This is a genomic window from Achromobacter pestifer (assembly GCF_902859625.1).
Taxonomy (GTDB): Bacteria; Pseudomonadota; Gammaproteobacteria; order Burkholderiales; family Burkholderiaceae_B; genus Achromobacter; species Achromobacter pestifer.
This window is the reverse complement of sequence record NZ_CADIJX010000012.1, coordinates 1-115,343: the sequence shown is the minus strand read 5'-3', so window position 1 is coordinate 115,343 and position 115,343 is coordinate 1. Positions and strand designations below refer to the sequence as shown.

Below are 115,343 nucleotides of genomic sequence, written 5' to 3'. Positions count from 1 at the left end.
CAGATGGGTTGCGCGCGATGGGCGTCGGTTCATTCATGAGCACCGTCTCGCGCTACACCCATCCTACGAATCCGTCGAATCCGTCGAGCCGGTTGAATTGGTCGAACCGGTTGAACCGGCCGAATCCGATCGAATCGGCCGAATCCGATCGAACCGGTCGAACCGGTCGAATCCGGTCGAATCCGATCGAACCGATCGAACGAATCAAACCAATCGAATCAATTGAACCAATCGAACCGATCGAATCCGGTCGAATCGGTCGAACCGGCCGAATCCGGTCGAATCCGATCGAACCGGCCGAACCCCCCGCCTGTAGGATGGGTGTAGCGCGAGACGGTGTTCGCTAAAACGCCGGCGACGAACGCGCGCAACCCATCACCGCGCATCCCGCAGCAAACGATTGATGGCTTCGAGGTCGGTCTCGGCCAGGATGCCGCTCACGGCTTTCAGGCGCAGGCCTGACAGCACCGTGCTGTAGCGCGCCAGGGCCAGGTCGCGCTGGGTGGCGTAAAGCTGTTGCTGGGCGTTCAGCACGTCTAGGTTGATGCGCACGCCCACTTCATAGCCGGTGCGGTTGGCTTCCACGGCGGCGCGGCTGGATTTCTCGCCGGCTTCCAGGGCCTGGATGCGGGCCAGACCGCTGGTGACGCCCGTGTAGTACTGGCGCGCGGCCTGGATGGCCTGGCGGCGCGTGGTTTCAAAGTCGTGCCGGGCCTTTTGTTCCAGCTGCACTTTCTCGGTGACTTGCGACGAAATGCCGCCGCCTGCGTACAGGGGGATGGACAGGACCACGCCGATCGTGTTGTCGATCGGCTTGCCGGGCGCCGCGTTGCGCATGATGGCGTCGCTGGCGCTGCCGCTGGTGGCGCGCAGGTTCAGAGTGGGGTAGTGGCCGCTCTTGGCGATCTGGATCTCGCGGCCGGCGATGCGGGTCAGGAGCTGCGCGCGCAGCACTTCCAGGCTGGACGCTTCGGCCTGGGTGCTCCAATCGTTCACGCGGGCAGGCTGCGGGGAAGGCAACTGTACGCCAGGGGGCAGCTCGGCCAAGGCGCCGGGCTGCGTGCCGATGATCTTGGCGAGTTCGTCGCGGCGCACGTCCAGGTCGTTCTGCAAGCGCAGTTCCTGGGCCACGACCAGGTCATAGCGCGCCTGTGCTTCGTAGGTGTCGGTGACGGTGGCGTTGCCCAATTCAAAGTTGCGCTTGGCGGACTCCAGTTGCCCGGCCACGGCGGCCTTTTCGGCCTCGGTGGCGGTCAGCGCGTCTTGGGCGTACAGGACATTGAAATAGGCGTCGGCCACGCGCAGCAGCAGATCTTGATAGGCCTGCTGCAACTGCACTTCGACATCGGCAACGATCAGCTTGGATTGTTCGTAGTTCTGCCAGCGGCCCCAATCGAACAGGGGCTGGGTCAGCGCCAGATCCCAGACACCGCGTCCGCCGCTATAGGAAACGCCCAGGCCACGAGTGCTGCGGGTTTCCTGGTAGGCGCCACCGGCTTCGGCGGAAATCAGCGGCAGCAACAGCGAACGGGCCTGAGGTTCTTTTTCCAGGCCGGCGCGGTAGTTGGCGCGTGCGGCGGCGTAGGCGGGATCATTGCCCAAGGCCGACTGCCAGACCTGGATCAGGTTCTGCGCAGCGGCGAGCGACGGCCCGACGCTTGCGGCGCAGGTAAAAACCAGTAAAGCCGTAAGCAATCGGACGCGCATGATTTTCAACGATACGCCGGGCCGCCCAGCGTGCGCGCGCCCCGGGTCGGGGTCAGGCGCGGGGCGGCAAGGTGGGGGTTAGAACTTGAACTGGGAGACGGTAGCGCCACGCAGCGGCTTGATGACGGTTTCAAACAGATTCACCGTCTCGAAGCTGGCCGCGGTGGTGCGGGTGATGCGACAGGCCGTCATGACGGGGGCCTGGCCCACGATCACGACCAGGCGGCCGCCCACGCGCAATTGGTACTTCAGCGCGTCCGGCACGACCGGCACGGAACCCGTCACCAGGATGGCGTCATATTCGGTGGAGCCCCAGCCATTGCGGGCATCGCCGGTTTCGACCTTGACGTTGGTGACGTTGTTCATTTGCAGGTTCTGCTGCGCGAAGGTCACCAGGCGGCTGTCGATTTCAACCGACGTGACTTGTTGGGCCAGATAGCCCAGCAGCGCGGCCTGATAGCCCGAGCCGGTGCCGATTTCCAGCACACAGTCGCCCTTGGTCAGCAGCAGTTCTTGCGCCAGACGGGCTTCGACCTTGGGGGCGAGCATGGTCTGACGGGTGTTCACCGCGTTGATTTCCAACGGCAGTTCCAGATCGGAAAACGCCAGGGCGCGCAGGGCCGGCGGAACAAATTGTTCGCGGCGCACATCGAACAGCGCTTGCAGCACGTTGGCGTTCAGGACGTCCCACGGGCGGATCTGCTGTTCCACCATATTGAAGCGGGCTTGTTCTACGTCGGGCAGGGTCGAAGCGTTCATGACGGTCAGGAAAAAACAGAGGAATCAGCCGACCATTGTACCGATTCGTAGCGTCCTGTGACGGCGTGCCCCCCGGGCAGATGTTTCAGCCGCCAAACCCGTCCCGCAAAATGCCAGCGGCGCTCCGGGGAGCGCCGCTGGGAATCACGCAAGGGCAAGCCCTATCCGACGATCACCACCAGGCGTGGAAGTGATGGACCGGGCCGTGGCCGGAGCCGACCGACAGGCGTTCGGCGTGGCGGATGGCTTCGGTCAGGTAGGCCTTGGCGCGGCGGGCCGCCTCGGGCACATCCCCGGTTTGCGGCAGCAGCGCCGCCAGCGCCGCGGACAAGGTGCAACCCGTGCCGTGGGTGTTGACGGTTTCGATGCGGTGGCCGGGCAGTTCGATCATCCGGTCGCCGTCGTGCAGCAAGTCGATGGTTTCGTTGCCGGGCAGATGGCCACCCTTGACCAGTACCCAGCGTTCGCCGGAATGCGCGAGCTTGTTGCGCAGGCGCTCGGCCACGCGGCGCATTTCCTTGACGGTCTCGACCGGCCGTTCTTCCAGCAGCACGCCGGCCTCGGGCAGATTGGGCGTCAGCAGGGTGGACTGGGGCAGCATGGCTTCGCGCATGGCGCCCACGGCATCCTTCTCAAGCAGCAGGTCGCCGCTTTTTGCCACCATGACCGGGTCCAGCACCACGTGGGCAGGCGCCCACTTGGCCAGCTTTTCGGCCACCACTTCAATCACGGGGCGCTGGCCCAGCATGCCGATCTTGACGGCGTCGATGCGCACGTCGGTGAACAGCGTGTCGATCTGCAAGCCCACGAAGGCGGGCGGCACGGGCGAAATGCCGGTGACGCCCTGGGTGTTCTGGGCGGTCAGGGCGGCGATGACGGCGCAGCCATAGGCGCCCAGCGCGCTCATGGCCTTGATGTCGGCCAGCGTGCCGGCGCCGCCTGACGGGTCGACGCCCGCGATGGTCAGCGCGTGGGGAATGGGGCGGCCGTTGTCGGCCTGCTGGCGGGAACTCATTTCGCCGAGCCCGGACCAGCGGTGATCAGCCCTTCGGTGGGGGAGCTGGGGGCGCCGCTGTACAGCTTCTTGGGCATGCGGCCGGCGAGGAAGGCCTCGCGGCCGGCTTCCACACCCTTCTTCATGGCGCTGGCCATCAGGATCGGGTCGCGCGCGGCGGCAATCGCGGTGTTCATCAGGACGGCGTCGCAGCCCAGTTCCATGGCGATGGCGGCGTCGGACGCGGTGCCCACGCCAGCGTCCACCACGACCGGCACGCGGGCCTGGTCGATGATCAAACGCAGGTTCCAGGGGTTCAGGATGCCCATGCCCGAGCCGATCAACGAGGCCAGCGGCATGACGGCGACGGCGCCCATGTCTTCCAGCATGCGGCACTGGATGGGATCGTCGGTGCAATAGACCATGACCTTGAAGCCGTCGTCGACCAGGGTCTTGGTGGCTTTCAGGGTTTCGGGCATGTTGGGGAACAGCGTGTGCGGGTCGCCCAGGACTTCCAGCTTGACCAGATCATGGCCGTCCAGCAGTTCGCGCGCCAAGCGCAAGGTGCGAACCGCGTCGTCGGCGCTGTAGCAGCCGGCGGTGTTGGGCAGCAGCGTGAACTTCGACGGCGGGACGTAGTCCAGCAGGTTCGGCTCGCCGGCGTTCTGGCCGATGTTGGTGCGGCGGATGGCAACCGTGACGATTTCGGTGCCGCTGGCGTCCAGCGCGGCGCGGGTCTCTTCAAAGTCTTTGTACTTGCCGGTGCCGACAAGCAGGCGCGACGAATAGGCGCGTCCGGCGATGGTGAGGGTGTCTTGTGTGGTCATGGCGGTGTTTCAAAGGGCGGGAGCGCGCAGCGGAGCCCGCGGAGGCTGACTGATTCTTGGTAAGCGAATGATAAAGCACCGCGCCGCGCGGCAGACCGCTTGTGTGAAATGCCGCGTTCCACTATTTGAAGAACTCGTCAGTCGCGCAGGCCAGTCAGCGCAGCCGATCCAGGTTGGCGCAGATGGCTTCTGCGGCATCGATCAGGCGTGGGCCGGGGCGGTACAGGGCGTCTGCGTCGATGCCGTAGACATGGCCGGCTTGCGCGGCGGGCAGCCCGAGTGCCTGCCAGGCAGCCAGATTCTTCTGGGTGTCCCCTGGCTGGTCGACACCCGCCAACACCGCTTCGGGTCGCGCCGCCAGCACGGTTTCAAGCGTCACCTGCGGGGCGACGACAGGCGCGTGGCCAAAGATATTGACGCCGCCACACAGGCGCAGCGCATCGCTGACGATGCTGCTGTCGTTCAGTGTGTAGATGGGGTCCAGGCCGGCCTGGACAAAGACACGCACCGGACGGCGGCCGCTGTAACGCGCCGCCAGGGCGGCCAGGCGGGCGCGCAGTTGCGCGGCGGCGGGTTGAGCCTGCGCCTGGGTGCCGAACAGCTCGCCCATGCGTTCCACGGCGTCGGGGATGGAGGCAAGCGTCAGCGGGTCGCTGTAGAAGACGGGCACGCCCAATTTGTCCATGACCCGGGTCAGCGGTTCGGCCGCGGCGGGCTGCCACGCGATCAGCAGGTCGGGACGGACGGCGGCCACGCGCTCGGCGTCGGGCTGCGTGCCGTCACCGATGACGGGCAACTGGCGGGCGGCGGGCGGATAGTCGCTGCCACGGATGGTGGCGATGAGATAGTCGCCCGCGCCAGCGGCGTAGACGAGTTCGGTGGCATGCGGCGCCAGGGTGACGGCGCGGCGCGCAGGCGCTGCCAGCACGATCGTGCGGCCTTTGTCGTCTTGAACCTGGATGGCGGTGCTGGCGGTGGCGGGTGCCACGGCCAGCACCGCGCCCAGGGCCAGAAACAGCCTTGGGGCGATGCGGGGGAGTGCGCGTGCGAAGGTCATGCAAGGGCCCGATATCGTCAGCGGGGAACGCTGACTATATCGGAATGCCGCGATCAGTAGCGCAGCGTGAGCGAAGCGTAGAAATTGCGGCCCGGCGCGGGGTACAGGTTGTAGTTCGCGACGGGGCCCAGCATTTCAAACGACGCATTGCCGCCACGGATGCCGTAGGTGGCGTACTGGCGGTCGAAGATGTTGTTCACGCCGATGGCGCCTTCGATGTTGCGCGTGAACTTGTAGGCCAGCTTCGTGTTGAACAGCACGTATGCATCCAGTTCCGTGTCGAACTGGTTGGCCTGGTCGTTGTCCATGCGGGACTTGCCCACGTACTGCGCCGACACGTTCCACAGGAAGGCGTCGGTGGGGCGCCAGGTCACGCCTGCGTTCGCCAGCCATTTCGGTGCCAGCGGCACGGTCTTGCCGGCCAGGTCCACGCCAGCGTAGGTGCCAGAGCGGAATTGCGCTTCCATCCAGGTCAGGTTCGCATCCAGCGTCACGCTGCTGGAAATGGCGGTGCGGCCTTCCAGTTCGATGCCTTGGCGGCGGGTCGGGTCCAGGTTGGTGTTGGCGCCGGTGCCCGGGCCCCACATGCCGTCGGCCAGCGGGTTGTACTGGATCTCGTTGGTCAGGTCATAGCGGAAGTACGACAGGCGGGCGCTGCTGGCGGCCGATTGCCACGTCACGCCGATTTCCTTGTCGGTGGACGTCTGCGGGGCCAGCGGATTCTGCACCGACAGCAGTTCGTCCGCGTTGGGCAGGCGGAAGCTGCGGCCGACCTTGCCGTACACGCCGAAGCCGGCCGGCAGGTCTTGACGCACGCCCAGTTGCCAGGCGGTCAGGTGGTTGCCGCGGTCGGACGCGGTGCCCGAACCCGTGATGACCTCCAGATCGTCGGAGGCATACTGGCGGCGCACGCCGGCCGTCACGTACGTGCTGTCCGTGGCGCGGATCTGGCCTTCGGCGAACAGGCCGTACTGATGCTGGCGCGACTGCCACTTGGACGGCTCGAAGTCGTAATAGGCGTTCTGGTTGGCGGTGGTCTTCGATTCCTGAGCGTCGGCGCCAAAGACGACGCTGTGGCCGCCATTGATCGGCAGGCGGTAGCGCACGCTGGCGATGTTCTCTTCCAGCTTCTGGTCGCGCAGGGTGTCGCCGAAGCCGTCGTAGGACAGGCCGTTCAGCTTCTTTTCGCGGGTCGACAGGTCGGCGTACAGCGTGCCGGTGCCGATCGCCTGTTCGACTTGCAGGCCGAAGGTCGTCGTCGTGGTCTTCACGTAGTCGACGTCATTCTTCGAGCCGCGCGGGTCGTTTTCAAACTGGTTTTCACCCGTCGTCGGGTTGATCAGGCGCGGGCCGGGCAGTTCCAGTTTCTGCGTGGTGGTGCGGCCGTACAGACGGATCGAACCATTGTCGTGGCGCAGCGTGATGCCGGCGCCGCCGCCTTCACGGCGTTCGCCGCTGTGGTCGCGGTAGCCGTCGGTGTGCAGCGACTGCATGTAGGCGTCGATGCCGACCTTCTCGTTGTTCATGGCGACTGCCGCGTCATACTGGCGCAGGCCGTAGCTGCCGAAGGTGGCGGTGGCGCGGGCGGTCACCGGTTCCTTCGAGAAATCCGATTTGGTGATGATGTTGATCACGCCGCCGGTCGTGCCGCCGCCGTATTGCACCGAGCCGCTGCCGCGCACGATTTCAACCCGTTCCACCTGATCCAGCGGCACCACGCCCAGGCCGGGGGCCGACAGGTCGTTGGTGTTCTGCTTCACGCCGTCGATCATGATCAACGTGTTGCTGGCGCCCGTGATGCCGAAACCGCGCAGGTCGACGATGGCGTTGTCGCTGGAGCTGCTGGTGTTGATCAGATGAATGCCCGCCTGGGTCGACAGCAGATCCTGCATGGTGCGGGCGCTGCTGGCGGCGATGTCTTTGGCGGTGATGACCGAAATGGACACCGGCAGCGTGCGGCCGTCTGTCGGCACGCGCTGGGCGGTGACAGTAACCGGATCGAATTCGGGAGTGGGGGAGGCGGCTTGCTGGGCGGCGGCGATGGCCGGGGCGGTGCAGAGCAGGGCGCCGGCGTAACGCCGGATGGAGCGGGTTTTCATCTACATAACCTCGATGCGACCCGCGACCCCGCAGGCCAATCACGATGGGGAGGACGCCCACGTCGCGGCGGGCCCGTTGGGGCCTGGCGGCGGAGCATGGACTTCCTGACGATCGAACTGGCCGGTATCGGGCTGGCATGCGCAGTGTGCGCATGGGGACCGTTGCGGGGGCAGCACAGGCGGGACGGCGGGGGCATTCCGGGCTGCCTTTTGGGCGGCGCGGCGGCCCTGCCGGGCGTCTTCCTGTTTCCCGTTTACCTTTCGCGCGCGGCTGGCAAGTGTTGCGTTCTTGCAAGCCTGGTGCGCCGAAAGCACCGGTTCGGGGCCGAAACTGTATCACCGGAGGGCGCAAGAGGGTCCGTTTTGTTACGATCAGGGCTTGTTTTTTCAGTGGTTTTTGCGTTTTTGCCACATCTGCGCCACTGAAGCCAACCCATTGCCGGACTTGCCCGTGTCGTATCCCCGCCTGCCTTACCCGCCCGAAGCCTATACCCAAGGTGGCGATTTCGCCCGCCTGCTGGGCAAGCGCATCCTGATCCTGGACGGCGCCATGGGCACCATGATCCAGCGCTACAAGCTGGGCGAGGCGGACTTCCGCGGCCAGCGTTTCGCCGATCACGGCAAGGACGTCAAGGGCAACAACGAGCTGCTGTCCCTGGTGCGGCCCGACGTGATCTCCGAGATCCACCGTCAGTACCTGGAAGCCGGCGCCGATGTGATCGAGACCAACACCTTCGGCGCGACGACCATCGCGCAGGGCGACTACGACCTGCCGGAATTGGCGTACGAGCTGAACCTGGTGTCGGCCCAGTTGGCGCGCGAAGCCTGTGATGCCTACAGCACGCCGGACAAGCCCCGCTTCGTGGCCGGCGCCCTGGGCCCGCAGCCCAAAACGGCGTCGATCTCGCCCGATGTGAACGACCCGGGCGCGCGCAACGTCACGTTCGATGAATTGCGCGTCGCCTATATAGAACAGCTCAATGGCCTGCTGGACGGCGGCATCGACATCGTGCTGATCGAAACCATCTTCGACACGCTGAATGCCAAGGCCGCGATCTTCGCGACCGAGGAAGTGTTCGAGGCGCGCGGCATCCGCCTGCCCGTGATGATCTCGGGCACCGTGACCGACGCTTCTGGCCGCATCCTGTCGGGCCAGACCGTGGAAGCCTTCTGGAACTCGGTGCGCCACGCGCGCCCGGTCACCATTGGCCTGAACTGCGCGCTGGGGGCGGCGTTGATGCGGCCTTATGTGGCCGAGCTGTCCAAGATCTGCGACACCTATGTCTGCGTGTACCCCAACGCCGGGCTGCCCAACCCGATGGCCGAGACGGGCTTTGACGAAACGCCGGCCGATACGTCGGCGCTGCTTGAGGAATTCGCCCGCGCCGGGCTGGTGAACATGTCGGGCGGCTGTTGCGGCACCACGCCGGACCACATCCGCGCGATCGCGGAAAAAGTCACCGCGCTGACGCCGCGCGTCGTGCCCGATATTCCCGTCAAGACCCGGTTGTCGGGCCTGGAAGCGCTGAACATCGACGAAGACACGCTGTACGTCAACGTGGGCGAACGCACCAACGTGACGGGCAGCAAGATGTTCGCCCGCCTGATCCGCGAGGAAAAATACGACGAAGCGCTGGCGGTTGCCCGCCAGCAGGTGGAGAACGGCGCGCAGATCATCGACATCAACATGGACGAGGCCATGCTGGATTCGGTGGCCTGCATGCACCGCTTCCTGAACCTGATCGCGTCTGAACCCGACATCGCCCGCGTGCCGGTGATGATCGACAGTTCAAAGTGGGAAGTCATCGAGACCGGCCTGAAGTGCGTGCAGGGCAAGCCGGTGGTGAACTCCATTTCAATGAAGGAAGGGCTGGAGCCGTTCCGCCATCACGCACGTTTGTGCCGCCGCTATGGCGCCGCCGTGGTCGTCATGGCTTTCGACGAATTGGGTCAGGCCGACACGCTGGAGCGCCGCAAGGAAATCTGCGGACGCGCCTACAAGATCCTGGTCGAGGAAGAAGGCTTCCCGCCGGAAGACATCATTTTCGATCCGAACGTCTTCGCGGTCGCCACCGGCATCGACGAGCACAATCACTACGCGGTGGACTTCATCGAAGGCACCCGCTGGATTCGCGAAAACCTGCCCCACGCCCGCATCTCGGGCGGCGTGTCCAACGTCAGCTTCTCGTTCCGCGGCAACGAGCCCATGCGTGAAGCCATCCACACCGTGTTCCTGTACTACGCGGTCAAGGAAGGCATGACGATGGGCATCGTCAACGCCGGCCAGCTGGGCGTGTACGCCGACCTGGACCCCAAGCTGCGCGATCTGGTCGAAGACGTGGTGCTGGACCGTCCGGTTCCGGTAGGCAAGACGGAAGCCGACGATGAGCGCACGCCGACCGAACGCCTGGTGCAGTTTGCCGACAGCGTGAAGGGATCGGGCGCCAAGCGCGAAGAAGACCTGACGTGGCGCAAGGCGGAAGTCGAACAGCGGCTGTCGCACGCGCTGGTTCACGGCATCACCAACTTCATCGTCGAGGACACCGAAGAGGTGCGCCAGAAGATCGAGGCGCGCGGCGGCCGGCCCATCGAAGTCATCGAAGGCCCGTTGATGGACGGCATGAACGTCGTCGGCGACCTGTTCGGCGAAGGCAAGATGTTCTTGCCGCAGGTGGTGAAGTCGGCCCGCGTCATGAAGCAGGCCGTGGCCCACTTGATTCCCTTCATCGAGGAAGAGAAGCGTCAGATCGCGGCCGCGGGCGGCGATGTGCGCGCCAAGGGCAAGATCGTCATCGCCACCGTCAAGGGCGACGTGCACGATATCGGCAAGAACATCGTGTCGGTGGTCTTGCAGTGCAATAACTTTGAAGTCGTGAACATGGGCGTGATGGTGCCCTGCGCGCAGATCCTGGAAAAGGCCAAGGAAGAGAACGCCGATATCGTCGGCCTGTCCGGCCTGATCACACCCAGCCTGGAAGAAATGGCGTATGTGGCCAGCGAAATGCAGCGCGACGACTACTTCCGCAGCCGCAAGCTGCCGTTGATGATTGGCGGCGCCACCACCAGCCGCGTCCACACGGCCGTGAAGATCGCGCCCAACTACGAAGGCCCGGTGATCTATGTGCCGGACGCCAGCCGCTCGGTGGGCGTCGCGACCCACTTGATGTCGGATCAGTCCGAAACGTATCTGGCCGAGCTGGCCCAGGAATACGAAGAAGTGCGCCGCCGTCACGCCAACCGCAAGGCCACGCCGATCCTGCCGCTGGCGGACGCGCGCGCCTCGCGCCCGGTCATCGACTGGGACAACTACACGCCGCCGCGCCCGAAGTTCATCGGCCGCCGCACGTTCAAGAGCTATGACCTGGCCGAGATCGTGAAGTATGTGGACTGGGGGCCGTTCTTCCAGACCTGGAGCCTGTTCGGCCCGTTCCCGGCCATCCTGGACGACAAGGTCGTGGGCGAGCAGGCGCGCAAGGTCTACGCCGATGGCCTGGCCATGATGAAGCGCATCGTCGAAGGCCGCTGGCTGACCGCCAACGGCGTGGTCGGCTTCTATCCGGCCAACAGCGTCAACGACGAAGACATCGAGATCTACAAGGACGAGACGCGCAGCGAAGTACTGTTCACGTATCGCAACCTGCGCCAGCAGGGCGCCAAGCGTGAAGGCGTCAGCAATAAGTGCTTGTCGGACTTCATTGCGCCCAAGTCCTCGGGCAAGCTGGACTACATCGGCATGTTCGCCGTCACGGCCGGCATTGGCATCGAGAAGAAGGAAGCCGAATTCGAGCGCGCGCTGGACGACTATTCCAGCATCATGCTCAAGTCCCTGGCCGACCGCCTGGCCGAAGGCTTCGCTGAATGCCTGCATGCGCGCGTGCGCCAGGACCTGTGGGGCTATGCCCCCAACGAGGCCCTGTCCAACGAGGACATGATCGCCGAGAAATACGTGGGCATCCGTCCCGCGCCCGGCTACCCGGCCTGCCCGGAACATGTGGTGAAGACCGACATGTTCCGCGTGCTGGATGGCAGCGATATCGGCATGCTGCTGACCGATAGCTACGCGATGTTCCCGGCCTCCAGCGTGTCGGGTTTCTACTTCAGCCACCCCGATTCGCAGTACTTCAATGTGGGCGTGATCGGCGAGGATCAAGTGGAGGACTACGCGAAGCGCAGCGGGCGGACCATCGAAGATCTGAAGCGGACGCTGGCGCCCAATCTGGGGTGAGGGGTTCCGTCTTCATGGCAGTAAAGAAAAACCGGCCGGGTGGCCGGTTTTTTCTTGCCCGCATCTGGGTAGAAGGACGGGCGCGAGGAGCGCCCTATCGCGCGGGCGCCGCGATGCGCCCCAGAATGCCTTCGATCATGACGCCGATCGCCAGTACCGTCCGGTCATCGTCCGGCAGTCCGTCGATCTCCAGCCCCACTGGCAAGCCTTCCTGCGATAGGCCCGCGGGGACGCTCAGCCCGGGCAGGCCGGCGTTGCTGCCGGGGTCGACGTTGCGGGCAAGACGGCTGAAGGCCTCGAAGCTGCTGGCCTCCGGCGTGGCGGCGGGCGCCAGGATCGGCACCGTGGGAAAGAGCAGGCCATCCAGTTCATGTTCCTGGAATGCGCGCCGGTAGACGGCGATGAGTTCGTCGCGTTGCTCGGCGATGACGCGCTCGTACAGGGGTTGCAGCGCCAGGACCTGGCCGTCGGGCGTGGGCAGGACGCCGGGCACGATCAGGCCGTCGAAGATGGCTTTGACGTCCGGACTGGAGATTTGCGCCGCCACCTCGTCGAAGCTCACGCCCGTGTCGTAGCGTTGCAGATAGTCGGTCAGATCGGGCTTTTGCTCGTACAGGCACAACGGCATGCCGACCACGGCGTTGGCGGCCGGTAGCTCGGGCATGTCGATCTCTATCAATTGCACGCCGGCCTCGCGAAGCTTGGCCAGCGCGGCGTCCATGACCTGACGCACGGATGGGTCCAGATCTGCCCAGAAGTAATGCGCCAGCCCCAGCCGCACGCGGGCAGGGGGAAGGGGCGCCAGCGGCTGCGCGTCGCCCGTCAGCACCGCGTCCAGCAACACGATGTCTTCCATGCTGTTGGCGATCGGGCCCGGCGTATCGCGGGTGTGCGAAATGGGGGTGATGCCCGCGCCGTCGTACCGGCCAACCGACGGCCGGAAGCCGGCGGCGCCGTTGAGCGAGGCGGGCAAGCGCACGGATGCGCCGGTATCGGTGCCCAAGGCGGCCGGCGTCAGGCGCGCGCCCACGGCCGCGCCGCTGCCCGAGGACGAGCCGCCCGCGATGCGGCCGGTGTCGTAGGCGTTGCGCGTGCCTTCGCCGTGCGCGCCGGGGAACGCCGTGTTGTAGCCCGATACGCCGAACGCCAGTTCGTGCATGTTGGTCTTGCCCACGATGATGGCGCCGGCTTCGCGCAGGCGCTGCACGATGGGGGCATCCTGGGCCGGGCGGAAATGCTTCAAGGCCGGCGTCCCTGCCGTGTTGGGCAGGCCCGCCACGTGGATGTTGTCCTTGATGGCGATGGGCACGCCGCCCAGCGGCGCGGGCGAGGGTCCTTGCGCGGCGTCATGGGCGCGGGCCTGCGCCAGCGCGCCCTCGCGATCGACGGTGATGAAGGCGTTGAGCACGTCATGGGCGTCGATGCGGTCCAGGCAGGCTTGGGTCAGCGCCACGCTGGTGATGGCGCCCTGACGGATCAGGGCGGCCGCCTGGGTGACGGTCAGGTCCGCCAGGGCGGCGCCGGTGGGCGTGCGCGTTGAGGGCTTGGCGGACAATGTCTGTTGGGACGTATCGGGCATGACGCTTCCTTACCTGTACGAATTTCAGTGGATCGCCATCTATACAGGGTTCCCGCAGGGGCTGTCGAGTGCAGCCGCCGCGGGCGCCCTCCCGCCCACCTTTGCCGCCCACCACCGCGCACCTATGGTTTACCACTTTGATAGTGGTAAACCATTATGGTGAAAATTGGTGAACCACTTATGATTTGGTCTAACCACTTTTACTCTCCATGACACTGCAACTGATCCCCAAACTTGATGAGCCGGCCAGCAAGCCGGTGGCCGACCGTGCCTATGTGCGGCTGGCCGCCCAGATCCAGGCCCTGGTGGCTCAAGGCGAATTCGCCGTCGGCAAGCGTTTGCCGGCCGAGCGCGCGCTGGCCGAACGCTTTGACGTCAGCCGTACGGCGCTGCGCGAAGCCATCATCGCGCTGGAGCTTCAGGGGGTGGTGGAAGTGCGAGGCGGGTCAGGCATCTACGTCTGTGAACCCAAGCCCGGCATCGCGCGCCTGCCGGCGGCTCAGGAAGCAGGGGCGGGGCCGTTCGAGCTGCTGCGGGCGCGTTGTCTGATCGAATCCGAGATCGCCGCATTGGCGGCCACGACCCGCAACGACGCAGACCTGGACCGCATCTTTGAAGCGCTGACGACGATGCGCGAACAGATGATGGACAAGGCGGCCAATGAAGAGGCCGACCGTCGCTTTCATCTGTATATCGCGCAGTCGACGGGCAATAGCGTGCTGTTGGCGACGGTGACGTCGATGTGGGATCAGGCCCAAGGGCCAATCTGGGAAAAGATCGAACAGCATTTCCATACGCAAGCGCTGCGCCAGGCATCGCAGGAAGACCATCAACGCATTTTCAGCGCGTTGGTGACGGGCGATGCGCAAGCGGCACGGCAGGCAATGCGTGCTCACCTTGAGCGCGTGATCGGCGAGTTTGCACAGGGGTGGCGTTGACCCAGCCCGTAGGACGGTAGCGCAGGCGGCCCCCGGACGAGCGTGGAAGATAACCGCGCCCCGGACCCGGGCTTTTCAAGTTCAGGAGACAAGGTATGCAGCAACAGGACAAGGGGCGCGGCGCGCTGGCCCGCTGGGCGGCGGCCGCGATGTTGGCGGTGTTGTCGATGCACGCAGCTGCGCAAAGCGGCGGCGCTGTGCCTGCTCCCGGGCAAAGCCCGCGCATCGACGCGATCCGCAAGGCTGGGGAACTGCGCGTGGGGGTATTGCAGAACGCGCCCTGGCTGATCCAGGACCTGTCTGGCAAAAGCGGCGAAGCCTGGAGCGGGCCCGCCTGGCTGCTGGCCAAGGAAACCGCGCGCCTGTTGGGGGTCAAGCTGACGGCGGTACCGGTGTCGCACGAGACCAAGGTGCCGGTGCTGGCGGCCAATCAGGTCGACATGACCATCAGCCCGCTGGCTGAGACCGCGGAACGCCTGAAAGTGGTGGACTTTGTGCTGTATTCCGCCACCAGCGTGTGCATGTTCGGCCGTGCCGGCAATGACCGCCTGGCCAAGATCGCGTCGGTCGACGATCTGAATCAGCCAGGCATCACCATTGCGTATTTCACGGGCGGGGCCGAAGAGGCCTGGGTGAAAGCGCGCTTCCCCAAGGCCCAGCTGCGTGCCGTGGCGAATTCCGGGGCCACCGCGCCCATCGAGGAAATCATGGCCAAGCGCGCCGACGCCGCACCGATCAACCGGGTGCCGTGGGTCGGACTGAACCACAAAGTACGTGGACTCGTGGTGTTTCCGGCCGAAGCCAATTGCCAGCAGAGCACCGAAAAGGCCTCGCCGGTGGGGCTGGCGATCGACAAGAACCAACCTGAATTCCTGGCCTGGCTGCGGCAGGTGGCAGTGGCGATGAAACCCACGCTGGACGCTGACGAAATGCGCATCATCGAACAGACCAAGTAGGCCGTCCGGCCGCTTTTCCAACCGATTGCTTTCAAGCACGCGCGTGGCGCGTGCGCATCTGGCGATACCGCTGGCGCTTGAACACGCCGGTACCGGGCACGCCGTCTGTGGGCGGACGACGGCCGGGATCACCTCTAGGAGACTTTGCATGCACCCCAGCTTTCCTTCGCGTCGTTACGCCGCCCGTCTCTTCCTGACCACCGCCTTGTTGGCGGTCGGGGCAGCCGCGCAGGCCCAGACGCCGCCGGCGCCGGGCGAAAGCCCCCGCATCGATGCCATCCGCAAGGCGGGCGTGCTGCGCGTGGGCGTGGTCAACAACCCCCCGTGGCTGGTGCAGAACACCAGCGGGTCTGGCGAACCGTGGATGGGGTCGTCATGGATTCTGGGCAAGGAATTCGCGAAGTTGCTGGACGTGAAGGTCGTGCCGGTGCAGGTCAGCCACGAGACCAAGGTGCCTGCGCTGATCGCCAACCAGATGGACATCATGATCGGGCCGCTGAACGAAAACGCCGAGCGCGCCAAGATCATCGACTTCGTCACGTTCTCCAGCACCAGCGTCTGCATGTTCGGGCTGGCGTCCAACCCCAAGTTCACCAACGTCACCAAGGTGGAGGACTTCAACAAGCCCGAGATCACCATGGCGTACTTCTCCGGCGCGGGCGAAGAGCCGCTGGTGCTGGAGCAGTTCTCGAAAGCCAAGCTGCGCGGCGTGACGAACTCGGGTTCGGTCGCACCCATTGAAGAAGTGCTGGCGGGCCGTTCCGACGTGGCGCCGCTGAACCGCATGCTGTGGCCCAACATCAGCAAGAAGGTGAAGGGACTGGCGGTGTTCCCGAAGGAAAACGACTGCCAGGACAGCAAGATCTTCGAGATCCAGGCGGGCATGGGAGTCGCGAAGAATCAGCAGGTGTACCTGGACTGGCTGCGCAAGGTCGAAGCGCGCCTGCACCCTGAACTGGCGGCGGAAGAGCGCCGCATGACGCAAACCTTGAAGTGAGCACGCAACCATGCTGAATTGCGCAATTCATGGCGCCCAGGACCTGCGCCTGGACGAACAGACGCCCGAGCCCTTGGGCCCAACCCAAGTGCGGGTGGGCGTCAAGGCCGTGGGCATCTGCGGGTCCGACCTGCACTACTACCGCCACGGCAAAGTGGGCGACTTCGTCATTCGTGAACCGCTGACGCCGGGCCACGAAGCCTCGGGTCAGGTGCTGGAAGTGGGGGCCGCCGTCACCGCCGTGAAGCCGGGCGACCGCGTCGCGCTGGATCCGGCACGTACCTGCGGCGTGTGCCGCTACTGCCGCCAGGGAGATTCCAACCATTGCGAGGCGGTGTTCTTCTTCGGCAGCGCCAGCCGCTATCCCCACATGCAGGGCGCGATGCGCGAGCAAGTGGTGGTGCAGGAAAAACAATGCCTGCCGGTGCCGGACAGCCTGTCGTTTGAACTGGCGGCCTTTGGCGAGCCGCTGGCGGTGGCGTTGCATGCCGTGCGCAGCACGGGGTCGTTGCTGGGCAAGAGCGTGATGGTGGTGGGCGCCGGGCCAATCGGCGCGCTGATCCTGATGGCTGCGCGGTTGGCGGGGGCCAGCCACGTGACCGTCGTGGACATTGTTGACGAAACCTTGGCCACCTGCGTCCGTGTCGGCGCCACCCGCACCATCAACGTCGCCCGGGATCCGGGTGCGATCGACGAGTTGGCGGCAGGCAAGGGCACGGTGGACGTGTGCTTCGAGGCGTCCGGCAATTACGCGGGGCTGGCCAATTGCATCCGCGTGACACGTCCGCGCGGCGTCATCGTCACGGTCGGCACCCTGAGTGGCAGCAGTGAGCAATGCCCCTTCAACCAGATCATGGTGAAGAGTCTGTCCGTCATCGGCAGCTTCCGCTTCGTCGACGAATACGCCTGGGCCGTGGACTACCTGAGCCGCGGATTGCTGGACGTGTCGCCGCTGCTGACGGCGGCGGTTCCGGTTGCCAAGGTGCACGACGCCTTCGCGCTGGCGGCGGATCGTCACCAGGCCATGAAAGTGATGGTGACGTTCTGACGCGCCCGCCGCCGTCCGCGACCTAGCTCCACGGAGACTGCATGGATTTCGATTTTTCCCCCATTGTCGAGAACTGGCGATTCTTTGCCGGCGGTCTTGGCATCACCGTGGCGCTTAGCGCCGTCACTGCGGTATCCAGCATTCTGCTGGGCCTGGTGATCGCGCTGCTGCGCTTGTATGGGCCGCGTTGGCTGCGCGCGGTGCTGGTGTTCTACATCGACAGCATGCGTGCGATTCCGGTGCTGGTGGTGCTGGTCTGGATCTACTTCGCCTTCCCGCTGCTGGCGGGCGTGACGTTCGCGCCTTTCTGGGCGGCGCTGGTGGCGCTGACCTTGCACATCGCGGCCTATTCGGCCGAGGTGATCCGCGCCGGCATCGAATCGGTGCGGCCGGGGCAGATGCGCGCGGGCCTGGCGCTGGGCATGTCGCGTGCCCAGGCGCTGCGCAAGATCGTCCTGCCGCAAGCCACCATCCGCATGTTGCCGGCCTTTGGTTCCGTGTTGACGGTGGCCATCAAGGACACCGCGATCGCCGCCGTGATCGCCGTGCCCGAATTGATGCACAAGGCCGAGACCATCGCGGGCCAGAGCTATCGGCCCATCGAGGTTTTCACCGCCGTGATCGTGGCGTACTTCGTGATTCTGTTCCCGGTCACGCGAGGCGTGGACCGGCTGTACCAACGCTACGCACATCTGGGGCGCTCATGAACTTGGACTGGGGAATCATCTGGGACTCGCGCAATGTGCTGCTTCAGGGCGCGGCAATGACCATCATGTTGACGGTGGTGACGATGGCGCTTGCCGTGCCTGGCGGCATGGTGCTGGCGCTGATGAGGCTGTCGTCGAACCGCCTGGCCAACGGCGTCGCGGTCGCCATCGTGGAGTTCTTTCGCAACCTGCCGCTGATCCTGGTGATCTATTGGGCGTTCTACGTGATGCCGATGGCGCTGGACGTGCAGTTCTCGGCGGTCACGACCGCGCTGGTGGCTTTGGTGTTGAACGTGTCGGCCTACAACTCCGAGACGTTCCGCGCCGGCATCAATTCGATCCGGAAGGGCCAGATGGAGGCCGCGCTGGCGATGGGCATGTCGCGCCGGCAGGCCATGTTCAAGGTGCTGATCCCGCAAGCCGCGCGCCGCATCCTGCCTGTGCTGGCCAGCACCTGGATCTCGCTGTTCAAGGATACGTCGCTGGTGTCGGTGATCGCGGTAAGCGAACTGGCCTACGCCTCGATGCAAGTGCGCGCGCAGACCTTCCGCGTGCTGGAAATGCTGACCGCGATGGCCGTGATCTATTGGCTGATGGGCTATCCCCAGGCCAAGCTGGTCGACTGGATCCATCGCAAATACGGAGTCAAGGAATGAACGACATGATCCTGGAGCAAGAGCCATCCACGGCGGGCTTGGCATCGGCCGCGCGCAAGGGCGCGGACCTGCCGCCCGTGCTGGTCTACGAACACGTGCGCAAGGTCTACGGTGACTTCGTGGCGCTTGCCGATGTGTCGCTGCAAGTGAACAAGGGCGAAGTGATGTGCCTGATCGGCCCGTCCGGGTCCGGCAAGTCCACGCTTTTGCGTTGCACCAACGCGCTGGAAAAGCTGGATGGCGGCCGCGTGTTGCTGGACGGCGTGGCGCTGCCAGAGGCGGAATCCGAGGTGCGCCGCGTGCGTCAGCGCATGGGCATGGTGTTTCAGAGCTTTGAACTGTTCCCGCACAAGTCCGCGTTGGACAACGTGGCGATGGGGCCGATCACGGTGCTGGGCATGGCCCCCGAGGCGGCCCGCGCCCGCGCGATGGCGTTGCTGGAAAAGGTGGGCCTGGCCGCGAAGGCAGGCAACTTCCCCGCCAACCTGTCCGGCGGCCAGCAGCAGCGCGTGGCGATTGCCCGCGCGTTGGCGATGGAGCCCGAAGTGATGCTGTTCGATGAACCCACGTCGGCGCTGGACCCGGAAACGGTGGGCGAAGTGCTGAATGTGATGAAGAAGCTGGCGCAGGAAGGCATGACGATGATCGTCGTGACCCACGAGATGAGCTTTGCGCGGCGGGTGGCCAATTGGGTGGTGGTGTTTGAGAACGGCGCCATCCTGGAGCAAGGCCCGCCCACGCAGATTTTCGACAACCCGCAAGTCGCCCGCACCCGCGACTTCCTCAGCCATCTGGGCTGGGAAGGCTAGGGGCCCTTTCCCGTCTCTACGGAAAACCATGATGAAAATTACGAACGCACGTGTGATTGTTTGTTCGCCGGGCCGCAACTTCGTGACCCTGAAAATCGAAACCGACCAGGGCCTGACCGGCATCGGCGACGCCACCCTGAACGGGCGCGAACTGGCCGTGTCGGCCTACCTGACCGAACACGTGATCCCCTGCCTGATCGGGCGCGACGCGCACCAGATCGAAGACATCTGGCAATACCTGTACAAAGGGGCGTACTGGCGCCGTGGCCCCGTCACCATGACGGCCATCGCTGCCGTCGACACCGCGCTATGGGACTTGAAGGCCAAGGCGGCCGGCTTGCCGCTGTATCAGTTGCTGGGCGGCAAGAGCCGCAGTGGCGTGATGGTCTACGGTCATGCCAATGGGTCGGACATCGAGCACACGGTGGACGAGGTGCTGCGCTACGCCGACATGGGCTACCGCGCCATCCGTGCGCAAAGCGGCGTGCCGGGCCTTGACAAGGTGTACGGCGTGGGGCGTGGCAACCTGTTCTATGAACCCGCCGACGCCGATCTGCCCAGCGAGCACGACTGGTCCACCGAGAAATACTTGCGCCACACGCCGCAGCTGTTTGAACGCATCCGCGAAAAGCTGGGCTTCGATCATCATCTGCTGCATGACGTGCACCACCGCCTGACGCCGATCGAGGCCGGCCGGCTGGGCAAGTCGCTGGAACCCTACAACCTGTTCTGGATGGAGGACGCGACGCCCGCCGAGAACCAGGATGCGTTCCGCCTGATCCGTCAGCACACGACCACGCCGCTTGCCGTGGGTGAGATCTTCAATTCCATCTGGGATTGCAAGGACCTGGTGCAGAACCAGTTGATCGACTACATCCGTACGACCGTGGTGCATGCAGGCGGCATCACGCATCTGCGCCGCATTGCGGACCTGGCCTCGCTGTATCAGGTGCGCACGGGCTGCCATGGCGCGACCGACCTGTCGCCCGTCTGCATGGGCGCCGCGTTGCACTTTGACCTGTGGGTGCCCAACTTCGGCATCCAGGAATACATGCGCCACACGGACGAGACAGACGCTGTTTTCCCGCACGCCTACACCTTTGACCAGGGCATGCTGTACCCCGGCGATGTACCCGGGCACGGCGTTGATATCGACGAGAAACTGGCCGCGAAGTATCCGTACAAGCGCGCCTATCTGCCGGTGAACCGCTTGCAGCAGGACGGGACGCTATGGAACTGGTAGCGGCAGGCCTGCCGCGCCTGGACCCGGCGCGGCTCGCATCGCTGCCGGCTGCGGTGGCACGCCCGGCCTATGACCGCGACGCGCTGCGCGCGGGCATCGTGCACCTGGGGCTGGGCGCGTTTGCGCGCGCGCACCTTGCTGCCGTCAACGAGGCCGCGCTGCATGCGGGTGCGGACCACGGATGGGGCATCTGCGGCGTGTCTCTGCGGCAAACCGACACGCGCGATGCGCTGCAACCCCAGGGCGGCCTGTATGCGCTGGCCCTGCGCAGTGCCGATGCGCAAGGTCAGCCGCGGCAGCAGACAGCGGTGATCGGCTGCCTGCTGCACACGCTGGTGGCGCCGGAAGATCCGCAGGCGGTGCTGGCCCGTATCGCGCACGCGGATACGCGCATCGTCAGCGTGACCGTGACGGAGAAGGGCTATTGCCATGATCCCGCCAGCGGCCAATTGAACCTGGATCATCCCGATATCGTGCATGACCTGGCGCAACCGCTTGCACCACGCAGCACCATCGGCTTTCTGGCCTGGGGATTGCAGCAGCGGCGGGCCGCAGGGCTGGGCCCCGTCACGCTGATGTCCTTGGACAATCTGCCCAGCAACGGTCACCTGCTGCGTGGCATGGTGCTGGCGTTCGCGGAGCAGGTCGATGCTGGGCTGGCAGCCTGGATTGCGTCGTCTTGCGCCTTTCCATGTTCGATGGTGGACCGCATCGTGCCCCGCACGACGGACGAAGACCGACACGGCGTGGCGCAGGCGCTGGGCGTGCATGATGCCTGGCCGGTGCTGGCCGAGCCCTATCTGGAATGGGTGGTGGAAGACCAGTTCGCCGCTGGCCGGCCGGACTGGACCGCCGGTGGCGCGCGGTTCGTGACGGATGCCGCGCCGTTTGAAACGCTGAAGCTGCGCACGGTCAACGGCGCCCATTCGGCGCTGGCCTATCTATCGGTGATGGCGGGCTGGACGACGGTGGATCAGGCGATGGCGCAGCCTGGGTTGCGCGCCTATCTGGCCACCTTGATGCGGGACGAGATCGTCCCGACGCTGCCGGCCTTGCCGGGGCTGGACCTGGCGCAATATCAGCAACGGCTTTTGCAGCGCTACGCCAATCCGGCGCTAAAACACCAAACGCGGCAGATCGCGATGGATGGATCGCAGAAGTTGCCGCAACGGCTGCTGGATACGGTGCGCGCGCGTTTGGCAGCGGATTTACCGATCCCTGGACTGGCATTGGCGGTGGCGGGGTGGCTGCACTTTCTGCGTGGCGCCGATCAGGCGGGGCGCCGCTACGACATTCAGGACCCGATGGCCAGCGCCCTGGCCAGCCAATACGTGTTGGCCGAGCAAGCGGCTGAGCAGGCCGGCAAGGGGCCGGCGGCCATGTTGGCCTGGACCGACACCTTGACCCGCCTGACACCGATCTTTGGTGATTTGGGGAAAGACCCGCGCTTCGTGCGCGCCGTGGCGCAGGCAGCGCAGTCATTGCGCAGCCTGGGCGTGGTGGGCGCGCTTGCGGCACGGGCCTCGCCGCAAGCGGGTTGAATCAGCCCGGCTTCTTCACCACGATCGTTGCCGTGTCGCTGGTGAAGGAGCTGTCTTCCTGCACGTCGAAGTGCGCACGCACGACGTCGGGCGCGATGCCAAACATATGGCGCAGCGCCGCCACCAGCGTGTCCGGCGTGCGCATGCGCGTGACCCAGGTCTGGAATTCCAGCGGCAGGCGGCGCGGCGACAAGCCTTGCAGCGTGAAGCCGGCTTCGGTCAGCATGCGGGTCCATTCAGCCACCGAATAGTCGCGCACGTGCGAGGTGTCGCGCAGCACTTCAATGGTTTGCAGCCAGGTGTCCAGCAGCGGTTCGCCCGGCGACACCACGTCGGCGAACACGGCGATGCCGCCGGGCTTCAGCACGCGAAAGGCTTCGCGCAGGCCGCGCCCGGCGTCTTGCCAGTGATGGGTGGAATAACGCGACATCACCAAGTCGAATTCGCCATCGCCAAAAGGCAGGTATTCGGCCTTGCCTTGACGGGTGGCCAGATTGCCCAGGCCACGCTTTTCGGCTTCGGCCGCGACCACGTCCAGCATCTGCTGCGACAGGTCATAGGCGGTGACGTGTTTGACTTCAGGGGCCACGTGAAAGCTCACGTGGCCTCCGCCACAGCCCAGGTCCAGCACGCGCGCGCCGGGATGCTGGCGCGCAATTTCGGCCATTTGCAGCAGGTCTTCGCCCTGGGCGTGGACGGCGCTGGTCAGGTAAGCCGTGGCGCGGGGGCTGAATTGGCGGTCGACGGCGGCGTCGTGGGTACTGGCGGTCATGGATATCCTTGGTGGGCTACGTGCGGAACAATGGGTGCAGGCGCTAAGATAGGCGGGCCCGTATACACGTACAAGCCCATTGCTTATCCTGGTATGACTACTTCCCCCCTTGGCGGTGCCGCCAATCAGGACGGTTCCCCCTTGCGCCGCCAGGCGCTGGGAGAATTTGTCCGCAGCGCCCGTTCCCGCATCACGCCCCAGATGGCCGGGCTGCCCGAAGGCATGCGCCGCCGCACGCCAGGATTGCGGCGCGAGGAAGTCGCCCAACTGTGCGGCATCAGCGTCACCTGGTACACCTGGATCGAACAGGGGCGGGAAGTCTCCGTATCGCCCTCGGTCTGGTCGCGCATCGCAGGGGTGTTGCAACTGGCGCGCGCCGAACGGGCCTACCTGTTTGATCTGGCCGACTGCGCCGACCCGCAGCATGCGCGCGACGATGCGGGCGCCGCGCCCGGCCCGTTGCAGGAATGCGTGAACGCGATCAATGCGCCGGCCTATGTGCTGGACCGCGCCTGGAACGTGCTGGCCTACAACGAACCGCTGCGCAACCTGTTCGACGATTGGCCCACGCGCGACCCGGAGCCCAATCTGCTGCGTTATATCTTCATGGACCCCGCCGCCCGCGAGCTGGTGGTGGATTGGGACCAGCGCGCGCGCCGCGTCGTCGCCGAATTCCGCGCGGATGCGGGGGCGCACCTGGACGAACCCGCCGTGCTGGGGTTGCTGGATACCTTAAGCCGTCAAAGCCCCGTGTTCGCCCATTGGTGGACGCGCCACGCAGTGGTGGAGCGCGAAGGCGGCTTGCGTGAATTTCAACATCCACGCGACGGCAAGCTGGCTTTTCAGCAGATCACATTCCGCCTGGCGACGCACCCGGACCTGAAGCTGGTGATGTTGTTGAGCGGGGCCGCGCAGGAAGACGCGGCCTGAGTGCCGGCTATTTCACCAGCCCGTTCTCGGTCAGGTAGCGAATCAGGAGTTCGCCGTGGCCCTCGATGTCGCGGCGGATCTCGCGCACTACCGCTTCGGTATCGCCCGCTTCAAGGCCCGCGATGATGCCTTCATGCGGATGCCCGTCAGGCAGGACGGGAAAGGGCGGGGCGTACAGGTAGGACAGGTACGAAGCCGTCTGCACCCACAGGTTTTCGATCATCGACAGCAGATGCGGCATCTGCGCGGCGGCGTACAGCGCGAAATGGAAGTCGAAGTTGCGCGCCAGCACCGGCGCCATCAGTTGCTGCTGTCGGCTTGCCATCAGGCGGGCATGGATGTCGCGCAGTTCGGCGATCAGCGCCGGCGTGGCATGGGGCACCGCGCGCCGCGCGGCAAAACACTCCAGCTCCAGGCGGATGCTGCGCAGTTCCTGCAATTGCGCGACGGTCAGCTCGGGCACCTTGACCGACTTGCCAGGGCTAAGCGCCAAAGCGCGTTCGGACACTAGCTGCAATAGCGCTTCGCGCACCGGCGTCTGGCTCACGCCCAGCGTGTCAGTGATCGAACGCAGCGTGATGGTGTCGCCCGGGCGCAGCTCGCCCATCATTATTTTCTGCTTGATTTCGCGATAGATGCGGGCGGTCATGTTTTCCCGCTGCATCGGCGCCAAATTGATGGTCATCCTGTGTTCCTGGTCAGCCGGGCCGCGTGATTCTCAGCGCGGGCGCGGCCCGCGTAGCGGGATTCTACCGGCTCCGCTTTCACGTTTTACATTTTATAAAAAATAAAATAATTGACCGGCGCTTTGGGCTCGATCTATATTTTATAAAATATAAACAGGAGACGAGATGTCCACGCTGCATCCCTTGAACGCACCCGGCCTGGCCAACCACGGCACGGTCGCCCACCTGATCGCCCGGGCCTTGATCCGTCATGGCGTGACCCATGTGTTTGGTCAAAGCTTGCCCAGCATGCTGCATCTGGCCTGCGAGGAACTGGGCTTGACCCAGGTGGCCTACCGCAGCGAGAACGCGGGCGGCTACATGGCCGACGGCTATGCCCGCATCACCGGCAGGCCCGCCATCGTGACGGCCCAGAACGGCCCGGCCGCCACGCTGCTGGTGCCGCCCCTGGCCGAAGCCTTGAAGGTCTCCATCCCTGTGATCGCGCTGGTGCAGGACGTCAACCGCGACCAGACCGACAAGAACGCCTTTCAAGAGTTCGACCATATCGGCCTGTTCTCCTCTTGCACCAAGTGGGTACGCCGGGTCACCGAAGCGTCCCGGGTGGAAGACTATGTGGATCAGGCGTTCGCCATTGCCTGCTCGGGCCGTCCCGGACCCGTCGCGCTGATGCTGCCGGCCGATCTGCTCACCGAGGCCGCCGCTGCGACCGAACGCCATGCTTGCCTGGGCCGCTTTCCGCTTGACCGCAGTGTGGCGGCCAGCGATGCGCTCAACGCCGCGGCGGACCTGCTGGCGTCGGCGCAGCGCCCGGTGGTGATCGCGGGCGGGGGCGTGCATGTCTCAGGCGCCAGCCAGGCTTTGGCCGAATTACAGGAAGCGGCCAGCCTGCCGGTGGGCACCACCGTGATGGGCAAGGGCAGCACCGACGAGCGGCATCCGTTGTCGCTGGGCGTGCTTGGATATTTCATGGGCCCCAACGGCGCCAGCCGCGATCTGCGCCCGCTGATCGCCGATGCCGACGTGGTGCTGCTGGTGGGCACCCGGACGAATCAGAACGCCACCGATTCCTGGAAGCTCTATCCCAAGAACGCCCGCTACATCCATATTGACGTTGATGGCGGCGAGATCGGCCGCAACTACGAAGCCTTGCGCCTGGCCGGCGACGCGCGCGAAACGCTGGTGGCCCTGACGCAAGCGTTGCAGAACCGCGATCTGAGCGCCGCCCGCGTGCGCCGCGCCGCGCTGGAGACCGCGATCCTGGCGGGCCGTGAATCCTCCTGGCAAGCATCGCACTCCGTGCGGACTTCCGATCAGCAGCCGATCCGTCCGGAACGCCTGCTTGAAGAAATCCGCCAGGACGTGGACGAGAACACCATCGTGGTGGCGGACGCCAGCTATTCGTCGATCTGGATCGCCAACTACCTGACGTCGCTTGCGCCGGGCATGCGATTCCTGACGCCGCGCGGCCTGGCCGGCCTGGGCTGGGGCTTTCCCATGGCCATGGGCGCCAAGGTGGCCCGCCCGGAGGCGCACGTCGTCTGCGTGGTGGGAGACGGCGGTTTCGGCCATGTGTGGTCTGAACTGGAAACCGCGCGGCGCATGGGGATCAAGGTCACGCTGGTGGTGATCAACAACGGCATCCTGGGCTTCCAGAAGCATGCGGAAAACGTGAAGTTCGGCGCGCACACGTCGGCCGTGCATTTCCATCCCGTGGATCACGCGGCGGTTGCGCGGGCGGCGGGCTGCCTGGGCGTGCGGGTCGAGGCGCCGTCCGACCTGGCGGGCGCGTTGCGGGATGCACGCGCCGCGGAATTGACCACGTTGATCGAAGTCATGTGCGACGAAAACGCATTTCCTCCCATCACCTTCTTTACGGCGAACCAGGTATGAAGAAAGATCCGAGCAAAGTGGCGCTGGTGACCGGCGCGGGACGCGGCATTGGCCTGGAGGTTGCGCGGCTGCTGCTGGCCAAGGGCTATCGCGTGTTGGCCGTCAGCCGGGAAGGCGTGGACGCGCAGCGTCTGGGCGGCCCGAATCCCGCATTGCGCACCGAACGCGCCGACGTCACCGACCATGCGGCCATGCAGTCGCTGGTGAACAGCGTGCGCGAACAGTGGGCGCCCGTGTCGGTGCTGATGAACAATGCCGGCATTTCGCCCAAGCAGGCGGACGGCAATTCCGCCGGCATCCTGGACATCACTCCGGAGGAATGGGCATCGGTTCTGGAGGTGAACCTGACGTCCATTCTGCGTTTGTGCCAAATGGTCTTGCCGGGAATGCGAGACCAAGGCTGGGGACGCATCGTCAATGTGTCATCCCTGGCGGGCCGCGCCAAATCGCTGGTCGCCGGGGGCAGCTACATGGCATCCAAGGCGGGTGTGCTGGGACTGACGCGCGCCATCGCCGCCGAAATGGGACCGCACGGCATCACGGCCAATGCCATCACCCCGGGCCGCATCTTGACCGACATGGCGCAACAGGCCGCGCCATCCGTCAACGAGAGCTACGCGGCGCAGATCCCCGCACGCCGCTTGGGCACGCCTGAAGAGGTGGCCGAGGCGATGGTGTTCCTGGCTGCGGAGGAGGCGGGCTTCATCAACGGCGCCATTCTCGATATCAACGGCGGCTTCTACATGCCCTGAACTGGCCACGCCCTATAAAAAAACACAAGGAGACAAACATGAAAGCAACATCGATCCTGGCTGCCATGACGGCCGCCGCTGCGCTGTGCGTGATGGCGGGTCCCGTCCAGGCATGGCCGGACAAGGAAGTGACACTGACGGTCAACTACGGCGCGGGCGGCAACACCGATGTCGCCAGCCGTGAACTGGCTCGCGCAATGGAGGCTGACTTGGGACGCGCCGTGGTGGTGTTCAACCGGCCAGGCGCGCTGGGGACGATCGGCCCCAGCTATGTGGTCAAGCAACCCGCCGACGGCTATAACGTGGGCGTGGTGACGCTGTCGTCCATTGCCATCATGCCGCACCTGATGACCATTCCCTATGCGGCGCGGGACTTCGATTTCGTGGCCGCCTATGGTCGCTACCGCTATGGCGTCGTCGTGCGCGCCGACTCGCCCTATCAGACCGTGGCCGATCTGGTCGCCGCCGGCAAGCAAGGGCCGGGCATTTTCTTCGGTGCGCCCTCCGCGCCCAACAATCTGGCCATGTTCGACCTGGGCAGGGTCACGGGGGCCAAGTTCGAGCAGGTCTCATACAAATCCGGCAGCGAAACCGTGTCCGCCTTGTTGAGCAAGCAGGTCGATGTCATCGTTCAGAATCCGTCCGATGTGACAAGCTACATCCAGGCGGGCCGCTTGCGCCTGCTGGCCTCCGCCAGCCCCGTCCGCTGGTCCGAGTTCCCGGACGTACCCACGCTGAAAGAGGCCGGTTACGACGTCGAGATCGACTCCTGGTTGGGCCTGGCCGTGCCCAAGGGGACGCCCGAGGCAGTGCGCGCGCGTCTGGAGCAGTCGGCCAAGACGGCCGTCGCCTCCGAGCGCTTGCAGCAGACCTACAAGCAGTTGGGAGTGGACCCGGTGTGGACGTCGGGGCAAGACTACGCCCGCATGGTTGATGCCACCTACGAACAGATGGGCCGCGCCATCAAGGCGGCCAATCTGCCACGCATGAGCAACTAAGCCGGGGTCCAGGCCCCAGCATTGGCCGCCGCGCTCACGCGCGGTGGCTAGCGCCCGCTGCCCAACGGCAGGCTGTCCTGCATTCCCGCCTCCACCAGTCCTTGCAGCAGCTTCTTGACCGGCGCGGGCAGCGCCATCGAGGCCAGTTTGTCCGCCGGCACCCAGCGTTCGGGTAGCGCGGATTCGCGCAGGCTGGCCGCGCGCACGGGCACCAGCCACGGACGGATGTGCAGGCGGTAATGGGTGAACGTGTGGGCAAACGCCGCCAGTTCATAGCGGTGCTCGGGTTCCAGGCCCAGCGCGCGCGAGGCGGCGTCGGGGTCGCCGGCCACATCGAATTCGGGCAGGCTCCACAGCCCGCCCCAGATGCCGGGCTCGGGACGCTGCTGCAACAGGAAAGCCCCTTGGTGTTGCAGCACCAACATACAGGTCTCGCGTTCCGGAATGGCCTTGCGCACCTTGGGGGTGGGCAGTTCGGCCTGACGGCCGTCGCGGCGGGCGACGCAGCTTTGCGCCACCGGACACTTGTCGCAAGCGGGCTTGCCGCGCGTGCAGAGCGTGGCCCCCAGATCCATCAAGCCTTGTGTGTAGGCGGCCATCTCCAGGTCGGGCGCGGCCTCCACCTGCGCGTCCGCCAGCGCCCATAGCCGTTGCTCCACCTCGCGCTTGGTGGGATCACCGGCAATGCCAAAGTGGCGGGTGAACACGCGCTTGACGTTGCCGTCCAGGATGGGCGAACGCTCGCCGTAGGCGAACGCCGCAATCGCCGCCGCCGTGGACCGGCCGATGCCGGGCAGCGTGGCGATGGTTTCAGCGGTGGGCGGAAAGCGGCCGTTCCAGTCGCGCACGATTTCCTGCGCGCAACGGTGCAGGTTGCGGGCACGGGCGTAATAGCCCAGCCCGGCCCAGAACGGCATCACGTCTTCCTGTGCGGCGGCGCCCAGGGCGGCCACGTCCGGGAAGCGTTGCAGGAAGCGGTCGTAATACGGGATCACGGTGGCCACTTGCGTCTGCTGCAACATGATCTCGGACAACCAGATCCGATACGGGTCACGGGTGTTTTGCCAGGGCAAATCATGGCGGCCATGCTGGCGCTGCCAGGCGACGATACGAGGGGCGAATTCCATGGACGTAATTATCGCATCGCCCTATTGCCGGGGTCGGGGCGACCGGTTACAACCGAAAGGACTAGAGCGCGCAAGCGCCATCACTTCACTTTCACGGCCCTTGTTGGCCCGCGTGCGCGCGAAGCTGGTGGGGGCATCCAGGATCTTGGAGTAGAGACATGAATGCCCCGTTGACGCCCGCCTTGCGGGCTGCGCTTGAATCCGTTCAGCTGGACGATAAATACACCCTGGAATCCGGCCGAGCCTGGATGAGCGGCATCCACGCCCTGGTTCGCCTGCCCATGATGCAGCGCGTGCGGGATGCACAAGCGGGGCTGAACACGGCGGGTTTCGTCTCCGGCTACCGCGGCTCGCCGCTGGGAGGCGTGGACCAGAACATGTGGAAGGCGGCCAAGTACCTGAAGGCGCATCACGTCGAGTTTCAACCGGGCATCAACGAAGACCTGGCCGCGACCGCCGTCTGGGGATCGCAGCAGGTCAATCTGTTTCCCGGCGCGAAGTACGACGGCGTGTTCGGCATGTGGTACGGGAAGGGGCCGGGAGTGGACCGCTGCGGCGACGTCTTCAAGCATGCCAACGCGGCGGGCACCTCGCGTCATGGCGGCGTACTGGTGGTGGCAGGCGACGACCATCCGGCCAAGTCGTCCACGCTGCCGCACCAGAGCGATCACATCCTGAAGGCCTGTATGATCCCGGCGCTGTTTCCGTCCAGCGTCCAGGAAGTGCTGGATTTCGGCCTGCACGGCTGGGCCATGAGCCGCTATGCGGGCGTCTGGGTGGGCATGAAGTGCATTACCGACATCGTGGAAGTGTCGGCATCCGTGGATGTGGACCCGCATCGGGTGCGCATCCAGCTGCCCGAAGACTTCCTGATGCCGGCTGACGGCCTGAACATCCGGGTGCCGGATTCGCCGCTACAACAAGAGGCCCGGCTGCTGGACTACAAGCTTTACGCCGCGTTGGCCTACGCCCGCGCCAACAAGCTCAACCGCGAACTCTGGCACGTGCCCGAACGCGATGCGCGCTTCGGCATCATGACCTCCGGCAAGGCGTATCTGGATACGCGCCAGGCGCTGTCCGACCTGGGCTTGTCCGAAGCCGTCTGCCAGCGCATCGGCCTGCGCTTGTTCAAGGTGGGCATGGTCTGGCCGCTGGAATCCACCGGCATGCAGCGCTTCGCCGAAGGCCTGGACGAGATCCTTGTCGTCGAGGAAAAGCGTCAGGTGCTGGAATACCAGCTAAAGGAAGAATTGTTCAGCTGGATCGGCAGCGGGAAGAAGATTCCGCGCGTGTCCGGCAAGTTCGACGACAAGGACGGTGGCGAATGGTCGGTGCCGCAAGGCAACTGGCTGCTGCCCGCGCACTACGAGTTTTCGCCAGCCATGGTCGCGAAGGCCATCGCTGCCCGCCTGCTGCGCTTTGATCTGCCGGACGACGTGCGTGCCGGCATGCTTGCCCGGCTGGAATTCATCAGCGGCCGCGAACAGATTCTGGCCCGCCCGCGTGTGGTTGAAGAGCGCAAGCCCTGGTTCTGTTCGGGCTGTCCGCACAATACCTCGACCCGTCTGCCCGAAGGCTCGCGCGGCATGGCCGGCATCGGTTGCCATTACATGGTGCGTTGGATGGACCGCAATACCGAGGTCTATACGCAAATGGGGGGCGAGGGCGTGCCTTGGGTGGGCCAGGCGCCATTCACCGAGGAAAAGCATGTCTTCGCCAACCTGGGCGATGGCACGTATTTCCATTCGGGCCTGCTGGCCATCCGCGCCGCCGTCGCGGCCAAGGTGCCGATCACCTACAAGATCCTGTTCAACGATGCCGTCGCGATGACCGGCGGCCAGCCCGTCGATGGCCCGATCAGCGTGCCGATGATCAGCCGCCAGGTGGCGGCCGAAGGTATCGAAAAGATCGTCGTCGTGACAGACGATCCGGACAAGTACAAGGCCATTTCCGATCTGGCGCCGGGTGTGCCGGTGATGCACCGCGACCAATTGGATGCGGTGATGCGTGAGCTGCGGGAACACCCCGGCGTGTCGGTGCTGATCTACGACCAGACCTGCGCCACCGAAAAGCGGCGCCGCCGCAAGCGCAACGCCTACCCGGACCCCGCCCGCCGCGTCGTCATCAACGAGCGCGTCTGCGAGGGCTGCGGCGATTGTTCGCAGAAGTCGCACTGCCTGTCGGTCGAGCCGCTGGAAACCGAATTTGGCCGCAAGCGAACCATCAACCAGTCCAGCTGCAACAAGGACTTTTCCTGTCTGAAGGGCTTCTGCCCCAGCTTCGTCACGGTGGAAGGCGGCAAGCTCAGAAAGCCCAAGGCGCTGTCGCAAGAGGGCATCATCGACGATGGCGTGCCGCCGCCGCGCTCGCCCGCGCTGGATCAGCCCTATGGCGTTTTCATTGCCGGCGTCGGCGGCACGGGCGTCGTCACGATCGGCCAGTTGCTGGGCATGGCGGCGCATCTGGAAGGCAAGGGCTGCTCGGTGCTGGACATGGCCGGCCTGGCGCAGAAGGGCGGCGCCGTCTATTCGCATGTGGTGTTGGCGCAATCCCCCGACCATCTGATGAATACGCGGGTCGCCATGGGCGAGGCGGACCTGCTGCTGGCGGGCGATCTGGTTGTCGCCACCAGCGCGGACAGCATGGCACGCCTGCGCCCCGGCCGCACCCGAGTGCTGCTGAACCGCGACAACGCGCCAACCGCTGCCTTCGTCTCCAACCCCGATTGGACATTGCCCGGCGCCAACCTGACCGCCGACCTGCAAGCCGCCTGCGGCACGGAGAATCTGCATGCCGTGGACGCGGCTGCGATGGCCGTGGTCTTGCTGGGTGATGCCATCTACGCCAATCCGTTGATGATGGGCTATGCCTACCAGAAGGGATGGATCCCGTTGTCGCAAGAGGCGTTGTTGCGCGCGATTGAACTCAACGGGCAGCAAGTCCCCGCCAATCAGGCCGCCTTCGCCTGGGGGCGCCGCGCCGCGCACGACATGGCCGATGTGATGCGGGTTCTGGCCAATGGGGGGGTGCCGATCGCACCGCCAGAGGACATCATCGAGATCAAGCGCCCACGCGCCGCGAGCCCGGTGGCCGAGCTCAAGAAGCCAGCCGGTGAGCTGGCGCAACTGGTGGCCGTGCGCAAGGCATTCTTGACGCAATATCAGAACGAGGCCTATGCCAAGCAGTACACGGACCTGGTAGACAAGGTGGCGCGCGCCGAACAAGAAGCCACGGGCTCCCACCGCATGGCGATGGCCATCGCACGCAACTACTTCAAGCTGATGGCCTACAAGGACGAATACGAAGTGGCCCGCCTGTATTCGGATGGCGCGTTCGTGAAGAAGATCGGCGAGCAGTTTGAAGGCGATTGGAAACTGCACTTCCACCTGGCGCCGCCCCTGTTCGCGCGGCGCGACCAGCAAGGCCACCTGATCAAACGCAGCTACGGCCCGGGCATGCTGAAGGCTTTCGGACTGCTGGCGAAGTTGCGCCGCCTGCGCGGAACTCGCTTGGACGTATTCGGCTACACGGCGGAAAGACGCACGGAGCGCGAACTGATCCGCGAATACCGCGAAACGATGACGGCAATTCTATCGAAGCTGAATCGTGGCAACCTTGACCGGGCAGTCGCGCTGGCCAGCCTGCCGGAAGAAATCCGAGGCTACGGACACGTGAAAGAGGCGGCGATGGAGAGGGTGGCTGTGAAGCGGGAGGAGCTGCTGAGAGAGTTCAGTGCGAGGGTGGTGGCGATTGGGGTTCGGGCGGCTTGAGGGGTGTTGTTGTTGTTGTTGTTGTTGTTGTTGTTGGCGGTGGTCGTGGTGATGGTGACGGTGGTGGTTCTTGAGACGCCCGGCGCGGTGGTGGCCGGTGGGGCGCGGGTCAACGATTGCGGTCCGGAGCGTTCGCTCCGGACTTCCCCTTCGTCATCCTCGTACGCCTGCGGCTCCCTTCGGATTCCCTCGGGCTTATCGACTCCCCGCGCCCCACCGGCCACCACCGCGCCGGGCTGCGTCGGTTGCAATCTGACGGCAGCTGGGGAGGGCGGTGTGCTTGGGGTTCCCTCCATCGGAGGAGGTGGGCGGAGGATCTTGCGGGGCCCGCCCCAGGCCGGCCGCGCGGGCGGCCTTGTGGGGCTTACAAGGTGTCTTGCGTCGTGATGATGACGCTTCGCGCATTGGATGGCGTGGGATTTTCGTAGGATGGGTGGAGTGCGTTCCGGGGGGGGCACGAGAACCAATGCCTGCCGCACGCAACCCATCAAGCAGCGCCGGTCCTAGAATAGGTTCAGCCACAACACAACGGCTGCTCGATGGGTTGCGCGCGATAAGCGCTTGTTTTCTTGCGCTCGCATCCGCGCGCTTCACCCATCCTACGGCGGACACGATCCCTTGAACTCGGGTGCTGGATGGGTGGCGTTTGCCCCACCCATCACCGCCCATCCCCGCTGCGATAGCGGGCCATTGGCAACGCAATCGTCGCCATCGCGCAGCGACCCCGCTTCGGCTTGTCACCATGGCGTATGCTCATTGTGGCCGCCCGCGCGGCCGCAATGAGCGGGCAGCACACCCTCGTCACAAGTCACAAATCCAGCAGCGCAGCCCCCAAGAAGGCGCCAGCTCATCGGCGTGATGGCGTGGCGTGTGCGCAACCTTGATGCGCCCGAGGGAATCCGAAGGGAGCCGCAGGCGGACGAGGATGACAACGGGGAAATCCGGAGCGAACGCTCCGGATCGCAATCGTGGGCGCGCACACGCCACGCCGTCACGCCGATGGGCGACCTACGAAGCGCACCCCACTGGAGCACCACCAAAGAACAGCACGACGAAGCAAACCCCTGCTACTTCGCAGCTCCCGCCGCCCACCCCTTGGATAACTCCACCGCCTGTCGCCACCGAGCCATCCGAGCCTCGCGAACCGTCTCCGGCCATGCGGGTTCAAACGTCCGTTCCGCTTGCCACTTCGAGGCAAACTCATCCGGCCCGGACCAGAAACCCACGGCCAGTCCCGCCAGTCCTGCCGCACCTAGTGCCGTTGACTCCGAGACCCTGGGGCGAACCACCGGGACGCCTAGCAGATCGGCCTGCATCTGCATCAGCAGGTCGTTGCGTGCGGCGCCGCCATCCACGCGCAGTTCGGTCAACGCGATGCCGCTGTCGCCGTTCATGCAGGTCAGTAGCTCCGCGCTTTGCAGCGCGATCGATTCCAGCGTGGCGCGGGCGATGTGGGCGCGGGTGGTGCCGCGGGTCAGGCCGACCAGCGTGCCGCGTGCGTAGGGATCCCAATGCGGGGCGCCCAGGCCGGCGAAGGCCGGCACCATGAAGACGTCGTCCGTGTCGGATACGCTGGCTGCCAGGGCTTCCACTTCTTCCGAGCGCTGAATGATGCCCAGGCCGTCGCGCAGCCATTGCACGGCGGCGCCGGCCACGAACACGCCGCCTTCCAGCATGTAGGTCGGCTTCCAGCTGTCGTCACCGGACTGGGGCAAGCCCCAGCCCACGGTCGACAGCAAATGATTCTGCGATTGCACGGGCTTGTCGCCCACGTTCATCAGCATGAAGCAACCGGTGCCGTAGGTATTCTTCGCCATGCCTGGCGTGAAGCAGGCCTGGCCGAAGGTGGCGGCCTGCTGGTCGCCGGCCACGCCCGCGATCGGGATGGATCCGCCCAGCCATTCGGGCAGCGCATTGCCCACGACCGCGCTGCTGGGCGCAATCTGCGGCAGGATGCCGCGCGGGATCTTGAGCAGCGCCAGGATCTCGTCGTTCCAGTCCTGCGTATGTAGATCGAACAGCATCGTGCGCGACGCATTGCTGGGGTCCGTGCTGTGTACCGCGCCGCCCGTCAGTTGCCAGATCAGCCAGGTGTCCACGGTGCCAAAGGCCAGCTCGCCGCGTTCGGCCATCTGGCGCGCGCCCGGCACGTGGTCCAGCAGCCATGCCAGTTTGGTGCCCGAAAAGTAGGCGTCCAGCACCAGGCCGGTTCGCGATTGCAGGAATTCGGCGTGGCCGTCGCGGCGCAACTGGTCGCACATCGGTGCGGTGCGCCGGTCCTGCCAGACGATGGCGCGGGCCAATGGCCGGCCCGTGGCGCGTTCCCAGATCACGGTGGTTTCGCGCTGGTTGGTGATGCCGATGGCGGCCACGTCGGCCGCGGTGGCGGCCGCATTGCGCAACGCTTCGCGCGCCACGTCCAGCTGGCTGTGCCAGATTTCGCTGGCGTCATGCTCGACCCAGCCCGGGCGCGGGTAGTGTTGGCGGAATTCCCGCTGGCCAACGCCGCGCACCACGCCTTCGCGGTCGAATACGATGGCCCGGGAGCTGGTCGTGCCCTGGTCCAGGGCTAGGACAAATTCATTCGTCGTCACTTTGTTTGGCGCCGTTCAGGTGTGCCCCGGCCTGCGGCTCAAGGCGTCTAAAGGAGAAGGTCGAGGCCATGCACATCAGGCCGATGACGATGAAGCCCACGATGACATCGTTGACCGCAAGCGTCTCGGCGCCGCGCACCGCCATGCTGACATTCAATGTGACCGCGGCCACCCCCACGCCCAGCGTGATGCCCAACTGCTGCGCCATGGCCGCGAAACTGCTGGCATGGCTCATCTTGGCCGGGGGAATATCGGCATAGGTTAGCGTATTTACCCCCGTGAACTGCAACGACCGGAAGAAGCCGCCGACTAGCAGGATGGCGATCATCAGCCACACCGGAGTGGTTGACGTAAAGGTGGCGCACACCATGATGAAGACGCCGGTCAGCAGCGCGTTCACGGTCAGCACGCGGCGAAAGCCGAAGTGTCGGACGATGGGCGTGGCGACGAATTTCATCAGCAGCGCGCCCGCGGCGCTGGCGAAGGTGATCAGCCCGGCCGAAAATGGCGACAGACCGAAACCCACCTGTAGCAGCATGGCCAGCAGGAACGGCGTTGCGCCCACGGCGAAGCGGCACAGGTTGCCGCCCAGGGTGGAAATCGCGAAAGTGGGGATACGCATCAACGACAGGTCGATGATGGGGTGTTCGATGCGCCGGGCGTGCCAGGCATAAAGCAAACCGCAGGCAATGCCCACCGCGATCATGCCCAGCAACATCGGCAGCGGCATGACGTCGCGGCCGATGGCCTCGAAGCCCGTGACCAGCGTGGCCAGGCAGACGGCGCTAAGCAGAAAGCCCACCCAGTCCAGGCGGGGAGCGGTCTCTTCCTTGATCTCGGCCACATAGCGCAGCACCAGCGCGATTCCCAGGATGCCGATCGGGATGTTGATCAGGAAAATCCAGTGCCACGACATATAGGTGACCATGAAGCCGCCCAAGGGGGGGCCGATCACCGGCCCCAGCAGCGCCGGGATCGACAGGAACGACATGGCTTTCAGCAAGTCCTGCTTGGGCACGGTGCGCAGCAGGATGATCCGGCCCACCGGCACCATCATCGCGCCCGCCATCCCCTGGATGACTCGGGCCATGACCAGTTGGGGCAGATCTTGCGAGATCGCGCAGGCGACGGAACTGAGCGTGAACAGGCCGATGGCGGCCACGAACACCCGGCGGGCGCCGTAACGGTCGGCAGCCCAGCCGCTGATGGGCACGAACACGGCCACGGCCAGCAGGTACGAGGTGATGGCGACATTCAGCCGGACGGGCGTCGATCCCAATGCCCGCGCCATGGCTGGCAGGGCCGTGGCGACGACGGTGGCGTCCAGCATCTGCATGAACAGCGCACAGCCCACAATGAAGGGAATCATGCGTGCCGCGCGCAGCGCGTCCGGAGTAGAGGGCGGAGCGGGATTGGCTGCGGCGGCGGATTCGGCTGACATGAGGGGAGGGGGCGTTGGGAGCCTGACGATTGTAACGCCGAGGGTTCCCCCGGCGTGAAGTAAACTCCGGGTATCCGAAACCCATTGAAATTGGTGTCATGGCGACCAACTACGAATCCGAGATCACCCTTTTCCTGAAAGACTTCAAGCAATCGCATCCTGGCACCGAAGAACGCCAGCGCGAAGGCCGTGCGCGTCTTTGGGACAAACCGCAGGACTCGGAACTGCTGGAAGGCTTCCGCGCGGCTCGCGTGCCGCAAAAACCTTACGTGTATTCGGCAGACTGATCCCATTGCGGCAGACATGTCCAACAACTCTTCAGTCGCGGGCGAGGCACTGGCCAAGCTAGTGGAACCGCCTGTGGACAGCACGCCCGATACCGTCGATAGCGTGGCGTTCGCACGCCTGTACGGCGAGCCGCTGTTCCAGATGCCGACGGATTTGTACATTCCGCCGGATGCCCTGGAAGTATTCCTGGAAGCGTTTGAAGGGCCGCTGGACCTGCTGCTGTACTTGATCCGCAAGCAGAATTTCAATGTGCTGGACATCCCGATGGCGGATGTCACGCGGCAGTACCTGTCGTATGTGGACCAGATCCGCATCACCAATCTGGAGCTGGCCGCCGAATACCTGCTGATGGCGGCCATGCTGATCGAGATCAAGTCGCGCATGCTGCTGCCGGTCAGGAAGACCGACACCGGCGAAGAACCCGAAGATCCTCGCGCTGAACTGGTCCGCCGTCTGCTCGAATACGAACAGATGAAGCTGGCCGCCCAGAAGCTGGACAAGCTGCCGCAGTTGGGCCGCGATTTCGTCAGCAGCCAGGCCGTGGCCGACCTGAGCGTCGAACGCATGATGCCTGAAGTCAGCGTGGACGACTTGCGCCAGGCCTGGGCCGACATCATGAAGCGGGCCAAGCTGAATCAGCACCACCACATCACGCGCGAACAGTTGTCCGTGCGCGATCACATGACGCATATCCTGCGGCGCCTGAACGACGTGCGCTTCATCGAATTTGGCGACCTGTTCATGGAGCGTGTCCGCGAAGGGGCACCCGCCGCGGTCGTTGTCGTGCATTTCATCGCCATGCTGGAACTGGCCCGCGAATCCCTGCTTGAGATCACGCAGGCGGAACCCTATGCGCCCATTTACGTGCGTCTGGCTTACACCAGCGTGGCGGCGGTCGCGGCCTGATCCTGACCGGGCTGCCCCCAACCCCGGAGAGTCCCCTTGAAAGTCGTACACACCATCCAGGAATTGCGCGATCACCTGCGCGGACAGAATCGCGTGTCGTTCGTGCCCACGATGGGCAACCTGCATGAAGGGCACCTGTCCCTGATGAAGCTGGCTCGCCAGCATGGCGACCCCGTGGTGGCCAGCATCTTCGTGAACCGCCTGCAATTCGGTCCCAACGAGGATTTCGACCAGTATCCGCGCACGTTGGCGGCCGACATCGAAAAGCTGGAGCAGGCGCGGGACGTCTACGTGCTGTTCGCGCCGAACGAGCGCGAGATGTATCCCGAACCGCAAAGCTATCGAGTGCAGCCGCCGGACGATCTGGGCGACATCCTGGAAGGTGAGTTCCGCCCCGGCTTCTTTGAAGGCGTCAGCACGGTGGTGCTGAAGCTGTTCTCCTGCGTGCAGCCGCGCGTGGCCGTGTTCGGCAAGAAGGACTATCAGCAGCTGATGGTGGTGCGCAACATGTGCCGCCAGTTCCAGCTGCCGGTGGAAGTGCTGGCCCACGAAACGGTACGTGCCGATGACGGCCTGGCGCTGTCGTCGCGCAACCGCTACCTGACCGAAGGCGAACGCGCCGAGGCGCCGGCGCTGTATGCCGAACTGCACAACATCGGCCAACGGCTGGCGCAGGGCGAGCGCGACGCGCTGGCGCTGGAACGCGACGCCGCCGACCGCCTCACCCAGCGCGGTTGGAAGGTCGACTACGTGGCCCTGCGCCGCCAGCGCGACCTGAAGCGCCCCGAGGCCGCCGACCTGCATGCTGGTGAACCCGTCGTGGTGCTGGCGGCCGCCAAGCTGGGCGCCACCCGCCTGATCGACAATCTGGAACTGGCCTACACGGCCTGACGTTTCAGCTCACGGTGGGGCGGCGTGATCGCCGCGCCAGCCCCTGACAGAATTGCCAGCTTTCGCCGCCTTGGGCGGCGGGGCAGACTTGATGTAATCCTACATTGCAAAAAGAGTCGCCCATGCAAGCTCCCCGCCCCGACCTTCAAGCGGTGCTTTCCGCATTGACGCCCCGTGAAAGGCAGATTGTCGGCTATGTGGCGGCCGGCCGTCCCAACAAGGTCATTGCCATCGACCTGGGCATTTCGCTACGCACCGCCGAAGCTCACCGCGCCCGCATTTTCTCCAAGCTGGATGCCCGCAACGCCATGCAATTGGCCTGCCAGCTATGCGCGCATGGGCGTGCGGGGGCATCGCCCATTCTCAACGCCCAGACGGACTACGGCGAACCGCTGGCTCGCGCCGCGCCGGCCGTCACGTCTCACCATGTGCTGCATGCACCGGCGCCGCCGGCATACGGATCAGACCTGCTGGGCGGCAACCCGCTGGACGGTAATTCCCTGAGTGGCAACCCGCTGGACGGCAATCCGCCAGACATGGATCCACTGGATGTTGGCCCATTGGGCGCTGACGCGCCCGATGTGGCTCCCTGACGTGCTCTTCCTCTTCCAGCAGTTCCGCCAGAAAGGGCCCCGGCAGAAACAAACCGGGCCTGGCGAACGCGGTGTTCGCCAGGCCCGGTGGGGCATTACATGCAGAACCTTACGGGCACTGGGGCGCTGCGGCCTTGGCCAGTTCGTCAATCGGATCCAGATCCGGCTGGCGCGTCAGGTTGTAGTTCAGGTTGGGCGTCTGGCCGGCGATGGAGCGCACACGAAGCACGTTATTGGCAGCCACCACGAATTCCACGCGGACGTTACCCTTGCCATCCATCAGGATGACGCGGGGCGGGCGCTCATCGGTGGCGTCCCAGCAGCCTTGCTCGGTCACTGCCGGGCCTTTCGCCGGGTCATTTTCCAGGTATGCCGTGCGGCCGCGCCAGCGGCCGTTGGGCGCCAGGGTCAGCGTGACCCGTTGCGCCGTGCATTGCATGGCGGGCGAGAAACACGGCAGGGTGCCCATGTACGTTTGCGGTTGCGGCACCAGGCTCTGCGCGGCGGCGTTGGGGGCGACGGGCGCGGGGGCCGGCGCAGATGCGGTGGTGTCGGCGCCTTCCGGCACGGCTTGGCCGTCCTCGGTGGTCTGGCCGGTCGGCACACCTTGGGCGGCCTGGTTTGGCTTGCGGGCGTCGGGCTTCAGTGCGATCTGCACCTGCGACGGAGCGCGGATGACGCTGCGATAGCCGGCGCCCGAACCCTGATATTGCGCGTCGGTCACGGTGCTTTCAACCGGGGGGTCGTAATACCCTTCGGTTTTCTGCTGGGCGCAGCCTGCGGCGCCCATTACGGTACCGGCTAGCAGCAGCCCCATGACGCTGAGTTTGCGGGATCGGGTAACGATATCGACGCGGGCGGTCATGGCAGCTTATCCGTGAATTGAGTCTGTCTCCGATTTTACGCACTTATGCGAAGATTCGATACGTTCCCTTAGCCACTCTTGGGCGTTGTCTGCACTTTATGCACAAATTACGACACGGCCGTTGCCAGACGGCTTGCCTTTCGGTCATTCACGCAGCCATGGATGCGGGCATTGGCGCACGTCGGGCCGGCTCATGACCAGCGTGAGGCACGTCTTCGACATACCCTTGGGCGCTTTCATTGGGCTGGCTGCGCTGGCGGGCCTGTTCATGGGCAACTGGCTGACCGTGCTGACCTATCGCTTGCCGCGCATGATGGAACGCGAATGGCAGGCGCAATGCCTGGATGCGGTGGGCAAGGCGCGGCCCGCCAGCCCCGACGGCTTGCTGCGCCCGGCGTCGCATTGCCCGGCGTGCCAAGCGCCGGTACTGGGCTGGCGTCGGCTTCCTCTGCTGGGTTGGTTGTTGCTGCGCGGGCGCTGCGCCGCATGCCATGCCCCGATCAGCTGGCGCTACCCGGCGATTGAACTCCTGACCTGTGCGCTATTCGCTGCCTGCGCCTGGCGCTTCGGCGCAACCCCTGTTGCGCTGTTCGCCATGGGGCTGTCGGCGATGCTGGTGGCGCTGGCCTGGATCGACTTTGAATCGACCTTGCTGCCCGATGCGCTGACGCAACCGCTGCTTTGGGCCGGCCTGCTGGTCAATCTGTTCGGCACGTTCACCACACTGCCGCTGGCCGTGGTGGGCGCCGTGGCCGGCTATGTTTTCCTGTGGGTTATCTTCCATGTATTCCGTCTGCTGACCGGGCGTGAAGGCATGGGCTATGGCGACTTCAAGCTATTGGCGGCATTGGGGGCGTGGTTTGGTGTTGAATCCCTGCCCATGCTGTTGCTTGCGGCGTCACTGGTGGGCGTGCTGATCGGCGGCCTGCTGACACTCGCGGGCCGCGCTGGCCGAGGGCAGCCACTGCCCTTCGGACCCTACCTGGCCCTGGCCGGCATCGTGATGCTGCTGCTGGGTGGCGAGCAGGGATTCTGGCTGTTCATGCGCTAGGCACGAAAGGATGAGCATCATGTTCAAGATTGGTCTGACAGGCGGCATTGGTTCGGGCAAGTCCCGCGTGGCGGATATGTTGGGCGATTGGGGTGCGACGCTGGTCGATACCGATGAAATCGCACGCGCCTTGACCGCGCCAAACGGTGCGGCCATGCCCGCCATCGAACGCGAATTTGGCCCGCAGGCGCTGACGCCCGATGGCGCGCTGAACCGCGAATGGATGCGTGAACGCGCGTTCTCCGATCCGCAAGCGCGGCTCCGTCTGGAAGCCGTGCTGCACCCGGCTATTACCGAAGAAACGCGCCGCCAGGCAGCGGCCGCGACCGGATCGTATCTGGTCTTCGTGGTGCCGCTGCTGGTGGAGTCCCTGGCGCGTTGGCGCACCCGTGTGGATCGCATCTGCGTGGTGGATTGCGACCCCGAAACGCAGGTGGCGCGCGTGCAGTCGCGCAGCGGGCTGACGGAGCCCGCCATCAGGCGTATTATGGCGGCACAGGCTGCGCGGGCAAGCCGGTTGGAAGTGGCGGACGACGTCATCTTGAACGACGGCACCACATCACCGGAACAATTGCGCGCGCAGGCGAAGACCCTGCATGACCGCTGGCTCACGCTGGCGACCACCACGGGCCGGTAAGCGACAAGCTTGGCCGGCACCCCTGAATCCCTCGGCCTTTGGCCGACCACTGATGGGCCTGTCAAAAAGCGTGATTGTTTACGAATACCCCTTCAATGAGCGCATCCGCGCTTACCTGCGATTGGAATACCTGTTCGACAGGTTGTTCTTCTTTGCTCGTGAGGGGGACTCACGCCAACATCAGGTTGCCGTTACTTCTCTTTTCGATCTGCTCGATGCGTGCGAACGCACCGACGTGAAAGGCGCGGTGCTGCAAGACCTGGAGCGCCAGCGTACGTCGCTGGTGGGCTTGCGCGATCACCCTGGCGTGGCGCAAGACGCGCTGGAAGCCATGCTGCGCGAACTTGAAAAGGTGGCCAGCGCGCTGGCTCCGCCGGGCAAGACCGGACAATCGCTGCGTGAAAACGAATGGCTGACCAGCCTGCGCGGCCGGCTGTCCGTGCCGGGCAGCGCCACGCAAGTGGACATGCCTTCCTACTTCGCCTGGCAGAACAAGACCGAAGCCGCCCGTTGCGCGGACTTGCAGACCTGGGTTGCTCCCTTCATTCCCTTGCACGATGGCTTGACGCTGGCCCTGCGCCTGCTGCGCGAGTCCGGTCGCAAGACGGATATCGTGGCCGAACAGGGCGCCTACCAGCAGATGCTGGGCGGCAAACAACTCCAGCTGTTGCGTGTCTGGGTGGACCCGGCCCAAGGCACATTTCCCGAGATCAGTGCCAATAAGTACATGATCTGGATACGCTTTTCCTCGCAAGACGGCGAATTCAAGCCCCAACAAGTCGCCCGCGACGTCGCCTTCCAAATGACGCTCTGTAGCTCGTAGGATGGGTGAAGCGCGCACCCCCCGCCACCAGAACCCGGCCCCCCATCGCGCGCAACCCATCAAGCAGCAAAGCCACCAAGCACCAGCGCCAACCAAGCACCAGCGCCAACCAAGCACCAACGCCCATCAAGCAGCAAAGCCACCAAGCACCAACGCCCACCAAGCGTCTCCCCCAAGAACCCCCCCTCCCATCAGCCGCCAAAAGCGCGGCCTCCCCAAGTTCTTGAGACCGATTCTTGTTGCGGCCAGTTTCAACTCCGGCCGCCAATGGTAGAAATCACGACCGACTAGTAGACAATACGGCTTTCTCCGTCAGTGCCGGAACCGTTTCCATGCCCGATAGTCGTCCTGTTTCCCCGTCTTCCCGCTGGACCCGCCGCCGAGTCATCGGGCTGCTGGTCTTGTTGCTTGTCGTGGCGGGCATCGCCTGGCTGGTGCTGCGGCCGTCGGCCAAGCAGGGCGCCGCGGGCGGCCCGGGCGGACGGGCCGGCGGTGGGCGGCCGCCGATGGCTGCGATGGCCAATCTGGCCGTGCCGGTGCGCGTCGCCACCGCCACCACGCAGGACATCGACATCTACCTGAAATCCCTGGGCACCGTCACGGCCTACAACACGGTCACCGTGCGCAGCCGCGTCAGCGGCGAACTGGTGGAGGTGGCGTTCCAGGAAGGGCAGCGCGTGAAAGCAGGCGACCTGCTGGCGCAAGTAGACCCGCGGGCCTTCCAGGTTGCCCTGGACCAGGCTCGCGGCACGCAGATGCAGAATCTGGCCCAGCTGGAGAACGCGCGGCGTGACCTGCAACGCTATCAGGCCTTGTTCAAGCAAGACTCCATTGCCAAGCAGCAGGTGGATACCCAGGCTGCGCTGGTGCGCCAGTACGAAGGCACCGTCAAAAGCGACCAGGCCAATGTGGACAACGCCAAGCTGCAACTGGACTACGCCCGGATCACCGCGCCCATCAGCGGGCGCCTGGGCCTGCGTCAGGTAGACCGCGGCAATCTGGTGTCCAGCTCGGACACCAACGGGCTCGTGGTGATTACCCAGACCCAACCGATTTCCGTCGTTTTCACCTTGCCCGAGACACAGTTGCCTGAAGTGCGTGGCGAAATCGCCGCCGGCAAGATCTTGACGGTCGACGCCTATGACCGCGCCGATACCCGCCGCATCGCCACGGGCGTGCTGGAAACCCTGGACAACCAGATCGACGTCACCACCGGTACGCTGAAGCTGAAAGCCAAGTTCGACAACGCGGACGATGCGCTCTTTCCGAACCAGTTCGTCAACGTGCGCCTGCATGTGCTGACGCGCAAGGACGTCACCGCGATTCCCACCGCCGCGATCCAGCAAGGGTCGGCCGGCGCCTTCGTGTTCCTGGTGCAGCCGGACAATACGGTCCTGGTTCGCCAGGTGAAGCTGGGCGCCATCAACAACGGCATGGTCGCCGTGAACGACGGCCTGCAACCTGGCGACCGCGTGGTCACGGAAGGCACCGACCGCCTGCGCGCTGGCGCCAAGGTGGAAGTGGTGGGCGGCGCCGAAGTGATTCCCGCCACCCGCGACAAGACGCTCGGGGCGGGCGCCCCGGCCGGCACCACGCCCGCGTCCAAATAAGCCGAGATCATCGTGAGTCCGTCGCGCCTGTTCATTCTTCGCCCCGTGGCCACCACCCTGGCGATGGTGGCGATTCTGATCGCCGGGTTCATCGCCTACCGGCTGCTGCCCGTGTCGGCGCTGCCAGAGGTGGACTACCCGACGATCCAGGTGGTGACGCTGTACCCCGGGGCCAGTCCGGACGTCATGACTTCGCTGGTCACGTCGCCGCTGGAACGGCAGTTCGGGCAGATGCCGGGCCTGAACCAGATGTCGTCCACGAGCTCGGGCGGCGCCTCGGTCATCACGATGCAGTTCAATCTGACGCTGCCGTTGGACGTGGCCGAACAACAGGTACAGGCGGCGATCAATGCCGCGTCGAACCTGTTGCCCAGCGATCTGCCGGTGCCGCCGACCTACAACAAGGTGAATCCGGCCGACGCGGCCGTGCTGACGCTTGCCATCACGTCGCCCACCATGCCCTTGCCGCAGGTCCGCGACCTGGTGGACACGCGGGTCGCGCAGAAACTGTCGCAAATACCGGGCGTGGGCCTGGTCAGCGTGGCGGGCGGCCAGCGGCCGGCGGTGCGGGTGCAGGTCAATCCCCAGGCGCTGGCGGCCAACGGGCTGGCCTTGTCGGACCTGCGGGCGGCGGTGGTCGGCGCCAACGTCAACCAGCCGAAAGGCAATCTGGACGGGCCGCTGCGCTCCACCACGATCAACGCCAATGATCAGCTGAAGACCCCGACCGACTACAACGACCTGATCATCGCCTATCGGAACAACGGGCCACTGCGCCTGTCCGACGTGGCGCGCGCGGTCGAGGGCGCCGAAGACACGCGCCAGGCTGCCTGGGCCGGCGACAAGCCCGCCATCCTGTTGAATATCCAGCGCCAGCCGGGCGCCAACGTGATCGATGTGGTCAACCGGATCCAGACACTGTTGCCGCAGTTGCGCGCGGCCTTGCCGGCCACGCTGGACGTCACCGTGGTGTCGGATCGCACGCAGACCATCCGCGATTCAGTGGAAGACGTGAAGTTTGAAATGCTGCTGGCGGTGGCGCTGGTGGTCATGGTGACCTTCGTTTTCCTGCGCAGCATGACGGCCACGCTGATCCCCAGCGTCGTGGTGCCGCTGTCCCTGGTGGGGACGTTCGGCATCATGTATTTGGCGGGCTTCTCGATCAACAACCTGACCTTGATGGCATTGACGATCGCCACCGGGTTCGTGGTGGACGATGCGATCGTCATGATCGAGAACATTGCCCGTCACATAGAAGAGGGCGAAAAACCATTGCAGGCGGCGCTGAAGGGCGCCTCGCAAATCGGCTTCACCCTTATCTCGCTGACCTTTTCGCTGATCGCCGTCTTGATTCCGCTGCTTTTCATGACGGAAGTGGTGGGGCGGCTGTTCCGGGAATTCGCGATCACGCTGGCGGTGTCCATCCTGATCTCGCTGGTGGTGTCGTTGACGCTGACGCCGATGATGTGCGCCCGTCTGTTGCGCGCCGAATCCGAACAGAAGCACGGCCGCTTCCACACGGCCACGGGCGCCTTCATCGATCGTGTCATCGCCGGCTACGACCGCATGCTGCAAGTGGTGCTGCGCCATCAGCCGCTGACCTTGCTGGTGGCGTTGGGAACGTTTGCGCTGACGGTGGTGCTGTACATGGTGGTGCCCAAAGGCTTCTTCCCGCAGCAGGACACGGGTTTGATCCAGGCCATCACCCAGGCGCCGCAATCGATCTCGTTCCCCGCCATGGCCGAACGCCAGCAAGCCGCCGCGCGGCTGGTCCTGGAGGATCCCGACGTGCAGGCCGTGTCGTCGTTCATCGGCGTGGACGGCAGCAACGCCACGCTTAGCGCCGGGCGCATGCAGATCGCGTTGAAGCCCCAGGCTGAACGCAATGGCGACTTGCGCACGGTGATGGCGCGGCTACAGGAATCCTTGGCCAAGCAGGACGGCCTGACCGTCTACATGCAACCCGTGCAGGATCTGACCATCGAAGACCGCGTCAGCCGTACCCAGTACCAGATGACGCTTTCCAACCCCGACCTGAAGGTGCTGAGCGAGTGGACGCCCAAGCTGGTGGACCGGTTGCGCAAGGTGCCGGGGCTGAAGGACGTGACGGACGATTTGCAGGACGATGGCTTGCAGACCTGGGTTGAGATCGATCGCGACGCGGCGTCGCGCTTGGGCATCACGGCCGCGGTGGTGGACGAAGCGCTGTACGACGCCTTCGGCCAGCGGCTGATCTCCACCATCTTTACCCAGTCCAACCAGTATCGCGTGGTGCTGGAAGTGCAGCCGCAGTTCCAGATGAACCCGGACGCGCTGGGTCAGATCCATGTGCCGACCTCGACCGGCGCGCAAGTGCCGTTGTCGTCGGTGGCGCATATCTCCGAGGGCCGGACGGTGTTGGCCGTGAACCGGTTGGACCAGTTCCCCATGGTCACGGTGTCGTTCAACCTGGCGCCCGGGGCGTCGCTGTCCAACGCGGTTGAAGCCATCACCGCCGCCGAGGCCGAGATCGGTTTGCCCACCGCCGTGGAGACGCGCTTCCAGGGCGCGGCCCTGGCATTCCAGAATTCGCTGACCAGCACGCTGTGGCTGATCCTGGCCGCGGTGGTCACCATGTACATCGTGCTGGGCGTCTTGTACGAAAGCTACATCCACCCCATCACGATCCTGTCCACCCTGCCGTCAGCCGGTGTGGGCGCATTGCTGGCGCTATTGATCAGCGGCACCGAGCTGGACATGATCGGCATCATCGGGATCATCCTGTTGATCGGCATCGTGAAGAAGAACGCCATCATGATGATCGACTTCGCGCTGGACGCCGAGCGCAAGCGCGGCCTGACCCCGCGCGCGGCCATCCATGAGGCGGCGCTGCTGCGGTTCCGGCCCATCCTGATGACGACGCTTGCCGCCTTGTTCGGCGCCTTGCCTCTGATGCTGTCGACCGGCACGGGCGCTGAATTGCGCCAGCCGCTGGGTCTGGTGATGGTGGGCGGCCTGCTGCTCAGCCAGGTGCTGACATTGTTCACCACGCCGGTCATCTATCTGATGTTCGACCGCATGTCGCGCCGCTGGCGTGGCGTGCGCGCGCCGGCGTCCGGGGATGCATCATGATTCTGTCGGCGCCCTTCATCGTCCGGCCGGTGGCGACCACGCTGCTGAGCCTGGCGATTGTGATGGCGGGCATGCTGTCGTTTTTCCTGTTGCCCGTGGCGCCATTGCCGCAGGTGGATATCCCGACAATCTCGGTGTCGGCCAGCCTGCCGGGCGCCAGCCCCGAGACGATGGCCTCCAGCGTGGCCACGCCGCTGGAACGTTCGTTGGGCAGCATCGCTGGCGTGACCGAGATGACGTCCAGCAGTTCGCAAGGCTCCACGCGCGTCACCTTGCAGTTCGATCTGTCGCGCGACATCAACGGCGCGGCGCGCGACGTGCAAGCCGCCATCAACGCGGCTCGTTCGCTACTGCCCACCAGCCTGCGCAGCAACCCTACTTATCACAAGTCCAATCCGTCGGACGCGCCCATCATGACGCTGGCGTTGACCTCCGACACGCTTAGCCAGGGCCAGCTGTACGACATTGCCTCGACCATCGTGGCGCAGAAGCTGGCGCAGGTGGACGGAGTGGGTGAAGTCACCGTGGGCGGCAGTTCGCTGCCTGCGGTGCGCGTCACCGTGCTGCCAGGCGCGCTGGCCAATCGGGGCGTGTCGCTGGACCAGCTGCGCGCGACGCTGGCCAATGCCAACGCCAACCGTCCCAAGGGCGTGTTGGAGAACGACCAGTACCACTGGCAGATCATGGTCAGCGACCAGCTGAGCCGCGCCGAGCAGTACCGGCCGCTGATCGTCGCGTGGAATGACGGAGCGCCGGTGCGGGTATCGGACGTGGCCAAGGTGGAGGATTCGGTCGAGGATCTTTACCAGACCGGGTTCTACAACGAACGCAAGGCCATCCTGATGATCGTGCGCCGCCAGGCTGACGCCAACATCATCGAAGCCGTGGACGCCGTGCGCGCGCAATTGCCCGTGTTGCAGGCGTTGATGCCGGCGGACGTGAACATGACGGTGGCGCAGGACCGCACGCCCAGCATCCGGGCGTCGCTGCACGAGGCCGAGCTGACGCTGATCATCGCGGTGGGCCTGGTGGTGCTGGTGGTGCTGCTGTTCCTGCGGCGCTGGCGCGCGGCCATCATTCCCAGCGTGGCGGTGCCGGTATCGCTGATCGGCACCTTCTGCATCATGTACCTGTGCGGCTTCACGCTCAACACGATCTCGCTGATGGCGCTGATCGTGGCCACCGGCTTTGTGGTGGATGACGCGATCGTGGTGCTTGAGAACATCATGCGGCACGTCGAGAACGGCATGTCGCCAATGCGCGCGGCGTTGCGCGGGTCGCGCGAAGTCGGCTTCACGGTGCTGTCGATGAGCCTGTCGCTGGTGGCGGTCTTCATCCCCATCTTGCTGATGGGCGGCGTGGTCGGACGCCTGTTCCGCGAATTTGCCGTGACCTTGTCGGCCGCCATCATGGTGTCGCTGATCGTGTCGCTGACCTTGACGCCGATGATGTGCGCGCGTCTGCTGCGCCATGAACCCAAGGAGCAGAAGCCGCCTGGACGGCTGGCGCGGTGGTCCGAACGGGGTTTCGAGTCCATGTTGGATGGCTACCGCCGCAGCCTGCGCTGGGCGCTGGCGCATGGCCGGCTGATGATGTTGATCCTGGCGGTGGCCGTCGGTTTGAACATCTATCTGTACACCGCCGTGCCCAAGGGTTTTTTCCCGCAGCAGGATACGGGCCAGTTGCTGGGCTTTTTCCGCGTGGACCAGGGCACGTCGTTCCAGGCCACCTTGCCCAAGCTGGAGGCGCTGCGCAAGGTCGTGCTGGCGGACCCGGCGGTGCAGAGCATGACAGGCTATGCGGGTGGCCGTGGCGGCAGCAATAGCAGCTTCATGCAGATCCAGCTCAAACCCCTGGCCGAACGGAACGTGTCCGCCGATGTCGTCATCAATCGGCTGCGCGGCAAGTTGCAGAACATGCCCGGCGCACGCATGTTCCTGGTGTCGCAGCAGGATATTCGGATCGGCGGGCGGCAGAGCCAAGGCTCGTATGACTACACGCTGATGTCGGGCGACCTGCAATTGCTGCGCACCTGGATGCCCAAGGTGCAGCAGGCGATGGCGAAGATCCCCGAGATCACGGATGTGGACACCGACGTGGAAGACAAGGGGCGCCAGATCAACCTGGTGATTGACCGCGACGCCGCCACGCGGTTGGGCGTCAGCATGTCCACCATTTCCACGGTGCTGAACAATTCGTTCAGCCAACGTCAGGTGTCGGTGATGTACGGCCCGCTGAATCAGTACCACGTGGTGCTGGGCCTGGAGCCCAAGTTCGCCGAAGACATCGAATCACTCAAGCAAGTCGAGGTGATCACGTCGACCGGGGCGCGCGTGCCGTTGCTGGCCTTCGCGCGGCTGGAGAACGCCAACGCGCCGCTCAGCGTGCAGCACCAAGGGCTGTTCGTGGCCGATACCGTGTCTTTCAGCCTGGCGCCCGGCGTGTCGCTGGGAGAGGCCACGACTGCCATTGACGCTGCCGTGGCCCGCATCGGCTTGCCATCCGACCAGATCCAGGCGGGCTTCCAGGGCACGGCGGCCGCCTTGCAGCAGACGCTGGCGCAGCAACCCTGGTTGATCCTGGCGGCGCTTGTCACGATGTATATCGTGCTGGGCATCCTGTATGAAAGCTTCGTGCATCCGCTGACGATCCTGTCGACCTTGCCCTCGGCCGGCTTGGGCGCGCTGCTGGCGTTGCTGTTGCTACGTTACGACTTCACCTTGATTGCATTGATCGGGGTGTTCCTGCTGATTGGCATCGTCAAGAAGAACGCCATCATGATGGTGGACTTTGCGCTGGATGCGGAACGCAACCAAGGCATGACGCCGCGCGACGCGATCTTCCAGGCTTGCCTGACGCGGTTCCGCCCGATCATGATGACGACCATGGCCGCCATCTTCGGCGCCTTGCCCTTGGTGGTGGCAACCGGCGCTGGCGTGGAAATGCGCCAGCCCCTGGGCATCACCATCGTGGGCGGGCTGGTGCTAAGCCAGATTCTTACGCTGTACACCACGCCAGTGGTCTATCTTTACCTGGACCGTTTCCGTCTGTGGGCCGCGCGCGGGCGCGGTTCGCGGAAAGACGGCCCTGCATCCATAGAACAAACATGATCCGACCCAAGCCGCTTACGAACGCCTTCCTTCCTCGCAGCGCGATCACGCTGGTGCTGTGCGCGCTATTGGGCGCGTGCGCCGTTGGCCCTGACTATCAACGCCCCGAACTGGATGTGGGCGCGTCCTACAAGGAGGGCCAGGATCAGGTCGACGGCTGGAAGCCTGCCCAGCCGCGCGACGACGTGGATCGTGGCGAATGGTGGCGGGTGTATGACGATGCCACGCTGAACGGTTTGATCGATCGCCTGAACACGTCCAACCAGACCATCGCGCAGGCCGAGGCCAACTACCGGCAGGCGCTGGGTCTGGTACGCGCCGCGCGCGCGGGCTTCTACCCCACGGTGGGAGCGGGCGCCGGCGTGACCCGTTCAGGCAGTGGCAACGGCCAAAGCGGTTCGTCTTCCTTGTCGAACGGCAGCAATGTGTCGAATCAGTATTCAGTGACGGGCAGCATCAGCTGGGAGCTGGACGTGTGGGGCCGCGTGCGCCGCAGTACCGAATCCTCTGAAGCCAGCGCGGCGGCAAGCCTGGCCGATCTGGCCGCCACGCGCTTGAGCGCGCAGGCAGCGTTGGCGCAGACCTATTTGCAGTTGCGCGTCCTGGACGAACAGAAGCGCCTGCTGGACGCCACGGTGGCCGCTTATGAGAAGTCATTGCAGCTGACGCAGAATCGCTACGAGGTCGGCGTGGCCGGGCAGGCCGACGTGGCCGTGGCGCGCACGCAGGTGGAAAGCACGCGCGCCCAATCCATCGATCTGGATTGGCAGCGCGGTCAGTACGAGCATGCCATCGCGGTGCTGATGGGGCAGGCGCCATCCGGGTTCAGTCTGCCGCCAGCGGTGTTCGCCTTGCAGTTGCCGCAGATTCCGGTGGGCCTGCCGTCTGAGTTGCTTGAACGCCGTCCCGACGTGGCGGCGGCGGAGCGCCGCGCGGCGGCCGCCAATGCGCAGATCGGCGTGGCGCAAGCCGCCTGGTTCCCGTCATTGACCTTGTCCGCCGATGGGGGCTTTCGCAATGGCCAGTTCGCAGATCTGCTGACCGCGCCGGCACGCTTCTGGTCCTTGGGCCCGGCGCTGGCGATGACGATTTTCGATGGTGGCGCGCGCGCCGCCCAGGTCGAGCAGGCCCGGGCTTCGTATGACGCGCAGGCCGCGGCATACCGTCAAGCGGCGCTGGTGGGGCTGCGCGAAGTCGAAGACTATCTGATCCAGCTGCGGGTCATGGAAAATGAACAGGTCGTGCAGCGTCGCGCGCTGGAGTCCGCCCGCGAATCGCTGCGCCTGATCCAGAACCAGTACAAAGCGGGCCTGGTCGATTATCTAAGCGTGGCGGTGGTGGACGCCACGGCGCTCAGCAGCGAACGCAATGCGCTCAGCCTGCTGGGTACGCGCTTGGTCGCCAGTGTGAACCTGATCGTGGCGCTGGGCGGCGGCTGGGAAGGCTTGCCTGCGCCACAGCAGGCCGAAGCCGCGCCTGCGACCAATACGAACTAGGCTCGCGGCGTTCAAGCGTCGGGATCGGCTGGCGTCCGGCCGCCTGGGGGTGTGTCGGCATCCTTTGCGGGCTGGTCGTTCAAGGCATCCGGAAAGCTGCGGGCGACCAGGTAGGCAAGTGCCTGGTCGATCCGCTGCCAGCCCTCGGATTCATGTAGCGGCAACCCCAGGAAATGCGATGCCGTCTTGGCGCGCAGCGTCAGGTACAGCACGCCCGCCAACATCACGCCGACGATCGCGGGTGCGTCCAGGTCCGGGGTCAACCCGTCAACATGGTCGATGAAGCTGTGCGCGGCCTTCTCACGGCGCTCGGCCAGCGACGCCGTGACGTCGTTCAGCTCAATCAATTCCCAGCGGCGGACTTCGCGCAAGGTTTCATTGCCGGCCAGCGTATCGATCTGCGCACGCAGCATCGACAGCACCAGATCGCCCGGTGTGCGCTGGCTGGTTTCGTCAGCGACCAGCAGGCCGGGATTGCGGGTCCAGAAGTCTTGTTCCTGCATCCAGGCCAGCAGCAGGCCCGGCATGCCGTCGAAGTAACGGTAGATCAGTTCCTTGCTGACTCCCGCCCGTTTGGCGATGGCGTTGATGCCAACACCGCCCATGCCGGTGTCCAGGATCTGGGCTTCAAGGGCTTGCAGGATTTGGCGCTCGGTATTCGCACGGCGGGACATGGCATGTTCCTTCATGACGAGGGAGCCGGCGGGGCCCGACACGCGGGATTCCCGGCTATCAGGACTGGGGCGCCGCGCGAAATGCTGGCGGCAAGACCGATATGTCTGTCATCTTGCCAGACTTCGCAGCACGTTTCGCATTTGAATTGGGGAGCGCGGCGTCGAGCCGCAAAGAAAAGCGCCGGGGCTGGTCTGCCCCGGCGTTCAGGTGCTACAGAATGCCGCGGATGCCGGCAATGCCGTGCGCGCCGTGGCGTAGTGCCAGCGACAGGGTAGAGGTGGACTGCCCGCCCAGCGCAAAGACCGGAATGCCGGCATCGCGGTTGCCCGCGACGAAGCCTTCCCAGCCCAGCGTGGCGGCGCCCGGGTGCGAGGCGGTGTCCAGCACCGGTCCCAGCACGGCGAAGTCGGCGCCCAGTTCGCGGGCGTGGACGACTTCGGCGTTGTTGTGCGCGGAGACGCCCAACAGCGCATCCTTTGGCAATGGCGGGCGTTCGGTCAGGCGGGCAGCGTCGGCGGCACGCAGGTGCACGCCGTCGGCTTCCTTCCACCAGGCGGTGGGATGGGCGCTGTTGACCAGCACGCGGGCGCCTGCGGCACGGCAGCGCTTGACCACCTGTTGCAGCACTTCATGCAGCGAGGCAGCGCCTGCGCCGTCCGGCCATTGGGGCTCGCGGAATTGCACCAGCTTCACGCCACGCGCCAGCGCGGCATCGAGACGGCCCAGGAACGCGGCCACGCCAGCGCGCGATCCCATCGAACTGATGCCGTAGGTGGTGGGCAACTGCAACCAGCGCAGCGGGGGCAGGGTGGCGGGCAGCAGATCGCCGACCGACGCCGCATGGGCGGGGTCGACCCATTCCAGGCGTTGGTTCTCCAATCCGCGCGGCTCGCCTTCCCAGGCAGTCACGTGGCAGAACGCCAGACGCACGGTCGTGTGCGGATAGACGTGTACATACGTCACCCAAGGACGCGACTGCGTGACGCGGATGCCCAGCTCTTCCTGCAATTCGCGGGCCAGGGCTTCCAGCACGGTCTCGCCGGGTTCCAATTTGCCGCCAGGCAGTTCCCACCAGCCCGACCACGGCTTGCCTTCGGGCCGTTGGCCCAGCAGGAGCATGCCGTCCGGACGCAGGATCAGGCCGGCGGCGACATCAACGATCTTCTCAGACATGGCGGGCCGCCCAGTCGCGTGCAAACTGGTAGGCCACCCGGCCCGAACGCGAACCGCGTTCAATCGTCCATTGCAGCGCCTCGGTGCGCGACGGCGCGATGTGCGCCTCCGGGCAACCCAGTTCGCGCAGCCAGTGGTAAACGATGTCCAGGTAGTCGTCCTGTTTGAAGGGGTAGAACGACAGCCACAGGCCAAAGCGCTCGGACAACGAGATCTTCTCTTCGACCGTTTCGCCCGGATGGATCTCGCCATCGGGTTGATGCTTGGCTTGCAGGTTTTCGCTCATGTATTCCGGCATCAGATGGCGCCGGTTGGACGTGGCGTAAATCAATACGTTGTCGCCCGAGGCGGACACGGAGCCGTCCAGCACGGACTTCAGCGCCTTGTACCCCGGTTCGCCTTCCTCGAACGACAAGTCGTCGCAGAACACGATGAAACGTTCGGGTCGCGAGGCGACCAGCTCGACGATGTCGGCCAGATCACCCAGGTCGGATTTGTCCACCTCGATCAGGCGCAGCCCGCGGTCGCCGTAGGCGGCCAGCATGGCCTTGACCAGCGAGCTCTTGCCGGTGCCTCGGGCTCCGGTCATGAGCACGTTGTTGGCCGGCTTGTTCTCCAGGAACTGGAGGGTGTTGCGGTCGATCGTGGCCTTCTGGCGCTCGATGTGCTGAAGGTCTTGCATATCGATGCTTGCCACATGCCGTACCGCGTCCAACCAACCGCGCGACCCGCGCTTGCGCCAGCGAAAGGCGTGGGCGCTCCAGTCGATCTCGGGCGTGGCCGGAGGCAAGAAGGCTTCAAGCTGAGCCAGCACGCGCTCGGCACGCTGGATAAGGGTGGAAAATTCGGTTGCGGTCACGTCTGCATCCTCGTGTGGCCAAGCGGCGTTTCCGCACGCCGCCCGGGTGTTGTTCGTTGTTGCGATGGCGCCGGATGTCGCCGTTCGGGCGATGATTGCACCGGGCGCTGCCACTCGGGTTGTGGCTGATTCCGGCTTCGCCACGCGAGTGATGATTGCCCCCCCGGCGTTGCCACTTGGGTGATGATTGCTCCCCCGGCGTTACCACGCGGGTTTGTGGTTGATTCCGTAGGATGGGTGTAGCGCGAGAAGCTTGGGGCAAGGACACAATCGCTGATCGCGCGTAACCCATCAGGCAGACGTCGCGTTGTGGCTGAACCCGGTAAGAATTCACCGCTGCTTGATGGGTTGCGCGCGATGTGCAGCGGCGTTCTTGCATAAGGATTCTCGCGCTACACCCATCCTACGAATCAACGACACCCGTGCTTACGAACGGTAGTCGGCGTTGATGGACACGTACTCGTGCGAGAAATCGCAGGTGTATACCGTGTCCGCGACCTGGCCGCGGCCCAGTGCGATGCGCACCGAGATTTCGGCCTGCTTCATCACGCGCTGGCCGTCGGCTTCCTGGTAGTCAGGGTTGCGGCCACCGTTCTTGGCCACCAGCACATCGTCCAGCCACAAGCGGATATTGGAGACGTCCAGGTCGTCGATGCCGGCGTAGCCGACGGCGGCCAGGATGCGGCCCAGGTTGGGGTCCGATGCGAAGAAGGCGGTCTTGACCAGCGGCGAATGGGCAACCGCGTAAGCGACCTTCAGCGCCTCTTCGGTGGTGCCGGCTTCTTCGACGCGGATCGTCATGAATTTGGTGGCGCCTTCGGCGTCGCGCACGATCTTCGTGGCCAGTTCCAGCGCAGCGGCGGTCAGCGCCTCGCGCACGGCGGCGTAGGCGGCGTCGGACTCGCTGTTGACGTTCACGCCGGACTTGCCGGTGGCGGCGATGATGAAGGAGTCATTGGTGGACGTATCACCGTCGACCGTGATGCGGTTGAACGAGGCGTCCGCGATTTCCACGGCCAGGCGGCGCAGCAGCGGCTGGGCGATGCCCGCGTCGGTGGCCAGGAAGCTGAGCATCGTGGCCATGTTGGGGCGGATCATGCCCGCGCCCTTGCTGATGCCCGTGAAGGTGACGGTCTTGCCGTCGATCTGCACCTTGGCCGACGAGATTTTCGGCAGCGTGTCGGTTGTCATGATGCCGTGCGCGGCGTTGGACCAATGGTCGGCCGCCAGGTTGGCGATGGCGCCCGGCAGGCCGGCGACCAGGCGGTCCAGCGGCAGCGGCTCCAGGATGACGCCGGTGGAGAACGGCAGGATCTGCGCGGCAGGCACGCCCAGCAGGCGGCCCAGCGCGTCGCAGGTGTCTTTGGCTTTCTTCAGGCCTTCTTCGCCGGTGCCGGCGTTGGCGTTGCCCGTGTTGATGACCAGTGCGCTGATCGGGCCGCCGGCGGCCAGATGCGCCTGGCAAACCTGCACGGGCGCGGCGCAGAAGCGGTTGCGCGTGAACACACCCGCCACGCTCGTGCCTTCGGCCAGGCGGAAGACGGTCAGGTCGCGCCGGTTGGCTTTGCGGATGCCGGCCTCGGTGACGCCGATTTCAACGCCGGCAACAGGAAAAATTTCGGACTCGGAGGGGATCTGCAAATTAACGGCCATGACTTCGTCTCTTGAGTAGGCAGGACGGAATCGCCGCCAGGCTAGGCGGCGCGCGGGGGAAAGTTTCGTATTATCCCACCGGTTTGCGGCAGGGGTTTGTCAGGGGGCGGTCAGGGGCCGATCCGCATGTCCGCCACATCCAGCACGCCGGCATCGCGGTTGCTGAGCACGCGGCGCACGGTGCCGTCCGGCGCCTGCAATACGGACTGGCCCGCTGCGACGTCCTCGCCGCCGTTGCGGCGAGCCGAACGGCCGCGCGAGGGCGAAAACAGCAGGTCGCCGGGCTGGGCGTTGGGCAGGCGCGGGTTGGCGGCCAGCACGCGGGTGCCGGGCGGGTAGGTCATGATGCCCAGCGAGGTCTCGCGCGCCAGCAGCCCCTCGAAATCCAGCAGATGGCGCTGGCCGTCCAGGCGCGCATCGACCTTCAATAGCGGCATCTGGCGCAGGTTCAGGGCTTCGCTGCCTTCGGAGCGCAGCAGCCAGCGGGTCGTCCCGGCCGTGTCCTGGGGCGTGCCGCGCACCGCCGGATCGACCTTCAGCCAGGTGCCCGGGGGCACGGGTTGCTGGTCCAGTGTGTTGCCGATGGCCAAGTGGCAACTGGCAAAGCGGGGCTCGCCGCCCTGCATCACGAATTCGATCCGGTGGCCGTGCGTGCACAGCCAACCTTCTTGCGCCTGGTCACGGGCGATTTCGGCCGACAAGGCTTCGGGTTGCTTGGGCGTGGCGGCGTAGCGGAACAGCTGCGTCGCGGCGACACCCTGCACGGGGGCAGGGTGCGCCTCGGGGAAGACGGCGCGGTCGAACGAGGCCAGATCGCCCGGCTGGGTCAGGCTGAGCACCGTGCCGGCGGGCATGTCCACGCCGGCAAGCCGGGTGGCCTGGGCCAGCGTCGTCTTGCGGCTGGCGTCGGCCTGGGCGTCGCGCTGGGCCGACAACCACAGGCTGAGCTGCTGATAGGGGAAGATGGCGCCGACAAGGGCCAGGAAGGTCATCACCGTGGAGCCGATGCGCCGATGCTCGCCCAGCCAGAGCCGGGCGCTGCGCGTGGTGGCCAGAACGGCCAGCCAGGTCAGCAAGGTGGCGAGGCAGGCCAGCGAGGCCGCCATCAGCACATAGAAATTACCGCCAGGAAGAGAAACCGGAATCATGGCGGCAATTATGCGCCAAACCGGGGGCGGATTTCAGTGCTTGAAGCGGAACCGGGCAGGCGCTAGCCCTTGGCGGATTCCGACCGGGTGGCCACCACTTGCAGCTTGAGTTCGCCCAGGGCCTGGAACAGCGCATTGCGGGTGGTCTCGGGCAGGTCGCCGAACATGGCCTTGACCCAGGACTCGTGCGCGCGCGCCATGCGGGCGAAGGTCTTCTTGCCCAGAGGGGTGAGTTTGATCAGCGAGCTGCGGCGGTCGGATTCCACCTTGGTGCGCACGACCAGGCCTTCCTTTTCCAACTGGTCGGTGATGCCGGTGATATTGCCGTTGGTGACCATCATGTGGCGCGACAGGTCGCCCATCTTCATGCCCTTGGGCGCACGCTGCAATTGCGCCATCAGGTCGAAGCGGGGCAGCGTCGTGTCGAACTCGTTGCGCAGGCGGCTGCGGATCTCGCCTTCGATAAGGTTGGCGCAGGTCAACATGCGCAGCCACAGACGCAGCGCGTGATGGTCGTCGGGCGCGGCGCGGGATTCCAGGTCGGGAGCGTCAGTCATGGCTAGGAAGGATACCGGGAATGCGTGAGGAAGCGGGCGCAAGACCCATTTGCTCGAATGGAGCGGGTCAGCGGGTGGGAGGAATCATCGCGCGTCAGCACGATGTCGTCATGGCGGGTGCCCGTCGTTGCCGGGCATCGGCGTATTTCTTGAGTATCGGCGGGATGTCGGGTACTGTCGCGCGAGCGTTGTACCGGGCGTCCGATGTGACGCGGTCGTAGTGGCGGCAAGCGGGTAACCATGGCGGTGGATTATTAGTAAAAACCCTTTGGTAAAAACCCTAGTCTTGTTTTGAAGAATACTTTAAACCTAAACTATGAACCACGCCAGTGTTCCCTATGCTGCACAACGGGATCGTGGCGTAGCAAGCAATATCTTTGCAAGCGCGAGTTTGACGGCGGCGCAATGGCGCCGGCAGGCCGGGCATAGAAGTCATTCGAATCGCACCCTCAAAAAGAACACCCTCTGCGCGGGCTCGCGCACGGAGCACACCACCATGCGTTTGATCACTTCCCTTATCGCCGTTGCCGCGCTGGTGCCGGCCGTGGCCATGGCCGATTCCGTCAAGATCGGCATCGCCAACGATATCTCCGGCCCGTTCGCGGCGCTGGGCGCCGAAGCCCGTGACGGCTTCAACCTGGCCATCAAGCAGTTGGGCAGCAAGCTGGGCGGGCAGCCCGCCGAATTCGTGCAGACCGACATGGGCGGCAACCCCGACCAGGCTCGCCAGTTGGTCACGCGCTACATCCAGCGCGACAAGATCGATTTCTTCACCGGCCCCATTGGTTCCAACGTGGCGCTGGCGGTAGGCCCCGCGTTGTTCGCGGCCAAGGTGCCCTATCTGTCGAACAACCCCGGCCCCAGCCAGTTCGCTGGCGCCCAATGCAATAACTACTGGTTCGGCACGTCCTACCAGAACGACGCCTTCCATGAAGCAGCCGGCAAGGTCGCGGCGGATCGCGGTTTCAAGAAGATGTTCATCATGGCGCCGGACTATCCGGCCGGCAAGGATGCGCTGACGGGATTCAAGCGTGGCTACAAGACCGCGCCGGGCGATGAGGTCTATACCAAGCTCGGTCAGATCGACTACGCCGCCGAGATCGCGCAGATCCGCGCCGCCAAGCCGGACGCCGTCTATATCTTCCTGCCGGGCGGCATGGGCATCAACTTCGTCAAGCAGTTCGTGTCGGCCGGCTTGTCGCAAAGCGTCAAGCTGATCGGCCCGGGATTCTCGGCGGATGAGGACGTGATCCAGGCCGTGGGTGAACCGATGCTGGGCATGTACAACACGGCGCAATGGGCGCATGACCTGGACGTGCCGCAGAACAAGATCTTCGTGGATGCCTTCCGCAAGGAATACAACGGCCGCTACCCGTCCGTGTATGCCGCCCAGGCCTACGACGTCATCATGGCGATGGATGCCGCCGTCAAGCAGGCCGGCGGCAAGGCCTCTGACCGTGACGCCATCATCCGCGCGCTGGAAAAGGCCGACTATCCGTCGGTGCGCGGCAGCTTCACCTATGGCAAGAATCACTACCCGATCCAGGCCTATTACCTGCGCGTCGTCGACAAGGACGGCAGCGGTCGCGTCACCAACAAGCTGGTGGGCAAGGTGTTCGACAAGTACCAGGACGTCTACGTCGGCGACTGCAAGCTATAGGTGGGGCCCACCCCCGACGCGCTGCACGCTTCCCCCTCGAGGGGGCGTCGCTGCGGACCGGCGAAGCCGGCTCCGCGCGACCCCGCTCGGGGCGGGCGGGGTCTGCGCTGGGGAGGATGAGCCTGGTGGTTTGGTGATTTAGCCGCGAGCAACGCCATCGGCGATTCGCGGAAGGGGGAAGTGTTCATGACGTTTACGCTGATCGTCGAGCAATTGCTGAACGGTCTTCAGTTTGGGTTGATGTTGTTTTTGATCGCGGCCGGGCTGACCCTGGTGTTCGGCATCATGGACATCATGAATCTGGCTCACGGCTCGCTCTACATGGCCGGGGCCTATGTCGCCGCCGAAACCATGCAACGCACGGGTTCATTCACCGCCGCCGTCCTGGTGGCGGCCGTCGCAACCGGCCTGGTCGGCGTGGTGCTGGAACTGACCTTGATCCGCCGCCTGGCGCTGCGTGACCACTTGGCCCAGGTGCTGGGCACCTACGCCGTCATCCTCATCGCCAACGACCTGGTCAAGATGATCTGGGGCCCTGCGCCGGTGATGCTCAATATGCCGGCCGTGCTGTCCGGTCCCGTGCGCCTGTTGCCTGACCTGCTGTATCCCGCTTACCGCCTGATGATCATTGTGTTCGGCGTGGCCGCCGCCGCGGGTCTGTACTGGTTCGTGACGCGCACCCGTGCGGGCGTGCTGGTGCGGGCCGGCGCGTCCAACCGCCAGATGGCCACCCTGATGGGCGTGCGCGTGCCGCTGCTGTTCCTGGGTGTCTTCGTGCTGGGCGCCATGCTGGCCGCGGTGGCCGGCGCGCTACTGGGGCCGATCACATCGGTGCAGGTGGGCATGGGCGAGGAAATCCTGATCCTGGTGCTGGTTTGCATCGTGATCGGCGGAATTGGTTCGATCCGGGGCGCCTTCGTCGGCGCCTTGTTGGTGGGCATGGTGGATACGGCGGGGCGGGCTTTTCTGCCGATGCTGCTGCGCCAGGTCTTTTCTCCGGCCGTGGCCTCCAGCGTGGGTCCGACGCTGGCCGCCATCGCCATTTATGTATTGATGGCGGCTGTGCTGGTGTTCCGGCCCTCTGGCCTGTTTCCGGCGCGGGGATGACGATGAGAACCACAATCTGGACCGTGGTCCTTCTGGCTGCGCTCGCGGCCTTCCCGCTGGTGGCCCCAGCGCTGGGCCTGGACTTCTATATTTCATTCGTGCGGCGGGTGCTGATCTACGCGCTGGCCGCGACCAGCCTGAACCTGATCCTGGGCTATGGCGGCATGGTGGCGCTTGGGCACGCCGCGTTTTTTGGCGCGGGCGCCTATGCCGTGGGCATCCTGGCGATGTCGGGCATCACGTCGGCGCTGATTGTCTGGCCGGTGGCCATGCTGTTGGCGGGCGTGCTGGCCTGCATCACGGGGGCGATCTCGCTGCGTACCCGCGGGGTCTACTTCATCATGATCACGCTGGCATTCGCGCAGATGCTGTTCTACATCTTCATTTCGTTGCGCCAGTACGGCGGGGAAGACGGGCTGAATCTGCCCGGCTATTCCACGCTGCCGGGCATCGACCTGTCCCAGGATGTCAGCTTCTATTACCTGGTGCTGGGATTGTTCGCGCTGATCATGTGGGTATTCAGCCGGATCGTGGCTTCGCGCTTTGGCACGGCGTTGCAGGGTATCCGCGAGAACGAGTCGCGCATGGAGTCCATGGGCTACCCGGTGTATCGCATCAAGCTGATGGCCTTTACATTGAGCGGCGCGGCGGCCGGCCTGGCCGGCGCGCTGCTGGCCAATCACAACCTGTTCATCTCGCCCAGCCTGATGCATTGGACGCAGTCCGCCAACCTGTTGATCATGGTGCTGGTGGGCGGCATCGGCCTGCGCTGGGGCGGCGTGGCCGGCGCGGTCGTCATGCTGACGCTGGAAGAGGTGCTGCGCCTGTGGACGGAATACTGGCACCTGCCTCTGGGCGTGTTGCTGCTGTGCGTGGTGTTTGGCGCACCGCGCGGTCTGGTCGGCCTGTTCGGCCCGTTATTCACCGGCCGCACCGCGCCGCAATCCGGCAAGGTGGGATCATGAATTCATCTATCAATGCCGCGGCTCCTGCCTTGCAGGCGTCCGGGCTGGTCCGCCGCTTCGGCGCGCTGGTCGCCACCGACAATGTGTCGTTGTCCCTGAATCCTGGCGAGATCCATGCCTTGATCGGCCCCAACGGCGCTGGCAAATCCACGCTGATCCATCTGCTTTCCGGCACCTTGTCGGCGGATTCCGGCACGCTGGTCGTGGGCGGGCGCGACGTGACGGGCATGAACGCGCACCAGCGCGTGTCGGCCGGCTTGTCGCGGTCTTACCAGATCACCAATATCTTCAAGCAGTCCAGCGTGCTGGATAACCTGGTGCTGGCAGTGCAGGCGCATGCCGGCAGCAGTTTCCGCTTCTGGAAGCCGCGCGCCGCCGAGTCCGCGCTCTATGAACAGGCGCGCGAGCTGGCCCGGGAATGCGCCATCGACGCCAGTTTGCTGGACCGGCCGGCGGGCACCTTGCCGCATGGCGAACAGCGCAAGGTGGAGTTCGCGCTGGCGCTGGCCGCCCGGCCTAGCGTGCTGCTGCTGGACGAACCCATGGCCGGCATGGGGCCGGACGAGACGGTTCGTCTGACCGAACTGATTGAAAGCCTGCGAGGGCGTGCCGCGATGCTGCTGGTCGAACACGACATGCAGGCGGTGTTCCGCCTGGCCGACCGCCTGTCGGTGCTGGTGTATGGCCGTGTCATCGCGACCGGCACCCCCGACGAGATCCGGGCCAATCCGGAAGTGCGTCAAGCCTACCTGGGCGACGAGGAGACCGCGTGATGCTGACCATTGAATCGGCCAAGAGCGGCTACGGCGCCAGCCAGGTGCTGTTCGGCGTGGACTTGCAGATTGGCGCCGGGCAGGTCGTGACGCTGCTGGGCCGCAACGGCATGGGCAAGACCACGCTGCTGCGTACCTTGTTCGGCCAACTGCCGCTGCGCGGCGGCAAGATCCATTTCGCAGGGCAGGAGATCAGCGGCTGGAGCTCGGATCGCATTGCCCGGTTGGGCGTGGCGATTGTTCCGGAAGGGCGGCAGTGCTTTCCCAACCTGACCGTGCGGGAACACCTGACGGCCTTCGTGGCCGCGCGCAATCCCGATATCGGTGAACCCTGGACGCCCGAGCGGGTGTTTGAGCTATTTCCTCGACTGGCTGAACGCGCCCGCAACATGGGCAATCAGTTATCGGGGGGCGAACAGCAAATGCTGGCCATCGGCCGGGCGCTCGTCACCAATCCCCGGCTGCTGATCCTGGACGAAGCGACCGAAGGCCTGGCGCCCAAGATCCGGGAAGAAATCTGGAATTGCCTGGCACGCTTGCGCCAGGCGGGGCAGACCATCCTTGTAATCGATAAATATGTCGAAAGGTTGCTGAGCCTGGCGGACCAGCACGTCATCCTGGAACGCGGCAAAGTCGTGTGGACGGGCGACTCCCGTGCACTGGACGCCGATCGCGGCCTATGGGAACGCTATCTGGGCGTGTAGTAATAAAGCTGCAATGACAGCGGGTCTGCGGGTAAAAAATAAGATATAAAACGCAATAAACCAGCATTTACATTGCTGCGGTGAAACTTAAGGTGTCTAGAACGCATCCAGACGTTTACACCTGTTTCAATTGACCCTGCTGTTCTCTACACTTACCGCGCCAGGCCCATCTCGTGCCTACTGGGCGGGTACGCACGTTATGTCTTATCAAGCTGTCAGGAAGACTTCGCATGGCGAAATGGGGTTTGCGCAAAAAATCGTTGATGGCGCTGTTGTTGGCGTGCGTGGTCGCTTTGGCGCCCGCTGCCGTGATCGGCTGGTTGGTGCTGGACGGGGTCAGAGACCACTTCGGGCGGGCATTTGCCGATAACTTCACGCAACTCAACCGGCAACGCATCCTGGCGCCGGTGTCGCGAGAGCTGGCGTTGTCGTTGCGGCTGGCGGACAGCGAAGTCACCAGGCGCTGGTTGCGCAACGAAAACGATCCGATCGCCCGTGAGCTCTTCTTCCGCGAAGCGGACGGCTACCGCCGCGATCTGCTGGGCCGCGCCTACTTTATCGCCAGCGCGGAAAGCGGCCATTACTACTTCAACGACGATCAGCCGCTGTCCGAAGCGCCGCGCTACACGCTGACTCCCGGCGCGGCCGATGACGGTTGGTTCTACGCCACGCTGAAGTCGCCCGCCAAGTACAACATCAACGTCAATCCCGACCTGAAGCTCAAGACCACCAAGGTCTGGATCAATGCCCAGGTGCGCGATGGTGACAAGGTGGTGGGCCTGACCGGCGCCGGCCTGGACGTGGGCGGCTTCCTGCGCGATTTCGTCAACAGCGGCCAGCCAGGCGTCACCCCCATCATCGTCGACGAAGATGGCGCCATCCAGGCGCACATGGACGCCACGCTGATCGCCTATAACTCAGGCGCGGGCGGTGCCGCAAACGACCGGGGCAGGGTGTTCAATCTGCTGGATGACGCCGCCAGCCGGGACGAGCTGCGATCGGCCCTGCACGCTGCCCAGGCCGATCCGCAGTCCGTGCAATCCGCCTGGGTGAAGGTGGACGGGACGCGCCAGCTGATGTCGGTGGCCTACATGCCCGAGCTGCATTGGCATGTGCTGACGATCGTGGACCTGGGCGCGGCCCGGGTGCTGGACACGGGCTGGCTGTGGCCGGCGGCCATCGGGCTGGTGGTGCTGTTCGCCGCCATGCTGCTGTGCTTCGGATTCGCGATTGAACGGCTCATGCTTCGTCCCTTGCGCCGCTTGCAGCAATCGGCTCGCGCCATCGCGGACGGTAGCTATGACGTGCGCCTGCCGCCCGGCGGGCAAGACGAGATCGGCGATTTGAGCCGCGCTTTTGGCGTCATGGCCGACAAGGTCCGCCAACACACGGCTGAACTGGAAACCAAGGTGCGTGAACGCACCTCAGCGCTGGAAGACGCCAACCGCGCCATGGCCGATGCGCACAAGAAGATCGGCGATTCCATTGACTACGCCAGCCTGATCCAGCGCGCCATCCTGCCGGATCGGCAACTGACGCAATCGCTGGGCGCGCACCACTTCGTGTTGTGGAAGCCGCGCGACGTGGTGGGCGGCGACTTCTATGTGTTCCGCTCCGACGGCGCCAATTGTCTGCTGGGCATCATGGACTGCGCGGGCCATGGCGTGCCTGGCGCGCTGATGACCATGCTGGCGCGCGCCGCCATCGATCTGGCCATCACCGAGGTCGGCCCCGGCGATCCCGCTGGCATCCTGACCCGCACCGATGTGGCCATCCGCGCCATGCTTGCGGATGCGCAACTTCCCCGGGCGCTGGCCACCAACACCGATGCGGGCCTGGTATATATTGACCGCCAGACCGGACGGCTGCGTTATGCGGGCGCGAAGATCAGCCTGTACGCCAGCGATGGCGAGACGTTGCGCGAGATTCCCGGCGGCAGGCGCGCACTGGGCGACAAGCGCACCGGGGTCTACGAGAATATCGATCTACAGATGGAACCGGGCTGGACCTATTACCTGGCCACGGACGGCTTCCTGGACCAGGCAGGCGGCGAGCACGGATTCGGGTTCGGCAACACGCGCTTCGCAGGAATGCTCAAGAGACACGCCCGGCAGCCGTTAACCGAACAGGCCGCCGCTTTTACGCAAGCGTTGGCCGAGTATCAGGGTGGCCGTCCCCAGCGTGACGACATCACCTTGCTGTCTTTCCGTTTCGACTAAACGTTTTCAGGGTGGTAACCCCTATGAATGCCTCCGATCTTTACGAGCTGGGCGAACGGTTCAATCAGAATCGCACCCTGCTGTGCTTCAACGGGCCGATCTCCCGCAGCCTGATCGAGGAAATTGGCAACGCGCTCAAGAATTACCTCAATGCGGAACATGCGCGGCCGGCCGAAGCCATGGACGTGTTCTCGGTGTACATCGAGATGATCCAGAATATTCGCCAATACGCCGCCGCCAATGGCGACGCCGAGGCCTCGGCCACGGTGGTGATCGGGCGCCGCGATGAAAGCCGCTACGTCGTGTCGGCGGGAAACCTGGTCAAGTCCGATGATGGCCACGCGCTGGTGGCCCGTATTGGAGAGCTGGCCGCACTGGACAAAGCGGCCTTGAAGGCCGAGTACAAGACGCAACTGCACAAGCCGCGCGCCCAAGGCGTGGCATCGGGCGCGGGCCTGGGGCTGATCGATATCGCACGACGTGCCGGTGCTCCGCTGGAAGCCAGCCTGACGCCCGCCGCGGAGCCGGGGCAGGCGTTCTTCAGCCTGAGCGTCGTGATCTGAGAGCGCCGTGCGCATTCAAGAATCATTTTCGGAGTATTTGATGAAAGATTTGAACATTCCCGGGACGCAGTCCACGCCCGCCATTACCGCCGATGCCGCCGCCGGCGTGCTGGCGATGCGCGGCGACTCCTATCCCGAGAATTCCTTTGAACTGTTCGGCCCGGTCATCGAGTGGGTTGAGGCCTACCTGCTGGGCACGACCGCTCCGCTGAGCCTGGAACTGGAATTGCTGTACCTGAACACCAGCAGCATCAAGTCCGTCATGGACATCTTTGACCTGATCGAGGCCGCCCACGGCAAGGGCCACCAGGTCAGCGTGACGTGGTTCTACGACAAGCGCAATGAGCGCGTCGGCGAGCTGGCCGAGGAGTTCAAGGAAGACTGCACGTTCCCGTTCTCGGTGGTTGGCCGCGAATGAAACCGGGCGCCGCCGAACTGGATCGACGCATTACCGAATTGCTGGCAGACCCGGCTTATAACGGTCATCCATTGCGCGAAGCGCTGGAGGCGCTTTGGCTGCATACGGCCGAGCAGATGGCCCGCATCGACCGCGTGACCCAGTTGTCGGATGCCTACCAGTCGATGGCGCATGAACGTGAACTGGGGCTGTGTGATCAATTCGACCGGCAATTGCGCCGATTGACGCGCATTGCGCGGATATCCGATCACTACCAAAGCATGATGCGCGACCTGAACTCGGCGCTGGAAGAGACGTCCAGCCGCGATCCGCTGACCGGCTTGCTGAACCGGCGGGCGCTGATGGAAATGATCAAGCAGGAAGTCGAGCGCGCCTCGCGCAGCGGCGAGAGCTTTGTCGTCGCCATGTTGGACGTGGATCACTTCAAGGCGGTCAATGACCGCTACGGGCACGAGACGGGCGACCGCGCCCTGGTCGAGCTGGCCGGCGTGCTGGGCGAAAGCTTGCGCGAATACGATTTGTGCGGCCGTTGGGGCGGCGAGGAATTCCTGGTGCTGCTGCCCAACACGCTGCCCGATGCCGCCCAGGGCGTGATGGACCGGCTGGTTGGCGCGGTGCGCGGGCTGACGATCGCCGCGGGCGAGGAAGTCTTGAGGTTGACGGTCAGTATCGGCATGGCGCATCACCAGTTGGGAGAGACCTTCTCGGAAACGCTCAGTCGTGCGGACCAGGCGCTGTACCTGGCCAAGCAGGACGGACGAGACCGCGTCGCGCTTGGTTTTCCAAAGCGCTGAATGAAGCCGGAACAGCTGTATTCCGGCATGGAGCCCCTTATGCTTGATACTCATGTAGGCGTTTCGAGCGCGGGACCCCAGGGTGCCGCGTGGCATGTGGGCAATTATCTGACGTCGATGGATCGGGCGCTGTTGCTGTTCGATTTCGATGCTAGCGGCTCGCTGTTGAACGCCAACACCAATTTCCTGGCCGCCGTGGATTACTCCCTGGAAGAGGCCCTGGCACTGCGCCACGACACGCTGTGCGACAGCATGGATGAAGGCAAGGGCATTGCCAGCGGAGAGCGGATCTGGGCCCGGCTGTGCCGTGGCGACTTCTTTTCGGGCACGTGCCGTTACCGCCGCAAGGATGGTGGTTCGTTGTGGATCGAGGCCACTTATCTGCCATTGGCGGATGAAGATGGCCAAATCACGCGCATTTCGGTCATCTCTCGTAAATGCATTGCGACCGCCGAGCGCCAGGAAGAGATCCGCCTGCTGCTGTTGGGCATCAACGAAACCGGCAACGCGGTCGCGGTGTCCGGTAGCGATGGCCGCATCGTCTACGTGAACGACGGCTTTCAGCGCATGCTGGGTTTCGGGCGGGGCGATGCCTTGCACCAGGACCTGGGCGAATTGTTGGCCGGCGGCCGCGCCGACGGTGGCACCCGCGAAGAGCTGGACCGGCGCATCGCCTGCCGCGAGGGCTATCACAAGGACGTGCTTGTCTACGACCGTGGCGGCAAGCCGCTGTGGGTGTCGGTCATGGCGAACTCGGTCTTCGATGACCGCGGGACGCTCGTCAACATCGTCGACGTGCTGACCGACATCACGCCCACCAAGGTGCACGAAGTGCTGCAACGCCGCGTGCTCCAGGCAATGGTCAACGAGGCTTCGGTGGTTGAAGTCATGAACATGGTGTGCCGTGAAGTCGAGCGCCTGGCACCCGAAGTGGCCGCTACCGTCTTGCGGGTGGACGACACCGGCCACTTGCGGCCCTTGGCGGCCCCCAGCATGCCGGTCACCTACACAGATGCGCTGGACGGCGTGCAGATCGGCCCGCAGGCTGGCGCTTGCGGAACCTCGGCGTTCCTGGGGCGGCCGGTGATCGTGCCGGACATCGCGACTGACCCGTTGTGGGACGATTACCGCCATCTGCCGTTGCCGGAAGACGTGAAGGCCTGCTGGTCGTCGCCCATCAAATCCAGCGATGGGCGGGTGATCGGTACCTTCTGCTTCTACTTCCGTGAACGCCGCCTGCCGGACGATTTTCATCACCGTCTGGTCGACGTTTGCGTCTACCTCTGCGCGTTGGCGCTTGAGCGCGAAGAAGCGCGCGCGCGGATCCGCCAATTGGCGTTCTATGACGAACTGACCGGTCTGCCGAACCGCAACCTGCTGCTGGCGCAAGCCGAGCAGGCCATCGCGCGCGCCGAGCCGGAACGCAAGCGCGTGGCCGTGCTGTTCCTGGACCTGGACCGCTTCAAGCAAGTCAATGACACCCTGGGCCACCCCATTGGCGACGCGCTGTTGCGCGACGTGGCTCAGCGGCTGCGCCGCCTGGCGCGCGCCTCGGACATCGTTGGCCGGCTGTCCGGCGACGAGTTCGTGATGTTGATGCCGGACTTCGAGCATGGCCGCCTGACTGCCGCCGCCGAACACATCCTGGTGGCCCTCGCCCAACCGTTCTCGGTGGGCGGCATCACGCTGAACCCGTCGGTCAGCATCGGCATCAGCGTGTTCCCGGAAAACGGGCGTGACATGGATACCTTGTTGCGCCACGCTGACATGGCGATGTACCAGGCCAAGACGGCCGGTCGCAATCGCATTTCATTCTTCAGCGCCGAAATGAACCGGCAGGCGCAAGAACGCCTGGCCCTGGAAGCCGCGCTGCGCGACGCGCTGGAAGCCAAGGCGCTGCGGCTGCACTACCAACCCCAGGTCGGCCTGAAGAATGGCAGCCTGTATGGGGTGGAGGCGCTGGCCCGCTGGCGTCATCCGACGCTGGGGGACATTTCGCCAGTGCGCTTCGTGCCGCTGGCCGAGGAATGTGGCCTGATCGGCGACCTGGGCGACTGGGCGCTGCGCGAGGCTTGCTCGCAATTGTCGATATGGCGCGCGAATGGCCTGCGGGTGCCGTCGGTGTCCGTGAACTTGTCGGCCACGAATTTCCACAACCTGAACCTGCCGCGGATGATCGCGGCGACGCTCGCCGAATTCGGCCTGGCTCCGGCGGACTTGATGCTGGAGATTACCGAAGGCGTGGTGCTTGACGCCACCGCTGGCACGCTGCGCACGATTGCCGAGCTGCATCGCCTGGGCGTGCGCTTGTCGATGGATGACTTCGGCACGGGGTATTCCAGCTTGGGGCATTTGCGCCGCCTGATCGTGGACGAGCTGAAGCTGGACCGCAGTTTCGTGCAGGGCCTGGAGAGCGACGATGCGGCTCGGGCATTGACGAGCGCGGTGATCCGGATCGGAGAAAGCCTGAGCCTGCCGGTGGTCGCCGAAGGGGTCGAGAATGAAGAGCAGCGGCGGTTCTTGATTGAACAGGGGTGTGCGGCGGGGCAAGGGTTCCTGTTTTCGCCTCCGTTGCCGGCCGGGGAGTTGGAGGAGTGGTTGCGGGGGCGGCCTTAGGGCGCTTTTGTGACGGGTGGTTGGGTTCTTTAGACGCCCTGCGCGCTGGCGCCGTGGGGTACGCGGGGCAACGATTGCGGCCCGGAGCCTTCGCTCCGGGCTCCCCCTTCGTCATCTTCGTTGTTGCCTACGGCAACTGCCTTCAGATTCCCTCGGGCTTATCGACGCCCCGCGTACCCCACGGCGCCAGCGCGCAGGGCTGGGTCAATTGAAACTTTGCGTCGGCGGGGACTTGAAACTTTGCGTCAGCGGGGACTTGAAACTTCGTGTCAGCGGGGACGGGTCGGGTTCTTGAGGTTCTCACCGCGGGTATGGTTTGGCGATGATCTTGCGGGGCCCGCTCCGCGCCGGCCGCGCGGGCGGCCTTGCTGAGCTTACGCGGCGTCTTGCGCCCAGGCGATGCCGCTTCGCGCATTGGATTGGTCTGGCTTCCGTAGGATGGGTGGAGTGCGTTCGGGTATGGGTGCGAAGACCCATGCCTGCCGCACGTAACCCATCATCGATGCGGGCATGATGGGTTGCGCGCGATGAACAGCCCAGCATTTATCCAGAGCTTGCCGCGCTACACCCATCCTACGGGATACCCGTCATCAATCCCCGCCCACCCATCCCCGCCCACCCCACCAAACGACCCACACCTGCGGTTTCCTCCAGAAGTAGCAATCCCTCAAAAACCGGCCACGAACCACGCCGTCCCCATTTCCTTGAGAGACTAATAGGTTTCCCCCATTTGCGATCGCTCAACTTCAGGTATATATTTCAAGCCTAAACTATCCAGACCTAAATATCTGCGGCGCCCCGCTCCCGAAACAAGAGCGACTGTCGCCTAATTCGGAGCGTATACGGCAATGAAAATAGCCTGCATCGGCGGCGGCCCCGCCGGCCTGTATTTCGGTCTGCTGATGAAATTGCAGAATCCCGCGAACGAGATCACCGTCATCGAACGCAACCGTCCCTACGACACCTTCGGCTGGGGCGTGGTGTTCTCCGACGCCACCATGCAGAACTTGCGTGAAGCCGATCCGGTTTCCGCCCAGACCATTGGCGATGCGTTCAACCACTGGGACGACATCGACATCCATTTCAAGGGCCGCAGCATGCGCAGCAGCGGCCACGGCTTCATCGGCATTGGCCGCAAGAAGCTGCTGAACATCCTGCAAGCGCGTTGCGAAGACGTTGGCGTCAAGCTGGTTTTCGAGAACTTCGTCCAGGACGATCAGGCCGTCGCGCGTGAATACGATGCTGATCTGGTCATTGCCTCCGACGGCATCAACAGCCAGGTCCGCACCCGCTACGCCGACACCTTCCACCCCGACATCGATCAGCGCCGCTGCCGTTTTGTCTGGCTGGGCACCAAGAAAGTGTTTGACGCCTTCACCTTCGCCTTCGTGCAGACCGAGCACGGCTGGTTCCAGGCCCACGCCTACCGCTACGAAGATGGCATGTCCACCTTCATCGTGGAAACGCCCGAGGAAACCTGGCAAGCCGCTGGCATCGAGCAGATGAGCCAGGAAGAAGGCATCGCCTACTGCGAAAAGCTGTTTGCGCCCTGGCTGGACGGCAATCCGCTGATCAGCAATGCCACGCACTTGCGTGGCTCGGCCATCTGGATCCGTTTCCCGCGCGTCATCTGCAATACCTGGGTGCACTGGAACACGTTGGAAACCGCTCGTGGCCAACGCCGCGTGCCCGTGGTGCTGATGGGCGACGCCGCCCACACCGCCCACTTCTCCATTGGTTCGGGCACCAAACTGGCGCTTGAGGACTCAATTGAATTGGCGCGCTGCCTGAGCGGTGCGGAAGGCAGCGTGGAAGCCGGCCTGAAGCACTACGAGGAAGTGCGCAGCGTGGAAGTGCTGAAGATCCAGAATGCCGCCCGCAACTCCACCGAGTGGTTTGAAAACGTTGAACGCTACGCTGAACTGGAACCCGAGCAGTTCGCCTATTCGCTGCTGACCCGTTCGCAACGCATCTCGCACGAGAACCTGCGCTTGCGCGATCCGGCCTGGCTGGAAGGCTTCGAGCGCTGGATCGCGGAGCACGCGGGTGCGCCCGTCGCGCCCGGCCAACGCCCCGCCATCCCGATGCTGACGCCTTATCAGGTGCGCGGCGTGCGGCTGAAGAATCGCATCCTGGTGTCGCCGATGGCCATGTACTCGTGCACGGATGGCGTGCCGGGCGACTTCCATCTGGTGCACCTGGGCGCGCGCGCCATGGGCGGCGCGGGGCTGGTCATGGTTGAAATGACCTGCGTGTCGCCTGACGGCCGCATTACGCCGGGTTGCCCGGGGCTGTGGAACGATGAGCAGCAGCAAGCCTTTGCCCGCATCGTGAATTTCGTGCACGGCAACAGCGATGCCCGCATCGGCGTGCAGTTGGGTCACGCCGGCCGCAAGGGGTCGACACAGTTGGGCTGGCAAAAGATCGATCACCCGCTGGCCGAAGGCAACTGGCCGCTGTTGTCGGCCTCTGCCTTGCCGTATATCGAAGGCGTGTCGCAAACGCCGCGCGCCATGACGCGGGCCGACATGGACCAGGTGCGCGACAACTTCGTCGCCGCCGCCCGCCGCGCAGCCGAAGCCGGTTTCGACTGGCTGGAACTGCACTGCGCCCATGGCTACTTGCTGTCCAGCTTCATCTCGCCCCTGACCAATCAGCGCGAAGACGACTATGGCGGCAGCCTGGAAAACCGCCTGCGCTTCCCGCTGGAGGTCTTCCACGCGGTGCGTGCCGTTTGGCCGGAAGACAAGCCCATGTCGGTGCGCATCTCGGCCAGCGACTGGGTCGAAGGCGGCATCACCGCCGACGACGCCGTGGCGATCGCGCGCCACTTCAAGGCTGCGGGCGCCGACATGATCGACTGCTCGTCGGGCCAGGTCAGCAAGGAAGAAAAGCCCGTCTACGGCCGTATGTTCCAGACACCGTTCGCGGATCGCGTGCGCAACGAAGCGGGCATTCCCACCATCGCCGTGGGCGCCATCTTTGAAGCCGACCATGCCAACGGCATCATCGCGTCGGGCCGTGCGGACCTGTGCGCCCTGGCGCGTCCCCATTTGGCCGACGCTTCCTGGACGCTGCGCGAAGCCGCGCGGGTGGGCTACCGTGATGTGGCGTGGCCCAACCAGTATTTCGCCGGCAAGCGCCAACTGGAAACTAACTTTGAACGCGCCGCAGCCATGGCGCAACTGGATATCAAATGACGACAACCCCGCAACCGTTGGCCGGACGCCATGCGTTGGTGACGGGCGGCGCTCGCGGTATCGGATTGGCCAGCGCGCGGTCGCTGCTGGCCCGTGGCGCGCGCGTCACGCTGCTGGGCCGCGATGGCGCGGCGCTGGAAGCCGCGGCTGACAGCTTGGCCAAGCTGGGCCAGGTGCAGGCCGTTAGCGCCGATATCGCCGACGAAGCGTCCGTGCGCGCGGCGTTCGCCCAGGCCGAAGTGGAATTCGGCCCCGTGCTGGTGCTGGTGAACAACGCCGGCCAGGCCGTGAGCCAGCGTTTTGATCGCACCGACGCGGCGCTGTGGCAGCAGATGATCGCCGTCAACCTGACCGGAACCTTCCATTGCATCCAGGCGGCGCTGCCCGGCATGTTGCAAGAGAAATGGGGCCGCGTGATCAACGTGGCCAGCACGGCGGGCCTGATCGGCTACGGCTATGTCAGCGCCTATTGCGCTGCCAAGCATGGCGTGATCGGCCTGACCCGATCGCTGGCGCTGGAGACCGCGCAGAAGGGCGTCACCGTGAACGCGGTGTGCCCCGGTTACACCGAAACCGACATCGTGCGCGGCGCGGTGACGAATATCGTGGACAAGACCGGCATGACGCCGGAAGCCGCCCGGGCCAAGTTGGCCGAGCGCAACCCGCAGGGCCGCCTGGTGCAGCCCGAGGAAGTGGCCGAGACGGTGGCCTGGCTGGCGCTGCCGGCGTCCGCCTCCATCAACGGTCAGGCCATCGCCGTGGACGGCGGTGAAGTGATGACCGGCTAAGACCGGCGTCCCATCAACCCCAGGATAACGAACGGAGACACCATGAGCACCCAGTCCGAAGAGCACACCATGAAGCACCACAAACGTCCGATGGCCGGCTATCAGGCCAAGACGTTCTTGTGGCAGGTGTCGGCCGACGGCAAGATCGGCACGGTCACGCTGAATCGTCCGGAACGCAAGAATCCGCTGACGTTCGATTCCTACGCCGAACTGCGCGACCTGTTCCGGTCGCTGGTGTATGCCACCGACATCAAGGTCGTGATCGTGACGGGCGCGGGCGGCAATTTCTGCTCGGGTGGCGATGTGCACGAAATCATTGGTCCGCTGACCAAGATGAGCATGCCCGAATTGCTGGACTTCACCCGCATGACGGGCGATCTGGTCAAGGCCATGCGCGCCTGCCCGCAACCGATCGTGGCGGCGGTGGACGGCATCTGCGCCGGCGCGGGCGCGATGGTCGCATTGGCGTCTGACATGCGGCTGGGCACGCCCGCCGCGCGCACCGCCTTCCTGTTCACGCGGGTGGGTCTGGCGGGGGCCGACATGGGCGCTTGCACCTTGCTGCCGCGCATGATCGGCCAAGGCCGTGCCTCTGAATTGCTGTACACGGGCCGCGCCATGACGGCGGAAGAGGGCGCCAACTGGGGCTTCTTCAACGGCTTGCATGAATCCGACAAGCTGGCTGACGCCGCCCAGGCGTTGGCCGCGCAACTGGCAGCCGGCCCGACCTTCGCCCATGGCGTCACCAAGAAACTGCTGCATCAGGAATGGAACATGGGCGTGGACGAGGCCATCGAGGCCGAAGCCGAGGCCCAGGCCATCTGCATGCAGACGCGCGACTTCCACCGCGCGTATCAGGCCTTTGTGGCCAAACAGAAGCCGGTTTTCGAGGGGAACTGATGATGCGCGACGCAAGCTGGCTGGATTGGCCTTTTTTCGACGATTCGCACCGCAAGCTGGCGCATGACGTCGACGCCTGGTGCGAGCAGTCGCTGGGTGACGTCGACCATCACGACGCCGATGCGGCCTGCAAGAAACTGGTGAAGGCCATGGGCCAGGCCGGCTGGCTGCGCTATGCGGTTGCAGGCGGCCCGGGCGGCGCCTGGGGCGGTGCCTTGCCGGAAGTGGATTCGCGCGCGGTCTGCATCCTGCGCGAAACCCTTGCCCGCCATGAAGGCCTGGCGGACTTTGCGTTCGCGATGCAAGGCCTGGGCAGCGGCGCCATTTCGCTGATGGGCTCGGATGAACTGCGCCAGCGCTATCTGCCGCGCGTGGCCCGCGGAGAAGCCATCGCCGCGTTCGCGTTGTCCGAACCCGATGCGGGCTCGGACGTGGCCGCGCTGGCCTGCGAGGCCACGCTGGACGGCGACCACTATGTGCTGAACGGCGCCAAGACCTGGATTTCCAACGGCGGCATCGCGGATTTCTATTGCGTGTTCGCCCGCACGGGTGAAGCCCCGGGGGCGCGCGGCATCAGCGCCTTCGTGGTGGATGCCGACACCCCGGGTTTTGAAGTGAGCGAGCGCATCGAACTGATCGCGCCGCATCCGCTGGCCACGATCACGTTCGACAACTGCCGCATTCCGGCGTCGCATCGCCTGGGCGATGCGGGCCAGGGATTCAAGCTGGCCATGATGACGCTGGACATCTTCCGCGCATCAGTGGCGGCTGCCGCGCTGGGCTTTGCCCGCCGGGCGCTGGATGAAGGATTGGCGCGCGCCAAGTCGCGCCGCATGTTCGGCCAGACCTTGGCCGACTTGCAACTGACGCAAGCCGCGCTGGGCGACATGGCAACCGCCATCGACGCCTCGGCGCTGCTGACGTACCGCGCCGCGTGGATGCGCGACGTGAAAAAGCAGCGCACCACGCGCGAAGCGGCAATGGCCAAGATGACGGCCACGGAATCGGCGCAGACCGTGATTGACCGCGCGTTGCAGATGTTCGGCGGCGCGGGTGTGGTGTCGGGGATGCCGGTGGAGAAGCTTTACAGGGAAATCAGAGCGCTGCGTATTTACGAAGGCGCCACCGAAGTGCAGAAGTTGATCATTGCCCGTGAACTGCTGAAGACCTAAAGGGCCATCGAGCTCCTGTCCGTCAGCAAAGCCAACCACACCGCACAGCTAGCAAGGGGAATTCCATGGAAGTATCCGCCCACACCGACACCTTCGCCCGGGACAATCTGCCCCCGGGCGAACAATGGCCAGAGTTCCTGCTGGACGGCCCCGACGTGGCCTATCCGAAACGCCTTAATTGCGCCGTCGAGCTGGTGGACGCCATGGTCGACCGGGGCTTCGGCGAGCGCGTCGCGCTGCGCTGGCGCCAGGACGGCAAGCCGGCCACGATGACCTATCGGGAATTGGCCGCGCTGACCAACCGCATTGCCCGCGTGCTGTCCGAAGACATGAAGCTTGTGCCCGGCAACCGCTTGCTGCTGCGTGGGCCGAACAACCCGATGATGGCCGCGTCCTGGCTGGCCGCGATCAAGGCAGGCTTGGTGACGGTGCCCACGATGCCGCTGCTGCGCGCCAAGGAACTCAAGCAGATCATCGAGAAGGCGCAGATCCAGGCGGTGCTGTGCGACGCCCGGCTGAAGGACGAGGCGCAGTTCTGCGCTCAACCGGATCACGAGCACCATTGCGAAGGTCTGTCGCAGATTGTGTATTTCAACGATACGGCGTCGGATGCGCTGGACGCGCTGGCCGCGGCCAAGCCGGATGACTATGCCGCGTGCGACACGGCCGCCGATGACGTGTGCCTGATCGCCTTCACCAGCGGCACCACGGGTTCGCCCAAGGGTTGCATGCACTTCCATCGCGATGTGCTGGCGATGTGCGACCTGTTCCCCAAGCACGTGATCAAGCCCGGCCCGGACGACATCTTCTGCGGTACGCCGCCGCTGGCCTTCACGTTCGGCCTGGGGGGGCTCCTGTGCTTCCCGTTGCGCGTGGGCGCCAGTACGGTGCTGGCTGAAAAACTGACGCCGGAAAGCCTGCTGGAACTGATCCAGGACTTCCGCGCCACCATCGTCTTCACGGCGCCCACGTTCTACCGCCAGATGGCGGCGCTGGTGGGCAAGTTCGATCTGTCTTCGCTGAAGAAGAGCGTGTCGGCCGGAGAAGCGTTGCCGGATGCCACCCGCCAGTTGTGGAAACAGGCCAGCGGCATTGAGATGATCGACGGCATTGGCGGCACGGAAATGATCCACGTTTTCGTGTCGAGTCCGCCTGAATCCGTGAAGCGCGGGGCCATCGGCCAGGTGGTGCCCGGCTACGTGGCACAGGTGGTGGACGACGATATGAACCCGGTGCCCAACGGCACCGTCGGCCGGCTGGCCGTGAAGGGTCCGACCGGTTGCCGCTATCTGGCCGACGAACGCCAGCGCCGCTTTGTGCAGAACGGCTGGAACCTGCCGGGCGATACCTTCATGCAGGACGACGAAGGGTATCTGTTCTACCAGGCGCGCAATGACGATATGATCGTGTCGGCGGGCTACAACATCGCCGGCCCGGAAGTCGAGGATGCGCTGCTGCGCCACGAGGCCGTGGCCGAGTGCGGCGTGGTGGGCGCCCCGTGCGACGAGCGCGGCCAATTGGTGAAGGCCTTCGTCGTGCTCAAGGCGGGCTATGAGCCCAGCGATGCACTCGTGGCAGCAATGCAGGCATTCGTTAAGGCCAGCATCGCACCCTATAAATATCCGCGCGCGATTGAATTCGTGGCAGCGCTGCCCCGGACTGAAACGGGCAAGCTGCAACGGTTCGCGTTGCGCAAAATGGCTTGAACAGGCAATCAGGAATCATCATGGCCGCTCCTTTCACTAGCCAGGTCGAAGTCCGCTTCCGTCATTGCGACCCGGCGGGCATTGTCTTCTACCCGCGCTATTTCGAGATGATCAATGACTTTGTCGAGGAATGGTTCGACAAGGGCATGGGGCTGCCGTTCCACGCGCTGCATGTGGATCGGCACATCGGTACGCCGATGGCATCGGTGACGTGCGATTTCAGCGCGCCCAGCCGCTGGCATGAACGCCTGCGCCAAACGCTGGAAGTCCAGCGTATCGGTGGCGCATCGTTCAAGGCGCTGGTGCGTTTTGAAGGGCCGGACGGCCAGTTGCGCTTGTCGGCGACGCTGACGATCGTGACGGTGGATTTGCGGACGATGAAGTCCATGCCGCTACCTGCGGACCTGCGGGCACGCATGCAGGCTTATCTGGCTTCCGCGGCGTAAGCGGCGGGGCCACCCTGTAGTTAGTTTTCTTAAAAATAGGATGAGACGTTATGAAGATTCTGCAACCGCCGGATTGGATGGCGCCCCGGGGCTATTCGAATGGCGTGCTGACCGAAATGACGGTCGGCAGCAAGCTCGTGTTCGTGGGCGGGCAGGTGGGGTGGAATGGCCAGCAACAGTTTGAATCGGATGATCTGGCGGACCAGGTCCGCCAGACGCTGGCGAACATTGTCGCGATCCTGGCCGAAGGTGGCGCGAAGCCCGAGCATATCGTCCGGATGACGTGGTACGTCACCGACAAGGACGAATATGTAGCGGCCTATCCCGCCATCGGCAAGCACTACCGTGAATTCATCGGACGGCATTTCCCGGCGATGACGGCGGTGGAAGTCGCGGATCTGGTCGAAGACCGGGCCAAGGTGGAAATCGAAGTCACCGCCGTGGTCCCCGCCGCCTGATCCCCGAGATCCGCATCCCGAGATCCGCGTCCCGGCCCCCCATCCCGAGATCCGGATCCCGAGAGCCGCATCCGACGATCCGCATCGCAATCCGCATCCCACGTAGGATGGGTGTAGCGCGCGCAACCCGCCACCAAGGCGCAAGCGCGCGCCGCGCAACCCATCATCCCCCCACAAGCACCCCATCCTCCGCGCACCCCCCCCCAAAAAAAAGCGCAAAGTCACCCCGCCCGCCGCGTCTCCCGCGGCAACTCCCCGAACCGTTCCCGGTAGTACTCCGAAAATCGTCCCAGATGTCCAAACCCGACGCCTAGCGCGACATCGGTGACGCTGGCGTGCGCGTCCGTTTTCAATTGGATCCGTGCCGTGTCCAAGCGCAGCGCCCGTAGCGCGTTCATGGGAGTGGTGTCGCGATGTTCCTGGAACAGGCGGGTCAGGGCGCTGGCGCTGGCGCCGGCGTGGCGGGCGATGTCGGCCAAGGTCAGCGGGGCGGACAGGTTGTCGCGCATGTAGGTCTCGGCCAGCGTCAAGCGGCGGGGGACCGATGGGGTCTGGCCGGCCTGGGCCTGCCAGGTGTTGGGCTGGTTATAGAGCAGGTGCAGGATGACGGTGTCTTCCATGTGCGCAAGCCACGCGGCAGGCGGGCGGAGCGCGCCGTCGTCCAGGGTGGGCAGCAGATGGATCAGGCCGGCCATCATGCTGCGCCACGCCGCGCCGATGGGGGTGTCCAGGCGTAGCGCGGGACTGAAGTCCAGCGGACGGGTGGCGGCGTCGCCGAAGGCGCGCTGGCCCAGCGCTTCCAGTTTGCCGCGCGGGATCTTCAGTAGCAGCTGCTCGCACCCCGCTTCCCAGTGCAGCCGTAGCGGACGATTGGGGGCGATGACGGCGGCGCAGTCAGGATGGGCGTCGACGCGCTCATTGCCGCACTCAATATAGGCCCGGCCGCGCAACGGTACCTGCACCAGCATGAAGTCCTGAAGACGGTCGGGTTCGATGTGGACTTCGGCGCCGTAGCGCAAGGTACAGACCGTCAGCGAGCCAAAGCGGCCCCGGTTCAGCTCGGCGTCCACGCGGCCGCCTTTCCAGGTCAGGCGGTGTTCCTTCAACGCTTCGGACACCCGCATGCGCGTCTCGTCCTGCTGGGTGGATCTGAACACGCGCCGTTTGAACAGCGGCGCAAGCATGAGTCGGGACCAGTCGTGCATGGATGCCTCCGGGACGGGAACGCTCCCGTATCGGGCCAGAGTAAATTAATCCTCCCCGGTTTGGAATTAAGTGAATCCCGGATAAGACTGCCCGTATTCGGATAGAGCCGGGCGGCCGGGCGGCATACGCTAGCCGCAGGGCGACAAGGATGGGCAGCATGCGAGTACCGACGGCAGACGGGTTCTGTCAGCTTTCCGCCAGCGAGGCTGGCGGCGAAAACGGGGTGGCTCATGAATCGAAATCTCTGGAGCCGGCGCGCGCTGGCGGCGCTGGTCTGCATGGCGGCCGCGGCAAGCGCGGCGGCGGCCGACAAGGTCAAGGTGGGCTTGTTGACGACGCTGTCCGGCCCGGGCTCGGCCTTGGGCAACGAGATTCGCGATGGCTTCAATCTTGCGCTGCAACACACCGGAGGCAAGTTGGGCGGCTTGCCGGCGGAAGTGGTCGTGGCTGACGACCAGCAGAAGGCGGACACGGGCCGCCAGGCGGTGGAACGGTTGCTGAAACGAGACCGCGTGGACATCATGACGGGCATCGTGTTTTCAAACGTGCTGCTGCCCGTGATGCCGGCCATCTTGCAGTCGGGAACCATCTACCTCAGCACCAATACCGGGCCGGAAAACTATGCCGGCGCGGGCTGTAATCCGAACTTCTTCGCGGTGGCATGGCAGAACGAAGACATTCCCGCAGCCATGGGCAAGTACGCAACCGACCAGGGGTTCAAGAACGTGGCGCTGATTGCGCCGGACTACCCGGGCGGACGCGAGTCGCTGAATGGCTTCAAGCGCCTGTACAAAGGCGGCTTGTCCGAAGAGATCTACACCCAGCTCGGCCAACTGGACTATGGGGTCGAGATCACGCGGTTGCGGGCCAGCAAGCCCGACGCGGTGTTCTTCTTTCTGCCTGGCGGCATGGGCGTGAATTTCATCAAGCAGTTCAACGGCGCGGGCCTGTCCAAGGACATCGCGTTGCTGGCGCCCGGCTTCTCGGGCGACGAAGACACGATCGCCGCGGTGGGAGCGCCCATCCAGGGCTTGCGCAACACCTCTCAGTGGGCGGCCGACCTGGACAACCCGGCGAATCGCCAGTTCGTGGAAGATTTCAAGAAGGCCTATAACCGCACGCCGACGCTGTATGCCTCGCAAGGCTATGACGCGGCCATGCTGCTTGACAGCGCCGTGCGCCAGACGGGCGGGAAACTGGACGCGGACGCCTTGCGTCCGGCGCTGCGGCGCGCGGACTTCAAGTCGGTGCGCGGCGATTTCAAGTTCAACCGCAACCAATATCCGATCCAGAACTACTACTTGCGCGTCGTTGAGCCGGGCGCGGGCGGCAAGCTGGTCAACAAGCTGTCGGGCACGGTGCTGTCGCAGTACCAGGATCCCTTCGCCGCTGCTTGTCAGATGAAGTAAACCGGCTTGCATCACGCATTACAGGAGAACCGCATGACCCAGAACATGACGACGCGCGAGATCACGATCCCCTCGTACGATGGCAAGTCCTTCGGCGCCTATCTTGCCGTGCCCGCGGCCGGCCACGGCCCGGGCCTGGTGCTGTGCCAGGAGATTTTTGGCGTTAACGACTTCATGCGCCGCGCGGCGCAATTGCTGGCCGAAGAAGGGTATGTGGTGTTGGTGCCCGACCTGTTCTGGCGCCAGCAGCCGGGTATCCAATTGACCGATGGCCCGGCCGACATGCCGCGCGCGTTCGAGCTCTACCAAGGCTTTGACGTGGAACGGGGGGTGAAGGACATCGCCTCCACCATCGCCGCGTTGCGTGAATTGCCTGAACAGCAAGGCGGCGTGGGCGTGCTGGGCTACTGCCTGGGTGGCAAGCTGGCCTATCTGGCCGCTTGCCGTACCGACGTCGACGTCGCGGTGGGCTATTACGGCGTGGGCATTGAAGAGCACCTGGAAGAAGCCGCCGCGTTGCGTGGCCGTCTTGTGCTGCACATCGCCGAACAGGACGGCTTCTGTCCGCCCGCGGCACGCCAGCGCATCCTGGATGCGCTGGGCGGCAAGCCGGGCGTGGAGCTTTATGTGTATTCGGGCATGGACCATGCGTTCGCGCGCACGGGGGGCGACCACTACGACAAGCCGTCCGCCCAGATGGCGCACCAGCGCAGCATGGCCGCGTTGCAGCGCGCCATCGGCCCCGAGTTCGACTATTCGGCCTTGTGGGACAAGCACTGCGAATACGAGTTTGGCACGCGCGACGTGGCCGCCACGATGGCCACGATGGTGGCCGAGCCTTACGTCAACCATATCCCGACGATGACGGGTGGCGTGGGCCACAAGGAGCTGTCGCGCTTCTACCAGCACCACTTCGTCAACAGCAATCCGCCCGATACCCGGCTGGTTCCGCTGTCGCGCACGGTGGGCGCCACGCAGATCGTGGATGAACTGCTGTTCTGCTTCACGCACACCACCGAAATCGATTGGCTGCTGCCCGGCGTGCCGCCCACGGGCCGGCCGGTGGAAATCCCGCTGATCGCCATTGTGAAATTCCGTGGCGACAAGCTCTATCACGAACACATCTACTGGGACCAGGCCAGCGTGCTGGTGCAGGTGGGTTTGCTGGACCCCAAGGGGCTGCCGGTGGCGGGCCGCGACACCGCGGCGAAGCTCTTGGACGAGACCTTGCCGTCCAACACGCTGATGGCGCGTTGGAAAGACAGCGAGAACAAGTAGGGGGACGACATGACTTACACGCAAGAACAATTGGCGGCGATGGTGCGGGGCGACAGCGTGCATCGCGGGGTATACACCGACCCGGCCATCTTTGACCTGGAGATGCAACGGATCTACGGCCGCGCCTGGATCTACGTGGGCCACGAAAGCCAGGTGCCCAAGACGGGCGACTATCACACCACCCGCGTAGGCGATCAGGACGTGCTGATGGTGCGTGCCGCCGATGGCAACGTGCATGTCTTGTACAACCGCTGCCCGCACAAGGGGGCGAAGGTGGTGGCGGATGGCGAAGGCTGCGTGGGCAAATTCTTCCGTTGTCCCTACCACGCCTGGACGTTCAAGCTGGACGGCAGCCACCTTGGGGTGCCGCTGAAGCAGGGCTTGGAAGGAACGTCCTATGACCCCACCGACCCCGCGTTCTCGATGCGCCGCCTGGCGCGCGTGGACAACTACCGCGGCTTCGTGTTCGCCAGCCAGTCCAAGGAAGGGCCGGCGCTGACCGACTTCCTGGGCGGTGTGCGTTCGTCCATCGACAACCTGTGCGACCGTTCCCCGGTCGGCGAGGTCGAAGTCGCAGGCGGTATCTTTCGCGTCATGCAACGGTCGAACTGGAAGGTGTTCTACGAGAACCTGCATGACACCATGCACGCCCGCGTGACGCATGAATCGTCGTACGCGGCTGCCCGTGACGAGGCCAAGGAGATCGGCGAAATGCCGCTTGAGCTGCACATCATGGACGGCAACGGCGAGCCCTACGAGTTCTGGGAAAAGCTGGAGCTGCGCGCCTATGACAACGGCCACGGCTACATGGAAGGCATCTTCAACCCGGGCGCGGCCGAGCGTGATCCGGTGTCGCGCGCGCACTTCGACATTCTGGCCACCGCCTATGGCGAGGAACGCGCCCGCGAGATCCTGGGCATGAACCGCCACAACACGGTCATCTACGGCAGCGGGTCGCCGCATACCGTGTTCCAGCAGTTCCGCGTGATTCGCCCGATCGCCGTCGACCGTACCTTGATTGAAATCCAGACGTTCCGCTGCAAGGGGGCGCCGGACGGCGTATTCAAACGCGCCATGCTCTATGCGAACGTCATCAATTCGCCATCGTCCAACGTCATGCCGGACGATATCGAGCTGTACAACCGGTGCCAGGAAGGCAACGCCACGCGCGGCGGAGAGTGGGTCAGCATGCACCGTTACCACGGCAACGACCGCAGCGACGCGGATGGCCTGGTGTCCGTCAACGGCACCAGCGAATTGCCCATGCGCAATCAGTTCCGCGCCTGGAAGACCTATATGGAAGCGGGCACGGCGTTGAACACGCCCGCCACGGGAGAAGGCGCATGTTGCTAGACCTGGATTTTGACGTTGGCACCACGGATCTGTCGCCGGCCGACGTGCCGGCGGACGCCTACCACCGCATCGCCCAGTTTCTTTACCGCGAAGCGCGGCTGCTGGATGAACGGCGCTATGACGACTGGCAGGCGCTGTGGACGCCGGACGGCATGTACTGGATGCCACGGGTGCCGGGTCAGCAAAGCCCCTATGACCATATCTCGTTGTTCTGGGAAGACCGGATGCTGCGCGATGTGCGCATCCGGCGTCTGGAGCATCCCCGCAACTGGTCGCAGCAGCCGCCCACGCGCAGCGTGCGGCTGGTAGGCGGCGTGCAGGTCGAAGGCGTGGACGGGGCCGGCAATCTGGTGGTGCATTCCGCGTTTCAGATGACGGAATGGCGCAAGCGTCAGCCGCGCCAATTGGCCGGACGCTATACCCACAAGCTGGCTGCCGAAGGGGACGGCTGGCGCATCCGCATGAAGCGCGTGGATCTGGTCAATTGTGACGACGCGCATGATGTGTTCGAGGTGTTCGTCTGATGATGCCGGATACCGCGGTGCTGGCGCTGCACTACCAGAACGATGTGCTGCATCCCGACGGCAAGATCCGTGTCGGGCTGGATGCCGACAGCGGGGCGCGTCAGCGCCTGCTGGACAATGCCACCGCCTTGCTGGACGGCGCGCGGGCGCGGGCGCTGCCCATCGTGCATGTGCGGATCGCTTTCCGGCCGGACTACGCCGACCTGCTGGCCAATTGCGCGATCTTCCGTAATGTGGCGACGATTGGCGCGGTGCCTGAAGGGCAGTGGGGCAGCGCCTTTTACGACGGCCTGCAACCGCTGGCCGGCAGCCCTCGCGAGTTCATCGTCAAGCACACGCGCATCAGCGCGTTCTACGGCACGCCACTGGAAGAAACGCTGCGCGTCATCGGCGCGCGCCGGCTGGTGGTGGCGGGTGTGGCGACGCATTCCGTGGTGGAGGGGACCGTACGCCACGCGGCCGATATCGGCTTTGACGTGATGGTTGCCGAAGACGCTTGCGCGTCGGCCGACGAAGCCGTGCATCAGGCGTCGCTGGCCAGCATGCGCTTGATTGCACAAACCGGTTCGGTGGCGGATGCTGTGCGCTGGGCCGCCGCGCCGCACTGAACAAGGATTTTCCATGGATTTTTCAGGCTTTCCCGGCTTGGCCGGCAAGACCGCCATCGTCACCGGCAGTACGCAGGGGCTGGGCGCCGATATCGCGCGCGGGCTGGTGGCGGCAGGCGTCAACGTGGTGCTGGTCGGGCGTAACGTCCAGGCGGGGCAGGCGTTGGCTGGGGAACTGGCTGAACGGGCGCTGTTCTGTGAGACCGACATCGGCCAGGACAGCCAGATTCAGCGCTGCATCGACGCCGCGCTGGCGCGCTTCGGCCGGTTGGACATTCTGGTGAACAACGCTTGCCAGTACACGGATCGGGGGCTGGCGTCTTCGCGCGAGGAATGGCACAGCACGCTGGATACCAATTTGGTGTCGGCCGCGATCTTCACGCAGATGGCCGCGCCGCACCTGCCGCGCGGCGGCGTGGTGGTGAACCTGGGCAGCACGGGCGGCAAGTTTGGCGCGGCCGGGCGCGCACTGTATCCGGCGTCCAAGGCCGCCTTGTTGCAGATCACCAAGAATTTCGCCGTGGAACTGGCGCCGGCCGGTGTGCGCGTGCTGGCGGTGTCGCCTGCCTGGACGTGGTCGCCGTCGGTGGAGCAGCTGTCGGGCGGCTCGCGGCAGGCAGCCGATGCGGTGGGGGCGCACTTCCATCCGCTGGGCCGGGTGGGGGCGGGCAGCGAGATCGCAGCCGCCGTTTGCTTTGCGTGTTCGGATGCCGCGTCCTGGATGACCGGTGTGGATATCCCGGTGGACGGCGGATTCTCCATCCTGGGTCCAGACCGCGGGATTTCGCCGCGCGTCTGGTTCCAGGAACTGGCGCCCTGAAAGACGCCAAAGGCGAGGTCAGCGAATGACGATCTCGCCTTCTTCCAGCCCGGCCTTGCCGCCCACCTGGTCTTCCAGGAATTCCTGCACCTTGTTGCCCAGCTGGATCCTTGCGCCGCTGCAAAAGCGCCGCGTCGCGGTGATGATGGCGGTGTGCAGGGGCTGAAGGTCGCGGACCAGCTGAGCCTCGTCTTCGTCCAGCGCCAGCAGGTCGCCGGTCAGCTTGCCGTGGGTGTTGCGGGCGCGTTCCACCACGTCGCCAGGGGCGCGTTGCGGATTGGCCTGTAGGAACATCAGCAGTTGTTCCAGCTTGGCCTTTTCTTCGTTCATCTTCAGGCGCTTGCGCGTCAGCGCCGACCGCTTGATGTCGGCATGCGGGTCCAGCCCGGCCTGCACCAGTGTTGGAATGCCTGAAGGCGAACCGATCGTGCCCGCGCGCACGGCATTCAACGCACGGGTCTGACCGCCGGTAATCGCGCTTTGCTGCGTGTTCGGGGGGCCGACCAGCACGCTGCCGCCGGCGGCGATGCTGCTCTGGCGGATTTCGCGTTCCACTTCCACGTCCCGTCCGGCGCTGATGATGGCGTTTTCGATGAACTTCGCTTTCAGCGCGCCGCCACAGACGATGTGGGCGGTGCGGGCGGTGGCCGTGGCGTCTTGCAAGGCTTCGGCCATGCCGATGATGCCGCCTTTGACCGTCACGCTGCCGCCGGCCTCCACCAGCGCGGCTTCGATGGTGCCGTTGACGACCACGTCGCCGGTCACCCGGACTTCCATGGTGGCGGCGATGTCGCCGCGCACCTGCAACGAGCCTTCAAAGGTGATGTTGCCCGTGGACAGGTTGACGGCGTCGACCTCCACCATCGGATTCACCTGCACGCCCTGGCTGATCAGCGTGGGCGTGCCGGCGATGGTGGCGCGCAGCAGCAGCGGATCTTCCGGGTCGACCTCGACCCCCGAGATGTCCTTGGAAAAGGGCGTATCGGGCATTTCATCCGGCAGGACCGGTTCGCCCAGCACATTGGTGCCGTCCACGCCGGGCAACGGGGGAACCCGGCGCATCAGCGGCGTGCCGGGCGAGACCAGCAGCAGGCTGCCCAGATCGCGGTAATCCACCTGGGCCAGTTCGTCGATTTCCTGTGCACGCGGCTTCAGCCGGTCCAGCAGGCTTTCAAAGCGGGTCGGCGTGCCGCGGGTGGGCGGCGTGCCCTGGGCGATCATCACGGTTGCGTGGCGGCCCTGTTCCACGGCCTCGGCCATGGCCTGGTTCAGCACGCCATGCACGATGCCGCGGTCGGTGACGGCGTGGCGCAACATGTCCAGCGTGACGGGCTGCCCGCCCTTGGGCGGGTGCAGGGTCAGCAGTGCGGCCATGCGGGTGGGGTCCAGTTCCAGTTCGAACGACCCGTCCACCACCTGTCCGACGGGGAAATGCACCGGCTCGGCGGCGCTGCGGCAACGGTCGATGAAGGCCAGCACGGCGTGGTTGTCCAACGCTTCGGCGGTCCAGCCCTGGGCGACGGCGGCGGCGGTCAGCATGTCCCAATTGGGCAGATCAAGGTTGACGATGGGGGCAGTGGCCACATCGACATCCGTGTCGACATCCGTATCCACGGCAACGTCAGTATCGGCGTCCGGTTCCAAGGCCGCTTCGTCGTTGGCGGTGCGGGTCGCGTCAGTCGCCGCCTCGGCGGCCAAGGCGTTGTCATCGTCCGGGGCCGGAGCATCGGGGCGCGGCGGCGGCGTGTAAATGGCCGTCAGGACGTTGGTGTTGGCGTCCAGCACTAGCTGGAGCGTGTTTTCTGCGTCCATCTCAACCTCTCCCGCCTGGCGCGGGGCGGCCAGGTTCATTCATTTGGTAAATAAACGAAATATTGCGACATATTCTATAGTAATCGTCCTGCATATGTCCTAGTTGCGCCCCTGTTTTATCGAGGAAAAGCGGGCGGCTGCGATGGACTAGGACGTAGGGCGGAGCGACAAACCGGGGGGATCGCCGCAGCATAGGGACTCGCCAACGCGCCTTCGGGCGCCGCCGGAGCCCCGACCCATGCACCCACATTCCCGATCCATTCTGCTGGCCCTGCGCACCTTGCTGGCGCGCGCCGGCGGCATGGCGGCGCTGTCGGCTGTCGTGGCGGGCGCTCTGGCGCTGGCGCCTGTCCGCCCTGTTCAGGCCAGTGAGATCTACCGGTACAAAGACCCGTATGGCGTGTGGCGGGCGATGAAGGTGCCCACCGGCTATGCCAAGTATTACAAGCGAGCGCAGGCGCGGACGGTCTGGCGGGGCAACGGGATCAAGGCTTGCCTGGACTGTCCTCCGGAAGCGGGCGACGGCGCACGGTTGGCCTCGATGGCGCCGACATCCCGTGCGCTGCGCTGGGGCGACGCCAAGCCGTCCGCCGCGCATGATGGCCTGATTGCCCAGGCCGCCGTGGATTCGGGGGTGGACCGGGCCTTGCTGACTGCCGTGATCGCGATCGAGTCAGGGTTCCGCAGCGATGCGCGTTCACCCAAGGGCGCGCTGGGCCTGATGCAGCTGATGCCGGCAACCGCGGCGTCGGTGCTGTCGGTGGATGATATCGAGCGCGCGCTGGTGGATCCGGCGACAAACGTGCGGGCCGGTTCGCGCCATTTGCGACGGCTGATTGACCAATATCCGGGTCGTCTGGACCTGGCGCTTGCCGCCTACAACGCGGGCGAAGGGGCGGTGCGCAAATACGACGCCGTGCCGCCCTATGCGGAAACCCAAGCCTATGTCAGGGACGTGACCGCCCTGTACAACCGTTATAAGGCGCCCTGACCCGAACCCTCGGCCCGGGCGCCCCAGGCGGCTTACATCGCGGCGAAGACCTGCTCGGCGATGTCCAGCGTGGACTGGATCACGGCGTCGTCATGCGTGGCCGAGACGAAGCCCGCTTCAAAAGCGGACGGCGCGAAGTGCACGCCGTGGTCCAGCATGGCATGGAAGAAGCGGTTGAACGCTGCCGTGTCGCATTGCGAGACTTCGGCGAACGAGGTCGGCACCTGATTGCTGAAGTAGATGCCGAACATGCCGCCCACCGAGTCGGCCGAGAAGGCCAGGCCGGCGGCGCGGGCGCGTTCCTGCAAGCCCTGGGCCAGCTTGGCGGTCTGGGCCGACAGCTTGTCGTAGAAGCCGGGGGCGGCGATCAGGCGCAGCGTGGCCAGGCCCGCGGCCACGGCGACCGGATTGCCCGACAAGGTGCCTGCCTGGTAGACGCCGCCCAGCGGGGCGATGTGCTTCATGATGGCAGTGCTGCCGCCAAAGGCGCCTACCGGCATGCCGCCGCCAATTACCTTGGCCAGCGTGGTGATGTCCGGCTTGACGCCAGTCAGCCCTTGCACGCCCTGCGGACCCACGCGGAAGCCGGTCATGACTTCATCGAAAATCAGCAGCGCGCCGTGCTGCGTGCAGACGTCGCGCAGGCCTTCCAGGAAGCCGGGGGCCGGCTTGATCAGGTTCATGTTGCCGGCGACGGGTTCCACGATGATGCAAGCGATGTCCGCGCCATGCTGGTCGAATGCCTGACGCACGGCGTCCAGGTTGTTGTATTCCAGGGTCAGCGTGTGCGACACGAATTCGGGCGGCACGCCCGCCGAGCTGGGGTTGCCGAACGTCAGCAGACCCGAGCCGGCCTTGACCAGCAGGCTATCCGAGTGGCCGTGGTAGCAGCCTTCAAACTTCACGATCTTGGCGCGGCCGGTGGCGCCACGCGCCAGGCGGATGGCCGTCATGGTGGCTTCGGTGCCCGAACTGACCAGACGCACTTGCTCCAGAGAGGGCAGACGTGAAATCAGCACTTCGGCCAACTCGATCTCGGCTTCGGTGGGGGCGCCGAACGACAGGCCGTTGACGGCGGCCTCTTGCACCGCGCGCACCACTTCAGGGTGCGAGTGGCCCAGGATGGCCGGGCCCCAGGAGCCCACGTAATCGATGTACTGCTTGTCTTCCGCGTCCCACACATAGGGGCCTTGCGCGCGCTTGATGAAGCGCGGCGTGCCGCCGACGGAGCGGAAGGCGCGCACGGGCGAGTTGACGCCGCCGGGGATGCTGCGGCAGGCGCGTTCAAAAAGCTGTTCGTTGCGGGACATGGCGTTCAAGGCTTGCGGTTAGGGTTGGCGGAATAGGGCGCCGAGCAGGCCGCCGCGGCGGCGCGGATGCTGGGCGCTTCGAAAAGTCCGGTGATGACGGCGATGGAATCGGCGCCAGCCTGGGCCACCAGCAGCGCGTTGTCGGGCGTGATGCCGCCGATGGCGACCACTGCGGGCCGGGGCGCGTCGCGCTCTTCGACCAGGCGGCGGGCTTCGGTCAGCACCGACAAGGGCGCGCGCACGGTGTCCGGTTTGACGGTGGACGGGAACATCGCGCCAAAGGCGATGTAGTCGGCGCCAGCGTCCAGCAGTTCACGGGCGCGGGCCAGGTCGTCGTAGCTGGAGCCGCCCAGGATCAGATCGGGGCCGACTTCGGCACGGATGCGCGCCAGGCTTTCGTCTTCGCGGCCCACGTGCGCGCCGTCAGCGCCCACGTCCAGGGCCAGACGCCAGTCATCATTGATCAGGAATACGATGCCCAGTTCGCGGCACAGCGGCGCCAAGGCGTGCGCCTGTTCGGCGCGCACCGCGTCGGGCACGTTCTTGCGGCGCAACTGCAACGAACGCATCCCGCCGTCGGCGGCTTTGCGGACGGCCTGCATCAGGCGGTCGGTGTCGTCCCATTCCGGGGTGACGCCATACAGGCCGGAGGGAAAGCGCAGCGGTTTCATTGCGGTTGGATCCGGTTGGGGATGCGCCGGCCCATGCCGGGCAGGAAGCTGGCGGCCACTGAGGCATCGGCATGCGCCAGGCCCTGGCGCACGGCCTCGGGCATTTCCAATCCGCGCGCAAGCATGACGGTGATGGCGGTTGCGGCCAGGCCGCCGGCATCGCCGTTGCGATCCGGGGGCGCCTGCCACGGCCAGGTGTGCGTCTGGCCGCTGGGGCCGAGCAGCACGTTGGCGTAATGGCCGGGCCGTTGCGGGCTGCCCAGTACCAGGACCCATTCGGCGCCGGCCGCCACCAGGGCGTGCATGGGCGTAGGTGCGTCCCCGATATCGATGTCGCCGTCGGCGTGCCACTGCGCCAGGCGCAGGTGCTCGATGACCAGCAGATCGGTTTGCGGCAGCACCAGTTCCAGCGTGGCGGCCAGCAGGTCGTCGGCGTCGTCCTCGTCAGCGGCGTCGGCGGGCAACGGCGCGCGCTGGCCCAGGTGCAGCACCAGCGGAACCTGGTTGTAGTCGGCGGCGACCTGGGCGGCCACGCTCGCCGTTTCAGCGGTGTATAGTCCGCCCACCTTGATGGCCTGCACGGACATGTCTTCCAGCAGGCAACGGGCCTGATCGTCCAGTAAGTCGGGCGAAACAGGATGGATTTCTTCGATGCCGGCAGTGTCCTGCACGGTCAGCGCGGTAACCGCCGCCAGACCATGACAGCCCAGACGGGCGCAGGTGACGGCGTCCGCGGGCAAACCGTCGGATCCGGTAGGATCGAGCGGGCCGAAGACCAAAACGAGAGGGGGAGTAACGGGGGCCACGTGGACAGCGCTTGAGTGAGGGAACCCGGACTCATTTTGAGGTGAATCAGGGGAACCCCTATTGGGTTTCGGTAAGATTGTCCCCATTCTAATGGAAGCCCCCTACCTTTGCCCCGCCACGGGGACTCGGGTGGGGAATTGATGTAAGAGAGAACTATGCGTACTTGGATGTGTCTGATTTGTGGCTGGGTCTATGACGAAGAGGCCGGCCTGCCCGACGAAGGTATTGCTCCCGGCACTCGCTGGGAAGACGTGCCGCCGAACTGGGTCTGTCCTGAATGCGGCGCCCGCAAAGAGGACTTTGAATTGATGGAAATCTGAACCCGATCCGCTGACCTATTCCGCCAGGGCTCGTAAGATGGGGCAAGCCCCCATCCCTCGTAACCGCAGGACGGTCTGCCGCAAGGCAAGAAGGGCCGCGTGCAAGCGCGCCCCGTCCACGGTTCTTTCAGACTACCCATGAAGGGGTTGCCATGACGGAAAAACACCACGAAGCCGCCGAGACACAGGCCGCCAACTTTGCCAATCAGTTCCTGATCGCCATGCCGGGCATGGTCGAGGGCAGCTTGGCCGGTTCTGTCATCTACGTTTGCGAACACACCGAGCGCGGCGCGCTGGGCCTGGTCATCAACCGGCCCACCGACCTCACGCTGGGCACTTTGTTTGAACGCATTGAACTGACGCTTGAAATCGGCCCCGTCAAAGACACGCTGGTCTTCTTTGGCGGCCCGGTACAGACCGACCGCGGCTTTGTGCTGCATGCGCCCGCGGGCGACTACAGCTCCAGCATCAAGATGGGCGCAATGGCGCTGACGACTTCGCGCGACGTGCTGCAAGCCGTGGCCGACGGCAATGGGCCTGCCCGGATGCTGGTCACGCTGGGGTATGCCGGCTGGGGCGCGGGCCAACTGGAAAGCGAAATGGGCCAGAATGCCTGGCTCAGCGTGGGCGCTGACGACCACATCATCTTCGACGTGCCCCCGGAAGACCGTTACCCCGCCGCGCTGAAGCTGCTGGGCATTGATCCGGTCATGCTGGCGGGCGACGCGGGCCATGCCTGAAGAGACCCTGCTTGGCTTTGACTTCGGCGAAAAGAAGATCGGCATTGCCATCGGCAACACGCTGACGCGCCAGGCGCGTCCGCTGGAAATCATTTTCAGCGAGATCCGTGACGCGCGCTTCGGCCGCATCGCGGCGCTGCTGCAAGAATGGCAGCCCCACCGCGTGGTCGTGGGGTTGGCGCTGGACGCAGACGGCGGCGAACAGCCCGCCACGGCGCGCTGCCGGCGCTTCGCCAATCAGCTGCACGGCCGTTTCGGCATTGCGGTTGAACTGGTGGACGAACGCGGTTCCAGCATGGAGGCCCAGCGCCTGCTGGGCACGCACGCGGCCGATGACGCGATGGCCGCGGCTGTTATCCTGCAACGATACCTCGACACCCTGCCTGCGTCCTGACGCGCACGGCCCGGCCTGCCTATGCTCAATCCGCAACTTGATCGCCGCGGCGAACTCATTCATCTGCTGACAACGGAAGGGCTGCCCCGGCGCCACGTCGAGCGCCTGCTCGATGCCGCCCGCGCGTGGGCGGCGGGGGATCTGCCGGCCGCCCAGGCGCGGCCTGTCTTCCTTTTCCTGCCTGACGATCCCGCCGGCCGCGATGCCTATGCCGACGCGGCCGCGCGCTTGTCCCTGCTGCCTGTCGTCCTGGAGGCGCAGGCCCCTGATGCGCAAGCGGGTGACGCGCTGGCGCAGACCGTGGCTGGCCTGGCGCCGGGTGTGCTGGTGCTGCGCCACGCGGCCAGCGGCGCGGCCCATTGCGCGGCCGCTCATGCGCCGCCGGGGTTGCGCGTGATGAATGCCGGCGATGGTCAGCATGCGGACCCCTTGCCGGCCTTGGCGCTGGTGCAGGCCATGCAGGACATCAAGCAGGACCTGACGAATCTGGCCGTGACGCTGGTGGGCGATATCCGCCATTCGCCGGTGGCGCGTTCGGTCATCCACGCCATGACGACCTTGGGCGTGCCCGAGGTGCGAGTCGTCGCACCCCCCACGCTCTTGCCCGAAAGCTTGCCGCAGTTGGGCGTGCGCGCCTGCGCCGGCTTGGCGGAAGGACTGCGGGATGCCGATGTGGTCGTCGTGCTGCCCTTGAACGTCGAACGGATCAGCGGCGCGCTGCTGCCGTCCGCGCGGGAATATGCGCAGGTATATGGTTTGACGCCTGCCGCGCTGGCTGCGGTGAAAGCCGACGCCTTGCTGCTGCCTGCCGGGGTGCTGACCCCCGGCGTGGAGGTGGATGGCGACGTGGCCGCCAGCCTGCCGCCCATCGAAACGCAATTGGCCGGCCTGCTGCAATATTTGCGCCTGGCGGCCTTGAGCGTGCTTGCCGGAGATGCGCCATGAGACTGCACATCGCCAACGGTCGTCTGATCGATCCCGCGAATGGGGTGGACGGCCGGCATGACGTTTATACGGCCGATGGACGAGTGGTCGCCGTGGGCGCGGCGCCAGACGGTTTTCAGGCCGACCGCATGCTGGACGCCAGCGGGCTGGCCGTGCTGCCGGGGCTGATCGATTTGTCCGCCCGCGTCGTGCAGCCCGGGAGCGCGGGCACGGCAGCGGGTACGGCATTCGTGCCCGCCGAGTTGCGGGCGGCCCTGGCGGGCGGCGTGACGCGGCTGGTGATGCCGCCAGACGTCGACACTGCGCTGGACGAGCCCGGCAAGGTCGCGGCCCTGATGGGGCAGGTTGAATCCGGCCAGGCGCGGGTCCACCCCCTGGGCGCGATGACCGTGGGGCTGGCGGGCGAAACACTCGCCGAAATGAGCCTGCTGGCCCAGGCGGGCTGCATCGCCTTTGCGCAGGGCGAACACGGCATCGCCGATACGCGGGTGCTATGGGGCGCGATGCGGTATGCCAGCGGGCTGGGCCTTACCTTGTGGCTGCGTCCGCAAGACCCATGGCTGGCGCGCGGCGCGGTTGTCGCCAGCGGCGCCTACGCCGAGCGCCTGGGGCTGGAAGGCCTGCTGCCCCAAGCGGAAACGGTGGCGCTGCAAACAATCTTTGAATTGCAGCGCGCCACCGGCGCCCGCGTGCACCTGGCTCGCCTGTCCACGGCCGCCGGGCTTGCGCTGCTGCGTGCGGCCAAGCGCGAAGGGCTGCCCGTCACGGCCGACGTGTCGGCCCACAACCTGCACCTGACCGACGTCGATATCGGCTTTTTCGATACGAATTTTCATCTGACGCCGCCGTTGCGCGGCCAGCGCGACCGCGACGCCATCCACGCGGCGCTGGCCGAGGGGGTAGTCGACGCCCTGTGTTCCGATCACACGCCGGTTGATGGCCGGGGCAAGGCGGCGCCTTTCCCGATGTCCGCGCCGGGCGCCACGGGGCTGGAATTGCTGCTGTCGCTGACGCTGAAGTGGGTGCGCGACCGGCGCCAGCCGCTGGCCGATGCCCTGGCCCGCGTGACTTCGGGCCCGGGCGCCGTGCTGAACCGCATGGCGCCGGACGCCGCGCTGGCGGGCCAACTGGGCGTGGGGGCGCCGGCGGACCTGTGCCTGGCGGATCTGGATGCCGAATGGCTGGTGACCCCGGCGGCGCTACAAAGCCGCAGCGCCCACACCCCGTTCGCGGGTATGATGCTGCCCGGTCGGGTACGCGCCACCGTGGTCGGTGGCCGGCTGGCCTGGGAGACTTCAGTTTGAAGCTGCTGCGCTTTGTCCTACGGCTGGCACTGGTGCTGCCCTTGATCGTTTTTGGCCTGATCTGCGTGGGGACGGTTTACCCGTTCATTCGGCCAAAGTCTCGTGCATGGTTGAACCGCAACTGGTCCCGCGCGCTGATGGCGTCCTGTGGATTGCGGGTCGTCTTCAAGGGCGAACCGCGATTGACGGGGCCGGTGCTGCTGGTGGCGAACCACGTCTCCTGGATCGACATCTTCGTCCTGAATTCCGCGCGCGCGACCTCGTTCGTGGCCAAAAGCGAAATTCGCAGCTGGCCGGTGATCGGCTGGCTGGTGGCAGGCGCGGGCACCTTGTTCATCGAACGCGGGCAACGCCACGCGGTGCATGCGATGGGTGAGTCAATGCAGGTCCGCTTCAAGCTGGGCGATGCGGTGGGACTCTTCCCTGAAGGCACCACCAGCGTAGGCTTTGACCTCTTGCCCTTCCATGCCAGCCTGTTCGAACCGGCGCGTTCGGCAGCGGTGGAAATCCAACCTGTCGCCCTGCGTTTTCTGCGTGACGGGAAGCGGGACGGATTTGCGGCGTTCGTCGGAGAAGAAAGCCTGGTGGCGAATCTCTGGCGGGTGATGGGAACGACGGGCCTGTCGGTCGAAGTCGTATTCCTCCCGGCGCTGTCCACGCGGCACCCCGACGGCAGCCTGCCGACCCGGCTGGAGTTGTCGCACCAGGCACGGGACGCGATTCAAGCAGCGCTGTAGGATGGGTGTAGCGCGGCAAACCCGGCACAAGCACGACGATCCCCAACGCGCGCAACCCATCATTTGGGCAAGCATCAATGAGGGGTTACGTGCGGAAAGCCTCAATGATCGCCACCTGCGACAAGCATCAATGATGGCTACGTTCGGCAAGCCTCAATGATCGCTACCTGCGATATGCATCAATGATCGCCACCTGCGATACGCATCAATGATCGCCACCGGCGGCATCCATCAATGATGGGTTACATGCCACCCAAGGCAATCATCGTCGCGCCGCATGGGGCGGGCTTCGCACGAGATAGTTCACCACCCTCCCGAAAACTCGCAGCAACTCTCCGCCAGTTCCGCCACGCTCTCGCAGAACGCGATATCGGCGTCTCTGCGGAACATCGCGCTATAGACCGATTGCGGCGGGGCGGTGCTGGTGCGGGCGATGACCAACTGCCGTTTGCTCACCATGTCCGCAAAATAATCCCGGGGCAGGCAACTCACCCCGAAGCCCGCGGCGGTCAGGCCTGCCATGGCGATCAGGCTGTTGATCGTGAAGATGTTGCTGGGCGGCGTGTGGGGGCGCAACCAGCCGTCGTAGATCATGTTCAGGCCGGATTCACGGCTTTGGCGCAGCAGGGGCAGGCGGGCGATGTCGGCGGGGGTGTAGACGCGGCTGGCGTCGATCATGTCGGGGCTGCCCATCCACGCGAATTCCAGCCGCTGCAAGGCCACCACCTGCAAATTCGGTTCGGCGAATTCGCCGTGCAGGAAAGCCATGTCCAGCTGCCCCGCTTGCAGCCGCTTGAGCAAGTCCGCGCCCAGGTCGATGTGCGGCTCCAGCGTGATGCGCGGGTAGTGCGCGCGCAGCAGGCGGATCAGGGCGGGTAGCCAGGTCATTGCCGTGATCTCGGTAATGCCGAAACGGAAGGTGCCGGTCAGCGTGTGCTGGCCTTTCAGACGGACCAGCAGGCGGTCGCGGTGGCCCAGCATTTCCTCGGCCAGGGCATAGACCTCGTGACCGCGCGCCGTCAGTTCGGCGCGATGGCCGGAACGGTCAAAAAGCGCCACGTCGAAATCCGCCTCCAGCTCCTGGATGCGCTTGGTGATGGCGGATTGCGTGGTGTGCAGCTTCTGCGCCGACGCTGAAAACGTGCCCAGCCGGACGGTCCAGTACAGGGCTTCGATTTGCTTGAAAGTCAGCATGCGGCGGGTCCGCCCAGGTTCAGGTTCATTCCGAAATTTCCGATAAGGGCTAACCCTTATATTCCAAAAAGCGATGAGGTTCGTGGAAATTTAATCCCTTTTTCGGAAACGGAAAACCTCGCAACATGCCATCTGATTCATTCCCGGCCGGCCGGGGCCGGAAAAACGTTCCGGGCTTGCGGCGGCTTCCGACTCAGGAATTTGCAGATCGTCATGGCCACTATCCTCACCGGCGCACGCCAATTGCCGGCTTCCCCCGTAGCTCCCGCCGCCGTCCTTGAAGCCCTGGCAGGCATCGTCACGCCCCACCTCAGCGACAACCTTGCGCGCCGCGAAGGTATTGCCGGCCTGCGCCGCTACAACGGCCGCGGCAAGCTGGTGGGCACCGCGCTCACGGTCAAGACCCGTCCGGGCGACAACCTGCTGATCTACAAGGCGATGATGCAGATCCAGCCCGGCCACGTGCTGGTGGTGGACGCGGGCGGGGACTTGTCCAACGCCGTATTGGGCGAAATCATGAAGCGCTATTTGCAGATTCATGGCTGCGCAGGCGTGGTGGTCGACGGTGCGATCCGCGACGTGGCCGCGTTCGAGGCCGACAGCTTTCCTTGTTATGCGCGCGGCCATATTCACCGGGGCCCGTACAAAGACGGCCCGGGCGAAGTCAACGTACCCGTGTCCATCGGAGGCCAGGTCATCAACCCCGGCGACATCCTGGTGGGCGACGAAGACGGGCTGGTCAGCTTTGCACCGTACGAGGCTGAAGCACTGATTGCCGCCGCGCACGCTCATGCGGCCAAGGAAGAGCGCATCATGGCCGAGATCGCCAACGGCGACAAAACGCAAAGCTGGATGCAGGCTGCCTTTGCCGCCAGGGGGCTGGCATGAGCCAGCTGGCCAACGAGTTCCTGGCCGAGCGCGCCCGCGCCATCAAGCCGTCGCCCAGCATGGCCGCCAAGACGCGCGTCGACCAGTTGCGCGCCCAAGGCCGCGACATCGTTGACTTCACGGTGGGCGAACCCGATCTGCCCACGCCCGCGCATATCGTGCAGGCGGGCATCGATGCGCTCAACAGCGGCGATATCCGCTACACGTCTTCCGCAGGCGCCAAGCCGCTGCTGGAAGCCGTGCGCGCCAAGTTCCTGCGCGAAAACGCCCTGGAATACGGACTGGACGAAGTCATCGTCGGGGTGGGCGCCAAACAGCTGATCTTCACCGCGCTGGCAGCCACCGTGCAAGCGGGCGATGAAGTCATCATCCCCGCGCCGTACTGGGTGTCGTACCCGGACATGGTGCTGGTCAATGATGGCACGCCCGTGGTGGTGGCCTGCCCGGAATCGGACGGCTTCAAGCTGACGCCGCAAGCGTTGGCGCAGGCCATCACGCCACGCACCAAATGGTTGCTGCTGAACACGCCCAGCAACCCCACCGGCGCGATGTACAGCGCGGACGAGTTGCGCGCGCTGGGTGAGGTGCTGTCGCGTCATCCGCAGGTCTGGCTGATGACCGACGAGATCTACGAACACCTGGCCTACGGCGAGGCACGCCATGCGTCGCCTGCCACCGTCGTGCCCGCGCTGGCGGGCCGCACGCTGACCATCAATGGCGTATCCAAGGCCTATGCGATGACGGGTTGGCGTTTGGGTTACGCGGGCGGCCCCAAGCCGCTGATCAAGGCGATGGCCACGCTGATCTCACAAAGCACCAGCTGCGTCAGCGCCATCAGTCAGGCCGCCGCGCGCGTCGCGCTGACCGCCGATCAACGCTGCGTCGGTGAGGCTGCCGCCGTGTTTCATGAACGCCGCGACCGCATCGTGGCACTGCTGAACGCGGTGCCGGGCATTCGTTGCCCGTTGCCGCAGGGCGCGTTCTACGTCTATCCGTCGGTGGACGGCTTGTTGGGCAAGCGCACGGCGGCTGGCCGAGTCCTTGAGAACGATCTGGACGTCGTGATGTTCCTGTTGGACGAGGCGGGTGTCGCAGTGCTGGACGGCGCGGCCTATGGCCTGTCGCCGTATCTGCGGTTGAGTTTCGCGACCTCCATGGAGAACATCGAAGAAGGCTGCCGCCGCATCCGTGAGGCGTGTGCGGCCTTGAGTTGAACGGTTGAACGCAGGTTTTGCCGGCAGTACCCATACCAATATTCCAAGGGGAAATACCATGAAGACATCGATCGCCACTTTCGTCGCCGCCGTCGGCCTTGCCGCCACGCTGGCGCCCGCCGCGCACGCGGACACGGTGCAGGACATCAAGGCCCGGGGCAAATTCATCTGCGGCACCATGGGTACCGCCGAGCCCTTCAGTTTCCAAGACCCGAAGACCCGCGCCATCGTGGGCTACGAAGTCGACATGTGCCAGGCGGTGGCCGACAGCCTGGGCGTGCCGCTGGAGTTGAAGCTGATCGCCGTCGAGGCCCGCATTCCCGAATTGATTGCCGGGCGCGTCGACGTCGTGGCGGCCAATCTGGGCTGGAGTCCGGAGCGCGCGCAGCAGATCGACTATTCGCACCAGCACTTTGTGAGTCTGCAAAAGATCCTGGCGCGGGATTCCGAAAAGGACTGGAAGGCGCCGGCGGATCTGGCCGGCAAGCGCATCAGCGCCGTGCGCGGCTCGTCGTCGGAGCAGGGCGCGCGCAAGAACATTCCCAACGTCGAACCTGTGACCTTCAAAGATCCCAGCGGTGCCTTCCTGGCCTTGCAGCAAGGCAAGGTCAGCGGCTTCGTGGGGTCAGAACTGATGTTGGTGAAGTTGCAGCATCAAGCGGCCACCAGCGCGGTGCCCGTCAAGATCCTGGAGCCCGCGTTGTTCGTTGAACCCTGGGGCATGGGGGTGCGCCGTGGCGACACCGCCATGCTGAATCAGGTGAACAAGGTGCTGGACGGCATGGAAGCGTCGGGCCAGGCCGCCAAGACCTTTGATAAATGGTTTGGCGCCGGCACGCAGTTCAACATGAAGCGCGACTTCCGCATCGAAGCCATCAAGGGTTGACGCGCCGCGCGCGCTGGAGCCTGCTTCGATGCATTACGTTTTCGACTTCAGCGCCATTTTCCAGGGCGAGTATCCGGCATGGCTGCTCAGGGGGTTCATCACCACCCTGGCGCTGGCCGGGCTGGCCTGGGTTCTGGCGTTCTTCGTGGGTAGCCTGCTGGCGGTGATCCGCCTGACAGGCTCGCCCGTGGCCAACGGGTTGATCGCGGTGTATGTCGCGTTCCACCGCAACGTGCCCATGCTGGTGCACATTCTGTTCTGGTATTTCGGCGTGCCGGCGCTGCTGCCGCAAGCCGCGACTGACTGGCTCAACAGCCACGGCAGTGAATTCATCCTTTCCTGCATCGCGATCGCGCTGGTGATGTCGGCCTACATCTGCGAAGACCTGCGCAGCGCGGTGCGCGGCATCCCGCCGGGGCAGGTCGAGGCGTCGCGGGCGCTGGGCCTGAGCTTCCTGAAGACCATGCGCAAGGTCATCTTGCCGCAAGCGTTTCGCATTGCGATTCCGCCGCTGCTCAACCAGACGCTGCTGCTGTTGAAGAACACCAGCCTGGCGATGGCGATCGGCGTGACCGAGTTGACCGCTGCCGGACGCGAGGTCGAGAACTACACGTTCCGCACCTTCGAGGCCTATGCCGTGGTGACGGTCATCTATCTGGTGCTGTCATTCATCATCATGGGCGGCGGCGCGCTCTTGCAACGACGTTACCGTCCGCTGGGGGTGCGCTGACATGTGGGACATACTGAAAGACAACTGGTTGTTGCTGCTGATCGGGCAGTATCCACACGGGCCGGTGGGCGGCCTGGTCGCTACCTTGGGATTGGCCGCGATCAGCCTGGCCCTGGCATTGCCTTGCGGCGTGCTATTGGCGTTGGGCCGCATCAGCCCGTACCGCATCTTCTACTGGCCGGCGTCGGCGGTGGTGTATCTGGTGCGCGGCCTGCCGCTCTTGATGTTCATTTTCTGGGCATATTTCTTCGTGCCGATCATCATCGGCCGGCCCGTGGCGGGCACCACGACGATGGTGGTGGCGCTGGTCTGCTACGAAAGCGCCTACCTGGCCGAGATCATCCGGGCCGGCATCCAGGCGCTGCCTCCCGGGCAGCAGGAGGCCAGCCGCGCGCTGGGTCTGTCGTACCTGCAAACGATGCGGCGCGTGATCCTGCCGCAGGCGCTCTACAACATGCTGCCCAGCATGCTGAGCCAGTTCGTGTCGACGGTGAAGGAAACGTCGCTGGCCTATGTGATCAGCGTGCAGGAACTGACCTACGCCGCGAACCAGATCAACAGCGTGTTGCTGACCAAGCCGTTTGAAGTGTTCGGCTTGCTGGCGATGACCTATTTCATCTTGAATTTTGGCCTGAGCTCATTGGTGCACCTGACCGAACGACGTATCGGCAGACGGCGTGCCGGGCTTGCGGCTGCCCCCAAAGTGGTGCCGACATGATCCGATTTTCCCAAGTGCAGAAGTGGTATGGCGAGTATCAGGCGCTGGCCGACGTGACCGAGCAGGTGACGCAAGGCGAGGTCGTGGTGGTATGCGGCCCGTCGGGCTCCGGCAAGTCCACCCTGATCCGTACCGTCAACCGCCTGGAACCCATCCAGAAGGGCGTCATCGAGGTCAACGGGCAGGATATCTATGGCCCCAAGGTCCACCTGGACCAATTGCGCAGCCACATCGGCTTCGTGTTCCAGCAGTTCAACCTGTTCCCGCACCTGTCGGTGCTGGAAAACCTGATGCTGGCCCCGTTGCAACTCAAACGCGCCCGCCGGGCTGAGGCCCGTGATCGCGCGATGCAATTGCTGGAGCGCGTCGGCCTGTCCCACAAGGCTGATGCCTATCCCGCCCAGCTGTCAGGCGGCCAGCAACAGCGCGTGGCCATCGCACGCGCGCTGGCGATGAACCCGCCCGTGATGTTGTTCGATGAACCGACCAGCGCGCTGGACCCCGAGATGGTGGGCGAGGTGCTTCAGGTCATGAAGGGGCTGGCGAAAGACGGTATGACCATGGTGTGTGTGACGCACGAGATGGGCTTCGCGCGGGAAGTCGCCGATCGCGTGTGGTTCATGGATGCCGGCAGGATCGTGGAAACGGGCAAGCCCGAGGACTTCTTCCAGCGGCCAGCGACCGCAAGAGCGCAGAAATTCCTGGCTGAAATCCGGCATTGAGGGGGGGGTTGGGGCGGGGAGGGGGCTGATGGGTTGCGCGCGCTGAACGCCGTCATTCTGATGACGGGTTTGCCGCGCTTCACCCATCCTACGGAACACTCGTAGGATGGGTGAAGTGCGTTCGGGTATCCCTGCGCACGCTGACGCATGCCGCACGTAACCCATCATTGATGCCTGCCACCCTGATGGGTTGCGCGCGCTGAATGTCGTCATTCTGATGACGGGGTTGCCGCGCTTCACCCATCCTACGGTTTTACTCGGATAGGGGGTTTTGGAACTGCGAGCACTTTATCTGCACGAGTTTCCGGTCTTGCAGCCGTAGCGCGGTCAAGGCGCCGCCCCATACGCAGCCGGTGTCCAGGCAGATCACGTCGGGCCGCTGCAACAGGCCCAGCGTCGACCAATGGCCAAAAACCGTCGTCACGTTGCGTGTCGCGCGGTTCGGGACGTCAAACCATGGCACCAGGCCGGGGGGCCAGGCGCCAGGCGCCACTTTGGTGGCAAATTCCATATGCCCGTTGGGCGTGCACAGGCGGATCCGCGTCAATGCGTTGATGATGACGCGCATCCGCTTGCCGCCCTTGTGGTCTTCCTTCCACGTGGCCGGCTCGTTGCCATACATCTTTTGCAGTGCTTTGTGCCAATTCGGGCCGCGCAGCGCGTCTTGCACCTCGCCAGCCAGGGACAAGGTCTTGGCGACGTCCCATTTGGCCAGCGTGCCCGCGTGCACCAGCAAATGGTTGTGCTCGAAATGGGCCAGGGGCCGGAAGCGCAGCCAATTGATCAGGTCGGCCGCGTCCGGCGCGCGAAGAATGTCGTCGAGCGTGTCCGATTTTGAGGGCTTGCGCACCCCGGCGGCGGCCGCCAGCAGATGCAGGTCATGATTGCCCAGCACCGTCGTCGCACGGTCGCCCAGGTCGATGATGCGACGCAGGGTTTCCAGCGACTGCGGGCCGCGGTTGACCAGGTCGCCAGCGAACCAGAAGCGCGACTGCGGGTCGCCGACCAGGTCGGGGTGGGCCAGCAAGCGATCCAGCGGCGAGCAGCATCCCTGCACGTCGCCGATCATCCAGATACTGCCGTTCATGCGGGACTCTTGCTCCAAGGCCAGCGTTGTTGGACGAACCGGGTAATGGTATGGCGGTATTCCATGTAGCTCATGGCGCCCAGCGCCAGGATCATGGCGCCGAGGTTCGGGCCCAGGGCGGTCAGCCAGGGCGGCCATTTGCCCAGCATGCCTACGTTCAGGGCCAACTGGTTCAGCATGAAGAAGCCGACGCCCAGCAGGATGCCGATGAAGACCTTGGCGCCTACGCCGCCGCGGCGCGTTTGCATCAGGCCGATCGGGGCGGCGATCGTGATCATCACCAGCAAGGTGAACGGATACGCCAGTTTGCGCCACAGGGCGACAACCTGTCGACCATATTGCAGCTGGTTGTCGCGCAAATACTCCACATAGTCCAGCAAGGTGACGATGGACATGCGTTCCGGGGTCAGCACGCGAGCCAGCAGGCGTTCGGCGCTGAGGGTGGTGTCCACCGTGCGCTCGGGTACTTTTTCGACGGTGGCGGGCGGGTTCTTGGGCGGGCGGGCGTCGGCCAGGGCCTCGGCGGCGTGGTCGTCCAGCTTGGTTTGCGAGACGTCCTTCAGCACCAGGTCGCCGTGGGCGAACAGGCCGGTGGGCGCCGTGGACAGGACGGACAGCGTCAGGTCCTTCTTGAATTCGTACAGGGTGATGTTGGCCACTTGGCCGTCGCCCTTCAATTCGCCGATATTGATGATGCGGGTGCCGCCGTTGGCGGTGGGTTCCTTGAACCAGTAGCCACTATTCAGGCGGTCGCCGCCGGCCCTGCCACGGAACATCAGGTTGGCCTCGCCGCTTTTGATCTCGGCCCAGGGGGTGACATATTCGGACAGCAGGGCAGCGCCGATCATCAACGGGATGGTGACGATCCACAGCATGCGCAAGAGGCGCATGCCGCTGACGCCCGAGACACGCAGGATGACGAGTTCGTTGCGTTGGGCCAGGCCAGCCAGCGCCAGGATCGCGCCGATCAGCAGCCCGATGGGCAGCAGGTCGTACAAGCGGGTGGGAATGGCCAGCGCCTGCATGTACAGCAAGGCCATCATGGAGAACTTGTCGCCCACATTGTCCAGGTCGTCCACCAGCGCGAAGAACGTGAAAAGACCCAGCAGGGCCATAAGGACCACTGCGCAAGAGCGATAGATCTCGCGGGCCAGGTAGCGACGTGCGGTACGCATGAAAAGGATAGGGAGCGCGTAAACGTGAAAGCTTAACAAATCCCGCCGCCAAGGGTGGGAAGGAGTGACGGAATTAACCGGTTTCAGGTATCAGGGGATGTCAACCATCTGCATCCGGCGGGTCAGAACGCCGACGCGGGAGTTCAGGTAGTTGGAATTGCGGCGGCTGTCATAGAAGCGCGGGTTGGGCAGCATGGCGGCAAGCCGGGCAGACTGGCTGGCGCCCAGATTGGCGGCCGTGGTGTTGAAGTAGTGCTTGGCGGCGGCCTGGGCGCCGAATACGCCCACGCCCCATTCCGCCACATTCAAATACAGCTCCAGGATCCGTTCCTTGGTCATGACGTGTTCGATCATGTAGGTCAGGACCAGTTCCTGGCCCTTGCGGATATAGCTGCGCGAGCTGGACAGGAACAGGTTCTTGGCCAGTTGCTGCGTGATGGTGGAGCCGCCCCGCATCTTGCTGCGCCCGGCCTCTTCCTGGCGTTGGTTGTATTCCCACGCCTTGCGGATGGCGTCCCATTCGATGCCGTCGTGCTCGGTGAAGTTGGAGTCTTCCGAGGCCACCACGGCGCGCTTGAGGTTGCGGTTGATCTTGTCGTAGGGCACCCATTCATATTGCAGCTTGAAGTCCGGGTTGCCCTCGCGCAGGCGTGAGAGTTCTTCGCGCATGATCGCGCTGCTGCCGGGGTCCTTGTAGTTGTACCAGACCACCTGGGCGAACAACCAGAATTGGTACAGCAGGATCAGGCACACCAGCGCCATCAGGACGCCGGTGGTGATTCGGAACCAGGACCGGCCCTTGCGCGTCGCCATGCTGCTTAGTTTCCTGTCATGAGCGCCTCGCGCAGCGCCGTCAGCACGGGAGCCGGATCGGGGCGAACGCCGTGCCAGATGAAAAAGCTCTCGGCGGCCTGGCCCACCAGCATCCCCAGGCCATCAGCCGTCAGTGCGGCACCGTCGCCCTGGGCCTGTTTCATGAAAGCGGTGGGCTGGGCGGCGTACATCATGTCGTAGCCTGCCGCGCCGTCCGCGTACAAGCCGGCGGGCAAGTCGGGGGCGGCGTCTTGCAGGCTGCTGGCCGTGGCGTTGACGACCAGGTTCCAGCCGCCGGGCAGGGCGGCGTCCGCCAGTCCGCCGGCCGTCACCCTGGTCTGGGGCGACACGCCGGTGCCGCGCCAGGCATCGGCCAGTTCCAGCGCCTTGGCCGCGGTGCGGTTGACGATATGGATGCGGGCGCAGCCGGCTTCGGCCAGGGGTTGCAGCACCCCCCGGGCCGCGCCACCGGCACCCACCAGCAGCACCGAGGCGCCAGTCAGGCGCACGCCCAGGCGCAGCAGGTCGGATACCAGGCCCACGCCATCCGTGTTGCAGCCGTGCCAGGCGCCATCGCGCCAGGACAGCGTGTTGACCGCGCCGGCCAGCCGGGCGCGGGCAGACAGGCGACCAGACGCCAGCGCGTAGGCGTCCAGCTTGAAGGGCACCGTGACGTTCAAGCCCAGCCCGCCTTCGGCCACGAACGCGGCAACCGCGTCGGCAAAGCCATCCACCGGCGCCAGCAGGCGTTCATAGCGCAGCGGCTTGCCGGTCTGCTGGGAGAACAACGCATGAATCTGGGGCGAGCGGCTGTGCGCAATGGGGTTGCCGATGACGGCGTAGCGGGCAAGAGGGGACGCCTCGGTCATGGGGCTTGGGTTTCCAGGGTGTCGTTGACGAAATGCCAGGTGCGGGTGATGACCAGCACATCCGTATCGCGGGCGATATCGGGGGGAAATGGGGGGAACGGGGCGGCCAGCTGGACGATGCGGCGGGCGGCCTGGTTCAGTACCGCGTGCGGCGAGGGCTGATCGATTTCCACGTTGGCGATGCTGCCGTCGCTACGTACCGACACCGTGATGCGCAGCGACCCGTAGATGCGTCCACGAGCCTCGTCCGGGTAGTGCTGGGTGCCGACCGTTTCGATCCGGGCACGCCAGGCGTCCAGGTAGGCCGCGTAGCGCGAGGCTTCGGCCGAGGGCGCCACGAATTGCTTGCGAGGTTCCGCGCTGTACTGCTGCACCCGCGCCGCCAGGGCGGCCACCTGCGCATTCTGGATGACGCTGGCCTGATCCTGGGCGTCCTGCCCAAGATCGGCGCCGTCCGGCCAGGGATTGACGGCCTGGCGCTCGGCGCCGGCCTTTTCTGGCGAACGCAACTGGGTCATCAAGCGGGTTTGTTCGGCCTCCAGCTGCACCTGCCGGCGGCGCATGGCTTCCAGCACGATCGTCTCGGCGGAGGCGCCGGTCTGGGGCAGCGGGGTGGTGGTCATGCCGCGTTCGGCATTGCCGCCGCCGCTCATCTGGTTCTGTGCCTGGGCCCGGGGCGTGTCCGGCGGCGTTTCGCTGCGGGCATTCAGCAGCACGACCTCCAGGCTGGTCACGGGAGGGCGGCTGTAGGCGGGCACGCCAAAACGCCACGCCAGGGCGCCGGCGTGCACCAACAGCGATATTGCAATGCCGATGCGCAGGTAGTGCTGGGCGGGAGCGCCCAGCCACCGCAGGTAACGGCTTAGCGGGGAGGAGGGATCAGGGCGTTGCACCGACGCATTGTAAGACGAGTCCACGTCGCCCGGGCACGTCGACCAACGGCTTGTAACAGCTATTGGACGACGGGCCGCAGCCCACCCTGCATCCTCTGAAGCGTGCGCGGGGGCTGGCCCCGCGCAGCGCGTGGCGGGGCGTCAGGCCGACTTGCGCGGAAAGACCCAGACCTTGCTGGCGGGCAGCGCCAGCCGGCACGGGCCAGGTTCGCGGCCTTCCGGACCATAGGCGCGCAGGGCCAGCGTGTTGGCGGGATCCGCGTCCGGGGTGCGGAACAGATATTCCCAGCGATCGCCCAGGTACATGCTGGTCAGGAGCGGCATGTCCAGGTGGTTGCCGTCGGCGTCATCCGCCAAGCGCACCTGTTCCACCCGGATCACTGCCGTGGCGTCCTGGCCTTGGGCCACGTCGGCGCCGGCCTTGCCCCACAAGGCCCAGCCCCGGCCTTCGATGCGGGCCTGGCCGTCGCGCACTTCCGTGACCTTGCCGTCCAGCCGGTTGTTGCTGCCCATGAATTCGGCAGTGAAGAGTGTCGAGGGCGACCCATACATCTCTTGCGGCGTGCCTTGCTGTTCGATCTTGCCGTTGTTCAGCAGCAGGATGCGGTCGGAGATCGCCATGGCTTCGCTCTGATCATGCGTCACCATCAGGGCCGACAGCCCCAGGCGGATGATCAGTTCACGCAGGAAGGCGCGGGCCTCTTCACGCAGCTTGGCGTCCAGATTGGACAGCGGCTCGTCCAGCAGGATGACGGGCGGGCTGTACACCAACGCCCGGCCGATGGCCACGCGCTGTTGCTGGCCGCCCGACAGCGCGTGAGGATGGCGCTGGCCCAGCTTGCCCAGGCCCAGTTGGTCCAGCACGGCCTGTACGCGGTCGCGCACTTCGGCCGACGGCACCTTGCGCAGCTTCAACGGGTAGGCCACGTTTTCAAACACGGTCTTGTGCGGCCACAGTGCGTAGGACTGGAACACCAGGCCCAGGTTGCGTTCCTCGGCGGGGATTTCCTTGCGGGCGCCGCCGTCGTAGACCACGCGGTCGCCGATGGTGATGCGGCCGCGCTTGGGGCCTTCCAGACCGGCCACGGCGCGCAGCAGGGTCGTCTTGCCGCTGCCCGATGGGCCCAGCAAGGACACCACTTCGCCTTGGCGCAGTTGCATCGACACGCCCTTGAGCACCGGGGTGTCGCCGTAGTCCAGATGCAGGTCTTCTACAGAAAGCTCAATCATGAAGTTTGACTCCGAATCGCAGAGCGATGCCCAGGCCGATCACGACCAGAACGATATTGATGAAGGAAAGCGCGGCCACGATGTCGATGGCGCCCGAGGCCCACAGCGACACCAGCATGGAACCGATGGTCTCCGTGCCGGGGGACAGCAGGTAAACGCCGGTGGAGTATTCGCGCTCGAAGATCAGGAACATCAGCAGCCACGAACCGATCAGGCCGTATTTGGCCAATGGCACGGTGACGTGGCGCGTGACCTGGCCACGGCGCGCGCCGGCGGTGCGGGCGGCCTCTTCCAGTTCCGGTCCCACTTGCAGCAGGGTCGACGAGATCAGGCGCAGGCCGTAGGCCATCCACACCACGGTGTAGGCCAGCCACACGCTGAAGATGGTGCTGCGCATGGCGCGCAGCCATTCCACGAAGTTCTCGCGCAGCCATTCGGCAAAGGGCAGGCCCGACAGCCAGCCGTTCAGGTCGGGGTCCAGCGCATTGTCCAGCCACATCGGCACAAACAGGAACACCCACAGGAACGCCAGACCGGCCAGCAGCCCCGGCACGGCGCGCGGCACCAGCACGCTGTAGTCCATGAAGCGCGTGACGTTGTCGGGCTTGCGGTGCATCGCCAGGCCCACGAACATGTAGCACATCACGGCCAGCGCGCCGCCGAACACGCCGATGGCCACCGAGTTCACGATGGCGCGGATCAGGTTGGGTTGCGCGAAGACGGTGCGGAAGGCATCCAGCGACAGCACGTCGAACAGCGACACGCCCATGCCCCAGTTGGACACGAAGGCCCGCAGCAGCACGCCCATCAGCGGCACCACGATGGTGATCAGCAGCCAGAAAGCCACGACGGCGCCAGCCGCCCAGCGCCACTTGCCCAGCGGCAACGGACGGGCCCGCGAGGCCTTGCCCTTGACCGTGACGAAGCGGTTGGCGGTGCGCATCAGGCGACGTTGCAGCATGACCAGCGGAATCGTCATGCAGATCAGGATCACGGCGACCGCCGCCATCAAGTGATAGGACGGGATGCCCAGCTTATTGGTCAGCTTGTACAGATAGGTTGCCAGCACCAGGTTGCCTTCGGGATCGCCCAGCACCAGCACCAGGCCGAACACTTCCAGGCCCAGGAAGAACAGCAGCACGGTCGCATACAGCATGGCCGGGCGCACCATCGGCAGGCTGACGGACACCATCACGCGCAGCGGCGACGCGCCGGTGACGCGGGCGGCTTCTTCCACGTCGGACCCCATGCTGCGCAGCGCCGACGAGATGTACAGGTAGGCGTGCGGCACGTGCGTCAGGCCGGCGATGATGACGATGCTGGTCAGCGAATAGACGTTCCAGGGCACGAAGCCCAGGATGTTCTGCGCCCAGATCGAAAAGAAGCCCACGGGGCCGGCGGCCACGACGTAGCCAAAGCCCAGCACCATGGGCGACACGAACACCGGCACCAGGATCAGCGGTTCGATCCAGCGGCGGCCGGGCAGGTCCGTGCGGATCATCAGGAACGCCAGCATGCCGCCCAGCGGGATGGCGATGATGGCCAGCCCGAAGGCCAGGATAAAGCCGCTTTTCAGCGCCTTGTAGAAATCGGGGTCGGCAAAGATGAAGCGGAATGCGTCCAGGCTGAAGAACTTGGACGGGGCAAAGAACGGCGCGGAGAGAAAGCTCTGGATGATGATGAACGACAGCGGCACGTAGATGGCCAGTGCCGTGATCAACACCACCACGCCGCGCGGCAGGGACTGCCATTTTCTGCGCAATGACTGCATGGGGAAATCCTGTTGTCTCGAATGACGCGACGGTCGCGCCGCCGGGTAGGGGGAAGCCCGCCCCGGGGGCGGTCAGGCGGGCGGCGCCGTGCCGCCCGCTACGCGCTGTGGCGGATTCAGGGCAGGCAGGCTGCCTTGAATCCGCGCGGCATTACTTGCCCGCCGCAGCGCGCCAGTCCTTGATGAACTGCAAACGCTTGTTCTGTTCCAGGTAGTCCAGCAGCGTTTCATTGACCGGGATCGGCTTGAGCGAAGCGCCCAGCTTCTTGGTCATGCCGTCGACATCGTTGTCGCCTTCGATGTCATCGCGCACCGAGGCCAGATCGGCCTGGTTGGCCATGATTTCCTGGCCCTTCTGCGACAGCAGGTAGTCCATCCACAGCTTGGCCGCGTTGCGGTTCTTGGCCTTCTTGCTGATGAACGCCACGCGCGACAGCACCAGCGCGTAGTCGGTCGGGTAGGCCACGCCCAGCGACGGGTCGGACTTGGCGCGCGTTTCAGCGTAAGAGCCCAGGATGTTGTAGCCGATCAGGTTTTCGCCCGACGACACACGTTCCATCATGGTGCCGGTGGACGACTGCACGATCAGCCCGCCCTTGGCAATTTCTTTGAGCGTGTCGAAGTACTTGGGGTCATTGGCCTTGTCCTGCACCGCCAGCATGAAGCCCACCGCCGACTTTTCGATGTCGTAGGTCGTGACCTTGTTCTTGAACTTGTCTGGCTGGCTGGCGATCAGCTTGCCCAGGGCGCTGTGCGTGGTCGGCACTTCGGCGGCCGGGATCAGGCGCTTGTTGTAGATGAATACGGCTGGCTCATACGTGGTGCCGTAGGCCGAATCCTTCCACACCGCCCAGGCCGGCAGCTTGCCGGATTCGGGCGACTTGTATTGCAGGGCGTAGTCGGTGGCCAGTTTCAGCGCCGAGTCCATCGACGAGCTCCAGACGATGTCGCCGCTGCTGCCGCCCGCCGCCTGTTCGCTGATGTAGCGGTTGTAGAGCTCGGTGCTGTTCATGTCGTTGTATTCGACCTTGACGCCCGGATACAGCGCTTCAAAGCCCTTGATGATGGGGCCGGCGGCTTTGGTGTCGGTGGTCGAATAGATGACGACCTTGCCTTCCTTCTTGGCGCCGTCCAGGATCTTCTGGTAGTCGGCCGGGTAACCCGCGGGCACGGCCTGGGCAAAAGCGCTACCGGTGGCGATGGCGAATGCTGCGGCGCAGGCGGCCGCCAGTTGGGACTTGGCAAGCATGTGTTTGTCTCCGATTGGAATGGGTCTACAGCGGGATCTGGGTCCAGCCTGCGGCCATCTTAGGAGGTGGCGTCTGTCGTCGTCCTGTCATGGCGACAGGTTGCGGCTAGGGGTAATCCCTGCTCTTGCTATGGACGCTTTGGCGTGTCCGTCACCAGCCGCACCCAGTTCTGCACGAAGCGCGAATGCCGCCGCTGGTCCAATCCCACCAACAGGGCGGGGCTTAGCACCACCGGCTGCACGATGCCTTGGGACCGCGCCAGCACCGCCTCGGATGTCCAGCGGCCCGGCGTGTCTTCCATGATGGAGCCCAATGCCGCGTGGCTGGAGGCCACTTGCTGGCCGGCCGGCGACAGCAGCCAGTCCACCAGCGCGCGGGCCAGGTCGGGGCTGGGCGCGCGCCGCGAGATCAGCACCGAACGCGCCAGCACCAGCACGTAGTCCTGCGGGAACACCACGCCGATCTTGCTGCCAGCTGCTTGGCGTGACAGCGCGTAAGAGCCCAGGATGTTGTAGCCCAGGTCCAGCTCGTCGTTCTCGATGGCATCCAGGATCTGTGCGCTGGTGGGCGACAGCCGCACGCCCACTTGCCCCATCGCGTTGGCCAAGCCCCAGAAGTTGGATGACACCAGTTCATCCTGTTCGGCCAACAGGTAGCCCAGGCTGCTGGCGGCGATGTCGTAGGTGCCGACGCGGCCTTGCAGGCTGGCCTGTTCGCGCTCCAGCAAGCGCAGGAAATCCTGGCGCGAGCGCGGCACGGTGGCCTCGGTGTAGCGCTTGGGGTTGTAGACGATCACCGCGGGTTCAAAGGTGAACCCGTAGACCTCATTGCGCCAGACCGCCCAGGATGGCAGCTTGGACGCATACTGCGACGTGTAGCTTTGCGCATAGCCATCGTTGGCCAACCGTATTTGCAGGTCGGACGCTGAACTCATCAGCACGTCGACATTGGTCAGGCGCCCGTCGATGGTCGCCTCGTAGAGATCCCGGCTGCTGATTTCTCGATACACGACCGTGACATCGGGCCGCAGCGACTGGAATCCCTGGATCAGCGGGGCGACAACCGGCGTGTCGGTGGGGCCGGCGATGACCAGCGTGCGCGGCGTGGGTTGCGGCGCGGGATAGCGTGTGACGATCTCCGCCAGGTCGGCCGCCTGCACGGGGCCAGGAGTAGCCATCAACAGCATGGCGGCCGTGCAGGCCGCACCCAGCCAGGCCGCCAGGTTGCGACCCGATGCCTGGGGCACCAATGGCAGGATGATCTTTGCGGACAGGCCGCCGCCCGGCCGGTCATGCAGCCACAATGAGCCGCCATGCGCCATTGCCACCGAACGCACAATCGCCAACCCCAGACCAGAGCCCGGCTGCGATTCTCCGGCCCGGCCCCGGGTGAAGCGTTGCTGCACGGCTTCCTTCTCGTCATCGGAGATGCCGGGGCCGCGGTCGGATACCGTCAATGCAACGCGGAACCCCGCCACCGGCGTTGCCTGGATGTCCACCGTGCCATCGGGCGCGTAGCGCAAGGCGTTGTCCACCAGGTTGCGCAGCATCTCGCGCAGCGCCACGCGGTCTCCGGCGATGCGGGCACGCCGCACGTCGGGCGCAATGTCGATGCGCAATCGTTCGGCTTCCAGCGGCCCGATTCTTCGGCGCGTTTCATTGATGGTTTCGGCCACGCCCACCGGCGCAAGCGGCCCTTTGCCAAGGCGATGCGTGATGGTGGCGTCCATCAGCAGCTGGTTGATCAACTGGCTGGCGTGGGTGGCGTTCAGATGGATGCGGCCGATGCGTTCACGCAGCCGCTTGGGATCGGTTTCGTCCAGCGCCACTTCGGCTTGGGCGCGCAGCGAGGCCAGGGGTGTGCGCACCTGGTGCGTGGCGTCGGCCACCAGCGTGTTCAAGGTATCCATGATGATGGAAAGGCGTTGCATGAAGGCATTCAGCGCTTCGACCAGTCGTCGCACTTCGCGCGGCACGGGCGTGGTCACCGGGGTCAGGTCTTCGGGGGCGCGGGTGCGAAGCTCCCGTTCCAGCATGGCCAGCGGTGCGAACGCCCGCTGTACGCCGAACCACAGCAATCCCAGCGCCACCAGCGACACCACCAGCAGCGGCAGTACGCCGCGCCCCAGGATCTCGTCGGCCAGTTCGTTGCGTGATCCCAAGGTTTCGGCCACGCGCACGGTCACCCAGCCGGCATGTTGGCTGGCGGAAACCAGGCGTCCCACGGTGGCGACGCGCACGGGTTCGTCGTGATAGGTCAGATAGGCGAAAACTGGGGTGGCGGCCTGCGCCAGTGGCAGGTCCGGCGCCAGATCGGCATAGCCCGTGATCAGCCGCCCATTGGAGGCGCGCGCTTCGTAGAACACACGCTCACCGCCCGACAGCATCGCCAGCGACGACACGGGCGGTTCCACGGTTACTCCACCGTCGTCGATCTGCACGGATCCGGCGATCGTCAGCGCGGACGCGGCCAGCAGGCGGTCAAACGCCTGCTCGGCGGCGCGCTGGGCATAGCCGCGCAGAAAGAACACCAGTCCGATCAAGGCGCATGCCAGCAGCGCCGCGCCCAAGGTGAAGACGCGGCGGCGGATCGAGGCGCTTTCAGGAAGGCTCATGGCTGCGTGCTTGATAGCCGACGCCGCGCACGGTGACGATATCGATGGATGCGCCGGCCAGCTTCTTGCGCAGCCGCGAGATCAGCAGTTCCAGCGCATTGAGCGAGCCGTCGTCCATGTCGAACAACTGGTTCATCAGCCGCTCTTTGGCCACGGTCTGGCCAATCCGGCCCAACAGGATTTCAAGCAGCCGGAATTCGCGCCGGCCCAGCTCCAGCGGCATGCCCGCCAGCGACACGCTGCGCCCCGCCAGGTCCATGCTGAGGTTGCCGTACGCCGTGGTGCTGCTGATCTGCCCGGCGGGCCGCCGCATCAGCGCGCGCAGCCGTGCTTCAAGTTCACGCAGGTCGAAAGGCTTGACCAGATAGTCATCGGCCCCCAAGTCCAGCATATCGATCTTGTCTTCAATTTCCGCCCGGGCGGTCATCACCAGCACCGGCGCTTCCAGGCCGGCCGAGCGCAGCTCCCGGATGACCGTGAAGCCATCCTTGCCCGGCAGATTGATATCCAGCACCAGCGCGTCCCAGGTTTCGTCCAGCCCCCAACGCAAGGCGGCCACGCCGTCGCGTACCCATTGCACGCTATGGCCAGCCGAGCGCAGCTTGCTTTCCACGGCATCGCCCAGATCAAGGTTGTCCTCGACCAGCAAAATGCGCATGTCACGCCTCCGTATTGTTATGGTTTTCGGAGGCAGTGTAAGGGGTGCGAGCGCAATTGGGGGAGTTGCGTGCTTGGGGGGGATGGGTGAGGCGGGTCCAGGTCCACCCGCGAAAGCAGGTGCCTGCTGCACGCAACCCATCGTGCTGGCCTCGATGATGGGTTTCGCGCGGCAAACGTTCTCGTTTTTCTCCGAGGTCTGCCGCGCTACACCCATCCTACGGACCCGTGCGCGCTGCGGTATCGGAACGGTAGGATGGGTGAAGTGCGCCCAGGCCTACCCGCGAAAGCAGGTGCCTGCCGCACGTAACCCATCGTGCTGGCGTCGATGATGGGTTTCGCGCGGCCAACGTTCTCGTTTTT

General features: G+C 65.1%; 97 protein-coding genes. 62 read left to right on the top strand and 35 right to left on the bottom strand.

The annotated features are described in order from the left end of the window. Positions 1-375: 375 nt before the first annotated feature. The 6 genes from HV753_RS28275 to HV753_RS28250 form a co-directional block, all read right to left on the bottom strand. The gene (locus HV753_RS28275; RefSeq protein WP_175177886.1) at positions 376-1,707 is read right to left on the bottom strand and encodes a TolC family outer membrane protein; all 1,332 of its coding nucleotides are present in this window, start codon (positions 1,705-1,707) and stop codon (positions 376-378) included. 78 nt (positions 1,708-1,785) lie between these two features. Continuing rightward, on the bottom strand, positions 1,786-2,466 hold the full coding sequence (locus HV753_RS28270) for a protein-L-isoaspartate O-methyltransferase family protein (RefSeq protein ID WP_175177885.1): 681 nt from the start codon (positions 2,464-2,466) through the stop codon (positions 1,786-1,788). 172 nt (positions 2,467-2,638) lie between these two features. Beyond that, positions 2,639-3,481, bottom strand: coding sequence for a bifunctional hydroxymethylpyrimidine kinase/phosphomethylpyrimidine kinase (gene thiD / locus HV753_RS28265; protein WP_175177884.1), 843 nt, complete (start codon positions 3,479-3,481; stop codon positions 2,639-2,641). Continuing rightward, on the bottom strand, positions 3,478-4,287 hold the full coding sequence (locus tag HV753_RS28260; RefSeq protein WP_175177883.1) for a thiazole synthase: 810 nt from the start codon (positions 4,285-4,287) through the stop codon (positions 3,478-3,480). Before HV753_RS28260 ends, thiD (HV753_RS28265) begins: the two co-directional genes overlap by 4 nt. A gap of 154 nt (positions 4,288-4,441) precedes the next feature. Then, positions 4,442-5,344, bottom strand: coding sequence for a cobalamin-binding protein (locus HV753_RS28255; protein ID WP_175177882.1), 903 nt, complete (start codon positions 5,342-5,344; stop codon positions 4,442-4,444). Between the two features lie 53 nt (positions 5,345-5,397). Continuing rightward, on the bottom strand, positions 5,398-7,443 hold the full coding sequence (locus tag HV753_RS28250) for a TonB-dependent receptor (RefSeq protein WP_175177881.1): 2,046 nt from the start codon (positions 7,441-7,443) through the stop codon (positions 5,398-5,400). A gap of 451 nt (positions 7,444-7,894) precedes the next feature. On the opposite strand from HV753_RS28250, the gene metH reads away from it, so the two are divergent. Then, complete coding sequence (metH, locus tag HV753_RS28245; RefSeq protein ID WP_175177880.1) at positions 7,895-11,668, top strand: methionine synthase; 3,774 nt, start codon at positions 7,895-7,897, stop codon at positions 11,666-11,668. A 94-nt stretch (positions 11,669-11,762) separates the two neighbouring features. On the opposite strand, the gene iaaH is transcribed toward metH, so the two are convergent. After that, the gene (gene iaaH / locus HV753_RS28240; RefSeq protein ID WP_175177879.1) at positions 11,763-13,247 is read right to left on the bottom strand and encodes an indoleacetamide hydrolase; all 1,485 of its coding nucleotides are present in this window, start codon (positions 13,245-13,247) and stop codon (positions 11,763-11,765) included. Positions 13,248-13,456: 209 nt separating this feature from the next. On the opposite strand from iaaH, the gene HV753_RS28235 reads away from it, so the two are divergent. From HV753_RS28235 to HV753_RS28195, 9 genes are all read left to right on the top strand, one after another. Next, entirely contained in the window at positions 13,457-14,185 is a 729-nt protein-coding gene (locus tag HV753_RS28235; protein ID WP_175177878.1) for a FadR/GntR family transcriptional regulator, read from the top strand. A gap of 95 nt (positions 14,186-14,280) precedes the next feature. Further along, on the top strand, positions 14,281-15,141 hold the full coding sequence (locus HV753_RS28230) for a substrate-binding periplasmic protein (RefSeq protein WP_175177877.1): 861 nt from the start codon (positions 14,281-14,283) through the stop codon (positions 15,139-15,141). A gap of 148 nt (positions 15,142-15,289) precedes the next feature. Further along, positions 15,290-16,138, top strand: coding sequence for a transporter substrate-binding domain-containing protein (locus HV753_RS28225; protein ID WP_175177876.1), 849 nt, complete (start codon positions 15,290-15,292; stop codon positions 16,136-16,138). A 10-nt stretch (positions 16,139-16,148) separates the two neighbouring features. Next, positions 16,149-17,186: an L-idonate 5-dehydrogenase gene (locus tag HV753_RS28220; protein WP_175177875.1), complete on the top strand. Its 1,038-nt coding sequence runs from the start codon at positions 16,149-16,151 to the stop codon at positions 17,184-17,186. A gap of 41 nt (positions 17,187-17,227) precedes the next feature. Next, positions 17,228-17,893: an amino acid ABC transporter permease gene (locus HV753_RS28215; protein WP_175177874.1), complete on the top strand. Its 666-nt coding sequence runs from the start codon at positions 17,228-17,230 to the stop codon at positions 17,891-17,893. Then, positions 17,890-18,549, top strand: a complete 660-nt coding sequence (locus HV753_RS28210) for an amino acid ABC transporter permease (protein WP_175177873.1) — start codon at positions 17,890-17,892, stop codon at positions 18,547-18,549. The genes HV753_RS28215 and HV753_RS28210 overlap by 4 nt, the downstream gene beginning before the upstream one ends. After that, positions 18,546-19,358, top strand: coding sequence for an amino acid ABC transporter ATP-binding protein (locus tag HV753_RS28205; protein ID WP_281370990.1), 813 nt, complete (start codon positions 18,546-18,548; stop codon positions 19,356-19,358). The genes HV753_RS28210 and HV753_RS28205 overlap by 4 nt, the downstream gene beginning before the upstream one ends. Before the next feature lie 31 nt (positions 19,359-19,389). Then, the gene (gene manD / locus HV753_RS28200) at positions 19,390-20,601 is read left to right on the top strand and encodes a D-mannonate dehydratase ManD (protein ID WP_175177872.1); all 1,212 of its coding nucleotides are present in this window, start codon (positions 19,390-19,392) and stop codon (positions 20,599-20,601) included. Further along, complete coding sequence (locus HV753_RS28195; protein ID WP_175177871.1) at positions 20,589-22,142, top strand: mannitol dehydrogenase family protein; 1,554 nt, start codon at positions 20,589-20,591, stop codon at positions 22,140-22,142. Before manD ends, HV753_RS28195 begins: the two co-directional genes overlap by 13 nt. A gap of 1 nt (position 22,143) precedes the next feature. Here HV753_RS28195 and HV753_RS28190 read toward each other — a convergent pair whose 3' ends face one another. Continuing rightward, the gene (locus tag HV753_RS28190; RefSeq protein WP_175177870.1) at positions 22,144-22,914 is read right to left on the bottom strand and encodes a class I SAM-dependent methyltransferase; all 771 of its coding nucleotides are present in this window, start codon (positions 22,912-22,914) and stop codon (positions 22,144-22,146) included. Positions 22,915-23,007: 93 nt separating this feature from the next. On the opposite strand from HV753_RS28190, the gene HV753_RS28185 reads away from it, so the two are divergent. Beyond that, entirely contained in the window at positions 23,008-23,844 is an 837-nt protein-coding gene (locus HV753_RS28185; protein ID WP_175177869.1) for a helix-turn-helix transcriptional regulator, read from the top strand. Positions 23,845-23,851: 7 nt separating this feature from the next. Here HV753_RS28185 and HV753_RS28180 read toward each other — a convergent pair whose 3' ends face one another. Next, positions 23,852-24,529: a GntR family transcriptional regulator gene (locus tag HV753_RS28180; protein WP_175177868.1), complete on the bottom strand. Its 678-nt coding sequence runs from the start codon at positions 24,527-24,529 to the stop codon at positions 23,852-23,854. A 166-nt stretch (positions 24,530-24,695) separates the two neighbouring features. Here HV753_RS28180 and HV753_RS28175 point away from each other — a divergent pair, with 166 nt between their 5' ends. The 3 genes from HV753_RS28175 to HV753_RS28165 are packed head-to-tail and all read left to right on the top strand — an operon-like array spanning position 24,696 to position 28,173. After that, on the top strand, positions 24,696-26,423 hold the full coding sequence (locus HV753_RS28175; protein WP_175177867.1) for an acetolactate synthase catalytic subunit: 1,728 nt from the start codon (positions 24,696-24,698) through the stop codon (positions 26,421-26,423). Next, positions 26,420-27,175 (top strand): 3-oxoacyl-ACP reductase, encoded by a 756-nt coding sequence (locus HV753_RS28170; RefSeq protein WP_175177866.1) that lies wholly within the window; start codon positions 26,420-26,422, stop codon positions 27,173-27,175. Before HV753_RS28175 ends, HV753_RS28170 begins: the two co-directional genes overlap by 4 nt. A 38-nt stretch (positions 27,176-27,213) precedes the next feature. Further along, positions 27,214-28,173, top strand: a complete 960-nt coding sequence (locus HV753_RS28165) for a tripartite tricarboxylate transporter substrate binding protein (protein WP_175177865.1) — start codon at positions 27,214-27,216, stop codon at positions 28,171-28,173. A gap of 47 nt (positions 28,174-28,220) precedes the next feature. Here the strand turns inward: HV753_RS28165 and mutY are convergent, their stop codons facing one another. Further along, entirely contained in the window at positions 28,221-29,300 is a 1,080-nt protein-coding gene (mutY, locus tag HV753_RS28160; RefSeq protein WP_175177864.1) for an A/G-specific adenine glycosylase, read from the bottom strand. Positions 29,301-29,458: 158 nt separating this feature from the next. Between mutY and HV753_RS28155 the strand changes: the two genes are divergently transcribed. Continuing rightward, positions 29,459-33,070 carry an indolepyruvate ferredoxin oxidoreductase family protein gene (locus tag HV753_RS28155; RefSeq protein WP_175177863.1) on the top strand — a complete coding sequence of 1,204 codons (3,612 nt, stop codon included), beginning with the start codon at positions 29,459-29,461 and terminating at the stop codon, positions 33,068-33,070. A 1,067-nt stretch (positions 33,071-34,137) separates the two neighbouring features. On the opposite strand, the gene glpK is transcribed toward HV753_RS28155, so the two are convergent. Beyond that, positions 34,138-35,664, bottom strand: coding sequence for a glycerol kinase GlpK (glpK, locus tag HV753_RS28150; RefSeq protein WP_175177862.1), 1,527 nt, complete (start codon positions 35,662-35,664; stop codon positions 34,138-34,140). Next, complete coding sequence (locus HV753_RS28145; RefSeq protein WP_175177861.1) at positions 35,651-37,105, bottom strand: DHA2 family efflux MFS transporter permease subunit; 1,455 nt, start codon at positions 37,103-37,105, stop codon at positions 35,651-35,653. The genes glpK and HV753_RS28145 overlap by 14 nt, the downstream gene beginning before the upstream one ends. Positions 37,106-37,203: 98 nt before the next feature. Between HV753_RS28145 and HV753_RS28140 the strand changes: the two genes are divergently transcribed. The 4 genes from HV753_RS28140 to HV753_RS31305 all read left to right on the top strand — a co-directional run bounded on the left by HV753_RS28140 (position 37,204) and on the right by HV753_RS31305 (position 39,783). Then, positions 37,204-37,392 carry a DUF3460 family protein gene (locus tag HV753_RS28140; RefSeq protein WP_050447026.1) on the top strand — a complete coding sequence of 63 codons (189 nt, stop codon included), beginning with the start codon at positions 37,204-37,206 and terminating at the stop codon, positions 37,390-37,392. A 16-nt stretch (positions 37,393-37,408) separates the two neighbouring features. Beyond that, a complete protein-coding gene (locus HV753_RS28135) occupies positions 37,409-38,299 on the top strand; it encodes a segregation and condensation protein A (RefSeq protein ID WP_175177860.1) in 891 nt (296 codons plus the stop codon). Between the two features lie 36 nt (positions 38,300-38,335). Continuing rightward, positions 38,336-39,190, top strand: coding sequence for a pantoate--beta-alanine ligase (gene panC, locus HV753_RS28130; RefSeq protein WP_175177859.1), 855 nt, complete (start codon positions 38,336-38,338; stop codon positions 39,188-39,190). A gap of 122 nt (positions 39,191-39,312) precedes the next feature. Further along, positions 39,313-39,783 (top strand): response regulator transcription factor, encoded by a 471-nt coding sequence (locus HV753_RS31305; protein ID WP_175177858.1) that lies wholly within the window; start codon positions 39,313-39,315, stop codon positions 39,781-39,783. 109 nt (positions 39,784-39,892) lie between these two features. Here HV753_RS31305 and HV753_RS28120 read toward each other — a convergent pair whose 3' ends face one another. Then, on the bottom strand, positions 39,893-40,648 hold the full coding sequence (locus tag HV753_RS28120) for a copper resistance protein NlpE N-terminal domain-containing protein (RefSeq protein ID WP_175177857.1): 756 nt from the start codon (positions 40,646-40,648) through the stop codon (positions 39,893-39,895). A 193-nt stretch (positions 40,649-40,841) separates the two neighbouring features. Here HV753_RS28120 and HV753_RS28115 point away from each other — a divergent pair, with 193 nt between their 5' ends. The 7 genes from HV753_RS28115 (at position 40,842) to HV753_RS28085 (ending at position 52,486) form a co-directional block, all read left to right on the top strand. Beyond that, positions 40,842-41,699 (top strand): prepilin peptidase, encoded by an 858-nt coding sequence (locus HV753_RS28115; RefSeq protein WP_175177856.1) that lies wholly within the window; start codon positions 40,842-40,844, stop codon positions 41,697-41,699. Positions 41,700-41,718: 19 nt separating this feature from the next. Further along, the gene (gene coaE / locus HV753_RS28110; RefSeq protein WP_175177855.1) at positions 41,719-42,336 is read left to right on the top strand and encodes a dephospho-CoA kinase; all 618 of its coding nucleotides are present in this window, start codon (positions 41,719-41,721) and stop codon (positions 42,334-42,336) included. Between the two features lie 70 nt (positions 42,337-42,406). After that, a complete protein-coding gene (gene zapD, locus HV753_RS28105) occupies positions 42,407-43,159 on the top strand; it encodes a cell division protein ZapD (protein ID WP_246288412.1) in 753 nt (250 codons plus the stop codon). A gap of 332 nt (positions 43,160-43,491) precedes the next feature. After that, positions 43,492-44,769, top strand: a complete 1,278-nt coding sequence (locus HV753_RS28100; RefSeq protein ID WP_175177853.1) for an MdtA/MuxA family multidrug efflux RND transporter periplasmic adaptor subunit — start codon at positions 43,492-43,494, stop codon at positions 44,767-44,769. A gap of 12 nt (positions 44,770-44,781) precedes the next feature. Beyond that, positions 44,782-47,880, top strand: a complete 3,099-nt coding sequence (locus tag HV753_RS28095; protein WP_175177852.1) for an MdtB/MuxB family multidrug efflux RND transporter permease subunit — start codon at positions 44,782-44,784, stop codon at positions 47,878-47,880. Next, positions 47,877-50,990, top strand: coding sequence for a multidrug efflux RND transporter permease subunit (locus tag HV753_RS28090; protein WP_175177851.1), 3,114 nt, complete (start codon positions 47,877-47,879; stop codon positions 50,988-50,990). Before HV753_RS28095 ends, HV753_RS28090 begins: the two co-directional genes overlap by 4 nt. After that, positions 50,987-52,486: an efflux transporter outer membrane subunit gene (locus tag HV753_RS28085; RefSeq protein WP_175177850.1), complete on the top strand. Its 1,500-nt coding sequence runs from the start codon at positions 50,987-50,989 to the stop codon at positions 52,484-52,486. Before HV753_RS28090 ends, HV753_RS28085 begins: the two co-directional genes overlap by 4 nt. A gap of 11 nt (positions 52,487-52,497) precedes the next feature. On the opposite strand, the gene HV753_RS28080 is transcribed toward HV753_RS28085, so the two are convergent. From HV753_RS28080 to HV753_RS28055, 6 genes are all read right to left on the bottom strand, one after another. Next, positions 52,498-53,160, bottom strand: a complete 663-nt coding sequence (locus HV753_RS28080; protein ID WP_175177849.1) for a TetR/AcrR family transcriptional regulator — start codon at positions 53,158-53,160, stop codon at positions 52,498-52,500. Between the two features lie 211 nt (positions 53,161-53,371). Then, the gene (locus tag HV753_RS28075; RefSeq protein WP_175177848.1) at positions 53,372-54,334 is read right to left on the bottom strand and encodes a Nudix family hydrolase; all 963 of its coding nucleotides are present in this window, start codon (positions 54,332-54,334) and stop codon (positions 53,372-53,374) included. Then, positions 54,327-55,193, bottom strand: a complete 867-nt coding sequence (locus HV753_RS28070; RefSeq protein ID WP_175177847.1) for an ATP-binding protein — start codon at positions 55,191-55,193, stop codon at positions 54,327-54,329. The genes HV753_RS28075 and HV753_RS28070 overlap by 8 nt, the downstream gene beginning before the upstream one ends. A gap of 426 nt (positions 55,194-55,619) precedes the next feature. Continuing rightward, positions 55,620-56,846, bottom strand: coding sequence for a bifunctional glutamate N-acetyltransferase/amino-acid acetyltransferase ArgJ (gene argJ, locus HV753_RS28065; RefSeq protein WP_175177846.1), 1,227 nt, complete (start codon positions 56,844-56,846; stop codon positions 55,620-55,622). A 110-nt stretch (positions 56,847-56,956) separates the two neighbouring features. Beyond that, positions 56,957-57,994, bottom strand: a complete 1,038-nt coding sequence (locus HV753_RS28060) for a hypothetical protein (protein ID WP_175177845.1) — start codon at positions 57,992-57,994, stop codon at positions 56,957-56,959. 62 nt (positions 57,995-58,056) lie between these two features. Next, the gene (locus HV753_RS28055; RefSeq protein ID WP_175177844.1) at positions 58,057-58,551 is read right to left on the bottom strand and encodes a MarR family winged helix-turn-helix transcriptional regulator; all 495 of its coding nucleotides are present in this window, start codon (positions 58,549-58,551) and stop codon (positions 58,057-58,059) included. Between the two features lie 496 nt (positions 58,552-59,047). On the opposite strand from HV753_RS28055, the gene HV753_RS28050 reads away from it, so the two are divergent. The 17 genes from HV753_RS28050 to HV753_RS27970 all read left to right on the top strand — a co-directional run bounded on the left by HV753_RS28050 (position 59,048) and on the right by HV753_RS27970 (position 79,040). Then, positions 59,048-60,211, top strand: coding sequence for an ABC transporter substrate-binding protein (locus HV753_RS28050; protein WP_175177843.1), 1,164 nt, complete (start codon positions 59,048-59,050; stop codon positions 60,209-60,211). 186 nt (positions 60,212-60,397) lie between these two features. Continuing rightward, complete coding sequence (locus tag HV753_RS28045; RefSeq protein ID WP_046807392.1) at positions 60,398-61,318, top strand: branched-chain amino acid ABC transporter permease; 921 nt, start codon at positions 60,398-60,400, stop codon at positions 61,316-61,318. Positions 61,319-61,320: 2 nt separating this feature from the next. Beyond that, a complete protein-coding gene (locus tag HV753_RS28040) occupies positions 61,321-62,283 on the top strand; it encodes a branched-chain amino acid ABC transporter permease (protein WP_175177842.1) in 963 nt (320 codons plus the stop codon). Further along, positions 62,280-63,056, top strand: coding sequence for an ABC transporter ATP-binding protein (locus HV753_RS28035; protein WP_175177841.1), 777 nt, complete (start codon positions 62,280-62,282; stop codon positions 63,054-63,056). Before HV753_RS28040 ends, HV753_RS28035 begins: the two co-directional genes overlap by 4 nt. Continuing rightward, a complete protein-coding gene (locus HV753_RS28030) occupies positions 63,056-63,760 on the top strand; it encodes an ABC transporter ATP-binding protein (RefSeq protein ID WP_175177840.1) in 705 nt (234 codons plus the stop codon). The genes HV753_RS28035 and HV753_RS28030 overlap by 1 nt, the downstream gene beginning before the upstream one ends. A gap of 230 nt (positions 63,761-63,990) precedes the next feature. Next, positions 63,991-65,979 carry a biofilm regulation protein phosphatase SiaA gene (gene siaA / locus HV753_RS28025; protein ID WP_217481502.1) on the top strand — a complete coding sequence of 663 codons (1,989 nt, stop codon included), beginning with the start codon at positions 63,991-63,993 and terminating at the stop codon, positions 65,977-65,979. Positions 65,980-66,002: 23 nt separating this feature from the next. Beyond that, positions 66,003-66,542: a biofilm regulation protein kinase SiaB gene (siaB, locus tag HV753_RS28020; RefSeq protein WP_175177839.1), complete on the top strand. Its 540-nt coding sequence runs from the start codon at positions 66,003-66,005 to the stop codon at positions 66,540-66,542. A 40-nt stretch (positions 66,543-66,582) separates the two neighbouring features. After that, the gene (gene siaC, locus HV753_RS28015; RefSeq protein WP_175177838.1) at positions 66,583-66,960 is read left to right on the top strand and encodes a biofilm regulation phosphoprotein SiaC; all 378 of its coding nucleotides are present in this window, start codon (positions 66,583-66,585) and stop codon (positions 66,958-66,960) included. Beyond that, the gene (gene siaD / locus HV753_RS28010; RefSeq protein WP_175177837.1) at positions 66,957-67,754 is read left to right on the top strand and encodes a biofilm regulation diguanylate cyclase SiaD; all 798 of its coding nucleotides are present in this window, start codon (positions 66,957-66,959) and stop codon (positions 67,752-67,754) included. Before siaC ends, siaD begins: the two co-directional genes overlap by 4 nt. A gap of 39 nt (positions 67,755-67,793) precedes the next feature. Continuing rightward, positions 67,794-70,370 carry a sensor domain-containing protein gene (locus HV753_RS28005; RefSeq protein WP_246288410.1) on the top strand — a complete coding sequence of 859 codons (2,577 nt, stop codon included), beginning with the start codon at positions 67,794-67,796 and terminating at the stop codon, positions 70,368-70,370. 848 nt (positions 70,371-71,218) lie between these two features. Further along, positions 71,219-73,570 (top strand): bifunctional salicylyl-CoA 5-hydroxylase/oxidoreductase, encoded by a 2,352-nt coding sequence (locus tag HV753_RS28000; RefSeq protein ID WP_175177835.1) that lies wholly within the window; start codon positions 71,219-71,221, stop codon positions 73,568-73,570. After that, positions 73,567-74,358, top strand: coding sequence for an SDR family NAD(P)-dependent oxidoreductase (locus HV753_RS27995; RefSeq protein ID WP_175177834.1), 792 nt, complete (start codon positions 73,567-73,569; stop codon positions 74,356-74,358). The genes HV753_RS28000 and HV753_RS27995 overlap by 4 nt, the downstream gene beginning before the upstream one ends. Positions 74,359-74,400: 42 nt before the next feature. Continuing rightward, on the top strand, positions 74,401-75,258 hold the full coding sequence (locus HV753_RS27990; RefSeq protein ID WP_175177833.1) for an enoyl-CoA hydratase family protein: 858 nt from the start codon (positions 74,401-74,403) through the stop codon (positions 75,256-75,258). 2 nt (positions 75,259-75,260) lie between these two features. Continuing rightward, the gene (locus HV753_RS27985; RefSeq protein ID WP_175177908.1) at positions 75,261-76,430 is read left to right on the top strand and encodes an acyl-CoA dehydrogenase family protein; all 1,170 of its coding nucleotides are present in this window, start codon (positions 75,261-75,263) and stop codon (positions 76,428-76,430) included. 65 nt (positions 76,431-76,495) lie between these two features. Beyond that, entirely contained in the window at positions 76,496-78,136 is a 1,641-nt protein-coding gene (locus tag HV753_RS27980) for an AMP-binding protein (RefSeq protein WP_175177832.1), read from the top strand. Positions 78,137-78,156: 20 nt separating this feature from the next. Continuing rightward, a complete protein-coding gene (locus HV753_RS27975; RefSeq protein ID WP_175177831.1) occupies positions 78,157-78,582 on the top strand; it encodes an acyl-CoA thioesterase in 426 nt (141 codons plus the stop codon). A gap of 50 nt (positions 78,583-78,632) precedes the next feature. Then, entirely contained in the window at positions 78,633-79,040 is a 408-nt protein-coding gene (locus HV753_RS27970) for a RidA family protein (protein WP_175177830.1), read from the top strand. Positions 79,041-79,261: 221 nt separating this feature from the next. On the opposite strand, the gene HV753_RS27965 is transcribed toward HV753_RS27970, so the two are convergent. Continuing rightward, positions 79,262-80,245: an AraC family transcriptional regulator gene (locus HV753_RS27965; RefSeq protein WP_175177829.1), complete on the bottom strand. Its 984-nt coding sequence runs from the start codon at positions 80,243-80,245 to the stop codon at positions 79,262-79,264. Between the two features lie 231 nt (positions 80,246-80,476). Here HV753_RS27965 and HV753_RS27960 point away from each other — a divergent pair, with 231 nt between their 5' ends. From HV753_RS27960 to HV753_RS27935, 6 genes are read left to right on the top strand one after another with little or no spacing between them, the layout of a single operon-like run. After that, entirely contained in the window at positions 80,477-81,655 is a 1,179-nt protein-coding gene (locus HV753_RS27960) for an ABC transporter substrate-binding protein (RefSeq protein ID WP_175177828.1), read from the top strand. A gap of 33 nt (positions 81,656-81,688) precedes the next feature. Further along, positions 81,689-82,933, top strand: a complete 1,245-nt coding sequence (locus HV753_RS27955) for a dienelactone hydrolase family protein (protein WP_175177827.1) — start codon at positions 81,689-81,691, stop codon at positions 82,931-82,933. 9 nt (positions 82,934-82,942) lie between these two features. Further along, positions 82,943-84,286 (top strand): aromatic ring-hydroxylating dioxygenase subunit alpha, encoded by a 1,344-nt coding sequence (locus HV753_RS27950; RefSeq protein WP_175177826.1) that lies wholly within the window; start codon positions 82,943-82,945, stop codon positions 84,284-84,286. Next, positions 84,277-84,810, top strand: a complete 534-nt coding sequence (locus HV753_RS27945) for an aromatic-ring-hydroxylating dioxygenase subunit beta (RefSeq protein WP_175177825.1) — start codon at positions 84,277-84,279, stop codon at positions 84,808-84,810. Before HV753_RS27950 ends, HV753_RS27945 begins: the two co-directional genes overlap by 10 nt. Further along, complete coding sequence (locus HV753_RS27940; RefSeq protein WP_175177824.1) at positions 84,810-85,418, top strand: cysteine hydrolase family protein; 609 nt, start codon at positions 84,810-84,812, stop codon at positions 85,416-85,418. The genes HV753_RS27945 and HV753_RS27940 overlap by 1 nt, the downstream gene beginning before the upstream one ends. Before the next feature lie 13 nt (positions 85,419-85,431). Further along, positions 85,432-86,238, top strand: a complete 807-nt coding sequence (locus HV753_RS27935; protein WP_175177823.1) for an SDR family oxidoreductase — start codon at positions 85,432-85,434, stop codon at positions 86,236-86,238. Positions 86,239-86,256: 18 nt separating this feature from the next. Here HV753_RS27935 and HV753_RS27930 read toward each other — a convergent pair whose 3' ends face one another. Continuing rightward, the gene (locus HV753_RS27930; protein ID WP_175177822.1) at positions 86,257-88,050 is read right to left on the bottom strand and encodes a flagellar assembly protein A; all 1,794 of its coding nucleotides are present in this window, start codon (positions 88,048-88,050) and stop codon (positions 86,257-86,259) included. Between the two features lie 238 nt (positions 88,051-88,288). Here HV753_RS27930 and HV753_RS27925 point away from each other — a divergent pair, with 238 nt between their 5' ends. Continuing rightward, positions 88,289-89,041 (top strand): lytic transglycosylase domain-containing protein, encoded by a 753-nt coding sequence (locus HV753_RS27925; RefSeq protein WP_175177821.1) that lies wholly within the window; start codon positions 88,289-88,291, stop codon positions 89,039-89,041. Positions 89,042-89,073: 32 nt separating this feature from the next. Here HV753_RS27925 and hemL read toward each other — a convergent pair whose 3' ends face one another. From hemL to thiD (HV753_RS27910), 3 genes are read right to left on the bottom strand one after another with little or no spacing between them, the layout of a single operon-like run. Further along, positions 89,074-90,351, bottom strand: a complete 1,278-nt coding sequence (hemL, locus tag HV753_RS27920; RefSeq protein WP_175177820.1) for a glutamate-1-semialdehyde 2,1-aminomutase — start codon at positions 90,349-90,351, stop codon at positions 89,074-89,076. A 5-nt stretch (positions 90,352-90,356) separates the two neighbouring features. Beyond that, positions 90,357-91,022 carry a thiamine phosphate synthase gene (gene thiE / locus HV753_RS27915; RefSeq protein ID WP_175177819.1) on the bottom strand — a complete coding sequence of 222 codons (666 nt, stop codon included), beginning with the start codon at positions 91,020-91,022 and terminating at the stop codon, positions 90,357-90,359. After that, positions 91,019-91,828: a bifunctional hydroxymethylpyrimidine kinase/phosphomethylpyrimidine kinase gene (thiD, locus tag HV753_RS27910; RefSeq protein ID WP_175177818.1), complete on the bottom strand. Its 810-nt coding sequence runs from the start codon at positions 91,826-91,828 to the stop codon at positions 91,019-91,021. The genes thiE and thiD (HV753_RS27910) overlap by 4 nt, the downstream gene beginning before the upstream one ends. Before the next feature lie 156 nt (positions 91,829-91,984). On the opposite strand from thiD (HV753_RS27910), the gene HV753_RS27905 reads away from it, so the two are divergent. The 6 genes from HV753_RS27905 (at position 91,985) to HV753_RS27880 (ending at position 96,269) form a co-directional block, all read left to right on the top strand. Then, a complete protein-coding gene (locus tag HV753_RS27905) occupies positions 91,985-92,149 on the top strand; it encodes a rubredoxin (RefSeq protein WP_003814980.1) in 165 nt (54 codons plus the stop codon). Between the two features lie 152 nt (positions 92,150-92,301). Next, complete coding sequence (locus HV753_RS27900; protein WP_175177817.1) at positions 92,302-92,889, top strand: YqgE/AlgH family protein; 588 nt, start codon at positions 92,302-92,304, stop codon at positions 92,887-92,889. Then, a complete protein-coding gene (gene ruvX / locus HV753_RS27895) occupies positions 92,882-93,283 on the top strand; it encodes a Holliday junction resolvase RuvX (RefSeq protein ID WP_175177816.1) in 402 nt (133 codons plus the stop codon). The genes HV753_RS27900 and ruvX overlap by 8 nt, the downstream gene beginning before the upstream one ends. 21 nt (positions 93,284-93,304) lie before the next feature. Next, positions 93,305-94,228, top strand: a complete 924-nt coding sequence (locus HV753_RS27890; RefSeq protein ID WP_175177815.1) for an aspartate carbamoyltransferase — start codon at positions 93,305-93,307, stop codon at positions 94,226-94,228. Further along, the gene (locus HV753_RS27885) at positions 94,225-95,532 is read left to right on the top strand and encodes a dihydroorotase (protein WP_175177814.1); all 1,308 of its coding nucleotides are present in this window, start codon (positions 94,225-94,227) and stop codon (positions 95,530-95,532) included. Before HV753_RS27890 ends, HV753_RS27885 begins: the two co-directional genes overlap by 4 nt. After that, positions 95,529-96,269 carry a lysophospholipid acyltransferase family protein gene (locus tag HV753_RS27880; protein WP_175177813.1) on the top strand — a complete coding sequence of 247 codons (741 nt, stop codon included), beginning with the start codon at positions 95,529-95,531 and terminating at the stop codon, positions 96,267-96,269. Before HV753_RS27885 ends, HV753_RS27880 begins: the two co-directional genes overlap by 4 nt. Before the next feature lie 303 nt (positions 96,270-96,572). On the opposite strand, the gene HV753_RS27875 is transcribed toward HV753_RS27880, so the two are convergent. Continuing rightward, entirely contained in the window at positions 96,573-97,463 is an 891-nt protein-coding gene (locus HV753_RS27875) for a LysR family transcriptional regulator (RefSeq protein ID WP_175177812.1), read from the bottom strand. A 213-nt stretch (positions 97,464-97,676) separates the two neighbouring features. On the opposite strand from HV753_RS27875, the gene HV753_RS27870 reads away from it, so the two are divergent. Genes HV753_RS27870 through HV753_RS27845 form a run of 6 tightly spaced genes read left to right on the top strand, consistent with a single transcriptional unit; the run spans position 97,677 to position 102,621 of the window. Then, positions 97,677-98,351 (top strand): RraA family protein, encoded by a 675-nt coding sequence (locus HV753_RS27870; protein WP_175177811.1) that lies wholly within the window; start codon positions 97,677-97,679, stop codon positions 98,349-98,351. Beyond that, entirely contained in the window at positions 98,348-99,565 is a 1,218-nt protein-coding gene (locus tag HV753_RS27865) for an aminotransferase class I/II-fold pyridoxal phosphate-dependent enzyme (protein WP_175177810.1), read from the top strand. The genes HV753_RS27870 and HV753_RS27865 overlap by 4 nt, the downstream gene beginning before the upstream one ends. A 58-nt stretch (positions 99,566-99,623) precedes the next feature. Then, the gene (locus HV753_RS27860; protein WP_175177809.1) at positions 99,624-100,451 is read left to right on the top strand and encodes an ABC transporter substrate-binding protein; all 828 of its coding nucleotides are present in this window, start codon (positions 99,624-99,626) and stop codon (positions 100,449-100,451) included. Positions 100,452-100,479: 28 nt separating this feature from the next. Further along, positions 100,480-101,181 carry an amino acid ABC transporter permease gene (locus tag HV753_RS27855; protein ID WP_175177808.1) on the top strand — a complete coding sequence of 234 codons (702 nt, stop codon included), beginning with the start codon at positions 100,480-100,482 and terminating at the stop codon, positions 101,179-101,181. A gap of 1 nt (position 101,182) precedes the next feature. Continuing rightward, positions 101,183-101,899, top strand: coding sequence for an amino acid ABC transporter permease (locus HV753_RS27850; protein WP_175177807.1), 717 nt, complete (start codon positions 101,183-101,185; stop codon positions 101,897-101,899). Then, the gene (locus HV753_RS27845) at positions 101,896-102,621 is read left to right on the top strand and encodes an amino acid ABC transporter ATP-binding protein (protein WP_175177806.1); all 726 of its coding nucleotides are present in this window, start codon (positions 101,896-101,898) and stop codon (positions 102,619-102,621) included. Before HV753_RS27850 ends, HV753_RS27845 begins: the two co-directional genes overlap by 4 nt. Positions 102,622-102,874: 253 nt before the next feature. On the opposite strand, the gene HV753_RS27840 is transcribed toward HV753_RS27845, so the two are convergent. From HV753_RS27840 to HV753_RS27795, 10 genes are all read right to left on the bottom strand, one after another. Beyond that, positions 102,875-103,708 carry a symmetrical bis(5'-nucleosyl)-tetraphosphatase gene (locus HV753_RS27840; RefSeq protein WP_175177805.1) on the bottom strand — a complete coding sequence of 278 codons (834 nt, stop codon included), beginning with the start codon at positions 103,706-103,708 and terminating at the stop codon, positions 102,875-102,877. Then, positions 103,705-104,883: an LPS export ABC transporter permease LptG gene (gene lptG, locus HV753_RS27835; protein WP_175177804.1), complete on the bottom strand. Its 1,179-nt coding sequence runs from the start codon at positions 104,881-104,883 to the stop codon at positions 103,705-103,707. Before lptG ends, HV753_RS27840 begins: the two co-directional genes overlap by 4 nt. A gap of 90 nt (positions 104,884-104,973) precedes the next feature. Continuing rightward, positions 104,974-105,696 (bottom strand): monofunctional biosynthetic peptidoglycan transglycosylase, encoded by a 723-nt coding sequence (mtgA, locus tag HV753_RS27830; RefSeq protein WP_175177803.1) that lies wholly within the window; start codon positions 105,694-105,696, stop codon positions 104,974-104,976. Positions 105,697-105,701: 5 nt separating this feature from the next. Continuing rightward, positions 105,702-106,565 carry a shikimate dehydrogenase gene (gene aroE, locus HV753_RS27825; RefSeq protein ID WP_175177802.1) on the bottom strand — a complete coding sequence of 288 codons (864 nt, stop codon included), beginning with the start codon at positions 106,563-106,565 and terminating at the stop codon, positions 105,702-105,704. Next, complete coding sequence (locus HV753_RS27820) at positions 106,562-107,458, bottom strand: TonB family protein (protein WP_175177907.1); 897 nt, start codon at positions 107,456-107,458, stop codon at positions 106,562-106,564. Before HV753_RS27820 ends, aroE begins: the two co-directional genes overlap by 4 nt. 141 nt (positions 107,459-107,599) lie before the next feature. Next, on the bottom strand, positions 107,600-108,688 hold the full coding sequence (locus HV753_RS27815) for an ABC transporter ATP-binding protein (RefSeq protein ID WP_175177801.1): 1,089 nt from the start codon (positions 108,686-108,688) through the stop codon (positions 107,600-107,602). Then, entirely contained in the window at positions 108,681-110,459 is a 1,779-nt protein-coding gene (locus HV753_RS27810; RefSeq protein ID WP_175177800.1) for an ABC transporter permease, read from the bottom strand. The genes HV753_RS27815 and HV753_RS27810 overlap by 8 nt, the downstream gene beginning before the upstream one ends. Before the next feature lie 151 nt (positions 110,460-110,610). Then, complete coding sequence (locus HV753_RS27805; RefSeq protein WP_175177799.1) at positions 110,611-111,708, bottom strand: ABC transporter substrate-binding protein; 1,098 nt, start codon at positions 111,706-111,708, stop codon at positions 110,611-110,613. 128 nt (positions 111,709-111,836) lie between these two features. Continuing rightward, positions 111,837-114,323, bottom strand: coding sequence for a sensor histidine kinase (locus tag HV753_RS27800; RefSeq protein WP_175177798.1), 2,487 nt, complete (start codon positions 114,321-114,323; stop codon positions 111,837-111,839). Continuing rightward, positions 114,310-114,981, bottom strand: coding sequence for a response regulator transcription factor (locus tag HV753_RS27795; protein ID WP_175177797.1), 672 nt, complete (start codon positions 114,979-114,981; stop codon positions 114,310-114,312). Before HV753_RS27795 ends, HV753_RS27800 begins: the two co-directional genes overlap by 14 nt. Positions 114,982-115,343: the final 362 nt, after the last annotated feature.

What these genes read in the sequence shown, in the direction of transcription:
- HV753_RS28275 (WP_175177886.1), bottom strand. Translation starts at nt 1,707, where the DNA reads ATGCGCGTCCGATTGCTTACGGCTTTACTGGTTTTTACCTGCGCCGCA.
- HV753_RS28270 (WP_175177885.1), bottom strand. Translation starts at nt 2,466, where the DNA reads ATGAACGCTTCGACCCTGCCCGACGTAGAACAAGCCCGCTTCAATATG.
- thiD (WP_175177884.1), bottom strand. Translation starts at nt 3,481, where the DNA reads ATGAGTTCCCGCCAGCAGGCCGACAACGGCCGCCCCATTCCCCACGCG.
- HV753_RS28260 (WP_175177883.1), bottom strand. Translation starts at nt 4,287, where the DNA reads ATGACCACACAAGACACCCTCACCATCGCCGGACGCGCCTATTCGTCG.
- HV753_RS28255 (WP_175177882.1), bottom strand. Translation starts at nt 5,344, where the DNA reads ATGACCTTCGCACGCGCACTCCCCCGCATCGCCCCAAGGCTGTTTCTG.
- HV753_RS28250 (WP_175177881.1), bottom strand. Translation starts at nt 7,443, where the DNA reads ATGAAAACCCGCTCCATCCGGCGTTACGCCGGCGCCCTGCTCTGCACC.
- iaaH (WP_175177879.1), bottom strand. Translation starts at nt 13,247, where the DNA reads ATGCCCGATACGTCCCAACAGACATTGTCCGCCAAGCCCTCAACGCGC.
- HV753_RS28235 (WP_175177878.1), top strand. Translation starts at nt 13,457, where the DNA reads ATGACACTGCAACTGATCCCCAAACTTGATGAGCCGGCCAGCAAGCCG.
- HV753_RS28230 (WP_175177877.1), top strand. Translation starts at nt 14,281, where the DNA reads ATGCAGCAACAGGACAAGGGGCGCGGCGCGCTGGCCCGCTGGGCGGCG.
- HV753_RS28225 (WP_175177876.1), top strand. Translation starts at nt 15,290, where the DNA reads ATGCACCCCAGCTTTCCTTCGCGTCGTTACGCCGCCCGTCTCTTCCTG.
- HV753_RS28220 (WP_175177875.1), top strand. Translation starts at nt 16,149, where the DNA reads ATGCTGAATTGCGCAATTCATGGCGCCCAGGACCTGCGCCTGGACGAA.
- HV753_RS28215 (WP_175177874.1), top strand. Translation starts at nt 17,228, where the DNA reads ATGGATTTCGATTTTTCCCCCATTGTCGAGAACTGGCGATTCTTTGCC.
- HV753_RS28210 (WP_175177873.1), top strand. Translation starts at nt 17,890, where the DNA reads ATGAACTTGGACTGGGGAATCATCTGGGACTCGCGCAATGTGCTGCTT.
- HV753_RS28205 (WP_281370990.1), top strand. Translation starts at nt 18,546, where the DNA reads ATGAACGACATGATCCTGGAGCAAGAGCCATCCACGGCGGGCTTGGCA.
- manD (WP_175177872.1), top strand. Translation starts at nt 19,390, where the DNA reads ATGAAAATTACGAACGCACGTGTGATTGTTTGTTCGCCGGGCCGCAAC.
- HV753_RS28195 (WP_175177871.1), top strand. Translation starts at nt 20,589, where the DNA reads ATGGAACTGGTAGCGGCAGGCCTGCCGCGCCTGGACCCGGCGCGGCTC.
- HV753_RS28190 (WP_175177870.1), bottom strand. Translation starts at nt 22,914, where the DNA reads ATGACCGCCAGTACCCACGACGCCGCCGTCGACCGCCAATTCAGCCCC.
- HV753_RS28185 (WP_175177869.1), top strand. Translation starts at nt 23,008, where the DNA reads ATGACTACTTCCCCCCTTGGCGGTGCCGCCAATCAGGACGGTTCCCCC.
- HV753_RS28180 (WP_175177868.1), bottom strand. Translation starts at nt 24,529, where the DNA reads ATGACCATCAATTTGGCGCCGATGCAGCGGGAAAACATGACCGCCCGC.
- HV753_RS28175 (WP_175177867.1), top strand. Translation starts at nt 24,696, where the DNA reads ATGTCCACGCTGCATCCCTTGAACGCACCCGGCCTGGCCAACCACGGC.
- HV753_RS28170 (WP_175177866.1), top strand. Translation starts at nt 26,420, where the DNA reads ATGAAGAAAGATCCGAGCAAAGTGGCGCTGGTGACCGGCGCGGGACGC.
- HV753_RS28165 (WP_175177865.1), top strand. Translation starts at nt 27,214, where the DNA reads ATGAAAGCAACATCGATCCTGGCTGCCATGACGGCCGCCGCTGCGCTG.
- mutY (WP_175177864.1), bottom strand. Translation starts at nt 29,300, where the DNA reads ATGGAATTCGCCCCTCGTATCGTCGCCTGGCAGCGCCAGCATGGCCGC.
- HV753_RS28155 (WP_175177863.1), top strand. Translation starts at nt 29,459, where the DNA reads ATGAATGCCCCGTTGACGCCCGCCTTGCGGGCTGCGCTTGAATCCGTT.
- HV753_RS28145 (WP_175177861.1), bottom strand. Translation starts at nt 37,105, where the DNA reads ATGTCAGCCGAATCCGCCGCCGCAGCCAATCCCGCTCCGCCCTCTACT.
- HV753_RS28140 (WP_050447026.1), top strand. Translation starts at nt 37,204, where the DNA reads ATGGCGACCAACTACGAATCCGAGATCACCCTTTTCCTGAAAGACTTC.
- HV753_RS28135 (WP_175177860.1), top strand. Translation starts at nt 37,409, where the DNA reads ATGTCCAACAACTCTTCAGTCGCGGGCGAGGCACTGGCCAAGCTAGTG.
- HV753_RS31305 (WP_175177858.1), top strand. Translation starts at nt 39,313, where the DNA reads ATGCAAGCTCCCCGCCCCGACCTTCAAGCGGTGCTTTCCGCATTGACG.
- HV753_RS28120 (WP_175177857.1), bottom strand. Translation starts at nt 40,648, where the DNA reads ATGACCGCCCGCGTCGATATCGTTACCCGATCCCGCAAACTCAGCGTC.
- HV753_RS28115 (WP_175177856.1), top strand. Translation starts at nt 40,842, where the DNA reads ATGACCAGCGTGAGGCACGTCTTCGACATACCCTTGGGCGCTTTCATT.
- coaE (WP_175177855.1), top strand. Translation starts at nt 41,719, where the DNA reads ATGTTCAAGATTGGTCTGACAGGCGGCATTGGTTCGGGCAAGTCCCGC.
- HV753_RS28100 (WP_175177853.1), top strand. Translation starts at nt 43,492, where the DNA reads ATGCCCGATAGTCGTCCTGTTTCCCCGTCTTCCCGCTGGACCCGCCGC.
- HV753_RS28090 (WP_175177851.1), top strand. Translation starts at nt 47,877, where the DNA reads ATGATTCTGTCGGCGCCCTTCATCGTCCGGCCGGTGGCGACCACGCTG.
- HV753_RS28085 (WP_175177850.1), top strand. Translation starts at nt 50,987, where the DNA reads ATGATCCGACCCAAGCCGCTTACGAACGCCTTCCTTCCTCGCAGCGCG.
- HV753_RS28080 (WP_175177849.1), bottom strand. Translation starts at nt 53,160, where the DNA reads ATGTCCCGCCGTGCGAATACCGAGCGCCAAATCCTGCAAGCCCTTGAA.
- HV753_RS28075 (WP_175177848.1), bottom strand. Translation starts at nt 54,334, where the DNA reads ATGTCTGAGAAGATCGTTGATGTCGCCGCCGGCCTGATCCTGCGTCCG.
- argJ (WP_175177846.1), bottom strand. Translation starts at nt 56,846, where the DNA reads ATGGCCGTTAATTTGCAGATCCCCTCCGAGTCCGAAATTTTTCCTGTT.
- HV753_RS28060 (WP_175177845.1), bottom strand. Translation starts at nt 57,994, where the DNA reads ATGATTCCGGTTTCTCTTCCTGGCGGTAATTTCTATGTGCTGATGGCG.
- HV753_RS28055 (WP_175177844.1), bottom strand. Translation starts at nt 58,551, where the DNA reads ATGACTGACGCTCCCGACCTGGAATCCCGCGCCGCGCCCGACGACCAT.
- HV753_RS28050 (WP_175177843.1), top strand. Translation starts at nt 59,048, where the DNA reads ATGCGTTTGATCACTTCCCTTATCGCCGTTGCCGCGCTGGTGCCGGCC.
- HV753_RS28045 (WP_046807392.1), top strand. Translation starts at nt 60,398, where the DNA reads ATGACGTTTACGCTGATCGTCGAGCAATTGCTGAACGGTCTTCAGTTT.
- HV753_RS28040 (WP_175177842.1), top strand. Translation starts at nt 61,321, where the DNA reads ATGAGAACCACAATCTGGACCGTGGTCCTTCTGGCTGCGCTCGCGGCC.
- HV753_RS28035 (WP_175177841.1), top strand. Translation starts at nt 62,280, where the DNA reads ATGAATTCATCTATCAATGCCGCGGCTCCTGCCTTGCAGGCGTCCGGG.
- HV753_RS28030 (WP_175177840.1), top strand. Translation starts at nt 63,056, where the DNA reads ATGCTGACCATTGAATCGGCCAAGAGCGGCTACGGCGCCAGCCAGGTG.
- siaA (WP_217481502.1), top strand. Translation starts at nt 63,991, where the DNA reads ATGGCGAAATGGGGTTTGCGCAAAAAATCGTTGATGGCGCTGTTGTTG.
- siaB (WP_175177839.1), top strand. Translation starts at nt 66,003, where the DNA reads ATGAATGCCTCCGATCTTTACGAGCTGGGCGAACGGTTCAATCAGAAT.
- siaC (WP_175177838.1), top strand. Translation starts at nt 66,583, where the DNA reads ATGAAAGATTTGAACATTCCCGGGACGCAGTCCACGCCCGCCATTACC.
- siaD (WP_175177837.1), top strand. Translation starts at nt 66,957, where the DNA reads ATGAAACCGGGCGCCGCCGAACTGGATCGACGCATTACCGAATTGCTG.
- HV753_RS28005 (WP_246288410.1), top strand. Translation starts at nt 67,794, where the DNA reads ATGCTTGATACTCATGTAGGCGTTTCGAGCGCGGGACCCCAGGGTGCC.
- HV753_RS28000 (WP_175177835.1), top strand. Translation starts at nt 71,219, where the DNA reads ATGAAAATAGCCTGCATCGGCGGCGGCCCCGCCGGCCTGTATTTCGGT.
- HV753_RS27995 (WP_175177834.1), top strand. Translation starts at nt 73,567, where the DNA reads ATGACGACAACCCCGCAACCGTTGGCCGGACGCCATGCGTTGGTGACG.
- HV753_RS27990 (WP_175177833.1), top strand. Translation starts at nt 74,401, where the DNA reads ATGAGCACCCAGTCCGAAGAGCACACCATGAAGCACCACAAACGTCCG.
- HV753_RS27985 (WP_175177908.1), top strand. Translation starts at nt 75,261, where the DNA reads ATGCGCGACGCAAGCTGGCTGGATTGGCCTTTTTTCGACGATTCGCAC.
- HV753_RS27980 (WP_175177832.1), top strand. Translation starts at nt 76,496, where the DNA reads ATGGAAGTATCCGCCCACACCGACACCTTCGCCCGGGACAATCTGCCC.
- HV753_RS27975 (WP_175177831.1), top strand. Translation starts at nt 78,157, where the DNA reads ATGGCCGCTCCTTTCACTAGCCAGGTCGAAGTCCGCTTCCGTCATTGC.
- HV753_RS27970 (WP_175177830.1), top strand. Translation starts at nt 78,633, where the DNA reads ATGAAGATTCTGCAACCGCCGGATTGGATGGCGCCCCGGGGCTATTCG.
- HV753_RS27965 (WP_175177829.1), bottom strand. Translation starts at nt 80,245, where the DNA reads ATGCACGACTGGTCCCGACTCATGCTTGCGCCGCTGTTCAAACGGCGC.
- HV753_RS27960 (WP_175177828.1), top strand. Translation starts at nt 80,477, where the DNA reads ATGAATCGAAATCTCTGGAGCCGGCGCGCGCTGGCGGCGCTGGTCTGC.
- HV753_RS27955 (WP_175177827.1), top strand. Translation starts at nt 81,689, where the DNA reads ATGACCCAGAACATGACGACGCGCGAGATCACGATCCCCTCGTACGAT.
- HV753_RS27950 (WP_175177826.1), top strand. Translation starts at nt 82,943, where the DNA reads ATGACTTACACGCAAGAACAATTGGCGGCGATGGTGCGGGGCGACAGC.
- HV753_RS27945 (WP_175177825.1), top strand. Translation starts at nt 84,277, where the DNA reads ATGTTGCTAGACCTGGATTTTGACGTTGGCACCACGGATCTGTCGCCG.
- HV753_RS27940 (WP_175177824.1), top strand. Translation starts at nt 84,810, where the DNA reads ATGATGCCGGATACCGCGGTGCTGGCGCTGCACTACCAGAACGATGTG.
- HV753_RS27935 (WP_175177823.1), top strand. Translation starts at nt 85,432, where the DNA reads ATGGATTTTTCAGGCTTTCCCGGCTTGGCCGGCAAGACCGCCATCGTC.
- HV753_RS27930 (WP_175177822.1), bottom strand. Translation starts at nt 88,050, where the DNA reads ATGGACGCAGAAAACACGCTCCAGCTAGTGCTGGACGCCAACACCAAC.
- HV753_RS27925 (WP_175177821.1), top strand. Translation starts at nt 88,289, where the DNA reads ATGCACCCACATTCCCGATCCATTCTGCTGGCCCTGCGCACCTTGCTG.
- hemL (WP_175177820.1), bottom strand. Translation starts at nt 90,351, where the DNA reads ATGTCCCGCAACGAACAGCTTTTTGAACGCGCCTGCCGCAGCATCCCC.
- thiE (WP_175177819.1), bottom strand. Translation starts at nt 91,022, where the DNA reads ATGAAACCGCTGCGCTTTCCCTCCGGCCTGTATGGCGTCACCCCGGAA.
- HV753_RS27905 (WP_003814980.1), top strand. Translation starts at nt 91,985, where the DNA reads ATGCGTACTTGGATGTGTCTGATTTGTGGCTGGGTCTATGACGAAGAG.
- HV753_RS27900 (WP_175177817.1), top strand. Translation starts at nt 92,302, where the DNA reads ATGACGGAAAAACACCACGAAGCCGCCGAGACACAGGCCGCCAACTTT.
- ruvX (WP_175177816.1), top strand. Translation starts at nt 92,882, where the DNA reads ATGCCTGAAGAGACCCTGCTTGGCTTTGACTTCGGCGAAAAGAAGATC.
- HV753_RS27890 (WP_175177815.1), top strand. Translation starts at nt 93,305, where the DNA reads ATGCTCAATCCGCAACTTGATCGCCGCGGCGAACTCATTCATCTGCTG.
- HV753_RS27885 (WP_175177814.1), top strand. Translation starts at nt 94,225, where the DNA reads ATGAGACTGCACATCGCCAACGGTCGTCTGATCGATCCCGCGAATGGG.
- HV753_RS27875 (WP_175177812.1), bottom strand. Translation starts at nt 97,463, where the DNA reads ATGCTGACTTTCAAGCAAATCGAAGCCCTGTACTGGACCGTCCGGCTG.
- HV753_RS27870 (WP_175177811.1), top strand. Translation starts at nt 97,677, where the DNA reads ATGGCCACTATCCTCACCGGCGCACGCCAATTGCCGGCTTCCCCCGTA.
- HV753_RS27865 (WP_175177810.1), top strand. Translation starts at nt 98,348, where the DNA reads ATGAGCCAGCTGGCCAACGAGTTCCTGGCCGAGCGCGCCCGCGCCATC.
- HV753_RS27860 (WP_175177809.1), top strand. Translation starts at nt 99,624, where the DNA reads ATGAAGACATCGATCGCCACTTTCGTCGCCGCCGTCGGCCTTGCCGCC.
- HV753_RS27855 (WP_175177808.1), top strand. Translation starts at nt 100,480, where the DNA reads ATGCATTACGTTTTCGACTTCAGCGCCATTTTCCAGGGCGAGTATCCG.
- HV753_RS27850 (WP_175177807.1), top strand. Translation starts at nt 101,183, where the DNA reads ATGTGGGACATACTGAAAGACAACTGGTTGTTGCTGCTGATCGGGCAG.
- HV753_RS27845 (WP_175177806.1), top strand. Translation starts at nt 101,896, where the DNA reads ATGATCCGATTTTCCCAAGTGCAGAAGTGGTATGGCGAGTATCAGGCG.
- HV753_RS27840 (WP_175177805.1), bottom strand. Translation starts at nt 103,708, where the DNA reads ATGAACGGCAGTATCTGGATGATCGGCGACGTGCAGGGATGCTGCTCG.
- lptG (WP_175177804.1), bottom strand. Translation starts at nt 104,883, where the DNA reads ATGCGTACCGCACGTCGCTACCTGGCCCGCGAGATCTATCGCTCTTGC.
- mtgA (WP_175177803.1), bottom strand. Translation starts at nt 105,696, where the DNA reads ATGGCGACGCGCAAGGGCCGGTCCTGGTTCCGAATCACCACCGGCGTC.
- aroE (WP_175177802.1), bottom strand. Translation starts at nt 106,565, where the DNA reads ATGACCGAGGCGTCCCCTCTTGCCCGCTACGCCGTCATCGGCAACCCC.
- HV753_RS27815 (WP_175177801.1), bottom strand. Translation starts at nt 108,688, where the DNA reads ATGATTGAGCTTTCTGTAGAAGACCTGCATCTGGACTACGGCGACACC.
- HV753_RS27810 (WP_175177800.1), bottom strand. Translation starts at nt 110,459, where the DNA reads ATGCAGTCATTGCGCAGAAAATGGCAGTCCCTGCCGCGCGGCGTGGTG.
- HV753_RS27805 (WP_175177799.1), bottom strand. Translation starts at nt 111,708, where the DNA reads ATGCTTGCCAAGTCCCAACTGGCGGCCGCCTGCGCCGCAGCATTCGCC.
- HV753_RS27800 (WP_175177798.1), bottom strand. Translation starts at nt 114,323, where the DNA reads ATGAGCCTTCCTGAAAGCGCCTCGATCCGCCGCCGCGTCTTCACCTTG.
- HV753_RS27795 (WP_175177797.1), bottom strand. Translation starts at nt 114,981, where the DNA reads ATGCGCATTTTGCTGGTCGAGGACAACCTTGATCTGGGCGATGCCGTG.